Below are 115,343 nucleotides of genomic sequence, written 5' to 3'. Positions count from 1 at the left end.
GATATGCCTGGCCCCCTGCTCAACCATCCATTGGACAATGGTGAGACCTAATCCCCCTAATCCCCCGGTGATTAGGTAGGTACTACTGGCTTTGAACAGGCTGCGCTCGGATACTGTTGTCGTCTTTTTTTCAGCGGCGACGGACTCAAATGAGATCGCAACTTTACCGATCTGACGCGCCTGGGCCAGCCAGCGGAAGGCATCGATGGTCTCAGCTAGCGGGAAGGTCCGCGTCGGCAGTGGCGTAAATGTGCGCGATTCAAACTGCAGTAGAATCTCTCGTAACATCGACATCATCAGTTGCGGACGCTCGCGCAACAGTAGCGAAATGTCGATGGCGGAAAAAGAGAGATTCTTTTCAAATGGTGCCAGGTTCAAGCGGCTATTGTGCTGAATGTCTTTTTTACCCAGCTCCAGGAAGCGTCCGTGGTTGGCCAGCAACGCAAAGCTCCTGGTCAGCGCTTCGCCGGCCAGCGAGTTCAGCACGACATCTACACCCTGACCGTGCGTGAGTTCCATGATCTCATCAGCAAAACTCAGAGAGCGCGAATCCATCACGTGTTGAATGCCCAGAGAGCGCAAAAATTCACGCTTCTCGGGACTTCCGGCCGTCGCAAAGATTTCAGCACCGATCTGTCGGGCGATCTGGACCGCGGCCAGTCCGACGCCGCCGCTGGCCGCATGGATCAGGACACGCTCACCTTTCATCAGTCGACCGACATAGGTGAGGGCATAGTATGCGGTCAAAAACACAATCGAGGTTGTTGCCGCCTCTTCAAAGCTAAGATGTCTGGGCTTAGGAACAACAAAACTAGCCTGTTTGACCACAAAGCGACTGAAGCAGGCTGGTGCGCTGACTGCAATGACTTCATCTCCAACATGCAGTCCCTCCACACCCTCACCCAGGGCGGTAATGCGGCCGGCACACTCATGTCCAAAATGGACGGCACCGTGCTGGTAATCGAGCATCCCCAGCGCAAACAAAACGTCTTTAAAATTCAAGCCAGCGGCGCTGACCTGTATCTCGACCTCACCAGGTCCCGGCTTTGTACGGCTGGTGGGAGTCAGACACAGGTTATCCAGGCTACCAGGAGTCGGAATGTCTATACGACAGGGCTGCACATTATGCAATAGAGGATTACCACGCTCAAATGAGCGTGTTGCTGGCACAGTATTCAGGGTGATTGGATCAACCTTGCTCAGTCGCGCCATATAGCGTTGATAACCACGTAGAGCAATTTGATCTTCAGGAGCATCATTATAAATGAGTTGGAATAAAGATTGGATCTCCGCTGGCCGTATATCCGCTCCCAGGTCCACGCGGGCGCAGCGCAACTCGGGATGCTCGTAAACGATGGTCCGCCCCAGTCCCCATAGGGGGGATTGAGCAACTGAGATCGTCGGGCTACCCTGGTCGATAGCCTGCACCCCATTGGTAATCAGCCACAGACGCGGTAGCTGCTGCCATGAGATCTGTTCTATTGCCTGCAACAGGTGCAGGGTACTGCCGCATCCAAGCAACTCTGCCTCCGCTAACGTTGCCAGCTCTACACCCCCTGAAGATTGGGCCTCCAGGCTCCAGAAATGGAGAATACCATGGCAGGGGGACAGATTAGCCTCGCAGACGGTCTGCAGAAACTGTCGAAACTCAGCGGGCCGTGCCGGATTGAGCTGATAATGGGCAAAGGGGATCAATTCCTGAAAAGTGTCGCCCGGATAAACGAAAATGACGTTGTCACCAGACGTATGCAGGAATTCGGCTACCTGCTGCGCCACCCCCAGGCGATCGGCCAGGATAAGCCAGCTCCCCTTTTCGCGTTGCCGGGCAGCAGCCGCACCAACCGAGTGCTCCTCATCCGCTCTCTCTTCTGTCCATTGGATTTCGTACAGCCAATCGGTAATCTCTGCTTCGTCTGTCTGCGAGGCTGGCCTGGTTTCGGTTCCGAGGCGTTGTAGTCGCACCCCGCGAGCCTCCAGCACGCGTTGTCCCTCCTGGTTAAAAATTTCCCAGCAAAGTTCAAACTGATTGCTCTGCTCCGGCTGCTCCAGGCTCATGCAAGCATAGCTCCATAAGCCTGTGTGAATCGGCTGATAAAGCTGCATATGCTCGATCTGGATTGGTACAATCGGCCCCTTCGCCTCTTCGTCGGCCAGTATATGCGGTGGCAGTGCCGCTAACACGGTTTGCAGGCAGGCATCAAACAAGGCCGGATGAAATTGATATTTATCAATATTGGAGGCTATATCGGTCGCCACTGCTATCTGGCAGAGTGCCTGGCCATCCGCTTGCCATATGCGCTCAACGCCACGGAAAGCCGGGCCATACTGGAGTCCAACCGCGCTCATCTGTTGATAATGGGCATCTCCCGCTATGACATGTGAAGACTGCCTTTGCATCTGTTCCAGCGCCATCGGCAGTATTTCAGCGGCGTGTTGCGCATCCTGGCGCAACAGCAGCCTACCCTGTGCATGCAGCTCCCACTGGCTCTGCGTCGATACCTGCTCATCCTGTAAGCTAAACAATTGGAATGAGGCGCTGCCAGGCATTTCCGGCGCAATAATGAGCTGCATATGCTGCACACTATCTTCGGGCAGGAACAACGCTTTCTTGAATACAACATGCTCTAACGGATAACTACCCACGCCAAAGATTTCTCTGGCCGCCGCCAGGGCCAGTTCCAGGTAGGCTGTAGCCGGTAAGATAGCGTTATCCTGCATACGATGGTCGCGCAGATACGCAAAAGTGTCGCAGTCCAGATCGAATTCCCAGCAATACTCACCGGGTCGCGCCGCCGAAGTCATCCATGGTCCCAGCATAGGATGACCGCTGGCACTACCGGGGCGCGTCCTGGCATGACCACGCTTTGTCACCGGCACCGGCCTGGTATCATGCTCTGTTAGCCAGAAACGCTCGCGCTGCCAGGGATAGGTCGGCACGGGAATACATTGTCCAGTCTCAACATAAAATTGATTAAAATCAATATTGACGCCACGGGTATAGAGATGGCCAAGTGTTTCAAGCAACGTGGCTCGTTCGGGCATGGCACGCCGTAGAGAGGGCAGCGCGGTGCCTGCACGCGTTTCTGATTGCAGGGTCTCCTTCACAGCACCCATGAGAATAGGATGCGGGCTTATTTCCAGGAAGATATGATAATCATCCTCCAGCAAACGTTTGATGGTGGGATAAAACAATACCGGCTGGCGAATATTCTGGGCCCAATAGCCCGCATCCAACTGCATCGATGCATCAAGCGGGCTGGCCGTCACCGTCGAATAAAAAGCGATTGAGGCTTCCTGTGGTTGTAGATTCAGCAGAGCTTGCCGCAGTTCGGGCAACAAAACATCCATATGGGCGCTATGTGATGCTACATCAACGCGAATCAGGCTACAATAGATCTTCTGCTTTTGCAGTTTCTGCATCAAAATTTCAATACTGGCCAGGTCGCCAGCCAGTACGGTGGTGTTTGGACCATTGCTGGTCGCAATAGAGACCTGTTCCTCGTAGCCAATCAACAATTTTTGCGCCTCTGGCAATGAGAGCTCCACCACGGCCATACAGCCTTTGCCAGCAACTCGTTTAAGCAGCAGGCTGCGCTGGCAGATGACCTGCATGGCATCTTGCGCACTCAAGGCCCCAGCAACCACGGCGGCCGCCAGTTCTCCCATACTATGTCCCACGACCGCATCAGGTTGAATGCCCCAGGACCTCCAGAGGGCAGCCAGCGCCAGTTCGATCGAGAACAAGGCGGGCTGCACGATATCGATGCGATTGAGCAACTCCATGTCATCAACGTTGATCAATATATCTAGCAGCGACCAATCGACAAACGGGCGCATCAAGCTTTCACATTGCTCCAGTGTCTGCCGGAAGATCGGTTCTTGTTGTAACAGTTCACGGCCCATGCCCAACCACTGTGAGCCCTGTCCGGGAAACACAAAAGCAATCTTTGGCGTCTGCGATGGGGCGGTGCCTGCGACGATTCCTTGTCTGTCTTCGCCCTGCACAAATGCTGCTAATTGCTCCAGCATCTCGTTTGTGCTGTGCGCGACAACAGCCAGGCGCTGACTATGCTGGCTGCGGCGACAATTAGCGGTATAACATATATCGCTGAAGTTGATAGCGGCATCCCCTGCACGGCATCCAAAATGTTCCTGATAGACCCGAGCCAGCGCGATCAATGCTTCTGATGTCTGAGCGGAGAGGGTCAAGAGATGCGCCAGTGGCTGCTCCGTCTGGCTACCTCGCGAGCTACTCACCTGTATGTTGCTCGGCGCCTGCTCCAGTACCATATGCGCATTGGTGGCGGAAATTCCAAAGCTACTCACACCGGCCAGCGCAGGTCGCCCATCCTTGCGCCAGCGAGTAATCTCCTGTGGTATCTGCAGATGTAATTCCTGCAGGGGCAATTGTGGATGCGGCTGCTGCAGATGCAGATTGGGAGGGATCAATCCATGCTTTAAAGAGAGCGCAACCTTGAGCAGGCCCGCCATGCCGGCCGCTCCCTCGCTGTGCCCTATATTCGTTTTAACGGAGCCGATCAGACAGGGCTGGTCCTGCGGACGCTTCGCTCCGCATACCGTGCCAATGGCAGTAACTTCAACTCTGTCTCCGACAATGGTACCGGTTCCATGTGCCTCGACATACTGTACTTGCTCGGGAGCAACGCCTGCGTCCAGATAGGCTTTACGCATAACATCTTCTTGCGACTTCACGCCGGGCGTGACAAGGAGGCCACTGGTACGCCCATCGTTATTGACCGCGCTGCCTCGAATAACACAATAAATGGGATCTCGATCAGCCAGGGCCTGAGAGAGTGGCTTGAGGACAACCGTTCCAACTCCTTCGCTACGTACAAATCCGTTTGCACGAGCATCAAAGGTCTTGCAGCGCCCATCAGGAGCGAGCAGCCCCATCTTAGAAAAACCCAATCCTTGCTCTGGCCCCAAAATCAGATTTGTTCCCCCGGCCAGCGCCAATGTACATTCTCCGCTCCAAATGCTTTGGCAAGCCAGGTGCACCGCCACCAGCGACGATGAGCAGGCCGTATCGATGGTCATGCTCGGTCCCTGCAAATCTAAAATGTAAGAAATCCGACCAGAAGCAACTCCCCGCGAGCAACCGGTCATCATATACAGGTCAATACTCTCTTTGTTCTGAAACGCGAGATCTTCATAATCATTGGTTGACATCCCTACAAACACACCAGTCGCAGAGCCAACCAGCTTCTCAGCAGGAATACCTGCATCTTCTAGAGCCTCCCAGGCAACCTCCAGCAGCAAACGTTGTTGCGGATCCATGCGTGCAGCTTCGCGAGGCGATATACCAAAGAAGTAAGGATCAAACTGATCGATATCTTCGAGGAAACCACCCCAACGCGTAATCAGCTTGCCCGCCGACCCAGGAGTAGGATCATACACCGCATCAACATCAAAACGTTCGGCTGGTATTTCCTTGATTGCATCTGTTCCATCCAGCAAAAGTTGCCAGAATGCACTCAAGTTTTTTGCTCCTGGAAAACGACATCCCATACCCACAATAGCCACAGGCTCTTTTACTGACATGAACGCTGGCTCCTTAAAAGCATAAACAATTATTCTCCAAATGAAAACTATCCTGTGTAATGTTGTTACATCTAAATTTATACAATGTAACAACATTAGCAATTATAACCATCAGCCTAAACAATTACCATATTACTATTACCATACTCCTATAACGCAGTCTTTAAATTTTATGCATTTTTTATACAACATACTCAGCAGCACATCTGCTATTGCTACATTCACCCTCATAATCTTCAAATATTGCAATAGCAATGCTACATATGTATCGCAATTTTGCAATACCAACCATATAAATATGTATTGTTCTTATGTATATATTTTTGAGAACATTCTCATCATCAATTGCAAACTGGGGAATATCGGTACGAGAAGCTTTAACTAAGTACAGAATCAAGAGCTCTACTCGAATTACATCCATTTATTCTGGCATTTAATTTAAGCTGTCAGATTGCCAGAAGACGCATGCATGTGCGGCGAAACAAAACAAATGTATTGGTGGGCAGGGTACGCTCAGATGGGAACCATATCCAGCGAGCTGGTGTAAGATCCATAGCGTCATATCACCTCTGGCGGGCGATATCTCCTCTCCACGTAGAGCGCATGTAATGGGCATGTAGACTCTTCAGCGCGATTATGCTTATTATAAACTGATCTTTCTATGCTGTTAATGTGGATACATTCCACCATCAATTAACAATGTCTGGTTAGTTATGTAGCTATTATCCACCAATGACAGGATACTTTCAGCCACATCTGCGGGCGTCCCTAAGCGTCCGACAGGGATGCGGGCAATCAGGCTTTGTGCCGCCTCTGGCCCACCTGGCAGCATCCCTGTCTGCTCAATCAAAGCTGGAGCCACCGTGTTGACGGTAATACCATACTGAGCCAGGCTACTGGCCAGTGAGTGTGTCAAACCCAGTAGCGCCGCTTTGGAAGTGGCGTAATGCGGTCCCACAATACCTCCCGTAAAGGCGGCGACTGAAGAGACAAAGATAATACGCCCCCAGCCACGAGCGCGCATGCCCGGTACCAGGCGCTGCGAGAGCAGAAACGCGGGGCGCACATTGATATTCATGGTGGTGTCCCATTCTTCCTGCGTCAGTTGTTCCAACGACATCTGCTGGCCTCGACCAGCATTGCTGATCAAAATATCCACCTGCCCCATTTCTGCCAGAGCGGTATCCGCCAGTTTCACTACCTGGTCTGGATCACCCAGATCAGCCTGAACAGCCATCGCCCGCTGCCCCATCTGCTTGATAGAGTTTGCCAGATCCTGAGCGGGTTGAGCCTGCCGCCCATAGCCAATCACTACGTCGGCCCCCTCCTCGGCCAATCTGCGCGCCGTCGCATATCCGATGCCACTGCTAGCTCCGGTCACCAGGGCCACCTTACCGTATAAATCCATCATCATCTCCTTGATTATTTTCAATAACTGTGCTAGAGATGCATTTTCAATACTGATGTGTTTATTGCACTATGTTACATCAATATCAGGATACTACATCCATGTTAGTTACACATAGAGGAGCCCGCTACAGCAGATCAGGCACAATCACCTTTAAACTATAAGAAACAAAGAGTTATATCCATACATACAGGCATCTTTTTCTACTCATGCCTGATGTTGAGTCTCCTACTAAACTTTGTTCGTGAATAAAGTATTATATTATTCATCTCATTTCATGTTATACACGGAGGTTACACATGGAAGTCACAGTAACACAATTAATTGTCTGGATTGTGATCGCTGCCCTGGTTGGGATCCTGGGTGAATTCATTGCCGGTCGGCGCGCGCCAGCCGGTATCCTGGGTGCAATTATGGTCGGCCTGTTTGCCATCTTTCTAATCGTCGGATTCTTTCATTTTCATATCGCCGGTGAACCTAGTATCGAAGGCGTTCCACTAATAAGTACGATCATCGCAGCCATCATGCTGGTCGTAGTCTGGAGCAGCCTCTCCTACAAACGCCGCCTATGACAGGCTGCTGTAATATCGTCTATAACTATTAGCGTCAGTTACAGAGAGGATGCCAGGCTTGCCACATTTTCAAGCAAGTGTGGTATCCTCTCTGTAACTGATGTAAGTTACATAAACAGAACATTTAAGATAAAGACCAGTCTTCAAACATTTGCAGTTGTAACAAATTCAGATGTCCCTTGTTCGATTGCTATTTGCAAACTTTTACCTATAATACCACTCGGGGTGCAAAATTGTTCCTGATCTTTTTTCTCCAGGACAAAAATAGCAAATCTGCCTTTTTTCTCTTTTCTTACCTCTACCACATCGTTCCAACGAATAGCATTTGCCTCTTTACCATCTATTAATAAAAGGCCATTGCTACATACATACAACTTGGTAAGACTATATAGCCAGCACACAAAAAGAAAAATAAATGAGGTACATATATAGATACCTCCTTGCCATATATAATCCAATGAGTCTTCCAATGCATAGTGAACTTCAAGCATTGTCCTGGCTCTCGCACCATCAGAACAACCCTTACATTGCATATAATAAGTTGTAAAATATTGCTGTGCCGATGACCGGTTTTGATAATCCGGCACGGATTTTACAAGCAACCAAATACCAGAAGCGAGCATAAGCAAGCCGCAAATCAAAAAAACAGGTACGAAGTAGGTATAATATTTCTTGATCGGTATTCCTACCCCATAAGCACTTGCTTTTCTATAAATCTCTTCTTTCATAAGGCATATATCCTTTGATCAAGTCAATGGTCAATGAGAACTTTACTCTGCCTCGTCAACGTGCACTTCATGCCTTTTCAACCGAAGAGGCGCTCTCGGCTGAGCTATTGCCGCTTAGGTGTGCTTTAAGGAGAGAAACGGTTTGAAGTGTGTCTGCCTCACTGTATGCGACGCTCTTCATGCCTAACCGATAGAGGAGTTCTCTACAACGATGGTAAAGAAAGACCGCTCCATTGCCAGCAGGCATGGAAGCAGTACGAGGGGTAATATGGAAATGAATATGTTTTACCCCTTCGCCATATGAGGCAACATATATGCGTTCGGGGCCAATGACATGCTCAATTGCGCTACACGTTCTCTTGATAGTTGGTCCTAAAGCACCTGCTTCTTCCTCTGTTAATTGTGTAATATTTTCACAATGCCGCTTAAGAATAATAAAGAGATAACCGGGAATAAAAACAGGGTACGATCTACTTCTGACAGTCCAATATTCATTTTCAAAAAGAACGCCTCCAGGTTGGCTCACGTTCCCTGCAATAACCTGACAGCTAAAACAATGTGCATCATGCATATATTGTGCCATTCACTCTCTCCCGAATATAAAAGGATGCAATTTTTATACATCGTATATTTATCTACCTAGTATAGTGATGTATGGTGTGTACTGTAGCTGAAAGCTTCACCGACTTCGATTACCTGGCCGTCTTCAACTCAAACGACTACGCTCGTGGTGGGTGGCCGCTGCAAGGCAGGAACGCAAGTTCCCAGGAGTAACGTTATTATCTCCGAGCGTTTTACGCTGCATCGCAAAGCCTTCAGCGCACCGCGCTCGGGGAGTTACTTCAGAGTACGTCTGAACAATCACGCTTGCACCCATGACGAGATCTTTTCGCCGCGCATAAATTGCGTCAAGAACGACGCTGCGGGATGAGAGATCTGCTGAATGGCTTCGATGACAGCCTGGCGATCGTAATCGACGAAGCGTGGCTGGAGTTGATAACCATTGGTATCAGCTTCGAGCAAGGCATAGCTGGCTTGTAAACGTGGGGTAATAGGATTGCTTACACTGCCCAAATTAAGTACACGTACACCATCGACACAGCGCTCCAGGGGAAAATGGGTATGCCCGACGATCACCAAATCAGCCTTTGCCGGGGCGAGAAGTTCGCGCAGTGTTCCTTCATCTAACATCGGGTTGATGCCTGGACCGTCATCACAGCCTGGTGCGGCGTGTACACCTAGTACACGCGTGCCATCTGGCAGTATCAAGCGAACCTCTAACGGGAGTTCGGCCAGCCAGTTCCACCAACCTCTTGCCTGAATAACGCCCTGCGTCCAGGCAAAATTCGCAGACAGTTCGGCCAACCTGGACACCAGTTGTGGATGAGCCTGTGCTTCTTCCACAGTAGGTCCGGGCCGCTCACCAGTAATAATGTAACGATCGGTATTGCCACGTGTAAAGCTGGCGTTGGGCAAGGCTGTAACGCGCTCTAATACGCCCACAGGATCGTATCCGAGAGCTGAGAAGTCACCCAATATCCAGTAGCTATCGACACCTCCTTGCTCCTGAATATCTGCCAGCACGGCATCTAATGCAATGAGATTGCCATGAATATCGGACAAAATAGCGAGACGCATTTCTCTCCTCCTTGCTTTTTTCGTACCTGCCGAGATTAGCGTGCACAATTTCTTAATCAGGGAGAGAGATCTCGGCAACAGAAATCCTTCAATTTGCGCCGTTTGAGCAGGTTTCAGGCGTCATTCTTTTCCACCACTAGAAAGCCCTGCTTTGCGCATCGCTCCAGGTTACCATGTTTATCAATCTATGTCGAGATCAGTAATAGCAAGCCCAACATCCTCTGTTGAAGGCTCTTTTTAGTTGCCGCGCTCAAATGTGAATCTCCTGGTCGGGCATGGAGCGCAGGCGGATGACGGACGAAACGAAAATGGGCAGCAGTGCGATGATGAAGCCGCTTCCTGCCAAAAAGAGGCTCATGCGTAGACCAATTGCTGCACCGATAAAACCGCTGACGAATGCCCCAAGGGAGGTAACGCCATAGGTGACCACGCGCAGGCTGGCACTGACGCGGCCCATCATGCTGTGAGGTGTTACAGCCTGGCGCAAACTGATGCTGACGACGGTGTAGATACCAAGGGCGATATGCACCAGGAAAAAGACCGCCAAGCAGACAGCAATTACCAGCAGATGTGGCGCAATAAAAAGCGACAGAAAAATGAATGGCACACTTCCCAGCGTATATGCACGCCGATTTTGTTGCCGCTGAACGGTCCGATCATATCTTGATGACGCTGGGCGAGTGTGACAGCGATATCGTCTTCTCACTGCTCCGCTGGCTAGGTCCGGGAGCGGAGTTACTTGAACCTGAGGGGTGGCGTGCCCAATATCGTAGGGAACTCCAACAAATGCTCGCCTGCTATGACAAAACATAAAGATTTATATCAAACCAGGCTCTCTGGCCTTTTTGATGTCGCACTTTGTCGCATAAATATTCTTCATCACATGTGTGGCATATGCAAAGCCAGGTAGCAGGCCCAGTCTTCGTTGACTATACCTGCTACCTGGCTTTAAGGTCGCGAATTGTTGTGTTTGAGCTCTATTCAAATGGACAGCGGCTATCGCAGCTGTTGCGCTTTCTGGAACAATTGCTGAGCCTGTTTGAACGGATTCTGCGACTGCACGTCGGCGTTCCCATGGGCGGATGTGTTACCGCCAAAGGTAGCTGTGTCCAGCGTATTATGGATCTGTTGCGCCAGAGTATTGCGCAGGGTGGTCAGCGAGATCAACCCATTTTCCAGCGTGTTATAGGTCTGGTCATTCGCAGAGTTGCTTTCTAGGGCTTGAGTAGAGATTGCCACGGTCTGCATGCTCAACGCACCAACAGGAGCATTGATCTGCTTGTAGACCTGTCCTAGATGGATATAGTAACCCTTGTTGCTGCGCACTGTCTGGGGCAGGGCTTTGTCGGTAAAGACTTCAAACAGAGCCCGTCCATCAGAGGTATAGTCGTCTTTTAGACCCAGCAGCGACATCAAGGTCGGGCGCAAATCAGTCTGGTCAGCCCAGACGCTATGATCGACACCCAGGTTGCGCACACCAGGTCCAACCAGGCCCAGCCAGGTTGTATTGATGTCAGGTGAAAGATCACCATGGTTCCAGGCAAAGGCTGATTCAACCTGAATGCAGGGTTGATTACAATTGGGTGCCGCTGCGTACAGATAATAGTCAGGTTTGGCAAACATGGTCAGCGTCGGCGTCCTGGCAGGATCGGCAGTAACCATGTGTAAGAAATTCATCTCAACCGAGTCAGCCAGATAGTTGGTGATTTTCTCATTCTGACCAGTATAGGAATTGGTGGCGGTCAAATCTCCCAGCGCACGAGCAAAGTTACGTGTGGTCGCATCCTGGCGGCTGGGGTTGCCCTGGATGTAAATGGTAGGTGCCGAGTCAGCATGTACGGTAAACGGTGTGGTGATATTCTGCTGTGTGGCCAGCAGACCGGTCAAGTTGCCATTGATTTCACCGACTTGCTGATAGGTACAGGGAACGGTTACACCATCACAATTGGCTGGCGTGGGCGCACCACCGGCGAAGTGGTCGTTTTCGTCAGAGCTGAAGCTAAAGATAGTATTGCTAGCATTGATACCATCTTTTTGCAGGCGAGCAAAGAACTTGCCAAAGGCGTCATCGTATGATTTCAGCGTTTGAACATAACCAGCCTCACCTGGACCATAGGCACCCACATGAGGATCATTGCCATGAGGATCATGGGCATCTGAGATATACGCGTAGGTGACTGGTACGTTGTGCTCTTGCATCGCAGCAACATAAGAGAGCGATACAGCGGCACTCATGCCATCAAAGCCAGGGAAACCAATGTGCTGCTTGCCATCCTGGATGACCTGACCATTGAGATCCAGCAATGGACCTGATGGATTGATCTGTGGTACCACATTTTTATGACCGAACAAGGCCTGGTAACCAGTATAGCCACCTGGCTCATTGGGCAATACATCTGCTTTGCCGTTGTTGGCGTTTGAGCAGAGGGCATCATCCTTAGCGCAGTGAATACCAATACCAACAAAGTCGCTAAAGGCCTGAGCACTATTGGATTTGACCTCAGCTGCCTCAGGTGAGTTGGCGCCAAAGACGGTAGGGATATCAGTGTTGATATTTTCCAGTACTGTATTGGCAGTGGCAACCGAACCTACATTACAACCAGCCCGAGTATAAGAAACCCATGGAGCTGGTGTATTGGTGTTGGGAGCAGAAATCATATTATAGGGCGCGTTGGGAGCCGTCGAAACCGGAGCGGTCCAGTAGGTGAACGACGGTGTCGAGCTCGTGGTGCCATTGGGATTGAAGTAGCGATAGCTGTTGGCAACCGATACTCCATGATGCTCACCGTACAGGCCAGTCAGACTGGTCAAAATATCGTTCGCGGTATGAGCAATCAATGGTGTGTGATAGTTAGAAAGGAGCGTGCCATTGTTTTTAATAAAGTTCAAGAGATTGGGCATCTGCTCCAGATCAGAAGGAACATTGGGATTGTCGCGGGTAAAGTGCACATTGTCGAACTGAATATTAATTACGTGTTTCGCGCTTCCAGTAGGTGAATTAAGCTTACACGCTGTGCTATCAGAACCCTTATCAGAGGCAGCATTAGCAAACTCGCCACGTCCAATAAAGAGTGTCAACAGCAACGCCGTGAGCAGAACGCCAGGGAAAAGAACTCCCCATGATCTTTTCAAAACGTGACTCCTTTTGACTTAAGTACATTTACAACAGACATTAATAAAAAAAGATATTGGCTTAATTATTCTAAACTAGGCTCAAACAACAATATGCTACTATAGCTGACCAACTTAGTGTAACATACTTTTATAAAAAAATAGCTATCTAGATGTTAAGCGATCATAAAATTAAGGCATTTTTCCCCCTTACCAAAATGTCAAAACATAATCCATTCAGTGGTACAAAAATTGCAAGGTCTTTATTCAGTATTGGTGCAGAAGGTGCGCAGATGCGCACCTTCTGCACCAATACTGAATAAGAGCGTGGGGACGCCTGCGTTCCCCAGGGCTCGGGTGCGCATGCGCCCGTCAGTAAAGGGTCGACACAATTCCCCGTGCACGGGGAATTGTGCTCTCTATAGACATTTGCAGTTGGCTCTGCTATGTTATGGGCATGAAAGCATCGCTCTTCTTCCAGGGGGGAACACTGGTGTTGCAGGGCGTCCCAGAGACGTTTGAGGCCCCACCTCCTTTTCGCTTTGTACACAATCGCTGGCGTTGTGAAGCTTACCATTATGCGGAGCTGTTAACCTGGCTAAAAGAAAACAAAATTCGTAACCAGGTGGCCCGCTGGCAACGCCTGAAGCTCTCACTGCATGATCCTCGTGAACCACATGATTATCAGCTTGAAGCGTTGGATGCCTGGCTGGCGGCAGAGAAGCGTGGAAGCGTGGTTATTCCAACGGGAGCAGGTAAGACGTTTATTGCCTTGCATGCCATGCACAAGGTCAATGCTTCCACCATCATTCTGGTGTCTACGGTGAGTCTGCTGTATCAGTGGTATGTGGTGCTGACCAATATGTTCCAGACCGAGATCGGAGTCTATTATCATGCGGAGAAAAAGATCCTGCCGATCACGGTTACCACCTATCATTCGGCCGGTGATTTGATTGCCGAACATGGGAATGAGTTTCGCCTGCTGATCTGCGATGAGGTCCATCATCTGCCGGCCAAAACGTGGGGAGAGGCAGCACTGATGACGCCCGCGCCCTATCGCCTGGGTCTGACGGCGACCTATCCTGAAGATGCTGAGCAAGCAGGGGAACGCTGGCGACTGGATGATCTGCTGGGTCCGATCGTCTATACGAAGCGCATCGAGGCGCTGCTGGGCAAACAACTGGCCGACTATCGCACGCAACGTATTCGCGTCAATCTCACACCGGCAGAACGGGTAGAGTACGACACCACCCACAAACTGTATACGTCCTACATTCAAGAGCGCCGCTTGCGCAGTAGTCATGGTCCCAACTGGCTCCACGAACTCTTCCGCCTCTCAAACTTTGATGTGCAGGCCCGCCAGGCTCTACTGGCACGCCAGCGACTGTGGGAGATCATTGAGGGTTGCCAGGAGAAACTGGCTGTGTTGGAGCAGTTGCTGCGTGAGTATGCCCATGAGCGTATCCTGATTTTCACGGAGTCGAATGCACTGGCCTATCAACTCTCGCGCCAATATTTGATTCCAGCCATCACGCATGAGACGGGCGTCGCCGAGCGCAAACATATTTTGGATGCGTTCCAGGAGGGACGCTATCGCGCGCTGGTGACGGCTAAAGTCTTGAATGAAGGGGTCGATGTACCAGAGGCAAAGGTGGCGATTATCCTGGGTGGTAGCTCCAGCAAACGGGAGTATATTCAGCGCCTGGGGCGTATTTTGCGCAAAAGAGAGTTGAAGCAGGCGATTCTGTTCGAGATCCTGGTACGAAAGACGATTGAGGAAAGTAAGGCGCAGCGTCGCCGCGTGGCTAAAGAGGACTGTTGAATGTTGACGAGTGATTTGATCCGACCCCTGCTGCGCTTTCAGGACAGAAACGTCTCGGTGGCGCTGGTGGATCCACAGGACGATTCGCTGCGGGCTACGGCGCAGGAGCTGATTGAGCTGTTTCTATCGCATCTGAATCGCTCGCAGGAAGCCTGGGAACGGGCGCTGACAGCATACATTGGTCCACGCCTAGATTATGTGCTGGTGCGCGGTCTGGCCAAGGTTTTGAGCGACGGTGCCACTTTTACGCCGCTTCAGGCTACGCATACGCCAACGGTGGTACGCGAAACCATGTTCGCCTATGGTCCGGTCTTCTCTGGTAGCGACATGCTGCATCCCGTTTCGCGCCAGAGTGTGTTGCAATCGGTGGCCGCTGATCTACAGCTCAGCACGAACGATGTCGAATCCCTGCTCTTTGCGGATCGCCACGCCTCCTATCTTTTAACCGATGCCGGGCCGGCCTGGACCCCTGAAGCATTACTGACGCGCTATAATCTGGAACTGGCGCGCGGCGTACTCTACTGGGCCTCGCAGCTCACTATCGAAATCGCGGATAACTATAAAGACATCTGGAAATTTATCAAGCTGTTTAAGTTAATGTTTGTGGCGCAGGCCAGCGCTAGTGGTGGCTATCGCATCGAGCTGGATGGTCCTATTTCGCCTTTTGTGGGAGCCACCCTACGCTATGGGCGTCAGATGGCTGCCTTTCTGCCCGCGCTCTTCCTCTGTCAACAATGGAAGATGCAGGCTACCGTCTATCCTCCACAGGGCCGTGGCGCCATGAACTATCAGCTAGACTCTACGAGCGACGATCTGCAATCACATTTCAAGCGCTCGGGCACCTTTGATAGTCGCCTGGAGGCCGACTTCGCGCACGAGTTTGAGCAAAAAATTGGCCAGCGGCGCGGCAAATGGCTGCTCCAGCGAGAAAGCGATCTGCTGGTGCTGGGCGATACCGTGATGGTGCCCGACTTTGTCATGGTTGATCGACGCAACGAGCAGCGCCGTATTCTGATAGAACTGGTTGGCTTCTGGCATCCCGACTACCTGCGCCGCAAACTAGAAAAGGTCCGTGCGGCCAACTGCTCACACCTGCTCCTGCTCATCTACAAAGGCCTGAACGTCACCGAAGAAGATTTTCAGGGCATCACCAGCGAGGTCCTCTTCTTTCCCAATAAACCTGTTATGAAAGATGTGCTAGCGAAAGTAGAAGAGATGTCTCAACGCATCTACGGGCCGGCATCCACATGAGCTTGATAAAACGAAATGGCAATAGCGGCACTGCGCGCAAGCCACCCACGTGGTTGTGGATACTCCTCACACTGGGCATGCTCGTACGCCTGTTCTGGCTCGGCTTCGCACAGGATCGCATTCACAGGCCATTCTGGAGCGATGATCTTCTCCTACTCTTACTTTCATTGCTATCCATACTGCTAATCTGGTATGTTGCGGCCTCGCTGGCTAGATATGCGGGACTATCCGAGCGGGGCGCAGAGCGCTTCACGGTCATGTCTACGCTGCTCATGGTCGCACCGCCCCTTCCTATCCTCACGCAGCAACTCTCATCCTGGCTCACCAATGCTATCTCACTGGTACTCCTGGCATTACTCTTTGCCCTGCAACGAGAGCGGCAAGCCAGACATTCAGCTGGGATCTGCAATCCCCCCACCCTGAGACGCCTGCACCGGCTAACGTCTCTGCCACTGCTCTGCACCGCCTGCATCGCTCTGCTCTATTCTGGCTCGTATTTTCTTCACGGGTTTCCCCATCCATCCTTATCAGTTATCATCACCGATCTTTTCATCCTGGGATGGCCTTATACCATAGGCGCATTCTTCACGCTACCCTATCTGATCACACAATATCGACATGAACGCGCACTACACCATAGCGAACAGGCCACAAATCCCCCCACACCTAAAACAGTCGCCCTCCATGTAGCGATGCTGATAATCATAGGCATCTACTTCATAGTTCAACTCTATACCTACATTCCTCTGCAGCATTAAAAACGGCATAATCAGGATCTTGACTTTTCTTATTCCAGACTCCTATACTTATAAACAGTACTGAGTGACCATCTTTCTAAATTGGTCATCTGAAAGGATAAAAATAAAAACGAGCATGGAGCATTCTTCCGTACCGGCTGAATCATCGAAAAATGTAGAGCGTGCGCAGCGCATTCTGGATGTGGCCGCCGACCTGTTGTTGCGCTGGGGATATAAGCGCGTGACCATCGATGATATCGCCAGACACGCGGGCGTGGGGAAAGGGACCATCTATCTGCATTGGAAGACGCGGGATAGTTTATTCGAAACGGTGATATTGCGTGAGATGATCGCCATCTATCGCGCCATCCTGCGACGTATGTATGCAGATACCACCGAGATTCTGCCGCATCGGCTGCTACGCTCCTCGCTGTTAATCACCGAGGGGAACCCGATCATTAAAGCTCTGCTTACCCGTGATATTGAAGCCGTCGGGAAGCTGATCCAGAGCAACGCCAACAGCGAGATCAGAAATCGCGAAGAACTGGCACTCAGGAAGTATTTTAGCTTGCTATACCGGCATGGCCTGACTGCAGTCGATATCAATCAACCCGAACATCTCTATGCATTGGAGATGCTCACCACTAGCTTTACCATGATCGATCCCTATATCGTCAGTGGTCAACAACTCTCACTCGAACAGAAAGCCGAGGTACTCACGCGCATCATACGCCAGACCTTCGAGCCATCAACGCCGCCTTCTCCCACTGCCCTACAAGAGGTAGCACCGGCCGCAATCCAGCTGTTTGAGCAGCTATGCCTTGACTTTGAACAAAAAATACGAACACAAACCGAGATGTAACACTATCTTGTATTGCTTTACTGACATATCATCATTTTTAAGCTATAGAAAGTAGTTCTAAGGAGCAAAACTATGCAACAAGGATCATCTCAGGAGCGTTGGCTGGCACAGTTGGCCTGGTGCAAACAGATGCGCGAGCAGAGCCCAGTGTATTATGATGAGCAAAATCACCTCTGGAACCTTTTTCGTTACGAGAATGTGGTCTCCACCCTCGCTGATCCAGCCACTTTCTCTTCACGTAGTATGGCTCCAGCTCAAGATTCAGAGGAGAGTTTCCTGAGTTCCTGGCTCAAGGGCGATATCACGAAAATGGACCCACCACAGCACCGCCATTTTCGCGGTCTGGTCAGTCAGGCTTTTACGCCACGTGTGGTTGAACAGATGGCACCGCGCATCCATGAGATTACCAGTACCTTGCTTGATGAGGTAGCCGCAAAAGGAGAAATGGATCTGGTCAGTGACCTGTCCGCTCCCCTTCCCATCATTGTTATCGCCGAACTGCTTGGCGTACCTCCTGAGGATCGCAACCGCTTCAAGGATTGGTCAAATACCTTAATAGCCTCCACTTCTGCCACGCCAGCAGACAAGGCCAGGCTGAAAGAGGTTCTTCCCATCTTTAAGGAAATGTTCGCGTACCTGCAGAATTTCTGCCAGGCGCGCCGTGAACAACCGCGGAATGACTTGATCAGCCACCTCACGAAGGCGCAGTTTGAAGGCAGGATGCTGGATAATGATGAGATCCTGGCCTTTGTGACGACCCTGCTGGTCGCGGGCAATATCACCACGACCATCCTGCTCGGGAACGCCATTGTGTGCCTGAACGAGCATCCAGACGCCACAGCAGCCATCAGGGCTGATCCTTCGTTGCTTCCATCTGCGATCGAGGAGATCTTGCGCTATCGCCCACCCTTTACGGTTACCATGCGCACAACGACCCGGCAGGTGACGATACAAGGAGTGACCATTCCAGCGAATCAGATGGTCATCACCTGGCTGCTCTCCGCCAACCACGACGAACGGCAGTTTCCTGAGCCAGAACGCTTCGATATCCGGCGCCATCCCAATCGTCACCAGGCCTTCGGGCATGGCATCCACTTCTGCATCGGTGCCCCACTCGCGCGACTGGAGGCTAGAATCGCCCTGGCCCTGCTGTTCGAGCGTTTTCCATCATTGAAAATACAGCCTGGTGCCGAACTGGAAGCCTATGAAAGCCCCTTCATTAACGGCGTCAAAAATCTGCCTGTGAGCTGGTAATCGCAGTACATTCTACTGAGCTGATAATCGCGACCAACACTCCACCGACGTTCGAGAGCAGGCTTCCCAGCACATCAGCCTGCTCGAACGTGGGCTGATCAACATCCACATTGGATCAATCGGAAGAGGTACCCTCATGGGTACCCCCTTCCGATTAACGTAAAGATTCGTTCATTCCATTATTTCCCGGCCAGGCGGGCGACAACGGGTGCGAAGTTTTCCATTTGTCCGGCATTGATGTGGATATAGGAAAACCTCAATTGCTCTCGCTGCGCGAGCAGATGCTCTACGGCTTGCTCGGTGCTCATAGCTTTCTTTTGCATATAAGGGCCGCCAGTAATATTAAACACTTCAACAGGACTATCTGTAATGACGAGACCGAAGTCAGACTGGCTGAACTCAAGTTGTTCAAAGCGCTCGCCAGCCGCTTCGCGTATCCAATCAACCTTTTGCTCCAGAGGAACATCACTGACGGATTCTCCCGGCCTGGCAAACTTGATGGTGGGAGAGACGATGTCAGCATGCCGAGCGGCAATGGTGAGCATGCGCTTATTGGCACTTCCGATAAAGATGGGAGGATGAGGTCGCTGAACTGGTTTAGGCAGGGCTTGTAAGTCCGCAACGGTATAGTATTTACCAGTGAAGTTTACCCGTTCTTCGGTGAAGAACTGTTTGAGAATCGCAACGGCCTCCTCGACGCGACTGACTCTGGTACCAGCGGAGTCAAACGGGAGGCCCAGTTGCTGATAATCATCGGGCCCAACACCAGCGCCGATGCCTAACTCAAAGCGTCCATCCGAAAGCAGGTCCAGCGTGGCAACCTCTTTGGCTAAAACCGCTGGATGACGGTAATCATTACAAAAAACATAGCTCCCCACCCGTAAGGTTGTCGTTGCCTCTGCCGCAATCGCCAGGGCCGCAAACGGTGCCACGTTCATCTGTATGCGATCCGGCAACAACAAACTGCTATAACCAAGCTCTTCAGCACGGCGGGCAAAACTGGTCCAGGTCTTACGTGACTGCCCATTGCCTCCTACAACACCAAAGCGAAATGGTTTCAACATCATGCAATCTCTCTTTCATTCTCTAGTATTAACATCTTCAGACCGATCTTTTGTATCTTTACATTGACCTGTGATCGCCCCTATTATTAAGCAGGTGATCTATCCAAAAGATTTTAATTTAGGTATACTGATTATATAATTAAATTTAGCAAGGTGGCAAGACCTATATGAGTCCTCGTGCTTATCGGCTCGGTCAACGCCAGGCGGCAACCGAGCAAACCCGAATGCGCATTATCAATGCCAGTCGCGAGCTATTGATGGCTGAACATGGCTTCTCGCACTTTTCAATGGAGATGGTAGCCAAACAGGCCGATGTAGCTCGTATGACGGTCTATCATCAGTTTGGATCCAAAACGGGTCTGCTTGAAGCATTATGCGATTCTCTGGCAGCCAGCGGTGGTATGGAACAGATGGCGACAGTGTTTCGCCAGTCGGAACCGCTTGAGGCGCTTCAACAATATATCGCTATTTTCGGTCGATTTTGGAACGCGGATCGACTCGTCACGCGACGCCTGCGCGCGCTGGCAGCCCTCGATCCGGAATTCGAACAGGTTATTCGTAAACGCGATGAATGGCGCAGAAAAGGGGTTCGCACCCTGCTCAGCCGTATCGTTGAAGGGCACAAACAGCCTGGTACTGAAACGATAGATGAGACGGTCAACGTGCTCTATACGCTGATCGGCTTTGAGGGCTTTGACAGCCTGGCCGGACCCGAGCGTTCCCTGGAAGATGTGGCGGATCTGGTATACCAGCTTGCCCTGGCAGCGATCGATCGCCTCATCCCAGGTATACCCCCATCATCGTAGGTGCGCCCCTTGCGGGCGCTTCCCACCTCCCTTCACGTGGATCTCTGCCCTTGGTTGGGAAGGTGGCATCTTTGGTGGAGCATACGCGCCCAGGACATGATGGCGATCATTACCATGTGCAGCCTATGAAACTCTTGCCGCCCTCTGTCCAGCGGCCTCGTATCCCCGTCTGGCCAATCGGAGTCTGGCCGCGTGAAAAATCGATGCAGCGCGTTCTGCGGTGGGACGGTATTGTCCCGCAGAAAAAGGATGGCAGCGATACACAAATGACGCCCGATGATATCCGCGCCATCAAAGCCTATGTTGAGGCCAATGCAAGCTCATTACGCCGTTCGATATTACCTGGGAAGGCGAAACACCCGGCGATGATCCCGAACGCGCAGCGGCCATTGTACGCCCCTGGATAGACGCGGGCATCACATGGTGGATGGAAGCGCGCTGGGGCAATGCGAGCCTTGAAGAGGTGCGAGAACGCATCAAACAGGGACCGCCACGCATCGTTTAACATAGGTGCGCCCCTTGCAGGCACTTGCTGTCTTCCCGCTCGAAAACGGTTATGGTTTCTTTTTCGAGCGGGAAGGATAAAAGCGCCCGCAAGGGGCGCACCTACGGCGTGGGATTGACCCATTTGCCGATGGCGTGGACAATATGGGCCTGTTGGAAGCCGGCTGCTTGATAGGCATGACGGGCCGGGAGGCGGTCCATATCGGTTTCGACAATGGCTTTTCGAGCTCCATGCTGCTTGAAGCGGTGCAAGATCTCTAGCAGCAAAACCCGGGCGAGGCCGTGCTGCTGGAAGCGTGGATGGATGCCAATCGGCTCGATCTGGGCCAGCTGGCGCACGGATTCTAGCCAGCCGACACAAAAACCAGCCAGAGAGCCGTCAGACGCCTCGATTACCAGGTCCAGTTCAGGACGATAGGTGGGCATCTGCAGTACCCTGGCCCTCCACTCAGGAGTCATAGAGTCAGATTGAAAAGCGGCGCGATGCAGTTCAGCATAGGCCGCGACCTCGTCCAGGCCACGCAGGGTGCGCAGTGTAAAGCCGGTGGGCAGTGCTGGGACAGGCGGTAGGTTTTCGAGCGGATGCTCCAGGTATACATAGCGCTCATACTCATCAACGAGAAAGCCATGGGCATTCACTAGCTGCTGCCGCTCGTGATCTTCTTCCCAGAATTCTGCCCAGTAGGGTAGTGGTTTACCGCGATCAGCATCCCGCTCACGAAAGCGCTGATCCGCCCAGGCAAAGAGGTCCGCTTCAACCTCGCTCTGCTGGGAGCCCGGGAGGATGAAAAAATCGAGGGCCGCCCAATAGTATTGCCAGGCAGCCAAACCAACCATCAATCCCTCATTGTTTTCCCAGTAAACGGCATCGCCACCAGCTTGAATAGCCGGCGTGCTCAAGCGCCAGGGCCAGTCAACGATGTGGCGACATGAGTACGGCATCTCGCGCACAAGCTCGAGCACGCGCAGCAGGTGGTCCCCGCCGTCAAAAGAATGTCGAGCAATAGTCATGATGGAATCCTTCCCATGCTTATCCCTCCTGAATGGAGGAAGGATAAGCGGATTTGCACATTAAAACCAGTCGGTGAAGCTGAGGCAGCTATGCCCGATAGGGAAAAGCAGGTGCAGCACTGATAGAGCCGCATCCGGTAACTGCTGAGGATGTTGCGTGAGTATCCACGACACCGGACGATAACCAAAGACCAGCTGGGCAAAGCTTTGTGGCGAGCACTGGAAGGTAATCGCGGCTGGCGAAGGAGTGGCGACTATGCGTAGCTTCGTACCTTCAACACCCAGGGTAACGCTTTCATCGCCAATCACGAAGTGTAGCTCGCCTGACCATTGCGCCAGCGCGCGTTGCCAGCGTGCCTCAAGCTCTGGCAGCATGGCGTTGAAAAGCGTGGGCAGATGAACGAAGCGCCCCATCCAACCGGCGTAGCGATGATGAAACTGGGAGGTGCGCACTCCCCATTCTTTGGCCGGATTCTGCCACTTCGAGGTATCGAGTACCTCAAGGTGGTCAATGGCGTTATACAGTTCAGCCGAGTTCGGCGGGAAATAATAGGTATGCTTTTCGGGAGCCTCTGGCCCATCAGTGAGATGCACATGCGCCTGCATCAATGCGATTTGCGCCGACCAGTTATCGGCCGCGACCTCGACGCCAAAGGCAGCACTTGGCTCACGCGAGGCGATCAGATACCCTTCGGCCTCGCCGTTGGGTGAGAGCGCGAGCAAAACACTATTGTGGTTGAAGCGGTTGCGCAACAGGTGTTCTTGTTTCTCGAGCGAACGCTCAAAGCTGCCCGTATAGCCGCCAAGACGGCGCTCGTACAGATCGCGCATAGCCCGGGCATCTTCTGGCGTGGCCTGACGCACCGTGTAGGAACTGCCGGGATGAGCTAGAATAGCCGCGCGATCAATATCATATGTCGTGACATCAAAAACGTCGGTATAGCCGTAGCGATAATAGAACTTGGGAATACCATCCAGCAATAGCAGGCTATGTCTCTGCTCGCGCGCAAATTGGATAGCATCGTGCATCAATGCGCTAGCAGTGCCCTGCTTACGCGCCTCTGGATCGACTACCACTATGCCGATACAACCAACAGAGATGCGCGCCGCACCCATGCGCAACTTCCATTCATAGAGCGCATAGCCACCAAGCTGCGTATTATCGCGGAATGCGCCGCGCAATTGCCTGGAGTGAAATTCCGGATGGGTGAGGGTGACCCGACGCCAGTGCCGCGCCTTGTCGGGGTCTGGCTGGCGTGAAAAAGCCTGGTCAGCCAAGACAAATTGCTTCTCTATCTCCTCCTCGGTCGCGAGTGGGCGAACAACAATAGATGACGAGGCCATAAATGCAAATCCTCCAATGATTAGTGAGCCAGGAATCCTTGCTGGCATCAATATACTCAAGCGTAACATCGAGAGGATAGCTACGTCAAACGCGAAAAGCCATCTCCGTGACCAATTTCGCCCATCATAGGTTCGGTAAATGTTTATATTCTGTTTATGTCAACACACGCTACGTTTATGTTTCGTTTATGCTTTAGTGGCTATACTTCCATTACAGGTTTACATATAATTGCAAGTACCAATATTTGAGCCTTCAGCCACGTGCTGCCTGCGCACGAAACATCGAACTGCTATGCACAAAGCAGTGCCAGCAGACTAGCAAAGAAAGGAGTTCGGTGATCGCCGCTTCATTTATGACAAACTCATCAATTTCACCGCAATATATACCCGGCGGGCTACAGTCCGCCATTGTGCTACGCAATGTGACCAAGCGCTTTCTGACTCCCAATGGTCAGACCTATACTGCGTTGCGGGACCTCAATCTGAGCATCGCAGCCGGCGAGTTCTGCGCGATCGTTGGGCCAACTGGTTGTGGCAAATCTACAACTCTGGGGTTGATCTCAGGACTGGAACGACCCAGCGTCGGTGAAGTCCAGGTGATGGGTCAACCGGTTCAGGGTATTGATCCACGTATTGGCTATGTATTTCAATCGGATGCCGTTTTCCCCTGGAAAAATGTCTTACGCAATGTGGCTACGGGCCCAATCTTTCGCGGTAGACCAAAGGCCGAAGCGCTCGCGCAGGCCCGCGATTGGATTGCGCGCGTAGGATTGGCTGGCTTTGAGGATCGCTATCCACATCAGCTCTCTGGTGGCATGCGCAAGCGCGTGGCCCTGGCCCAGACATTTATCAATGAGCCGCAGATTCTGCTGATGGATGAGCCTTTCAGCGCCCTGGATGTGCAAACGCGTACCCTGATGGAAGATGAATTGCTCCAGCTATGGTCTTCTACCTCGGCCTCCGTTGTTTTCGTCACACATGACCTGGAGGAGGCCATCTCTCTGGCGGATCGTGTTTGTGTGCTGACCGCTGGTCCGGCCACGGTCAAAGGCATCTATACTATTGATCTGCCACGGCCACGCAATGTGGCGGAGATTCGCTTTGATCCACGTTTTGTCCATCTATATCAGGAGATCTGGGAAGACCTTCGCAACGAGGTGTTGATTAGCTATGAACGAACGAAGCAGCGCAGTCAATAAAACGTCCACAACAGAGGAGAACATACAGGTAGATCTGGCTGGTATGCGTCGCAAGCGGCTACTGATCAATACACTGCGTGTTCTGGTATTGGTAGTAATAGTCGGCGGCTGGGAGCTTGGCGCGCGCACGAAAGTTATAGATCCCTTCTTTTGGGGCCAGCCTTCTGGTATCTGGGCTCAAATTGTGACCTGGGTCATCAATGGAACAGCTCAAGGCCCGCTCTGGGTGCAGATTGCGGTCACGCTGGAAGAAACAGTGTTGGGCTTTGCAATCGGCGTTATTTTAGGCGTCGTCTTTGGCATACTGCTGGGACGTAACAGGTTCCTGGCCGATGTACTGGGGCCATATATCAAGGCGGCTAATTCTATTCCACGTGTGGTATTAGGTTCGATTTTTGTCATTGGGTTGGGGCTAGGCATACAATCCAAGGTTGCGCTGGCAGTCGTGCTGGTCTTCTTTATTGTCTTCTTTAACGCTTTCCAGGGTGTACGCGAAGTTGATCGCAACCTGTTAGCTAATGCGCGCATCCTTGGAGCCAACTCACGCCAACTCTCTATTGATGTTATTATTCCATCTGCCCTGACATGGATCATAGCCAGCCTGCATACCAGCTTTAGCTTCGCACTGGTAGGCGCCGTCGTCGGCGAATTTCTGGGTGCGACCCAGGGTATTGGCCTGATGATTCAGACCGCGCAGGGTACATTTAATGCTAATGGAGTTTTTGCCGCCATGGTCATTCTGGCTGTCCTGGCATTGATCACAGAAGCACTGGTCACAGCACTCGAAAATCGCTTGATCACCTGGCGTCCCACCTCAACCGTCAACGATATCTCAATCTAAGAAAGGAGAGCCGAACTACCTGAACACATCGATGCTATTTGCTATTTGCTATTATACAAATGCCCATAAAGATGCCCCATCCCGACCTCACTTGAGGCGGCATACACTCTGTACATATGTGATCACTGTCGATGCATATCATCTCAGATAGGAGATAACAAGGCATATGAAGACACGGAAGCAACAACTTTGCCTGCTGATTGGTATTATTTTGATCCTCGTTCTCAGTTCTTGCGGAAACGACACCAGTAGTTCATCAAGCAAGAGCAGCACTGGCGGCGGTGGTACCACTGGCGCGAAAACCCATCTCTCCATCATGGTTGGTGGTCTCAGCAAACAAATCTATCTACCTAATATGCTCACAAAACAGCTGGGATATTTTGATCAGGAAGGCCTGGACGTTACCCTCATCGATGAGGCATCCGGTCAATCTTCAGAGGACTCGGTCCTGGCCGGCCAGGTAGATGCTGGCTCTGGCTCTTACAACCATACCATTGAACTGCAAGCGGCTGGTAAACAGATGCAGTGCGTCGTTCAATTGGATATCGCACCGGGTGAAGCTGAGATGGTCTCAACCAAAGAGGCTGGCAGCATTAAATCGATCAAAGACCTCAAGGGCAAAAACCTGGGCGTGACGGAGCTTGGTTCTGGTACCCAGACCCTGACCATTGCGTTGCTGCACAACGCCGGTATCGCGCAGAGCGAGGCTCATTTCTTGCCGGTTGGCGCAGGCGACACCTTCATTGCCGCCATGCAGCAGGGTCGCATCGACGCAGGCATGACCACAGAGCCGACCATCTCTCGCCTGCTATCCAGTGGTGTCGGCAAAGTGTTGACAGACCTGCGTACACCGCAGTCAACGCAGGCCGCCCTCAATGGTTCATATCCTTTTATCTGTCTCTTTATGAAGAATGATTATGTGAATAGCCACAAAGATGTGACGCAGAAGCTGGTCAATGCCTACGTCAAAACATTGAAGTGGATACATACCCATTCAGCAGAGGAGATCGCGGATAAGATGCCAGCCGACTACTACGCTGGCAATAAGGCACTGTACGTCACGGCATTGAAGAGCCAGTTACCTATCTTCAGTCCTGATGGCAATATGCCGTCCGATGGTCCACAGTCGGTGTATAACATTGAAAAAGAGACCAATCAAGCGGTACAGGGCAAACAAATCGATCTCAATAGCACATTCACCAACGAATTCACCAGCAAAGCAAGCTAATTAACATGGCACAGACCGGGGATGCAGCCAACGTTGGCTGCATCCCCTTTTTTAACGTAACCTCGGATCGCCAACGTTCTCATACGTCCGATTTCTCCCTCCTCGCACGTAACATTCCCTGCCGGATAGATGAAATGTATTTACGGGGCGTGTTTCTTATTCCTTTCGATAGCTTGCTTTGTTCCTGAGCGGTCAATCTCTGGAGCGACAAAGCGGTAGCCAACACCTGGTTCTGTGATCAGATAGCGTGGTTTGGCGGGGTCGGTTTCTAATTTATGGCGCAGGCGGTTGATGTAAACACGTAAATATTCGGCCTCTCCTCCATATTCTGGACCCCAGACACGCTGCAGCAGGGTGCGGTGTGTCAATACCTTGCCCGCATTGCTGATCAATTCCCCCAGTAAGTCAAACTCTGTACGAGATAGGCGCACCGCCTCGCCCCGCAGCCAGATATTGTGTCCTGGCAAATCTACTTCCAGCTCACCGAATTTTTTCACGCCACCATTTGGTTGTGCATCTCCCAGTGTGCGCCGCAGGACAGCGCGCACCCGCGCCAGTAATTCCTCAACCCCAAATGGCTTGGTCAAATAGTCATCCGCTCCCAGGTCCAGGGCGGTCACTTTGTCGTATTCGGCATCCAGTGCGGTTAAGACAATAATGGGGACGGCAGAGAGCTCGCGTACACGCTGACAGACGGCCAGGCCATCCATGCGCGGCATCATAATATCTAGAATCAATAGATGCGGCTCCTCGCGTTCCCAGACGGCCAGCGCTTCCAGACCATTGCTGGCTTCCAGAACTTCGAAACCACGGGCACGCAGATTGCGACTGACAAAATCTCGCAATGTGCCTTCGTCTTCAGCAAGCAAGATACGTTTAGGTTTCATCGTCATACGCGTCTCCATTCTTCTGGCGAGATGTCTGTAGTCAGTGTTTCAGCCGTTGTAGCAGCAACGGCAATCGGCAACGAAAAGGTGATCGTGGTTACGCGCTTGCTACTGGCGGCCTGGATCTTGCCCCCGTGGGCTTCGACGAAGGCCTTACTAATTGCCAGGCCCAGGCCAGTACCGCCCAGGCGCTGCTGCCGTCCATAGCGGGCGCGATAAAAACGTTCAAAAATATGCGGTAATTCATCGGGCGCAATGCCCTGACCGGTATTGGAGATGGCAATCGTCACAAACTCGACCTGGCACTCGACCATAATCGTCACGGTTCCCTCTCCATACACCAGTGCATTTGACAGGAGATTATGCAAGACGACTTCGATGCGCGCACTATCAATGTTGACTTCAGGCAAAGTTGCAGGTAGCTGCAGTTGGATTGAGGCGGTTGGATAATGTGGCCGTTCATGCTTGACCGCTGTCTTCAACAAATCTTGCACACTGGTCGGTGACAGATTCAGTTGTAGTAAGCCCGCTTCCTGGCGCGAAAGATCCAAAAGATTCTTGACCATCTGCGTCAGGCGATCGGCCTCGCTACTGATGGTTTGTAGAAAGTGGCGCTGGTCTGCGGTTGACCAGCTAACGTCCTCTTGCAACAAAGTCGAAACGTAACCCTTGATCGCGGCCAACGGTGTGCGCACCTCATGGCCGACTGCGGCCAGCAAGGTAGTCTTAAATTCATCCAGTTCGCGCTCGCGCGTAATATCCCGTAACAGTAGTCCGCGCCCGATAGGCTGTCCCGCCTCGTCTTCGACATCAAAGAGCCGTAAGTGAAGGGAGCGACGCTGTTCATGAGATGATACCGTGACCATAGCTTCGCTCGTAGCAGCATTTTCGAACCGCGTCAGCACGGCGTCCACCTGTTGCGCATCAACCGCATTGGCGCGCAAAGCGGCGTAGAGCGTAGTGATTGAACAACGCTCTACGCTTTCGCCTCCCAGATCCAGCAGGTTACGCGCACCCTGGTTGGTATAAAGAACGATGCCGTCAATACCTGTTAAAACCAGGCCATCATGCATACTTTCCATGATGGCGGCCAGCTTCTGCTTCTCTTCAGCGGCATGCTGATAGAGCCGTTCGTTTTCCCGCGCAACTTCGTGCAGCCGCTCGTCGCTGCGCTCATAGAGCACAGCGTGTTCCCAGGCCAGGGTCGCATAGTTGGCGAAGGTCAGTAGCAGATCAATCTCGTTCTGGTTAAACAGGTGTGGCTCGGTGCGGTGAACCAGCAAGACCACTCCGCCCGCGTGGCGACTGATAATAGGGATAGCCAGCACCGACCTGAAACCGTCCTCATAAGAAAACGAGGCGGTCCCAGGACCTAATAATTTTTGTACTGGCGCGCCATCACGAAGAGCGACCACGGGAGCGGAGCTGATATGTTCAGGGGTCAGCGCCAGCTCTCGATCGTAGTGTTCGCTATGCCCATCACTGACCAGTACGCGCAGGATGCCCTGATTATCGGGCAGCAGTACTGCCGCGGCTTGCACATCCACCAGTCGGCGCGCCTCACGAATGATTTTTCTAACGACCGCGTGCGGCTCCAATGAACCTACCACGGCATTTGAGGTTTCCAGCAGCGTGCGTAACTCGCCCAGCTTCTCCAGGCCATCGAGCTCCAGACGCACCAGCGAGCGGGCCAGCGCGCCCACCTCATCGCCACGGGCGGCCAGAATGGTCGTATCCATTGGAATAGCAAGCTTTGAGGAGGGGAGGGCCTGATGCTGGCGGGCCAGCGTATGCAGTGGACGAATAACCCGGCCCAATAAAATCAGCCAGAACAAGAGTCCGCCACAAGCAAAGAGGACGATAGCGGTCAGTAACCAGAGATGGAATTGCGCGACGACAGATAACGCTTCTTCCGCTGGTCGCTGCACCACGACAGCCCAATCCGCGTCCGAGATAGGTACGGCGCTAAACAGCCAATCCTGACCATCCTGCCCACGTCCAATCTGTGAAGCTACATGATTATGCAGGGCCTGTTCGGCACCTGGCAACTCATCCAGCACGGTCTGCAGGATACGCTGACGCTGCGGGGTTGCGACGAGAACGCCGCGACTATCAATGACGTTGATCATCAGGTGCCGCCCCTGCTGCTGCTGGGCATTGACGACAGCAATCAGAGGCTCGCTCAGCTCAACCAGTGAAATACTGACCGCGACGATGCCAACCAGGCGACCATCGGAGAGGCGCATCGGCTGCGCGATAATCACGCCGGCATTAAAGGTGGTCTCAACCGCTATCCCTACTTCAAAAACCGGACCAACCGACATACGGGCTCGTTGTACGACATCAGGAGGAGAGAATTCAGTATTGAGGGCCGCGCTGTTTATCGGCCAGGTCACTTGCAAGACGCCAACCGGATCTAACCAATAAACATGATCCACATCGGGACGCGAAAGTTTATAGGTGCGGAAGGTATTAGCAATTTCTTGCGTATCAGAAGTCTGGTCTACCTGCTTGCCGAGCGCAGCTAACGAGCTCTCCGCATCGCGGATCTGCAAATTGGTCTCTAAGGCAATCTCCTGCGCCAGCGCTTGATCTGAGGCCTGGACATCGCTGCGCAATTGCTGCTCAACCACACTATTCACTGCTAAGCCGCCAACCAGCACAATCAACATAAAGAGCAGATACACACTGAGCAGTTGCATCAACAATGAGCGGCGCACGAAATGAAGCATGAATAGTACTCCTCCTTGAGTTCCATCAAAGATTCACCATTGTTTGCACTGAAGTATAGCACAGCTGCTTTTGCTTCACCACAGCGCCCGCTTGTTTAAAAAATAATAAATGGCTCGATGCATGATGATGCATCGAGCCATTCGTCTATCAGGCTACCGTTTTCTCAGAGGCACATTCTAAAAGCAGCATGGCAGTCGGCAGCGCTTCATCCGCATCCTCGTGCCATTGATAATACCCGAGCCAGTAGTGGGCCTCCAGTATCAATTCATGCACGCTTCCTGCGCGGAGCAAGCGAGCGATACGCTGCTCATTATCTTCACCTTCACGCTGTAGGGGAGAAAAAAAATTGCTCTTCCATCTCTTCTGGTTTGTCTGTCATTGTCGTTCACTTTCACTAATGTTAGATTAATTCATCCACCCTGAATGATCTTTTGGCTTACGCTTACGACTGCTGCTCTACCTTGTTGAAAAGTTGCTGGAATAAGGCGACAATATCTTCATTACTAACATCGAGTGAAGCATCTCCAACTGAAAGTTCAAATTTTTGATAGACAGGTATCTGCGTAGGAGCCAGACCGCCAAAGAGCCAGGTTCCACTCTCTTCAGCAACCTCCAGCGCGGCTGCGTTCAGCCGTTCGCGTTCGCCACGGATAAAGATATGCATCATGTGTGTCTGGGGCACCGCAGGCATGATCTCGATCTGGGGAAAAGCTGATAAAGCGGCCGCGATCGCTTTGGCTTTCTGATGATAGGCTTCCATGCGCTCCAGGCGCTCGGCCAATCCTTTGCGTGCCGCCAGCACATAGGGATAGAGTTGGTAAAGGTTACCGCCCTGTCGGCGCTGCCAGATGCGCGCCTCGTCAATGACATCGGCCGGTCCTGTCAGCACAGCCCCGGAGATACCACCCAGGCTCTTATAGAAAGAGACATAGACACTATCGAAGAGGCCAGCGATTTCAGCATAGTCACGCTGATAATAGGGCTTGCATTCCCAGAGACGTGCGCCATCTAGATGGAGGGCAATATTGCGCTCTCGGGCCCAGCCGGTAATGGCCGTCAGTTCATCCCAGGCAGGTAGTTGACCACCAATCTCGCGCTGCGGCAGCTCCAACAGGAGCGCACCCAATGGCTCTTTGACTGCCTGTAAATCTTCTAGCGTCATCAACTGGTATGGCGAGCCAATCAACACCGTTTGCAGACCATGCAGACGCCGAGGGGCCTGAAATTCATGTATTTCCAGATGTGCCGTGGGATGAAAACCGACGCGTGGCAGATGTCGACGATCGGTCCAGATACGTAACGCAATCTGCTGACACATAGTTCCGCTGGGCATAAAAACAGCGGCTTCTTTGCCCAGCAACTGGGCGACCTCGGCCTCAAAATCATTAATAAGCTTACCCTGCCCGTACACATCGGGAGCCTCCTCAGGCTGCGCCGAATCAGCCAGCTCGTGCAAAATCTGCGGCAGTGTCTGAGCATAATGATAATGACCCGCAATTGAGCGGCTACAACTTTTACGGACTTCGCGGAGATCACGTGCGTTCGCCATACCTGGAGATCCTTCTAACTATTTCTTCTAGCACAGTGGAAAACCTACTAGCCCTCCCAAAGCGCTATCTCATCTTTATTGCATTGTAACATAAGCATGTACGGATCTCAAAAACCCATACGCGCACGCCTCCCCAAACATATCACCGGGGCCGTGACATGGTACGGAGGGCTGGATCGTTATGATGGGCGGGCATGCCGGGGGCATGATCAAACGGTTTCGTGTTTTGGGAACCGCCGTATCCATGCGCGCTTTTTTTACGAACCTCTCCCATAAAACCTGGAATACAAGATGAAGTTAAACGTATTGTTACAGATTGGCTGATCTGTTACACTCGGATACATCAATACACAGCAAAAAACATTTGTGTAAGCATAAGGGAGAGTATTGATTTTGTGTAACTCTGAGTCTGGGGAGCACATATGCAGCGCAGGGAGCCACAGACAAAGCCGAGGATAGTTTACGCGAGGCCATACAACTAAGTTCTACCTGTCACAACCTGCGTACTGCACTGCTGGCCATCCGTACGCTGGCTAACCTCTATGTTGAGCAGGGAAAGCTACCACAGGCCTGGCAGCTCTATCATGAGGGCCTGCGCATCTCCAATGAAAAATCGCTTGCCGCGTTGCCTCCGCTGGGCTTTATGTATGTGGGGCTCGGCGAGCTCTGCTATGAATGGAACGATCTGCACAAGGCTCGCGAGTATCTACAGAAAGGCATCGAACTTGGACAGCGTGGTGGCGATATCAAAATATGGTTACTGGGCTATGCCGGATTGATGCAAACGCTGCTGGCATTGGGGAAATCCTCACAGACCTGGTCGCTCTTTACCGAAGTCGAAGAGCTTATTGCTCTCTGAAGGGCTCTCAAACCAGGCCATTGCAGATAGGTTGATTATCGGGCAGAACACGGTTAAGACCCATCTGAAAAATATCTATGGCAAACTCGATGCGCACAGCCGAACGCAGGCCCTGGCCGCTGCGAGAAGTCTGCACTCGCTCTAATGCATTCACGCTTTTGGGTGATGTTTTTCCTGGCTGCCGATGATACTTTATTGCCACAACAACAATTCTAACACGTGGATAATAAAGAAGGAGATAAGATGGCTCTATCAGCAGAAGAAATCACGGCACACTATACCAGCACGCTACACGCCCTCGGCGAGATAGCCTGGAGCTACTACTATCAAGGTCAGCTTGATGATGCCATGAAGCTATTTGAGCAAGGATCACATCTGCTGGGATTTCCAGAAATAGCTGTTATCGATCGAGCGCGATTCCTGCTCAGGTACGCTGAGTTCGTGATCGCGAACTACTTCCTCACCAATCAGGATGAAGAGCTGATGCTCACCATCATTCACCAGGCACAAGAAACAGCCCGGCATAGCCAGGATCAACAAAGTCAGGCCACTGTACTCTATCTAACAGGGCAAATGCGCTACTATCAGAATATACAGAAAGGCATTCAGGACTACACGGAAGCCAGGACTACGCTTCAACAGGCTCATAAACTCTATGCGACGTTGGGAGCCACAGAAGGCATTGCTCAAATTCTCTTTTACATTGGTCTAACACATGAGCGTGAAGATGATGAAGAACGCGCTGAAGCATATTATCAGCAAGCATTGGAGATCGCGCGCAGACATAGCTACAAATGGATTATCTCTGAAGCAACCCGTCATCTATCTGGTCTGGCAATGCAGAAAGACACTGATTTAGCCCTGCGCTATGCGTTAGAATCTTTGCGCTTGCGTTCAGAGATAGGCTTTAAGCGTGCGCTTCCTGCGGCCCATTTCCTGGTCAGTGATGTCTATACGCGGCGCAATGAACTAAACAAGGCTCTCGAACATTGTCAGCAGGGACGACAGCTGGCGGAGGAGATGGGCCTGCGCAGCGCCATCCTGATGAGCCTGCTTACGCTAGGTCAGATCCAGCAACAACAGGCGGCATTTGAGGAGGCGCAGTCCACCTTCGAAGCCGCCGCTCAGCTAGCGCAAGAATTACATATCGCATTTGCCATCTCAGCAGCCAGGGAAAGTCTAGCCCGGCTCGCCAGTCAAAGGGCACAACGTAAGATGGATGCAGATAAACATAATTAGTATTGACAAGCAAACCGCGGGGCAATTTTTTTAATTGCAAAAATTTCGTGATAAAAACAGTCGATTCTGGCACAGGCCATTCGTCATCCTCATGAAACCAACGAACTGCGTTGGCTTTATCTCAAAGAGCATTCGATTCATGCATATGCAAAGGAGTTTTAGCATGCGTTACTTACTATTGATCTACGGTAATGAGGCAGAGGCGGCAAAGATGAGTCCAGAGGAGATGCAGGCAGAGATGACGGCATACACCGATTTTACAGAGATGATCCAGAAGAACGGCGCCCATCTTTCGAGCGAGGCCCTGCATCCTGTCAATTCCGCCACCACGGTACGGGTGCGTGATGGCAAGGTGCTGACCACCGATGGCCCTTTCGCCGAGACCAAAGAGCAGTTGGGCGGCTTTTATCTGATCAAGGGCGAAAACCTGGATGAGGCCATCGCCATCGCCGCCAAAATTCCCGGCGCCACCACCGGCTCGATCGAGATTCGTCCGGTTGTTGAGTGGGATTAGTAGTCATTCCAACAGGCGACGTAAAAATGGGCCACTGCGCTGGATTTCTAGCACAGCGGTCCATTTTCAGGTACACTATCAGCGATAGATAGAGGAGAGCATATTTTGACTGGGAGCGCCTTGCTGGTGAATGATGCAATGAGCAGGATTAATATTGATCGACGGCTGGATCAGCTCTTCCGCGAGGAGGGTGGGCGGGTGCGGGCGGCCTTGATCAGTAGGCTACGGGATTTTGAGCTGGCGGAAGATGTGCTACAGGAAGCTTTTCTGAGCGCCATCGAGCATTGGCCCAGCGAGGGATTGCCAAACAATCCCGCTGGCTGGCTGCTCGTAACGGCTCAACGCAAAGCGATTGATCGGCTGAGACGCGCCCAGGTGCTCATGCAGAAGCAGGCGGAGATGCAGCTGCTGGTAACGCTCAATGAAAACGCGGTTTCACTCTCCGAAGAAGAGGTTTTCCCGGACGACCGTCTGAAGCTGATCTTTACCTGCTGCCATCCTGCCCTGAACCAGGACGCGCAGGTGGCCCTGACCCTGCAGACATTAGGGGGCCTCTCAACCACCGAAATAGCCCATGCATTCCTCGTCAGCGAGACCACGATGGCCCAACGTCTGGTGCGCGCCAAGCGTAAGATACGAAATGCCGGTATCCCCTATTCGGTTCCCGCTGCGCACCAACTTTCAGAGCGTCTCAGCGGTGTCCTACTGGTGCTCTACCTGATCTTCAATGCAGGCTATATCTCAAGCCAGGGAGAAAGCCTGCTGCGCAACGAACTGTGTGCCGAAGCCATCCGACTCTGCCGGGCGCTGGCCCTCCTCCTACAACAGGTTGTTCCACCCGCCGAGCAAGCCGAAGCCCTCGGGCTACTGGCGTTGATGCTGATCCACGACGCGCGGAAAGAAGCCCGGATCGGTCCCGAAGGCGAGTTGATCATCCTTGAGGAGCAAGACCGTAGCCTATGGGATCAGCAGCAAACACAGGAAGGGATGGCGATCCTGGACCAGGCTATGCTGGCCCACAAACCGGGACCCTACCAGCTCCAGGCGGCAATCAGTGCGCTGCACTCGCAAGCCGCCAGCGCCGAAGAAACCGACTGGCTCCAGATCTCTCTGCTCTATGGCGCCCTGATCAAACATCAGAGCTCGCCCGTGATCTGGCTCAACTGGGTGGTGGCTGTAGCCATGGCCAGCACGCCCGCGCGCGGCCTCGAACTGCTCGCCGAGATGGAAAATGTCAACATGCAGAACTACTACCTCTTCCACGCCGCCCGCGCCGACCTGCTGCGCCGCAACCAGCAATACCAGGCAGCCAGAGAATCCTATCAGCGAGCCCTGGCCCTGACCCAGAATACCGTCGAGCAGGCCTTCCTCAAACGTCGCCTGGCCGAGCTATCAACCAAACAAATTCACAGCACACATCAATGAACCATCACAAAGGTTGATTACAGTCTAGCCCAACATGGTGAGTGTGTTGGGTGTGTTGGGTGCACAACACGCTATTCTGAAAAGATGCTATTCCATAAATCTCTACTTACAACCACCTGGGAAACCACTCCATAGGAGGATGTTATCTCCTCACGCGCTTGCTATGCTTAACGCAGATGTCTGGATAAAGACCCATGATAACCAGAAAGGCAAGGAGAGCATTATGCGCCACCATCCCTATCGAAACTACCGTATCATAAGCGTGCTGTTCTGGTCCTTCCCGTACTTACCCTGGCAAGCTTTCGGTCACTGGAGTGGATTTATCGTCGGCGTGATCATGGCCATCATTCTCACAACGATGCTCAACAACCTCTTTCACACAGGCAACTGGAATAAAATCTTCACCTGTCGAGCAACAATCTTTACAGATAGAGAGACCATATCAACGCGGCTACCGGACAGAGGAGCCTTCCTATCCTATGGAGCTACAGATACACCAGAAAGAAACAAACCAGCAACAATACGAGGAAATGCAGGTACCGTATCCGGAAATGCCCCCGCCATCGTAGGTGCGGCCTTCAACGGCCGATTGCCGCCCGCCGCAGCGTGGCGGCCCGGTATCCCCGCCGCTCGGTACCTCGTCGAAAAACCCGTTGCCGTACGCGGTGCCCAAAAGCGAGCCTCCCGCCCCGGAGGGTCGCGCCTTTTGTGGAACGTACGCGTGTGAAAACGGGTTTCAGCGAACATCACGTGTAAAAGGGACATGCCTGTGCAGGAACGGGGCCGCCACGCTGCGGCGGGCGGCAATCGGAGGCAAGCTCCGAACCTATGGGATTTTCCGCTTTCTCTTATTATTTTCACCTTACATATATTATTCCTATATATATTATCATATGAATTATTTGTTTCAATGATGGTTAATCGACGATTTGGAACCCTTTAAAGATATGTCGGACCGGGTATTGAAAAATGCTAATGCTCTTTAAATAACAGAATTTCTAAATATGCTTGACTCATATTAGATAATGTTTTATAAGTTAAAAAGTGTATTAAGGAGAAAGAAGGCATGGATAGTCTAAGTGAACAGCAACAGCAGGCATCGGAAAAGCCGATTATCAACATCACGGGCGAGAAGGTGGCGCTGGGGCCCATCCGGCGCGACCAGGTACCGCTCTTTTATCGCTGGGCCAATGATTTCAATGTCTTACGTACGCTGCATATTCCACGCCCCAGTACATTCGAAGAGAATCTGGCCTTTTTTGAGCGAGATGTGGAGGATGAGAAGCGCCGGACGGTGGTCCACTTCACCGTCTATGATCGGGCCAGCCTGACCCCGATTGGACGCGTCGATCTGGAGGAAATCAACCATCGCGATCGCCGGGCCGAATTTGGGATTGAGATTGGCGAGCCTGACTATCGCGGACGTGGCTACGGCACTGAAGCAACGCGCTTGATGCTGGATTATGCCTTTACCGGGCTGGGCCTGCACAATATTGGGTTGTACACCTGGGAGTATAATCTGGCCGCCCAGGCTGTCTATAAGAAGGCTGGCTTCCGCGAAGTGGGACGACGACGCCAGGCCAAGTTTATGGGCGGAAAGCTCTGGGATATTATTTATATGGACTGCCTCTCGACCGAATTTGTCAGCCCAGTCCTGAGCAAGATCATGGTGCCCGACGAAGTACGTTCATAAAATACTATCTATTCATCAATGAGCCAGGATGCCTGCGCGGATCGTCTGGCTATCCGATCGATCTGCGCTGCGATACACCTCCACGCGACTGTTCCTGTACAATCTGGCTCAAGAGGGTAATGCCCTGCCGAATGCGTGCGAGAGGGTTGGAGCTAAAGCTCAGGCGCATGGCTGGTGGCATGTCGGGCAAAACATAAAAGGCGCTGCCGGGCGCAATACCTACGCCTCGCTGGATAGCAGACAAGTAGAGTTGGCGTTCGTCGATGTGCTCGGGCAGGTTAACCCAGACGCAGAGGCCGCCTGCCGGCACTGACCAGTCGCATTCTGGTAGATAGTCCGCCAGCGCTTCCAGCATAGCCTCGCGCCTTTCGCGATACAGCGGACGCACCTGCTGGATATGAGCCTGCAGTTGGTGCCGCTTGAGATAGTTGGCCAGAGCGTACTGCAAGATGGGCGAGCAGAGCAGGTCGCTGCTACGCTTGGCGCCAGCCAGTAACTGTATCTGCTCCGGCGCGGCCACGACCGCGCACAGACGTAGAGCGGGCATCAATACCTTCGAGAAGCTAAAGAGGTAGATGACCCGCCCCTCGCTGTCACTGGCCTTCAACGGCAATGGGGCCGGCCGATCATAGGAGAGCAAGCCATAAATATCATCCTCTACGATCAGCAGGTTATATTCTTTGGCTATACGAAGTACGGCGTGGCGGCGCTCCTGGGCCAGCGAGCGGCCGGTGGGGTTATTGAAGGTTGGGATCAGGTAGAGCAGGCGCGGCCGATAGCGCTGGCAGGCTTCTTCCAGGGCGGCCAATTGAATCCCATCCTGGTCGGTTGGGATGCTGATAATGCGCTGCCGGCGCTGAGCTGCCAGTTCCAGCAGGCCAACGTAGGTAGACTCTTCAACCAGGATAACGTCGTCAGGAGTTACGCAGGCCCGCAGCACAAGGTCGATACCTTGTTGCGCTCCTGCCGTCATCAGCACATTGTCAGGCCTCGTCGCGATGCCGCGATCCAGTAGCAGGCGGACTATTTGTTCACGTAAGGCCAATTCTCCCTGTGTGGGTCCATAGCCAAGGGCGCAGGGCATCTCGAGAACCGCGCGCATCGCACGCTGAAATTCCGCCGTTGGATAGGTCTCAAGGGCGGGCGTCACCTGCGCAAACGAGATAATCTCGCTCTGCTCGCCTAAGCGCATCATATCGGCCAGCACGCCCTGGCTCAGCCATTCAGGTGGCGGCTGGACACGAGTGACGCGTGCTCCCTTATGTAGTCCTGTCGGAATAGGGAGGTCCGTACAGACAAACGTTCCGCGCCCCACCACCGACTCGATCAGGCCTTGCGCCTGCAGTTCAGCATACGCCGTGTGCACGGTCAGTCGCGTCAGGCCATAGTCGCTGGCTAGCTGTCGCACGGTTGGCAGTCGCGACCCCACCGGCAGAGAACCGCTACGAATATATTCACGAATCTGCTCAACCAGCTGCTGATACAGAGGAAGGGTATCTGCCCGCTGCAAAGAAAATTTCATGCACTGACCCATTCTGATATGTTTTCCATTTTGCACTCCATGTTCTCACTATACTAACCGGCCTGTTCGTTGTCTAGAGGCAATAGCAGCTATCCAAAACAGCCAATACTAAATGTTGTCAAACTCCACATATATTGTCTCTGTCCATGTACACACATTGTCACTATACAGATCTCTGTGCCGGGTATACATTCTCTACAGGAGTTCCTGATGTTCAGGAATCTGCAATGCTCAACAAGGAGGATATGACCTATGTGGGAACAGCGCTATGCTCTGCGCACAAAGCAGATGAAAAGCTCGGCCATTCGTGATTTGCTTACTATAACAGAGCAACCAAATGTTATTTCGTTTGCCGGTGGCCTGCCAGCCCCTGAGGTCTTTCCTGTTGCCGAGGTAGGCTCGATTGTGCAAAAGATTCTGCAGAACAATGGCGCGCAGGCCCTGCAATATGGTGCCACCGAGGGCTATTTTCCGCTGCGCAGCTTGATTGCGCAGCGTTATTCAAGCGCAGAACTCAAGTTGACGGCGGATAATGTATTGATCACAACCGGTTCGCAACAGGCCCTGGATCTATTGGGCAAGCTCTTTATTGATCCTGGCAAGCAGGTCGTGATCGAGGAGCCCACCTACCTGGGTGCGCTCCAGGCCTGGAACGCCTATGGTGCGCAATACCTGACGGTCCCAATTGATGAGCAAGGCATGCTGGTTGAGGAGCTTGAGTCCCGATTGCAGGACCAACCTGGCTGGATCTATGCGCTTCCAAATTTCCAGAATCCATCAGGCACTACTTTATCGCTGGCCCGTCGTCAGCGGCTCATTGAGCTGGCTATGCACTATCAGGTGCCGGTAATTGAGGATGATCCTTATGGAGAGCTGCGTTTCAGTGGTGAGCCCTTACCACCTTTACTCCATCTGGCAGCGACCACCAACACAACAGCGAGCGAGCTGCCAATCATCTATCTGGGCACCTTCTCAAAAGTCCTGGCCCCTGGACTGCGTGTGGGCTGGATGATTGGTCCTCAACAGGTGATCAGCAAATTGGCCCAGGCGAAGCAGGGAGTAGACCTCAATACAGCAACCCTGAACCAGATGATCGCGTACGAGATGATGCAGAGCGGCTTCTTACAGGAGCATATCAAAGGCATTTGTGCGCAGTATCGCATACGGCGCGATAGCATGCTGGAGGCCCTGACACGATACTTCCCTCAGACAGCACAGTGGAGTAAACCCGATGGCGGCCTATTTATCTGGGCCACCTTGCCACAAGGCATCGACAGTAAAGCGCTGCTGAGCCAGGCGATCAGGCAGAAGGTGGCCTTTGTGCCAGGCTCCGCCTTCTACGCCAACGGCGGCGGTGAGAATACCATGCGCTTAAACTTCTCCAATGCCACGCCCAAACTCATCCAGGAAGGGATCGCGCGCCTGGGACAACTACTACAGACCCTGCCAGAGATGGCTACCATCCTATCACCAGTTAGCTAGCCAGAAACAAGCAGCGAGCCAGCAGAAATTCTGCTGGCTCGCCCGTCTGAGGCGCTAAACAGGTTCAGGAGACAAGGGCCGCGACGGTTTCTGGCTCCTCCAGTCGGAAAACGCCGCGCTCCTCTTGATACGAGAAAAGTTCAGCATAGCGTCCCCAGTTAATGGCGGTCTCTAGCTGCGACCAGGATTCATCATCGCTAAAGTGTTCGTGCAACTCGCTCAGGAAACGCTCTTCAGGCAAGGTGTGACCTGGCTCGCGCGCCAGGGCGCGCACAATATGCCTGAGCATAGTAACGTTCTTGATCGCCTGCTGGCGGAAAAGATCTTTCTCCTCCAGTACGCCTGCCTCCGCGAAGCGCTTGCCGGTCTCGGTCAGAATGAGATCGCCCTCCTGGGCTTCGGCAAATCCCAGCATATGGGCGGCATCGACCATCGGCAGCAAATCGTCTACTTCTAACTGCAGGTCGCGACCCAATTGATAGAGATCTTCACGATCGCCTTTGGAATGTACCAGTTCCAATAAACCAGTCACATCACTGATCGCCACGTGCGGCAATACCTGATAGGGCTGTGGTTTAGGTGGGATCAGCTTACCGCTCGTCACTTCTTTCTTCTCCTGTGGCATCAAAGTCGAGATATCCGCTTGTGGGCTGGTCATAATGCGATAAATCAGGTCCACCATCTTTGTGTAATTGGCGTTGTTGGCATCCCTCTGCTCCATGGGCAGACCAGACAATTCGACGCGAATAATGCCTGGATTGGCGCCCAGCACAACGATGCGATCGGCCATCAACACGGCATCATCGATATTGTGCGTCACCATTAAAATGGCGCGCGTCGGAATTTTATGTTCATGCCACAGACTCAATAACTCTTTGCGCAGATTGGCGGCCGTCAGCACGTCCAGGGCGCTAAACGGCTCGTCCATGAAGAGCAGTTCAGGCTCGACGACCAGCGCGCGGGCGAAACCGACGCGCTGGCGCATGCCGCCTGACAACTCTTTGGGATAGGCATCTTCAAAGCCATCCAGACCAATCGTATCGATGGCGGCCAGCGAGCGGCGCATACGCTGCGTGGGCGGCACTTCCTGCGCCTCCAAACCCAGCTCTACATTTTGTAGCACGGTCAGCCAGGGAAAGAGGGCAAAGGTCTGAAAGACGATGGACAGATGTGGATTGGGTCTGTGCTGTGGCACCCCTTTGAACAAGACCTGCCCTTCAGTGGGTCGCAGCAGGCCAGCTAGAATACGCAGCAGGGTAGATTTGCCCGAACCCGAGGGACCCAGCAGAGCAACGAACTCGCCAGCGTTGATCTTTAAATCGATATCTTCCAGGACCACAGGAGGATTGACACCACGAGGACGTTTACCGTCCATGTCGTAGATTTTTTTGACGTTACACGTCTCCAGCAGTGTTTCGCCGGCATGAATGTTGAAATTGGCCATGGTTCTATCCTCCTTTTTAACCCAATATATAGCGACGCTCGGCCAGGCCATAGAGGCGCTTCCAGAGCAAACGATTGATCAATATCACGACGGTAGCCATTAACAAGGTGCCTGCCAGGAGCAGCGAGAAATTGCCATCCGCACCCGATGCTGCAATAATAGAGCCCAATCCAAAAGTGCTCGCCGTCTTCCCATTAAAGGTAACATATTCAGAGACCACGCTAGCATTCCAGGCGCCTCCGCTGGCCGTTAGCATGCCCGTCACCAGGTAGGGAAAGATCGCCGGCAAGATCAGGGTGCGCCAGCGGCGCCAACGCGTGACATGGTAAATGGTGGTCGCCTCTTTCAGGTCGCTCGGGATGGACATGGCACCAGCAATAATATTAAAGAGCATGTACCATTGTGTGCCCAGCAACATCAACAGGATGGCAGCCAGCGAAAGTCCGCCGGGCAGTCCTACCAGGGCCACCAGCAAAATCGGAAACAGAGCGGTCGCCGGGATCGAGGCCACCACCTGCACCACTGGCTGCAAGCGCCTGGACCATTTGGGCGAGAGTCCGATGGCCACTCCAACCGGGATCGTCCAGGCCAGGCCGATCAGCAAAGCGATCAGGGTACGCAGGAAGGTCGCTCCTGCCGCCAGCACAAGCTGTCCCCACATGACGAGCGAGACGTTGCGCAGTAAGAGGACCATGTGCCACAAACCAACCAGCACGCCGATCAGCAGAGCCACCATAAACGCAATTTTGAGCAGGCCGCCCACGGTAAATCTGCGCTGCTCCATTTTATTGACGCTGACAAAGCTGCTCGCACCAGGCAACGGCTGCAAGCGATTCAGGATACCCGCAATCACAGATCCAATTGGCCGAAAGAGTCGCTGGTTGAGCGCACCCACCAGGGCCGAACGGCGCAGAACATTGAGCACCGGAGACGTGGGCGCATCACCTTCGCTATTCATTTCGAGTTTAAAGCGGTCCGCCCAGGCCACTAGCGGACGCCAGAAGAAAAAGTCCAGCAGGATAATTAAAGCAATCAGGGTAACGAGTCCCGACACTAAAGCGGTCGCATTCCCCTTATTGGCAGCCGTCTGCAGGTAAGAACCCAGACCCGGCAATTGAAATGAGCGCGAGCCCAGCACCAGCTGCTCGGAGGCCATCAAGAAGAACCAGCCACCCGCCCAGCTCATCATGCTATTCCAGATCAAACCAATCATTGAGGCGGGCACCTCTAATTTGAAGAACCGTTGCCAGGGACGCAAACGGGCAACCGCCGAAAATTCTTTAAGATCCTTTGGCAAAGTACGAGCCGAATGATAATAGCTAAAAGTCATATTCCAGGCCTGACTGGTGAAAATGAGTACCACACTGGCCAGCTCCAGCCCGATATTTGAATGTGGGAAAAGTCCAACCAGAGCCAGCACCACGCCTGGCAAAAAGGATAAAATGGGAATGCTTTGCAATATATCCAGTAAAGGTACCATAACAGTATTGGCCCGCTTATTGGTGGCTGCAATGTGTCCATAAATGAATGTAAAGATAAGCGATAAGATATATGCCAGCAACATACGCAGAAAAGAATAACCTGCATACACTGGTAAAGTGGCCGGTGATAAATCAATTTGTATTGTTGGGCTTAGTGGGGCGGTCCAACGCGAAGCGGCAACGATAATCAGAGAAACGGCCGCGATCAGGACCAGCGCGATACCCAGATCGATGAAACCCAGTTGTTTGCGAGGCTCCTCGCGCGGTGGACGGTTCTGCCTGGGTGCGCTCGAACCACCCTGGAGCTGCTCACGCTCCTGTACGTTCTCGGGGATGTAAACCTGAGCCATCTCAGTACCTCCATCTATACGTCCGTGTTTTGATCAGACAGCACAGAGGAGCATACTCCAAGAACCCAGGTCAAAGTAGCTGGCACACATATATGCCATTAAGGTCTTGCAGGATCATCACTCGCGCTGCCCGGTGTAACGATATTGAAAGATAAACAACTGTGCATCGTTGTTCAGGGTCGGCATTCATGCCAGAAAACCTTCTCTTTCCGTCTTTGGCAGATGAAACTTTGTGATGTACGGAGATACCCTGCGACCAATGTGCTACTTCTCTACTTAAAAGCGGGCACAAAAAAACCACCATCAAAGGTGGCATAACGCATATTCACGGAAAACAAGCATAAAACATTACATGCGCAATGCATACTCCTCCCGTGACAGGTCAGCCACAGAGCAGAGGGAATCGCTAACCCCTCTCCTATACATATCACTATTATTTGTGTCAGAAAGGACACACCTTCTTGAACATTTCTGGAAAGGACTACCAGGGCCCTCGTCCATAGTGAACTTTCCTTCCTTTTCATTGCATAAAAACAAACATACTTTTTCCATGGAAACTATACCCCCCTCAATTCGCTCTTGTCAAGCTTATTTTATACGAAGTCTTACCCTCACGAATGCTTCAGCTCACCCGTCTCTCCTATCTAGCGATCGTTTAGTTTTTGGAAGTATATATTGAACCCTGCTTAAAGAGAATTTGCCTGAATCCAAAAGTGCAGTTCCTCGTTTTGGGTCGGGGTAGAGACATTGAGCATTTTGAGTAGCCGTAAGGCGGCACTGCGACCTAATTTTGCCCCTTCAAAGGCAAGACTTGGTAAGCCAGCACCATGAGCAAGGGGACTGTTTCCCATGCCCAGTACAGGCAAATGGGAACCAGACGCATCGAGAATGCGGCGAAGCTGGAGCGCTGTTTGATCATCTGTACAGAGAAACGCGGTTGGCGCATCCGTTTTTTGCGCGAGGAGGTTATGCCAATCGGTTGGATTGGCGGAGATTTCGATAAATTGAAAATTTGCTCCTGTCAATCTTTGGCAGGCCTGACGGGTAATGGAAGGCTCAAGTAGCGAATTTGGCCCGGTGATGAGTCCAACCTGCTGATGCCCCTGTTCTGCAAACCACTGACAGGCCGTCTTTATTCCTTCATCAAGAATAGCCTGCTCCAGGAGAATATATGGACGACCGTTGCGCACCAGCATTTCTAATGGGGTTGGGTCGAGCGTATTCCACTGTGTGAGCAATACACCTTCAAAACGGCTATTGGAGAACATTTCAAAATAAGCTTTTTGCCGTTGCAAGATTTTCTGATGCTTCCCCTGACCGAGAGGACAAATTAACAACTGCATATGAATTTCACTAAGTATCTCTTGTATCCCATCAACAACGTCATCTAAATTGGGATAATTGAGAGAGGGTAAAAGCAAGCCTATTAATTCACCTCTCGATTTATGGAGACCACGAGCATCAGCATTGGGATGATACCCTAATTCTTCCACTAATTTTAGAATCCGTGCCGAGGTCGCTGACGAGATGCGGTCCCGGCCATTAATCGCTCGTGAGACGGTAGCATAGCTCACTCCCGTTAGCTCTGCTATCGTTTTTAGTGATCTCTCGCGCTGTGTAGCAGCCACAAAACGCTGAGACGGCAGTTTCAAAAGTTGGAGACAATCAAGCTGCGATTGGTGAATCTGCTCCAAGACAAGCTGTAATTTGTGTGCTAGCGCACGAGGCAAATCGGGGCGTACAACGATGGGCCCTCTTGAAAGGAGTGGAGACATGGCCAGGAGACGTAAGGCAAAAGAACCTTCCTCATGTGTAGCACGTATGAACTCTTCCTCCATTATGGCTCCGGCCACAACCTCGCCTTTAATAACCGCCTCAGCTACAGCCGGGTGACTCGATAAGAAAACTGGCTCCACGTCAACTGCCGGATCAAGCCCCGCCTGTTCTAACAGAAACGTTGCGATCAAATAGCCCGTGGTAGAGTGCAGATCGACAAAGCCGAATTTTTGATTTTTGACTTGCGCAAGATGGGTGATACCACTATTATCCCGTGTAAAAATAATACTGCGATAGGGGTGGGGGTGTGCGTCATCGGGTATAATATCTATCGCCTTCACAAGTGCGCGTGCGCCAAAGCGCGCCTGAGCTTGAGCAAATGCATAGGGACCAAGCTTCGCGAAATCAATACGACCAGTTTCCAGACCTGCAAGGATATCTTCATAATTCTCATCAAGAACCACCTGGACGGTCATCCCTAGTAACGAGCCTAAGTGCTCCTGTAATTGGATGATTGCCTCATCCGTTTGGGCGAAACTCCAACGTAGTCCAGGGCTGGTAGCGAAGACAAGTGTATCCTGATCACTCTTATGGGTGCTTTGCTTCATTGCGCCATTATAACATGTTTTTCGCGAGGAAGAAAGTGGAAGAAGAGGTTATTCGGGCGAGGGCTGCGCGTCTCGCCCGAATAACCTCTTTTTACTGAAGCAGAGCGATCAAGCACGTTTACCCTGATTTTTCAAAATTAGGGAGACTCATAGGCTTTTTAAAAGTCGTTTTGTAAAATTCGTGTTAAATCGAGTTTTACAATTATTTATCCTTCTCTTTATTGACTTTATAGCACAGTCTGAAGCAAAATTGAAGTGCGTAAAGCTTTACATAACGATCTCGACGGAAAAACTGGAGGTGACGAAGTGCTGCCAGTTGCCCGTATCGAGGATGAGCAAGGCTATACAGGGGTAGCGGAGAGAGACATAAGTAAACGACGGAACGCATTCACAATACTGCTGAATCGCTAGTGTTGTCGTGTATAGAGTTTAAGGATAGAAAGAAACAGGGAAACGAACATTGAGTAATTTGACGCTTCTCGAAGTCAATGGCCTCTCTAAAGTTTACTCAAATGGGTACGAAGCACTGAAAGACGTGAGCTTTGTGGCGCGCAGAGGGGAGTTCACTTGCATTATTGGACGGAGTGGAGCCGGTAAGTCTACGCTTTTGCGCTGCATTAATGGGCTGATACCATCAACACAGGGCAGTATAAGGATTCGGGGACAGATATTACCAGTTTGGGTGAGAATGAAAAGCTTGCCCTGCGCAGAAAGATTGGCTTTATTTTCCAGGAGTTTAACCTGGTTGACCGCCTCTCTGTTATGAATAACGTGTTGACAGGACGTCTTGGCTACATAAACAGTTTTTATGCAATGCTTGGCTACTTCAGCCATGAGCATCGAGAGAAGGCGCTGGAATGCCTGGGTCGCGTCAATATGTTGCAGCGTGCGACATACAGAGCTGATCAATTATCCGGCGGCGAAAAACAGCGCGTAGCCATTGCACGTGCTCTTGCGCAAGATCCACTTATTATGCTGGCGGATGAACCTGTAGCCAGCCTGGATCCAGAACTTTCGTGGAGCGTCATGGGCGATTTGCGTAAAGCTGCCAAAGAACTGGGTGTATCAACTATCGTCAATATTCATGACATTGAGACAGCGAAACATTTTGCTGATCGCATCATTGGCATTGCTCAAGGACGCATCCTCTATGATGGTTCGCCAGCGCTGCTCACTGACTCTTTGTTGCAAGAAATTTATCGTGGCGTTAATCCAGCCGCGCGCTCGCGTTACGAGCACGTTTCGCAACAGAATGAATAAGGCGCTGCGAGTTATTCTGCGAGAACATTCCAGTATCCTGGATGTCTCTTGGCGGCGTAGAGCTAGAAATGGCATGCCATTCATTTGGATGAGCGAAGCCGCCTAAACAGCCACCACTGTTTCTGAGAAAAGATTCGCTCCCAGTGATGAGCTCTGGCGGCGGAGCTAGCCGCGAGTGAGCGGCGTTTCCAAATGCTTTTTACAGCATTGCCATGAGGAGAAAAAGACGTGTCAATTGAAGAAACGGATAAAACAACAATTGAAGATCTGAGAGTGGTCAATTCCGGAATTCCTGATGGCCGGACACAAGCGAAGAACAGCTGGTTCCGCAAACCGACGCCAGACCTTACGAAGCCCTTTGGTTTTTTCCACTGGCCGCTTGAGTTTACAGCTCTGGCGGTAGCCATCTGTGCGGCGCTTCTGTTTGTACGAGTCATAGATGCGGGAAGTGTTTCTATTAACTGGGCTTTAACATTCAATGTGAATATTGCTGTTGCGCTCATTATCGCTGTATTGGGAACAGTTGCAATTGTACCCAAAGCGATAAAAAAGCCTCGGGAAGTGCTGAACTCGACCAGTATCGTTTCGATTACCGTCCTACTCTTTGTGGCCCTGTACTTTTTGTCCGGTGACATACCTCTGGGTCCGGTCAAGGGCATCAACCTTGGAACGTTTTCATATACTTTCGTCATTCTGGATTTCAATTTGCTCGGTAGTGCGCTATTCGCTGCTGTCCTGCTCTGGCTGGCATTTCGTAGGAGTATCATCTCAATTATCTCCTTGCTTGTTCTGTTCTTGTGGTGGGGATTTAGCATTGATGGGCTTAATTTTGGGGTCTTCTCAGAGCTATTCACCAGCCAGTCTGGTACCAGTCTTCTACGCACCATGGTACCACCTAATTGGAGCTACTTTAGCTCAGTGATACAACCGATGCTGCTAACAGTACAAACTGCTGTTGTTGCTACCGTTATTGGCATCGTTGGGGCTGTGCCTTTGAGTGTGTTAGCGGCCAGAAATACGACGCCACATCCGGTTATCTACAACATTGTGCGGTTCTTTGTGAACATAATCAGGTCTATTCCTGCGCTTGTGCTCGCATTAATATTTATCACTTTTGTTGGTTTAGGCCCGGTGCCAGGAGCACTTGGCTTGGGACTGCACACAATTTCGTCGTTAACAAAATTGTATGCAGAAGCTATTGAATCGGTCGAACCACAGCCGATGGAGGCATTAAGCGCGTCTGGCGCGAATGGGGCCAAACAGTTTCGCTGGGGTGTGTTCCCACAGGTATTTCCGCTACTGGTCAGTTCCTCGATCTACTACTGGGAGTCAAATACACGAGACTCAACCGTTGTTGCGTTTGTGGGTGGTGGTGGGATCGGTTTTCTCTTAAATCAGAATCTCTCTCTACTGAATTACTCTAATGTTACGGTTATTCTGGTCACCCTGGTAATAACCGTTATCGTTCTGGACCGCATAAGTGACTTTGTCCGAGCACGCGTGCTTTAGCGTTCCAGCTATATTTCGCTATCTTGTTTTTTCGTTACCTTATTTCCTGGTAAAGGAGTTCAACAATGTCAGGCATAAAGCCTACGTCAAAAAAATATCTTTCGTTCGCTGTGCTGTTCACCTGTATCCTGATGCTGCTTGCCGCGTGTGGCAATACCAGCAACGGTACAACCAGTACTGCAAGTCCGGCGAACTGCCCACACCCAATTAGTTTGAGCAAGGTAGTCCTGGGTGTTATTCCGGCGGAAAGCCAGACGAGCATCATAGGTGAAACACAGCCATTCGCCACCGCGCTTTCAAAGCAGATTTGTAAACCTGTGAGTATTTTTGTCGGTACGAGCTACACCGCTGTGATCACGGCTATGTTGAACGGGAAGGCTGATCTGGCTAGTTTCGGCCCCCTGAGCTATGTTCTTGCCTCGCAAAAAGGCGGTGCGCGGGCTATTTCGCTTGAATTGGCCCCGAAAACCAAAGAGTCTACCTACCAGAGCTACATCATCACTACGCCGAAAACCGGCATCAAGACTATTCAAGATCTCAAAGGGAAAACATTTTCATTTGTCGATCCCGCCTCTACCAGCGGTAATCTTGAACCCCGCTATATGATGCGACAGGCTGGTCTTAATGCGGATACGGATGTGAAAGGCTCATACATCGGCTCACACGATGCATCACTATTGGCTGTCCTGAGCGGAAAAGCGGATGCTGGTGCTGTTGCTAGCGATACCTACAATCAACTCCTGCAAGAAGGAAAATTCAAAAATGGTGATCTCACCATTGTCGCCAAGAGTGATCCTATCCCTGAGAGTCCCATGGCAGTGCGTACCAATCTCAGCAAGAGCGATGCCACCTCTCTTCAGCAGGCACTTGTAGCGCTGAATGGCAATGCAGGCGCTCTCAATGCTATCGCCATTGGTGGTTTCACGAACTGTGATGACAGTCTTTACAATGGCATTCGTACTATGGCTAAAGTAATGAATATCGATCTTCAGAAGGTGGCCGGCTAAACCAGAGTCGACTTCCCTATCTGCATAGGGAGCGTTTTGCGCTCCCTATGCAGAGTTTTCCAGAAGTACTGGCGATGGTTTCTCAAAAGGGAAGAATGAGCATGAATCATTATCACGTCCTGGCAAATAGCCCGGAAGAGGAAGTCTGCCGACTCGCCTCTGCTGTGTTAGAGCATTATGAGCAAAGCCAGGTGAAATTATTGAGTGGTCCACAACAGGGGTTGGTGATGCTACGGGTACGCGAGACGGTAGCGAATAGCCTCTTTAACGCAGGCGAGGTCCTGGTGACTGAGGTCAAATTAGAATTAGATGATCAATTTGGCTTTGGCATGATTATCGGCGATAGTCAACGGCATGCTATGGGGATCGCCCTGGTTGATGCAGCACTGCGTAAAGGTGGCGATGTAGCTGATTGGCTGACACAAGAATTGATTAATTTGGATGCACAAATTATGGAGAAGAATCGGAAAGAATTGGCGCTTGTGGCCTCTACCAAAGTAGAATTTGAGAGGATGTAGCATGATTGGAACTAGTCAAAGTGCTCAGGTTCTCTACAGCACACGTACCTTCCGTTCGCTTCTCGATGCTCTGGCACGTCCTGGGAAGATCAATCAACTGGAGAATCCTCATTTTCTGGGGAATGCTCTCTCCTATTTTTCACAAATGACCGCGAGCGATACACTAATCAATATGTACGCGCTGGGCGCTCTGCTTACCCTGCTTGATCGCGAGACAACATTCATTATGGCCGCTGATGGTCAATGGTTACCGCGCACTGATTCGGCAGTGCAATGGACCATGCTGAGAAGCGGATCAAACACTGTGAATGCGGAACAGGCAGCCTTTGCATTCTTTTGCGATGGTGGAAACGGCAAATTACTTGCGCAATTGAGTGTGGGTACACTGCTCGAACCGGAGTTGAGCGCGACCGCTCTCTATTGTGTTGAACAGCTTACCTCGGGAGAGGACGCAGACGCAGCAAAAAAGCGAGAAGATGGCATTACATTGGAGTTGCGCGGTCCTGGAATTCAAGAGTTGCGCACAGCCAATGTCGTTGGACTAAGCGAGTCGGACATTAAGGCCATTCTTTTTGCCCGGCAAAATTATCCATTGGGCATAGATGTCTATCTCGTTGATGGTACTGGGCGCTGCCTTGGCTTGCCACGCACTACAAGAATCCGAGTTCTTTCCAAAGAGAAGTAGTATCCAGAAAAAAGAGGAGATTTGCATTAATTATGGCATATGTTGCTGTCAAAGGCGGTACAAAAGCTGTTCTGAATGCTGAGCAATTAGTGGACTATTTTCGGCTCAAAGGCGGAAGCGAGCCTATAAGTGTTCGTCAGATTCAGGACCAGATGCGACTTGCTGTTGATCGTGCGATGGGGGAGGGAGCAATCTATGCTCCAGAGTTAGCGGCTTTAGCGCTGAAGCAAAGTGAGGGCGATGCGCTGGAGGCGAGCTTCTTGTTGCGAGCCTACCGTTCAACGATATCACGTGTCGATTATTCATTGCCTGCAAAAGGGGCACGTATGCGAGTGCTGCGCCGCATCTCTGCAACTTTCAAAGATATTCCTGGCGGACAATTGCTTGGTCCAACGCGTGACTATAATCTGCGCTTGCTCAATACACTGCTTCGTGAAGAATCAAGCCAATCAGCGCGTGAGCGTCTGACCGAGATCGAAGAGCTGATGATGGAAGAAGTTCCAGAGGGACAGCAGGCCTTTCCAAAGGTGATTGAGAGCATGCGTGCTCAGCATATCCTGGCGGAACCACCAGTACAAGAACAAGCAGAAGCAAATGCTGAACCATACGATATCACACGTAAAGCTCTGACGTTTCCCGCTCCTCGCAGTGCACGTTTACAAGTGTTGTCTCAAGCGGATGCCGGCAGCTTGATGACCTTCGCCTATAGTAGTGTGCGTGGCTATAGTGATGTGCATCCAACGCTCGGCGAACTGCGCTATGGTTACATTCCTGTTGAAGTTGCTCATCCTCTGACTGGTGAACCTGTGGAAATTGGGGAGATCCTGGCGACGGAATGTGAAATGGTCTCACGTGTGGAATCAGCTGAAGATGGACAGGATGCTGAGTCAAAACAAGAGGCGGCACTGCCGAAATTCGGTCTGGGCTATGGTTTTGGTTTCGGCCACAGCGAAGTCAAGGTCATGAGTATGTCACTACTGGATCGTGTGTTGAGCGCAGCGAAAGAGAACAATCAGCATGGAGGGACAGGACCTGCCTCGAACGAAGAGTTTGTACTGCTCCATACCGATGGCATAGAGGCAAGCGGTTTCACCGCGCACTATAAATTACCACATTATGTTACGTTCCAGGCGAATATCAGTGTGTTGGAACGCTCACGCAATCACCGGGCGGCTCAATTCGCTGAAACGGCTGAGCGGCGTCAGCAGGCAGAGATCAAGTTACAAGACTTGTTAAATAAAGCGCGACAGAGCGCGGCAGACAAATAAAAAATGGAAACGAGAACAATGCAAGAATATAAACTTAATGATCTCATGCGTCAATTGATCGACTCACCATCTGTGGCTGCAGCACAAGCGAATTCTGAACCGCAGGAAGCGGAGTTACTGTACAACTTTGCCTTTATTGATGAGGACTCAAAGCGTGAGATACGGCGTAAGTTGCTCAAGGCCGTTGCGTTGCCTGGTCACCTGATTCCTTTTGCCAGCCGTGATCTGCCAATTGCGCGTGGCTGGGGAACAGGTGGATTACAGGTAACAATGTCGCTTGTAGAGCCACAGGATATCCTGAAGGTAATCGACCAGGGTGATGATGATAGCGTCAATGCAGTCAATCTACGCCGCCTGGTTAAGAAGACAACTGGGATAAACTTTACGACCGATACGACGCAATCCACAATAGTGCAGACTCGGCACCGTATTCCTGAAGAGAAGATGCGTAAAGACCAAATTCTTGTACTACAGGTACCAATGGCTGATCCATTACGCTGGGTTGAGCCGGTGTTGGAGCATGCAACCGAGATGCACGCAGAGGCGGATTATGGCCATATGTGGGTTTATATGTACGAGAGCGTGGTCCGTTCGGGTGACGTGGATATCACATCGCAATATCCAGTACTTGTCGAAGATCGTTATATTATGGATACCACACCAATTCCCCGTTACGACGTGCCGCGTCTCCACCAGGCAGAAACGCTGTACTTATTTGGCGCCGGTCGCGAGAAGCGTGTTTATGCTGTTCCACCTTATACAAAGGTCGTGCCACTGCAATTTGAGGACTATCCCTTCAAGACTGAGTATGATCCAACACAACATTGTGAGCGCTGTGGCTCGAACGACACTTTTTTAACTCGCGTCTTCGTTGATCCCCAGGGTCCAGAGATGGAGGGACGCTGGATGTATCTCTGTTCAGATACCAGCTTTTGTCAGAAACGCGTACAGGCCAGAGCACAATCTGAGACCATGGAGGTTGAGTAAATATGTCAATAGTACCAGATGCGAGAGACGAAGTTGAGCAGAAGACCAGGCAAACGTGGGTGCTCAAGGCAGATAATCTGACAAAACGTTACGGCTCCGGTTGTTCATACTGCTCTCTGTTAACTGGCCCTGACCTCGGCAATCGTTGTCCAGTTTGTGGCACGGTATTCGCGTGCATCGATGTATCATTCACTCTGGGAAGGGGTGAAGTCCTGGGTATCGTGGGCGAAAGCGGTAGTGGTAAAAGCACGCTCATGCAAATTGTCAACTTAAGCTTGCCAGCTGATAATGGAGAGCTTCTGTTTCAGGAGCCTGGCAACCTGGATGATATTTCTGGCAACCCGGTGAATCTATTGATGCTCGACAAATATACCCGTCGTGTGTTTCGAAATGAACGACTGGGTATTGTGTATCAGCGTCCTGAACTTGGTTTGAATATGAACTTTACCGTTGGTGGCAATGTCGCCGAGAAATTGCTGCTGGCGAACTGGCGCAACGTTGGACATATCAGAGAGAGGACGGCGAAACTCATGCAACTCACAGAATTGTCGCCTGAGCGCATCGATGATGATCCAAAAAAGTTTAGTGGTGGCATGTTGCAGCGCGTACAAATATCGAAGGCGCTCTCAAGTAGTCCCGCGGTCTTGTTGTTGGACGAAGTGACAACGGGACTCGATCTCTCTGTTCAGGCACGTGTCCTGGATCTCATCAAACAGATCCGGTGGGAGCTGCAAATGACGATGTTGTTAGTGTCACACGACCTTGGCGTCATTAAACAACTGGCGGAACGAACTATCGTGATGAAGAGTGGCAGAGTAGTTGAAAGTGGGTTGACCGATCAAATCCTGGAAGATCCACAACATCCCTACACTCAATTACTTGTATCTTCGGCTTTGTAAACAGAGGGTAGGAAAGCGATGCAAACTGTTGAACACAATCAGCCCATACTGGAAGTGCGCAAGCTCAAGAAAGATTTTCATATGCACCTGATAGATGGCCGTATCCTCAAGCCATTTAATGATCTTTCTTTTCAGCTTCGTCAGGGCGACCTCTTTATGATCAGTGGCAAAAGCGGGGCAGGAAAAACAACCATTTTGAAATGTATTTATCGCACCTATCTGACAACGGGTGGAGATATCTGGTACGAGTCACAAGCATTTGGCCGCGTAAATATTGCCACTGCACCTGAAGAGATCATTATTAAGTTACGAGCACGCGAACTAGGCTATTGTTCGCAATTTCTCAAAGTATTGCCACGTGTTCCAGCTTTGGATGCGACGGCTGAGCCACTAATGCGCGGTGGTGTGCCACGTGAAGAGGCATTGGGGCGAGCAGCACAATGGTTACGGCGGCTTGGAATTGAAGAGAGCCGCTGGCAAGCGAGCCCGATGACCTTTAGTGGTGGCGAACAGCAGCGTTTGAACCTGGCGAGAGCATTTATTGCTGCCCCACGTTTCTTACTGCTTGACGAACCTACAGCCAGTCTCGATGCCGTCTCAAAGTCAATTGTACTTGAGCTGATCAATGAGGCAAAAGCTGCTGGTGTGACTATTCTCGCTGTTTCGCATGACACAGCAGTGATGGAGCCTCTGGCTGATGAGATTTTCAGGCTAGAAGCATAACCTGACAGATAATGTGGTAGTTTGTTTTCACGCTTTTAGGAGCAAAAGTTGTGCAAACGTTGATACACCATGCAACGCTCGTCTTACCTGACCGTTTGATTGAGGGGGGCTGGTTACTTATTGAAGATAAGTCCATTCTCGATTTGGGTGAAGAGGCAACGTGCCCTGGTCCTGGGTCTCATACGATAGATGGTGAAGCCGGCTTCTTGCTGCCAGGGCTTATTGATTTACACTGCGATGCCATTGAACGGCTTGTTGAACCTCGCCCTAAGGTACATTTTGATATTCATATTGCTTTGCAAGAGGCAGATTATCGCTTAGCAGGGAGTGGTATTACCTGCGAATTTCATGCCGTCTCATTGAACGACGATGAGTTCGGGGTGCGTACAGATAAACTTGTGCGAGATCTCTCTCAGATTCTGCAAGAAGACCAGGAAGAGCATCTCATTCGCCATAAACTTCATGCCCGTTTAGAACTTAGTAGTGAACGCGGTAATGCTATTATCGAACAGATGATAGCGCAGCGAGAATGTGACCTGATCTCCCTGATGGATCATAGTCCCGGTCAAGGTCAATATCCTTCGGAAAAAGTCTTCCGCGAATATATGGCATTTACGACCAATCGCAGTGATGCGGAAATTGATCTAATGCTAGAAATGAAACGCAGCCAACAGGTCTACGTGCCAGCGCGGATTACGCGAATCACGAATGCGGCGCGAGAAGCTGGTTTAGCGATAGCAACGCATGACGATGATACCGCCAGCAAGGTAGAGCAATGGCCGGAACTTGGGGTTAGTATAAGTGAGTTCCCAACCACAATGGAAGCCGCCCAACGAGCTCATGAATTAGGTCTGGCCGTCTGTATGGGCGCTCCTAACGTTGTGCGGGGACGCTCTAGCGGCGGAAATTTAAGTGCATCGGAAGGAATTAAAGCCGGCGTTGTTGATGTGTTATGCGCGGATTACCATCCAAGCTCGATGCTTGGTGCCGTGTTTGGCCTCACGAAACAGCAGATATTACCTTTGCCAGAGGCCACACGCCTGGTTACCCTCAATCCAGCCTGTGCGGTTCACCTGGATCAGGAATATGGATCACTTGAGATTGGCAAGGTGGCTGATATGATCCTTGTGCAGCCTGCGAAGCAGGGTTTTCCCAGAGTCCAGCGCTTATTCCTTGCTGGAGAAGAGAAACTAAAGCTTGCTTGAATACTATTGTTGTGGTGAATGGAGTGGCGTGTTCACCTCTATCCACTCTATCTCTCTTGCGAAGGAAGGTACGCAAGTACGTCTATGTCGAAAGAACATTCTGCGCTGCTCTGGCAGCACGTCTTATCTGAGCAACCATTTGTCGATGCAACGGCGATTGTCCGCGCCAGTGAGCTTGGTGCGTGGACGTCTATTGGTCCCGCTTCTGCGCTTCTTGAGTCAAAGATCGGCGATTACACCTACACAAGTGAGAGCGTCGAGATTAACTATGCGGACATCGGGAAATTTTGCTCTATCGCCTCCCATGTAACGATTAATCCCGGCAATCATCCCATGGACCGGGTCACGCAGCATCATGCGACCTATCGTCGCGTGGCCTATGGCTTTGCAGAAACCAATGATGAAAGCATATTTGCGTGGCGTCGTGCTCACAGCGTAAAAATCGGTCATGATGTATGGATCGGCCATGGCGCAACGATTTTACCGGGCAGAACTATTGGTACAGGAGCAGTCATAGGGGCCGGCGCTGTCGTCACCCATGACGTTGAGCCTTATACGATAGTTGGGGGAGTCCCGGCCAGGCCGCTCAAAGAACGCTTCACTCGTGAGATCGCGGAGCAGTTGCTACGGATTGCCTGGTGGGATTGGCCGCGTGAGAAACTCGTGGAATGCTTTGCTGATTTCAATGACCTGGAATCTTTTTTAAAAAAGCATGGTCGTAAGTAACTCCATCCATTAAACTACCAGCCTGATGGACACGACAGTCCACTTGAAAGCTTTTCCAGGTGGGCTGTGAAAGAGATAACATAGAACGAGAAAGATGATTGGGGTAGAAATAATTGAGGAAAGATATTATTGCCATCACAGGCGGAACAGTTGTTTTGCCAGATCAAACGATACAGGGCACTGTTCTGCTACAGGATGGACGCATTGAAGCCATTGTTCCCGCGGAACAGATGGATATCGTACCTGATGCTGATAGGGTCATTGATGCCTGTGGTATGTATGTTATGCCAGGTATGATCGATATACATAGCGATGCCATTGAGAAGGAAATTGAGCCGCGTCCTGGCTCGCGATTTCCAATGGAGATGGCTTTCTATGAACTAGAAAGAAAACTTGTAGTCCATGGTATTACTACCATATACCATGGACTATCCATGTCCGGTGGCGTGGGCGTGCGTAGTGATGAGGTAGTCGAACAAGCTCTGCTGGCATTTCATCGGCTTTCACACACACGTTCACTTCTTCGTCACCGTCTCCACTTACGTTACGAAGTAATCAACTTTCCTGCTATTGATATTGTAAGAAAGCACATCAGTGATAACTCAATACAACTGCTGTCTTTAATGGATCATTCGCCCGGTCAAGGGCAATATAGCGCATCTGGTTCATATGAAGTTTATGTAAGTAAGACACATGGTCTACAGGGGGCAGCAGCCGCAGCTATGGCTCAACGTATGGTTGAGAAGCATAAGCAAATAAACTGGCAAATACTGAAACAACTGGCTCAATCTGCAATTTCGGCAGGTATTCCTGTAGCATCTCATGACGACGATTCGTCAGAAAAAATCAATCAGATCCTGGATTGTGGTATTTCGGTGAGCGAGTTTCCCATGAACCTGCAGACAGCCATCTACGCCAGCGAATGTGGCTTACATGTGAGCGTAGGTGCCCCGAATATTGTACGCGGCGGTTCACATGGCAAGAATATGAGTGCCCTGGACGCCATTAATGCCAACGCAGCACATATCATCTGTTCCGATTATTATCCCTCTGCAATGCTGGCCTCTGTATTTCGCCTGATAAATCAGGGGATGGATATGGCAAAGGCGTTCCGCATGGTCACACTCAATCCTGCGCGGGCTCTCATGGTCGATCGAAACCTGGGTTCGATTGAAGCAGGGAAGTGTGCAGACCTGCTCCTTGTCGAAGTATTTGAAGGGTATCCACTGGTTCGCAAAACGCTGGTGAATGGTGAGATTGTTTATCAGTCTGACTACGTACAACACCTCTGAACAATGGGATCGCCTCGGTGGCGTAGAGCCAGAGGTGATCTTGTTCCCGCCTTTGCAACCTTAAAACTACAGATGAACCCCCATGTGTATATTTATCTCTTCCTAATTAAAACAACGAAGGCAATGCGGCAACGCTAGGAATAAGGCGTGTATGACGATAGCGTCCCAACGTCGTAGCGGTATGCGCACCACTCAGCACGCCGATAACCTCGCCACAGCCAGCATTTGAACCCTCATCCAGATCTGCAGGCGAGTCTCCCAGTTTCATGACCTGGCGTACATCCTGCACATCCAGCTGCCCCATGGCGCGAAAAATCATAAAAGGAGCGGGCCGACCGCGCGACACATCGCTTGAAAAAACCGCGCAATCCACATAGCGTCCCAGCCAGCCGAGGCGATCCAGAATAATGCCGCCGATGATTGAATCGAAGCCGGTATCAAGGGCCACTTTAATGCTACGCTCCTTCAGAAACGCAAAGGTCTCTTCCGCACCGTCAATGGGTGCCACATGTTGGGAATATGCTGCCTTCATCTGATCAACAAAGGTAGCCAGCGCCTCCTCTGCCAGTTTATGCGCGGTGTCAGAATGACCGGATAGCTGGCGGGCGGCCAGCATTTCAAAAACTTCGCGTTTATTCATGCCCATCAACGCGTTGAGCTCTTCACGTGTACCCGGTAAATTATGGATACGAGCCGTCTCTATCAGGCAGGTAAGTACACGATTGCCTGTATCATCGACAGTGGTTCCAGCCATATCAAAGACTACCAGTTGAATGGGTCCCATCGATCTCTCCATTATTCATATGTATGCGTGAATCATATGCAGGGAGGACCCCGGTATGGGATCCTCTACTCTCCACAGCAATTGACAATAGCTTCAGCTTGCGTAAAGCTTTACGCATCATTTGTAACCCATCCAGGCTGCTCAAGTCAACGGTATTTTTGTTAAAAGTTGGCAAAAGGAATGTTAATATATGTTATTATTTGTTAATAATGGGAAATATGCTCGATAGATACTACACTCAGCAGCGAAAGATTCTCATTCAGTCATCAAGCGGTTGCAGAGGTGGTCAGTAAAGGCGAAGTCATCGCGGGCGCGATTGCCGAAGAAGAATTTATTCATTTCAATGTTCCCCTTCTGGGAGAACAAAGCGCCGCCATACGGGCGGGTGCATACGCACCCGCGGCATTTTACACATTGGATGTGCATCCAATGTGTAGCACAATACAAAAAACGCATCCCCCATAGGTTCGGGCCTCGCGCCCGATTTCTAGAGAAGTGACCAGTAGTCGGCGGCCTCGTCAGCGTTTTGATCGGCGTTTGAGGAGGTGGAAACAATACTTTCACCCCTATTTTGCATGATGGCACGCATACGGCCAGTTGGCTGGCGCACAACAGGTCCATTGTCATACGCCGGCGCGGGAGTCTGCCTGCCCGGTTGCTGCGGCTGGACTGGCTGCATTGGCTGGGACGATTGTACAGGAACAGGCTTATGAAACGGTACCTGTACATCCGCTTCGGATTGCGGTTTTACCTCGGGTCCGGCTGGCGTGACCACCGCTGGTACACGGACAACGGGCTGGACAATCCCCTTGCTCATCATCTCATAATACTCAGTCAGACGTAGGGCGATCAGTTGTCCAGGGTTATCAATCATATGATGTTTTACGGCATCCTGCCGTAATAACTCTAATGCTTCAGAGTCCTTCAACAGACCAACTGTGAAATGCAGGAATTTATCTGATGAAGATTGTGACATACGATTTCTCTTCCTACTAATTTAGCATATGCGATTTAGAATATACGAATGCTGGCGGAACTCCCGTTGCTGCTGCTGCCGCTGCTGCTCTGGACCTTGCGAATCAACAGACGACCAGCCAGAGTACAATAGCCGATACAGTTAGCATGAACCGGATCATCGGGCCTGGAAAGATGGGGTATGCGTTTCTTGAGAAAGTTATAGAAATAGAAGACGCCACCACCAATATTTAAAACCGGCTTGAAACTAGCCGCAACCGCGTCACGGTCGCTTTGTCGCCATGCAGAGGCTACAAAGGAGACGATCTCGCTACCAACCTGGGTAACCGCTTCAGTGACCAGGCGCTCCAACTCATAGTGGCCGATAGTCTGCCCATACGAAGAGATTTCTGGATAGCGGGCAATTTCCCCCTGAGCCTGGGCCGCATATGCATGCATGATTTCACGTGCTTCTAGCAATGAAAGGGGGCGATCGTACTTGTTCTCAAATGAGTCCATCATCATCTGGGTAGCCATCTCGACGCCCACCGGCTTACCCTTACAATACTCAACCACAGGCACCTGGCCACGTGCCACATACAGGTCGGTGGTACGCCCACCAATGTCAATGACCGCGCTCTCGGTCATTTTGTTGCTGGACCGATCGTTATAGGCGATCAAAGCGCCGGCACCTTCCATCACCACAGTCGCGACTTCAACCACAACACGGCGAGGGGTCTTTTCATCGTTCAGGGTAAAGGTGTAGGTGCCATCCAATGCCTCTTTGATGGCTAAACGTAAGGCGGCATTTTTGATATAGGTCTCGGCTGGCAGGCCGGTAACGACATAAATACCAAACTCAGCATCAGGAATCAAGGTAGCAGCTACCGTGAGTAAGCTACGCAAACTAAAGCGACTGGCGTAACGCTGAATATCGCCGCGTCCATGATAGGCGTCGATCGACTGCTGCAATGCCAGATCACCGATCGCATAGGCTGCCTCTTCATCTTCTAACTGCATAACATGAACGTTTGATTGTTCGACATTCACACCAAGATTACGTAAAGCGACCGTATCAACCTTGGCGAAAGCCGTCGGAATACTTAGCGAGACAGTTTTACCATTAATAACCGTCACACCACCTATTTCGGCATTACCAAAATCATGTCCATAAGGATACCATTTCATGAGTTCGAACTCTCTTCTGTACTTCCTAAAATATCTGAATAAAATTGCGATACAAATCCGCTAGTAATAAATATACATTTTTATTGTGCAACGATAAGCATCTATTTGAATAACTTTTCCCTTTTTGATGGTACTAATGTCAAACCTATCAGCAAGTATTTCAAGTATTTCACGTGTTTCTATAAATGCTACCAAATACACCTGAGGGTGAACGATGCTAGATGCCAGACGTGTTATAAGGTTGACTTTCATTCTCTCTTTGTTTATAGTGATAGCGTCTGCTTAAAGTAACGCCGTTTCGTTGCACTGGCGCAACAGGGAATGGAGAAATTCTCATGGCATGGAATGAAGAAGTAGCTGCGCGCGATTATCTTCCGGCTGAGGAGCGTCAGCAGTTACAACTCAAGCGACTTCAGCACACGGTTCAACGCGTCTATACATCGGTTCCTTTCTATCAGCAGGCCATGGATGCCTTGCAAATCCACCCATCACACATCAACAGTCTGGCAGACCTGCATAGACTGCCTTTTACCACCCGCTATGACCTGATCGAACATTATCCCCTGGGATTACTCTCGGTCCCGCGCGAGCAGCTGAGCCGCATTCATGCCTCTTCGGGTACGCGTAGCAAAGCTAAAATTGTTGGCTATACGCGCCGCGACATCGATATCTGGGGCGAGGTCTGCGCGCGTTCACTGGCCTGCGCTGGCCTGCAACCCGGTGATATACTGCATAATGCCTATGGCTATGGGCTCTTTACCGGCGGCCTGGGGCTCCACTATGGAGGCGAATATCTAGGTATGACGGTAGTTCCTATGTCCAGCGGCAGTACACAGCGCCAGGTCACCTTCCTACACGATATGCAGGCGACGGCCCTATGCTGTACTCCATCGTATGCCCTCACGATAGCCGAAACACTGTCCGCGCTGGGCATGTCTGCGCAGGACCTACACTTAAAGTGTGGTATCTTTGGGGCGGAACCCTGGACCAAAGCGCTGTGCCAGCAAATAGAAGATAGGCTCGGCCTGCACGCCCTGGATATTTATGGTCTGAGCGAAATTATCGGCCCGGGCGTGGCCATGGAATGTATACAGAGTCACCAGGATAAGCAAGCGGATCGCAGCTTGCACATCTTTGAAGACCACTTTCTCCCTGAAATCATTGATCCGGCTACGGGTGAAGCATTGCCGTATGGTGCAGAAGGTGAGCTCGTCTTTACCACCATCACAAAAGAAGGCATGCCGCTACTGCGCTACCGCACCGGAGATTTATGCACACTCATCGCCGAACCATGCACCTGCGGTCGCACGCTGGTGCGCATGAGCCAGATCAAAGGTCGCGTAGACGACATGTTGATTATTCGCGGCATCAACGTCTTTCCGGCAGAAATCAAGCGCATCCTATTCGGTTTCGCCGAGCTGGCGCCCTATTACCAGATTCTGATCGAACGTAAACACACGCTGGACAGCGCCGTTGTTCAGACTGAAATAACGCCGTCCATGCAAACCGCTATTTCTCCCCAGGAAGTCGACAGCGCGACCTGGACAGATAATGAACAGATCCAGCAACTACAAAAGCGCATCACCCAGGTGTTCTACGCCCAGCTACACCTGCACATCGACATCCAGATCCAACCCACCGGCACCCTACCGCGTAGCGAAGGCAAAGCCATCCGCGTCATCGATCGACGCCCCACATAAAAACAATGTCATGGGTGCGGCCCGCACCCATGACATCATATTGTCTGCATTGCCGCGCTGGCCCAGATTCTATCCTACGAAAACGGCATGGAAGACGAATAAGGCCGGTACTTTTTCGAACGAGAAACAAGCAAGCGGCCGCGAGGCCGCAGCTACGGTTCACGTTTACGTGTGCCCGCGAGCGCGTCTACACAATACAGGGTATACTTTGATCTATACGACTTATAGAGGAACAATGGTGGCGTGGGAGGGTGCGATGCATTATGATGATAGATATCTGAAATAAAGTGAGGCCAATTTGATGGAAGATAGATTAACGCCCTGGAACGTGCTCGGGAGCACCATTACCTATGAGGATCGCTGGCTAAAGGTACGCTCGGACCGCTGTCAAAACGCCCATGGTCTGGTCATCGAGCCGTATCATGTGCTGGAATATTCCAACTGGGTCAACGTGCTGGCCATAACGTCTGATGGCCAGGTGGTGCTGGTGCGCGAATACCGCCATGGAGCGGGACAGATACTGGTTGGCCTGCCCGGCGGCACAACCGAGACAGGAGATGCTAAGCCCCTGGAGGCAATACAGCGCGAACTGCTGGAGGAGACCGGCTATGGCGGCGGACAGTTCTTCGAAGTGGGACATAGCTATGCCAATCCCGCCAACCAGAACAATATTATCTGGTCGTTCCTCGCCATCGATGTGCAGCAAACTCATGAGCAATCCCTGGACGAAACCGAGGATATCGAGGTGGTGTTGCAGGACCTCGCTGAGTTCAACCAGCAGACCTGGCAGGGCACATACGATCTTCAAGCCATGCACCTGGCCACAATTGGGCTGGCCACCCAGTTCATCCTTACCAGCCGCCTGCCGCAACTGCAGCCGCTGCGGAGCAAGCTGCTACTACAGTATGACAGCGCGCCTCATTCTTCTGATGAAAACAACGAGAGCCGCATCTCAACGAGTGAGCGCGGCGAGGCTGGAACGTAGCCACCGAGATGGACGACTTGAGGCATCAAGCTTTCTATTTCATCACAGAGGCTGCGTAAAATAGCTGCACACTTCTCCTGTGTCAGGTACAGCGGCTGATTGGTGGATTTGAGGTATGGAGCACGTTCACCACGAAGCGCGGCTTTCACTTCAAGGAGAGCCCTTTCCAATTCAAGCAGGGAGGAGTAGAAAAGAGGAAGCTTGTTTGCCACCAATGCCCTCGCGCTCCCGCAAGCGATGATCCAGAAGAAGCCCACATTCGTTGATGCTCGCTCAATACGCTGTTCAAGACTTTCTGGTTCTGGTGTGGGAGGTTCAGGAAGGCCAACCTTATCGAAGAGCAGGAGAGAAGGATGTTCGCGATAGGCTTTTGCCTGTGGAATCAACATCCAATCAACGCTCTGCGCGGACTCTTGATAGACCACGTTGGTCAGGATACCATCCATCTGGTTCGCATGGCTCTTGCGCTCAAAAATGAGACCCGGCGCTCCAAACTGCTGAAATAAAGCCAAGCGCTCAGCTGTCGTTTTCGCGCCGGTCTGCCAGGGTGTAGCGCACAAAGACGCACTAAAAGGTTCGGATACAACAACATAAAGATCTAAATCACTAAGCCATGTCTGTTCCCCACGTCCAAAGCTTCCAGCCAACCAGGCGGCAACAAAGCGCTCATCCTTTTGCAATGTGTAAGTAATCTGCTCCAATAAGTCAGTACGCGCCTGGACATACGCCATTTTTTGACCTGACATGAATATTTCCTCAAACTGTTGGATTCTCTTTCACAATGACACCAAAACAAATGCATTTTTATAGAGACGTAAAAGAGTGAGAACAGTAACTGCCCAAAAGGCACAATGTGTAGGGGCGATCGTCCCTACACATTGTGCCTTTTTAACCTTCTATTCTGGTTCGCTCGGGGCGGAAGGCGGGCATGCAGAGGGACCAGTATTCGCACTGGGCATCCTGGCTGGCATTGCTGTAAATGACGTGCGTACCACGACCCACCAGACATGTCTCGCCGGAGGCGACCTCGATGCGCTGGCCATCGGCCTCAATGGCCAGGACCCCCTGTACACCAATCACCACCTCATCAAATTCGGCGATCTGGGCAGGCTCGCGCCAGGCTGGCGGAGCAAACATATGTGCCAGGCTGAAGCCATCCTGCTTTGTATTTAAAACACCAAAGTGCTCATCGATGATTTTTCCATCTTCGCGCGGGAAGATGCTGCCATGCTCTACTTTTTGTATCATATCTACAATTACCTTTGCATATGTCTCTACAATAAAGGATCTCTCATGCTATCATCCGTGGACCTGTCTTGCAATAGTTGCGACAAAGCCGATTGAACTATAAACATAACCCGGATTGCCGCCATACCCAGTATAATTGATGGCCACCTATTCCGCATACAATACATCATTTAAGCAACCGCCATGTCGGGATAGAACATTCTACATGCTATACTTGACGTTAGTCCTCAATCAATCAGGTTACTATTTTTAAGATAGCGGATAGCATTGCCCGACAGGAGGCGCCATGGATGTCACCTCGTCTTCGCCGCAGATTGATGCACAATCACCACCAACCAGCTGGCTTTCAGATGATGAGTTTCATGTTTTAGAAGCTATTTGTGAGACGTTCTTTCCTGCCCTGGATCCACCCGCCAATTGTGATCAGGCCCAGGCGACCTATTATCGCGCCAGCGCCAGCGATCTCCATCTGGCGCCCTTGATTGCAGAAACGCTGGGCCGGGAGGATGAAGAGATCCGGGCAGACGTTCGGCGTCTGCTGGCTCTATTGCTTAGTCCCACCACCGGTCTGCTGCTCGCGGGGACGGCACGACCATTCAGCGCACTTCCTTTTAAGCAACGTGAAAAATATTTGCTGGCCATGGCCCATAGTCCATTAGTCCAGCTCCGCCAGGGCTATCAGCTATTTAAACGGCTCACCGGTTTCCTGTTCTACGCCACCCCTGATTCTCATGGTCATAACCCCAGCTGGGAGGCGCTCGACTATCAACCAGCTGATCCGCCATCGCCATCAGCAGCACGGCCACTGCAACCGCTGACCATTGAACAGGATAGTACGCTGGAGTGCGATGCGGTAGTAATCGGCTCGGGCGCGGGCGGCGGCGTGGTCGCGGATGAACTGGCGCGGACGGGCAAAAACGTTATCGTGCTGGAAAAAGGTGGCTATCAGAGCGAAGCTGACTTTACGCTGCAAGAGGCCCAGGCGATGAATGATCTCTATCTTAAGCGCGGCTTGCTGAGCTCAAAAGATCTGGGCGTGGCGATCCTGGCCGGCAGCACGCTGGGAGGCGGCACCATCGTGAACTGGAATACCTCGTTCCGCACTCCGCCAGATATTCTGGCTGAATGGGAACAGCTATCGGGCCTGCCCGACGTGTTCACTGGTTCCGCGCTGCAAAAGAGCTTCGTAGCTGTGGAGCAGCGCATTCAAATCAACACGGCCAATAGCGCCCATAATCGCCAGAATCAGTTGCTCTTTGAGGGCGCGCGGGCGCTGGGCTATCATGCCGACAGCCTGCGCCGCAACGCGGTCGGCTGCGAGCAGCGCTGTGGCACCTGCGGCTTTGGCTGTCGCTATGGCTGCAAACAGTCCACGCTGAAAACATATTTACAGGATGCCTATGAGCATGGGGCACGCATCATCGTGCATTGTAGCGCCAGGCGCGTCTTGATCGAACAAGGGCGGGCCGCAGGAGTCGAAGCCACCGTATACGATCCAGAAACGCATACTACCAGGCAGCTGACGATACAAGCTCGCACCGTCGTTGTGGCGGCAGGTGCCATCCATTCACCAGCCATACTGCTACGTTCGGAACTGACCAATCCGCACATCGGCCAGCACCTGCACCTGCATCCAACTACCACTATCAGCGGGCGCTATCCAGAGAAGGTCTATCCATGGCAGGGAGTCATGCAGTCCGCCTATAGCGATGAGTTTGGGCATCTGCATGGCAACTATGGCTATAAATTAGAGGTGGCGCCAACGCATCCGGGCCTGCTGGGCATGGGCTCTCCCTGGCATTCGGCCTGCGAATACCGCGAGAACATGTCCTACTCAGCCTACCGGTCCACCATCATCGTCCTGACGCGCGACAAAGGCGAGGGCAAGGTGACACTGGATCGCCATGGGGAACTGGTCATCGATTATGTCACCTCGGTCTTTGATCGCCGACATATCCTGCACGGCTTGCGCCAGGCCGCCCGTGTCCACATGGCAGCCGGAGCAAACGAGGTGATCTCCCTGCAGAGCAAGCGTTCTCAGCTCACGCGCCAGCAGTTGGAGCAGCAGGGTAAGCGAGCCTGGCATCATTTTGATCGCCAGCTGGAGCGCAACGGCCTGGGCGTCAATCGCCTGATCATGTATAGCGCGCACCAGATGGGCACCTGCCGTATGGGCAAAGATCCTACCCAATCGGTCACCGACGCCCACAGCCAGGTCCACGGCGTCCAGGGACTCTTTGTCTGCGATGGCAGTGTGTTCCCGGCAGCCAGCGGCGTCAACCCGATGCTCAGCATCATGGGGCTGGCCCACCAGGCCGCCCAATACATCAAATCAACCGTGTAAAAACTATCAGTATTTTTTGACGAAAAGCAGAGGGATCACTCCTTCGGCTCCTAATGCGGGCCAAAATTGACTACTTTTCGTGAGATACTCTCAATTGAGAACTTGTCGTTGCGAAATATGAAAGGGGACTTCAATGCCCGTACAGCTTTTTAAGACCTTCGTCCTTGACCTCTTGCAGCAGGGCCATCGCGATGAAGAAACTTTTGTGCAGGGTCTTAACGAGACCGAACGTACTGCCATTGGGACGTGGGAAATCTGGTCAGCCAAAGATCACCTGGCTCATCGGACGTTCTGGCGTCAGGACCTCATCCAGAAGTTGACTGCCATTCTGCAGCAGCAGGAGTTACCATCAAGCGAGGAAGACGAAGAACAGCTCAACGCGATGACTTTTAAGGAAAAACATCAACGCCCCTGGCCAGAGATTTACGCTGAATCTGAACAGACCTACGCCAAACTCATCAAGTTGACAGAACAACTCAGTGAAGAAGATCTGACAACCCCCAATCGCTTCCCCTGGTTTTCGGGAGATAGGCCGCTGTATACAGCCTTCCTGGGCAGTTGCTACGAGCACGAGCAGGAACATCTCGCTCAATACTATCTCGACCATCATGATCTCCCGAGGGCGATCGAGATCCGCGAGAAGTGCGCCAGCAGAGTCATTCAGGCTGAGGTGCCAGAATGGGTGAAAGGGAGCTTCCTCTATAACCTGGCCTGCTTTTACGCGCAGCAGAACCAGCTGGAGAAAGCCTCCACACTCCTACAGAAAGCGTTAACGCTCGCTCCTGGTCTCAAAGAGCGATCCAAGAGCGATCCAGACCTGGCAGCGCTACGCGATCAATCGGCTTGAACAAACCTGTATATCCAGGATGCTGTGAGCCGTTTCTATATACCTATCTGGGCAAGTGTGATGCCTGAGAACGCGAATTTGTAGAGAAATCTTCCACAGGGGCGTCATGCATTTTTTGCAAAGGAAAAAATGCATGACGCCCCTCCCATAGCATCCCCTTGACAAAACCGGAAACTTCGAGTTAATATATCAGCGACGGATATATCCGTACATGATATATAGGCAAGATGGAGGTAGGAACTATTAAGACGAATCATCAGGAACCAGAAGCGCTGCTCCCATTGACGCCTGCGGTCTTTCACATTCTGCTCGCGCTCAGCGATAAAGAACGCCATGGCTACGGCATCATGCAAGAGGTGGCCTGGCGCACCAATAACCAGGTTCACATGGGTCCAGGTACCCTCTATGGGTCAATCAAACGCATGATGAAAGATGGGTTACTGGAGGAATCTGGCTCACGACCCGATCCCGAGCTAGATGATGAGCGCCGCCGCTACTATCGCCTGACCGACCTGGGTCAACGCGTGGTACGAGCTGAAGCGAAACGCCTGGCCAATCTGGTTCAGATTGCTCAGATGAAGCACTTGATACAAGGAGAAGCTTAATATGGCGTCATTCCACTGGATGCAATCCTGGTCCGAACGGCTCTATCAATGGCTTCTCCTGGCCTATCCATCTGAGTTCAGGCGCGAATTTGGTCAGGAGATGGCACAGACGTTCCACGATTACTGTCGGGAGGAGCTACGAGCAGGAGGAATCCCTCGACTTCTCCCCCTCTGGGGCACCGTCTTTTATGATTTTATGAAAAGTGTATCCATCGAACATCTTCTCAATGTAAAAAATATGTTTTTACACGACAAGGAGTACAGCATGCTTAATGCGCCGTTACAGCTACAGGTCGCGCAGCTTACTGACATCGGTCGTAAACGTCCCTCCAATGAAGATAACTTGATTGCAGTATTACCGGAAGATCATTCTATTCTAGACCAGAAGGGTGCCCTCTTTGTGGTCGCCGATGGCATGGGCGGTCATTCATACGGAGAAGTTGCCAGCCAGATGGCGGTCAACCAGATCCGCGAAGCTTACTATCAAGATACGTCCTCAGATATTCCTACCGCGCTAACCAATGCCATTAAACAAGCCAACGCCGCCATTTATCAAGAGAGCCAGAGCAAACTTTCAGGCGAGAATAAAAATCCCAGTATGGGCACTACCTGTGTGGCCGTGGTGGTCAAGGATCGCACCCTCTACATCGCCAATGTAGGAGATAGCCTGGCATATCTCATCAATGACCAGGAGGTTCGGCAGTTGGCGGAAGATCACTCGTGGGTAGCCGAGCAGGTGCGCCAAGGTCTGATGAGCAAAGAAGATGCCCGCACCAGCGAGAAGCGCAACGTCATTACGCGCTGTCTGGGTACCTCAGCGGACGTTGAGGTCTACCTAACCACCAACACAGATGCTCAATCAGGAGATACGCTGGTGCTGTGTACCGATGGTCTGCATGGGCAAATCTCGGAGGCGGAGATGCGTGAGATCGTCACCCATTATCCTCCTGAGGAGAGCGCCAAACTACTGATCGAGCGCGCCAACGAAAATGGCGGCCCCGATAACATCACGGCCATCGTGGTTAAAATTTCATAGGACAAGGCGTCAGCCATAAAAAAAGAGGCCAGTCGATCGACTGGCCTCTTTCGGCTTATTTGTGAATGTGGCCCTACTAGTAGCGGCGATCGCGATATCCGCCCTGGCTTCTGCGGTCCTGATAACCACCACGACCACCAGCGGGACGCTCACGTGCCTCATTGACTGTAATAGTACGAGTACCTAAAGTGGAACCATTCAGCTGCTCAATGGCTGCACGAGCCTGCTCATCATCCTCAAATTCGACAAAGCCAAAACCTTTGCTGCGGCCGGTATCACGATCAGTGATCACGGTAGCGAAGGTCACCACGCCGATCTGGCCAAATACCTCACGAAGCTCTTGCTCATCGGTCTGATACGGAAGTCCACCAACATAAAGTCGCATTTTGTACGCTCCTGTGCTGACATCCCTTCTTAGATTGACGCTCGAAGAAACCATTTCTCACAGAAGCGCTACAATTCTTTCTGATGTCATACACCTTTTATAACACTCCCCAGAAATTTTCTATTCCCTGATTCCCTGAATTTTTCCTTCAATTAAAAATATATCCGATTACTGCAGGGATATGATATCTCGTGCATTTAAACGGTACTTGTTAATTTCCGTCGCACTGCCCTATGATACAAAGAGTAGCATTTGTAATTTGTGGGTGTGTCTGAAAGACAGATGTTTCGCGCCTTCGGCCCTGACGCTTCGCACCTGCGGTGCTCAAAAGGTTTTATATTCGTTGGTGCAAACCGCGCGGCGCGCGGTTTGCACCAACGAATATAATTGGCCACTCCGTTGGCGAGCAATGGGACTCCACGCCCTCGGCAGCCTGCTCACCGAGTACTGGCCGCAGTTGGCTGTGATATATCCATAATGATTATCCAGACCAGCGCCTGGAACGTCACAAAACCACAACGCCGATGTCAAACAGAAGCACCAGCATATGGTATAATTCTTATTGCACAGAAACACTTAGCCCTTGCTTATTTATGCGAAAAAACACCTTAAGCACAAAGATATTTAACGTCTAAACGAAAGAGATAATGAATGTCAACAGAGCCGTCGGGTCGTAATGACTTATTGGCCGCGCTAGAGCAAGCTGGTCGCCAATATAGCGAGAGTTCAGTCCTCTTCCATCATGCTATCGCAGATTCATTAGGACTTAATGTGACCGATCTCAAATGCCTGGATATCATTAGAGAAAAAGATGGTATGACGCCCGGTCAACTGGCAAAGTTGACTGGATTGACAACCGGCGCGGTAACGGGCGTGATCGATCGGCTAGAGGGGGCGGGCTATGCCCAGCGAAAACGCGATAGTATTGATCGGCGCAAAATCAGCATCCATGCCCGGCCAGAACAAATCTCCTCCAAGCTAGCACCCATCTTTACTTCCTTCCAGCAGGCGATGGCCAACGAGTTCAATACGGCTTATAGCAACCGGGAGATGGCTTTGATTCTTGATTTTGTGAAGCGCAGCAGCCACGTCCTGCAAGCCGAAACCAATAAGATACAGCAGCAGAAACAACAATCATAACTGCGCCGTCAGGGGGGTGGGGCAAATCTTTTTGCAAGGTATAAACCCCCAGATTCTGAGGGCAGAATCTTGATTTACAGGCATGCAGTTTAGATTTACTTGTTCACATATGCTACACTGATAACTTATAGTTGACGCGTAAGGAGGCTTTTCAACAACACATGCAAAACAAGCATTTTATCTATCCCCCAAAGCTACAGGCTGGAGACAAGGTTGCCGTACTCTCACCCTCGGCGGGTCTGCCTGAGATCTTTCCCGAGGTCTTTGACCTGGGACTGCAACGTTTACGTGAGAATTTTGGCCTGGTGCCCGTGGAATATCCAAGTACACGTAAGATGAACACTCCTCCAGAGGAGCGAGCGCGGGACATCATAGCGGCCTTCGCTGATTCCGAGATCAAGGCCGTGATCTGCTCAATTGGCGGTGATGACCAGATTAAGGTGCTGAAATACCTGGAGCCAGAGGTGTTACGTGCACACCCCAAACCCTTTCTGGGCTATAGCGACGCGACAAACCTGCATATGTACCTCTGGAACCTGGGTATTGTCTCCTACTATGGTGGCGCAATCATGACGCAGTTCGGTCGCTACCACGCTATGGATGAGTATACTGTGGAGTCGTTGCGCTACGCCCTCTTCCAGGGAGGCGAGGTTGAGATCGTACCCACACCTGAGTGGTCCGATGAGAACTATCGCTGGAACGAGCCAGAGAAGTTACGTCTGCGCGTGCCCATGTTCACAAATCCAGGCTGGAAGTGGCACAACGCGGGACGCGTCATCGAGGGCCCTGCCTGGGGTGGCTGTCTGGAGATTGTGGACTATCACCTACGCGCGCACCGCTACCTTCAGCCGCTTGAGCGCTATAAAGACTGTGTGCTCTTTCTGGAGACCTCCGAGGAGATGCCTTCGGCTACGTATGTCTATGACGTCTTCATGGGCCTGGGCGAACGTGGCCTGCTGCAACAGTTCTCCGCGCTGCTCATAGGCCGCCCCAAGGCCTGGGAGTTTAATCAGCAACGCTCCGCCGAGCAGAAAGATGTATACAAGAGGGAGCAAGAGGAGGCCATATTGAAGGCCTTGCAAGAGTACCATCCCTCCGTGCCAGTAATCTTCAACATGGACTTTGGCCATACCGATCCACAATTCATGGTGCCCAGCGGCGGTCATATACGCATCGATGGGATTGAGAAACGAGTGTTTGTGCGTTATTAATGGCCGCGCTGGAAGAGCCTTCGCGCGGCCACAGATAGGTTCAGAGCACGCTTAGCGTTGGCGACGAGCGAAGAGATCCGCTTCGCGCCGCGCCTGCCAGTTGCAGATCGCTTCCAGATCGGCCACTGGCGCCTGCGTGTAGGGCAGGGTATGCAGATAACCGGGAGGGCCAAACTCGGGCGTCAGGGTCGAGATCCGCATGCCCTGCCGCTCCTGCTCGTCCCAGATGATGCTCCACCAGCACTCATGGGCTTCGACGTAAGGCAGGTACTCGGGTGCACGCGGATCTGGTACCTGTGGACCCTCCTCATAGCCTACGCGTGCGTGCAGGTGGATGCAGCGACTGGCGCAGAGGCGCACAATATCCAACTGGTCATCGATCAAACGCTCGCAGACGCAGACCCAGTGGCTCAGATCACAGCACAACTTTAGTCCTTCAAAGCGCTCCAACAGCTGCGCAGTAATGCCGGGATAGAAAAAGACGCGCCCGCGATGGGTCTCGTGGGCCACAGCGATACCGGCGTCCGCCTCGATCTTTAAAGCTTCACGATAAAAGTGCGCGCTTTGATCGACGCTCCAGAGGTCTTTACCGCTATGGCAATTGATCTTCTCTGGCTGTAGCCGCGCTGCCTGCTCTACCTGCTGGCGAAAAGTGGCCAGGTGATCCTCCACGCTATCGCCGCTGGTAAAAATCTGTGGAATATAGCCCAGGCCGTGCTCCTGTAAAAGAGCCTGAAAGCGTGATGCTTGCTCCGGCACGGGCAATCCAGTTTCAATAGCGGCATAACCCTGCGCTTTGATGCGCGGGAAGAGTTCTTCGTGGGTGCCACCCATTCCCCACAGGTGGCGAACAAGCTGTAGCTGCATATACAAGCTCTCCTTCATACAAGATATAGTTATTATTCAAGACGATTATTATTCAGTGCCGCCAAAGGAAGAGAGCACACCGGTCATGGCGATCTCTGGCTGACCATTTTCCGAGTCCACCCAGACGCCACAGGGACCACCTTCACCGCTATAGTTCAGATCCAGCGTCGTGCCATCCATGCGATAGATGGGCTTCATATACTTTGTCACCGTCTCAGCTTCTCCGGAGATATAATGTCCGATCAAAGCGCGGCGAAAACGCTCGCTAGAGGTGTTGGGATAGCTGCCATGGACCAGTGAACCGCCAAAGAACAGTACATCGCCTGGCTCCATAATGACGGAGCGCACTTCTTGCTGCTCAGGGATAGGCACCTGAATGTCAGAAAAGCTCTCTTTGGTATTGGCTTTGGTCGTACAGAGAATCGGCCATTTCTGACTGCCGGGAACGACCTTCATGCAGCCATTCTCTTCATCACAGGGATCAAGAGCCATCCAGGCCGCCATGCAGGTGCCGGGACGAGCGCGCAAGAAATAGTTGTCCTGGTGCAACGCTTGCCCACGCGCCTTCGGAGGCTTAAAGTAAAGCATGGTCTGCACCGCGTACGGCTCACGGCCCAGCAGTCCTGTCAGCACATTATTGATGCGCTGATCGATCAGATATTGTAGGCTGGTAGCATCCCAGTGATGCATATGAATCATACGCGGGTAGCGTTTCAGCGGATCATCGTTCTCAGGATCAACGCCGACCAGATCACCAGGATAACTGCCTTTCAAGCGCAAATCCATATAGTAATCCCGATAATGCGCAACTTCCTCGGGACTAAATAACTGCTTTACTACCACATATCCATTTTCATCAAAGAATTGTTTGACTTCTTCGGCGATCATATTCTTTGTTTTCCTTTCATCTTATCCTATTGCAGAATCTTATTGTTGATATGCATAGGATAGCGTGAAACGTGAGAAAAGTGGATAGCCAGGATTGTCTGAATGTGTCTCAGATTCTCATATTTTACCGCGCAGGCCAACAAAATAGAGAAGCGTGTGCTCGCCATAATCAGCGGGCACACGCTTCTCCTGGAAAGTGTTTCGTTTTATGTAGTGTTGCCAGAAGTGCGCGGTGCGCACTTCTGGCAACACTACATAAAACATTAAAACTTCTTAGACCGTTTCGTGTTGATACACTTGCGCATTATCCGTGCTCACGGCGGGCTTTTGCTCCACGCGGCGCTTGCGCCAGGGCCATTCGACCTGCATACACAGGTAGCAGATCACGGAGAAGAGGCCGGCGATAACGGTCGTATGCAGTAAAGCGACCAGGAGTTGCGCTCCACTTAAGACGGTGGCCATGCCGCTCAGAGCCTGCAAGGAAACCAGCACAAATGCCCACAGGCTACCCCAGATCAGGTCGCGTCGATCACGCGCGACGCGGATTATAACGATCATTAAGACCAGCAGTAAAAACCAGATGCTGGCAGCAAAGTAGCGGTGCAAAACTTGAATGCCTGGTGAGGTAAAAAAGTTAGGAAAGTAGGTTGCACCACAGGTCGGGAATTGTTGTCCACAGGCCAGGGTTGCTGATGAGTGGCCCACCAATGCACCTGTATACACGACAACATAGGTATAAGCCGCCAGACACCAGACCACAATCTGTATCCATTTAGAGACTGGCGCGATCTGTTGCGGTGTGCTCTCGGGCTGCGTCGGATCAAGCTTTTGCAGCTGCATAATACGCATGGTCAACAGGATAACGCTGGCGAAAGAGATCAGCGAAAAACCAAAGTGCAGCGAGAGCAGACCATCTTTGGCATAGGTGCCTTCATAGACCACGGTGAGCGCACCCAGCATTGCCTGCAAAACAACAAAGAAGAGGCTCATAAAACCAAATAGCTTGACCCGTAAATCACGACGATAGGTAAACCAGGACCAGGCAACCAGGGCAAAAATTAAGAGCGAGTCCGCCCCCGACATGATGCGGTGGCTATATTCATAAACGGTAGTGATTGGTAACGACTCAGGGATCAACTGCCCATGACAAAATGGCCAGGAGTTCCCACAGCCCTGACCGGAATCAGTTTTGGAGACAGCCGCACCCAGGAGCAACATTATGTAAGCCCCAAACGAGGTTATAATAGCTAAGATGCTCATCAAACGATGCTTCAACAAGTTATGATCCTCCATGAGATAAATTAAGAAACAGCATATCATACTCCTCTTTACCTGTCCGTCCACGCTGCATGGAAATATGCCTTTCGAGGATCAAGGCCACACTGCCACATCTGTCATAAAAATCCTTTCTGGATACCCATCCCCAATGCTCTTTCTTAATCGTAGCTTTTTACTATTATAGGAGATATTTGGCATCTGTGCCATGCATCTTTCACAAAGGTGATCACAATTCGGCGCGATGCACACGAAATCACCATGACAATACGCCTATCCTGCTTCCCGGTTGACAAATCAGGCGCTACCTTTTACACTTGATAGTAAACGTTTTCTTTTTGTGCACGAGGATATCTAAAGGAGGAATGGCGACTATGGCTAGCAGGAACATTGGCATCATCATGAATGGTGTAACCGGGCGCATGGGGACCAATCAGCATTTGATTCGTTCAATTGTGGCGCTGCGTTCGCAGGGAGGTATCGCCCTACCTGGTGGCGATACGCTCATGCCAGATCCAATTCTGGTTGGACGCTCCGAACATAAGCTGCGTGCCCTGGCTGAAGCTCATGGCATCGAACGCTGGAGTACCAATCTGGACGCGTGCCTGGCGAATGCTGAGGATACGATTTATTTCGATGCTCAGACCACCACGCGCCGCGCCGAGGCGATACGCGCGGCCATTCAAGCTGGCAAACATATTTATTGCGAAAAGCCCATTGCCACAGATACCGCGACAGCCGTGGAGCTGGCCCAGATGGCCGATCGCGCAGGTGTCAAGCATGGCGTAGTGCAGGATAAGCTCTTCTTGCCCGGCCTGTTGAAGCTCAAGCGCGTTATCGACAGCGGCTTCTTTGGACGCATCCTTTCGGTGCGCGGCGAGTTCGGCTACTGGGTCTTTGAAGGTGACTGGCAAACGGCCCAGCGTCCCTCCTGGAACTATCGCAAAGAAGATGGCGGCGGCATCATCGTCGATATGGTCTGCCACTGGCAATATGTGCTGAGCAATCTGTTTGGTCGCATTACTGCCGTCTCTTGCCTGGGAACCACCCATATTCCCGAGCGCGTCGATGAGCAGGGCCAGCCATACGCCAGCACAGCCGATGATGCAGCCTATACCACCTTTGAGATCGAAAACGGCATTATTGCCCACTTCAATTCCTCCTGGGCGGTGCGTGTCTACCGCGATGAATTGTTGAGCATACAGGTAGACGGCACCCATGGTAGCGCTATCGCCGGTCTACGCGAGTGTAAAGTACAGAGCCGGGTCAACACGCCGCGCGCGATCTGGAATCCAGATGTGCCCAATCCCATTGATTTTCGGGAAAACTGGATGGATGTACCGAATAATGGCATCTTTGAAAATGGCTTTAAAACTCAGTGGGAGCTGTTCTTAAAGCATGTAGCGTGCGATACGCCATTTCGCTGGAATCTATATGAAGGAGCCAAAGGCGTGCAATTAGCGGAACTGGCATTACAATCCTGGGCCGAGCGCCGCTGGCTGGATGTGCCGCAGCTCACGGGTACAAAGGAGGTTTAGCCGATGGTCAGAAAACTGCTGCTCCCTCAGGAAAATGGCACGCTGCAAGCTTATAGCGCTGGAGACACCAGTCCTTATCCACAGACGGCGCCGGTGCCGCGCAGCCGTGTAGCCTATGCCGCCGCCCATGTGGTGCTGGATACAAAGATAGCTACGCCCGACCAGATCGATTGGGAGTCCACGCTGGCTTATCGCCACCATTTATGGTCACTGGGTCTGGCCGTGGCCGAGGCAATGGATACCTCACAGCGAGGGATGGGACTGAGCTGGCCGCAGGCGCAGCAATTGATCCAGCGCTCGATCAGTGAAGCGCGAACCCATACAGGGGCGCGCGTTGCCTGTGGTGCCGGGACCGACCATCTTGCTCCCTCGCCGACAGTAACACTTGAACAAGTTAAGCAGGCGTATGAAGAGCAGTGCAGCTTTGTCGAGGCTGCGGGCGGGCGCATTATCTTGATGGCCAGCCGCGCCCTGGCCGCCTGCGCACGCGCGCCTGAAGACTATATGCAAGTCTATGATCATATCCTCTCCCAGGTTGCGCAACCAGTGATCATTCACTGGCTGGGCGATATGTTCGATCCAGCCCTGGCTGGCTACTGGGGTTCGTCCGACCTGGACGCGGCTATGGAGAGCTGCCTGGCTATCCTCGAACGCCATGCGCCAAAGATCGATGGCATCAAAATTTCACTGCTAGATGCCAATCGTGAAGTCAGTATGCGCCGCCTGCTCCCTGAGGGCGTAAAGATGTATACGGGTGATGACTTCAATTATGCTGACTTGATGTTGGGCGATGCTCAGGGCTATAGCCACGCGCTGCTGGGCATCTTTGATGCGATCGCGCCCGCCGCTTCAGCCGCTCTGCAGCAACTGGATGTGGGCAACATCGAACAATATACGGCGATCCTCGCCCCCACCGTGCCACTCTCGCGCCACATCTTCCAGGCGCCCACCTATAACTATAAAGCCGGCATTGTCTTCCTGGCTTATCTCAATGGACACCAGGAGCACTTCAAGATGGTGGCAGGCCTGGAACGCGCGCGCTCGCTGCCACACCTGGCCCGGCTGTTTGTGCTGGCGGACCAGGCGCAGCTCCTGGTAGATCCCGACCTGGCCAGCGAACGAATGCGGACCATCTTGCTCCAAGCGGGTATTGAACAGGAAGGGGATACGTTCTAATGCAACAGCATGAGATAACCGATCTGACGCGTTTAAGCCTGAATCAGGCCACAATTGATCAGTGGGATGCGAGGGCCGCCATCGAGGGATGTGTGCGGGCCGGTATTCCATCGATTGGTTTCTGGCGCGACAAGGTTGCGCGCACCGGCCTGGCCGAGACCGCCCGCCTGGTACGCGAGACGGGCATCCAGGTCTCCAGTCTCTGTCGCGGCGGCTGGTTTCCCGCTGCCTCAGCGGCCGAACGCCAGGCGCGCATCGAGGATAACAAACGGGCCATCGAGGAAGCCGCCGAGTTGCAGACGAAAGTGCTGGTGCTGGTGTGCGGTCCAGCCCCCGACCGGGATATCCAGGCCGCGCGCGGTATGGTTGAAGATGCCTTGACGCAGCTCTTGCCCATCGCCCACCAGCATGGCATCTCTCTGGGCATTGAGCCGCTGCACCCCATGTATGCAGCCGATCGCTCGGTCATCACCAGCCTGGCCGAAGCCAACCAGATAGTCGAAAAGTTCAACAACTCGCACCTGGGTGTCGTCATTGACGTCTTCCATGTCTGGTGGGATGCCTCCGTTTATGAGCAGATCGCCCGCGCCAGCGGCCATATCCTGGGCTTCCATGTCAGCGACTGGCTGGTCCCCTTGCCCGACGTCTTGCTTGGACGCGGCATGATGGGAGATGGAGTCATTGAGCTACGCAAATTGCGCCAGGCTGTAGATGCCGCCGGCTACCATGGTCCCATTGAAGTCGAAATATTTAACCAGGCCATCTGGAATATGCCAGGCGATGACGTGCTCGACACCATGAAACGCCGCTACCTGGAACATGTTTAAACCGAGAAATCTACAATACATTTATATAAGAACAATGCAAGCAAAATAAAGGAACAAGAAAAAAAGATTCGTAGGTGCGCCCCTTGCGGGCGCTTGATTGCTTCCTGTTCGAAAACGCACCAGGAACATGATTAGGAGCATTTTGATCCGATGCGTAACATCCTTATTGATTATTTTTCGAGCGTGAAGGGTAAAAGCGCCAGCCAAGGGGCGCACCTACTAAATCACAGATCGCGCATGACGCCATCACTGTGCTCATTTTCCACTGTACAGGAACTTTCAAAGCTCATCTAAAAGGCTATCCCATTAGCGCTGATACCACCATCACGATCATTATCACCATACCCAATCCAGATTAGACGTACCGTTGCCCTCTTTAATCTCACCAATCCAGGAGAGCAACTATCAGTGGGATGTGGGCTCTGTCAACTGATATCGAATATTCCGAATTAGTTGATAGAGCCCGCATTCCGCAGAAGTCTTGACGAGAAAAGGGATTTTCGGTAAAGTAAGGATCCTATTGTCTCTCTCCGCGAATTGCGAAATGGGGGCACTAACAACATATCCTGACCGCTTTTTTCTCTCCAAAGAACAATGGGGACGCACCTAATGTCAAAATCACATATTCTGAGTAAAAATATGAATAAATCGCTTTGGAAACAGCGTAACTTCATGCTTCTGTGGAGTGGCCAGCTTGTTTCCTGGATTGGAACAGAAGTGTCTGGTATAGCACTTCCTTTAGTTGTTCTGGCTTTAACAGGCTCCTCTGCACAAGCTGGCGCGGTTGCGGCTATACGAGGTCTTGTCTATGTTTGCTGGGCAATTCCGGCTGGTGTATTAATTGATAGATGGAATAGAAAAATTGTCATGGTTATAGCAAACCTTGGCAGTGGATTAGCAATGGGCAGTATTGCCCTCGCACTCGCATTTCATAGTCTTTCTGTAATTCAACTATACATAATTAGTGCCATTGAGGGATCGTTCTTTGTCTTTGCAAATTTAGGAAGGTTTGCATCGTTTCCAAAGGTGGTCTCAAAAGAACAATTTCCAGCAGCCTCTGCGCAATCTGGTACAGCAGACCATATTGCTTTACTGGTAGGACCACCTCTAGGAGGTCTTTTGTATCAGGCAGCAGGAGGGTTTATTGCTTTCTTTGTTGATTCGCTTTCTTATTTTATTAATGCTTTTTCTATTTTCTTTATAAATATACCTCTTGGCACAAAAACCCCGACTGAACGAAAAGCAGTTCATCATGAAATCAAAGAGGCCATCGTGTGGTTTTGGCATCAGCCGTTACTTCGCTTCTTAAATCTTCTTACAGCAGGAAGAATTATTCTTTCTGCAGGGTTATATTTGCTCATTATTGTCCTTGCAAAAGAACATCATGCTTCCTCCTTATTTATCGGTGCTATCTTTGCTATTGGTGCTGGAGGGGGCATTTTGGGTTCTTTTATATCTGCAAAAATACATAGTCGCTTTGGCATGAAACAACTACTCCTTGGTGTATTACTGCTTAGTTTCTTAATTTTCAGCTTATATGCAATTGCCATAAACAATTTTCTTTTAGCAGGCATCACAGCACTCTTTTATGCAGCAGATCCACTCTATAATGTAACAATATCTTCTTATTCAGTAAAAATTGTTCCTGATGAAATGAGAGGTAGAGTCGCAAGTCTGACCCGGTTAATTGATCTCGGAGCAAATTCGTTTGGATTCTTTATTACCGGTGATCTACTACAGTATCTAGGAAGCAGATGGACTATTGGAGTATTCGCTCTTATGCTGCTTTTACTTTTTATTGCGACAGAGAAAAACAGAAATCTCGCGGCAACAAAGATGTAATTTTAGCTCTCTCTCCCCCATTCCACAGTTTGGAAAATGGTTTTTCAGCGTATCAAAAAAACACTCTGGCTACAGAGATTGCTTCTATCCTACCTGCTTTTTGCGTTGTTTTCGGTGATGGTGACCGGACACTCTGGCTGACCAGGTTGGGCGCACGATGCGGGAAGAGAGCAAGATCGGAGAAGTTTTTTTCCACATGAACATGCTACACTCCTTCTACGTGCAAGAGGAGTAGTTCAAACTCATGCTCAAAAAAACGAGCAGTGACCACTCACTTCTACCAATGGCTTCGACAGTGGCGAAAGCCATACGACTAGCGAAAAAAGGAGCAAGCTCATGCGGAAAATCATTGTCTACAACATCATCTCACTGGATGGCTATCACACAGGGCCAGGCAACGATGTCTCGGTCATGTTCCCAGTGATGGGCGGCAAAGCCTTCAACGGCTATAACGCCGAACTGCTGCGTACAGCCGACACATTTATTGCAGGCCGTGTTTCCCACGAGCTATTCCACGGTTACTGGCCCAAGGTCGCCGAGAATCCAGATTCTGATGAGTGGACGGACGAACAGAGGGAGATCATACAGGAGAGCGAGTCCGTCAGCAACATCGTCGTCTCAGATACGCTGACAGGAAACCGGCCCAATTACCGCATTATCAGGCGTGCAGACGTGTATCAGCAGCTTGCCGAACTCAAACGCCAACCAGGCAAAGATATTTTGATTACAGGCAGTAGAACCCTCTGGAACGATCTGCTGGCGCACGATCTGGTGGATGAGATCCATCTGATGATTGGCAACATCGTCTTAGGCGAGGGAGTCCCTGTCTTCGTAGGCAAGCCTCCCGCGTCGCTTCACCTTATCGAAGTCCGCACCTGGAAAGACTCCGATAACGTCCTTATACGCTACGAAGTTCTGCACAAAAGCGCCTAAACGCATAAATCGGAGGATCTACTCGTTCTCCTTGCCGGGTTATCAACAAATTCGCGGCAAAGGATCACCTACGAGCATGTCCAGGACGCGGGTGCCGCCGATGTCGGTGCGCAAAAACACCATGCCTGGAAATTCAGCCTGGACGGTACCGATGGGCATAGCCTCGCGTCCCAGGGGATGGGCGCGCAGAACTCGCAGGGCTTCTTGCTCAGCTTCAGGCGCCACAAAGGCCAGAAGCTTCCCTTCGTTGGCGATCGTGAGCGCATCGAGTCCTAAAATTTCGCAGGCTCCTCGCACGCCCTCGTGAACTGGAATGGACTGCTCGTCGAGGGCGATAGAGACTTCGGCGCTCAGAGCGACTTCATTCAGGGCGGTCGCCACACCTCCACGCGTGGGGTCCTTCAGGCAGTGCAGTTTGGTGCCGATACTATCGAGCAAAGCCGCCACCAGCGTATGCAGTGAGGCGCTATCGCTCTTGACCTCGGTCTCAATATCCAGCTCTTCACGAGCCAGCATGATCGCAATACCGTGGTCGCCAATCGAGCCGCTTAATAATACGCGGTCGCCCGGCTCCACCAGCGTTTGCCCCAGGTTGGCAGACGCACGTATGCTACCAACCCCGGCCGTATTAATGAAGACGCCATCAGCCTTATTGCGCTGCACCACCTTGGTATCCCCGGTCACGATCAAAACGCCAGCTTCATGGGCAGCCCGCGCCATCGAGTCCACGATTCGCTGCAGATGTTCGATTGAGAACCCTTCTTCCAGAATGATGCCTGCCGAAAGATACAACGGGTCCGCCCCTGCCATGGCCAGATCGTTGATGGTGCCATGAACCGCTAGTTTGCCAATATCGCCACCGGCAAAGAAAAGCGGATTGACCACATAGGAATCAGTTGTAAAGGCCAGGCGCTGATCTCCAAGCGTAATAGTCGCGGAATCTTCCATACGATCCAGCACGGTATTAGCAAAGGCTGGGGCAAAGATACCCTCGATCAAGTTATGGGTAGCCTTACCGCCGCTACCATGGCTGAGCGTGACATGGTCATCGCGCAGATAGAACTTGTGCCGTCGCGCCTGTCGCGCACGCTCAATCTTTGCCAGGACCTCATTGCTCTGTGGGGACTGCTTTCCCATCACTTAAACCTCCAGCCAGACCTCTCTGGTGCCACGATTCGCTTGTTCAGCGATATATACCAACGATATATAGCAATATGTCCATTGCCCTGTCTGACAGACTTAGCTTTCTTGCGTGGACATGGCGGGCATTACATTGAGTCGATGCCGCTCTGCGGCCATGGAGAAGCGTCCATAGTTAAAGTAGGCGGCACAGGCTCCTTCGGGCGACACCATACAGGTTCCGATCGGCGTCTCCGGCGTACAGGCGGTCCCGAAGACCTTACACTCCCACGGTTTGATCACGCCTTTGAGCACTTCACCACACTGACAGGCTTTGGGATCAGCGACGCGCAGGCCAGGTACCTCAAAGCGCAGCTCGGCATCCCAGGCCGCGAATTCGGGGCGCAGCTTCAAAGCGCTCTGTGTGATAAAGCCAAGACCACGCCATTCAAAAAATGGTCGTAGCTCCATCGTGCGCGCCATGGATTCAAGCGCCTTTACGTTACCTTCGGGTTGCACCACGCGTGAATATTGATTCTCCACCTCTGAACGGCCCTCACAGATCTGTTGTACCAGCATATGCACGGATTGGATGATGTCCAGTGGCTCAAAACCGGCTACTACAATCGGCTTGTGGTGCTGGCGCGCAATAAATGTATAGGGACGCAAACCAATCACCATCGTGACGTGACCCGGACCCACAAATCCATCCAGGCGCAGATCCGGCGAATCCAGGATGGCCTTAATGGCTGGAATGATAGTGACATGGTTGCAGAACACCGAAAAGTTTTTTATATCTTCGGCCTGGGCACGTAACAGGGTTACGGCGGTGGAGGGAGCGGTAGTCTCAAAACCGATGGCAAAAAATACTATCTGCTTGTCTGGATACTGGCGAGCTAATTTGAGGGCATCCAGCGGCGAATATACAAAGCGCACATCGGCCCCCTCAGCCTTGGCATCCAATAAGCTGCCACGTGAACCCGGAACGCGCATCATATCCCCGAAGGTAGTAAAGATGACGTTCTCCGTGTGCGCAATGGCAATGGCGTCGTCGACGCGCCCCATCGGTAACACACAGACGGGACAGCCGGGACCATGGATGAGATCGATCGTGGGCGGCAAGACATCTTCAATACCATGTTTATAAATCGTGTGGGTGTGGCCGCCACAGACCTCCATAAGCTTTAATTGTCGGCCGTCGCTCAGGCGCGCAATGTCCGCCGCAATACGTTTCGCCAGCTTAGAGTCGCGATATTCATCAACGTACTTCACTGCTCCTTCTCCTTTTTATCCACCCTGAGCCTGGCAGGCTGTGATGAAAGATACTGTGGCTACTTATGAATCAGGCTGGTCAAGTAAAGCTTGAATCATTTCTAATATGGCATGATAGGCCGTGGCCTGGGCCTCCTGTATACGTGGAATATGATCGCAGGGCGCCGTGATACATATATCGACAGCGGGCAAGCGCGCTACTTTGCCACCATCGTAGCCAGACATGCCAACGGTCAGCAGTCCCTGTTTTTTAGCCTGCTCGAGCGCCTGCAAAATATTGGGCGAGTTCCCACTGGTTGAGATGCCAACGGCGATATCGCCGGGCTGCCCAAGGGCGATAATCTGGCGCGTAAATATGGTGGGGAAACCGACATCATTACCCACGGCTGTAACGACCGCGATATCATTGGTCAAGGCAACAGCCGGCAGGGGACGCCAGTGCGCAAATGGTGGATTGACCAGTTCAGTCACCATATCCTGGGCGTCGGTGGCGCTACCGCCGTTGCCAAAGGCAAAGAGGGTGGCACCGGCTCGAAAAGCGCGGGCCATGGCCGCACCGGCCGCCACGATACGCTCGCCCGAGACGGCATGCATTTGATGACGCAGAGCGACCACATCGTGACACTTTTCCAGCGTTGAATGGCGTACCTGCTCGATTACTGCGGCACGATCAACCTTCTCACCTTCAAACAGGTAGGGATAAAAAAGCTGGTCGTAGCGACTACCTTCCTCAGGCATAGCTATCCTCCTCCTCATCTGCTGATGGACAGCGTTCAAGGGCCACACCGGCATGTACCAGAACCAGGTCGCCCGGGCCCACCTGATCCAGCAGGCTGATATCAATCTCTTCAATGTGGGTGGGAGTAACCGCCACCCTGGCCGTGCCCGATCCGGCATCCACCGCGACGACACGCACCTTCAGCGCTTCATCCGAGCAGGTAATACAGCGCCCCTCCCCATCCGGCACCCAGCAGGCATCAAACATTATTCTGGAACGAGGAGTATGGTCATTTTCACTCATTGTAATACTCCTTCGTGCTCAAAAAAGACGTGTACAAGTTCCCACAGCACGTGATAGAGGGTCTCATGGGTTTCCTGAATGGCCAGGGGATCAGCGCTGGGAACCACAAAACAGAAATCTAGAAAGGCGGACTCGGTCTCCGTCGGCATACGCTCTTCGCTGGTCACTATGACATGACGCGCCATACGACCACCACCGTTGCCACACAATCCGATGGTGAGTAGACCTGAGTCATGGGCCTTTTGCAGGGCGATATTCACATTAGTGCAATTGCCATCGGGCGAAAACCCCATGGCAATATCCTGCGGACGCGCCAGGACACCGATATGGCGGGCGAAGGCTCCTTCGGCCTGCTCAGCCGAGGCATGCATACCGCTGAGGGTGGCGCTATCATTGGTCAGGGCCACGGCGGGCAACGCTCGCTTGCCGACGATCACTGGATGTACAAACTCTACTGCCACATGTTGCGCGTCGGTAGCCCAGGGACCATTGCCGAAGGCCAGCAGGCGACCGCCCAGGTGAAAGCGGCGTGCCATTGACCAGCAGGCCTCAGCGATATGCCCGGCCTCAGCCGTAAAAAAGGTCTCTGGTATGGTTGTGCTCAGGCCAACGCGCGCATCTAAAATCGCCGCCAGGTTAACTGCCATAACCTCACACTTTCCTCATTCGATCTGGCTCTTATGGAACATCGCCAGTTCGTCCGTATAGGGATCGCCCATTAATTGCAACGCCTTTTGCGTCTCCTGTGCCTCTTTTTCATTAATCTTACTCATGGCAAAACCAACGTGCACCAGCACCCAATCTCCGGGCTCAATGCCGTCCAGGCGCACCAGGGCGATGCTGACATTGCGCTTCACGCCGGATACCTCTACCTTCGCAATATCCAGGTTATCATCCACTATTTCCACGACGCGACCTGGAATACCAAGACACATAGCCTTCCTCCTTCATGCATGTACATGCAGGCAAGCATGCTGGGGGCATGATCTTGCCCCCGCTTCCATCCTTCCCCCTCGAAGCACCCATAAGGGGCGCACCTACCGCTTTATTTTTGCAGCGGATCCAATTGTCTGTAACCAGTCACACCAGGCATCCAGGCCCTCGCCAGTTCTACAGCTGAGTTCAAAAATCTGTAACTCAGGATTGACGGCCAGGGCAAAGCGCTTGACGGTAGCCAGGTCGTAATCAACATAGGGCAACAGGTCGATTTTATTGATGACCATGACCTGCGACGTGGCGAACATCGCCGGATATTTGGCTGGTTTATCATCGCCTTCGGTCGTGCTAACCACAGTAACCTTGATATCCTCACCCAGATTCCAGCCAGCAGGGCAGACCAGGTTGCCGACGTTTTCGATCACCAGCAGGTCGAGGGAGGACAGATCGAGCTCTTGCAGCGCCAACTGGATCATGTGCGCCTCCAGGTGGCAGATGCCCTGCGTGATAATCTGGACCGCCTGAGCACCAGCCGCTTTGATGCGCTCCGCGTCGGCACTGGTCTCCACATCACCTTCGATCACACCGATCGTGGGCCCGAAGCGCAAGCGCCGGATGGTCTGCTCCAGCAAGGTGGTCTTACCAGCGCCGGCTGAACTCATCAGGTTGAGCGTATAGATCTGTCGATCAACCAGTTGCTGATGGATGTCGCGAGCAATCCGCTCATTGGCTGCCAGAATGTTCTGTACGATCGGCACATTGGGCATGCTCGCCATCGCCTCCCTCCTGAGTATCGGAGCAGTCAATCTCCATGTCTTGAATCATGAATTCGGTGCCTGAGAGCACATCAGCTTCCCAGCTTTCACAGGCCGGACATTGCATAATACATTGCACAACATGAAATTCCTTGCCACAGTGGCGACAACGCGCTCGATGGGGCACAATATCTATCGCTAACTGTGCCCCACTCAGCATAGGTTGCGCACTCGCAACGACTTCAAAACAGAAGAGCAGCGCATCGGTATCGACGGCATTGGCTTCGCCAATCCTGACATGGACGCTCTTCACACAGGTCGCCTGGTATAGTGTGGCTTGTTCCGTAACAACGCCAGCAATAGCGTCGGCAATTGAAAGCTCATGCATAGTGCCTTCTCTGGCTTTTCTGGCTATCATCTGTATTCGCTACAATGTAACTTGCTTACATGGATCGTATACGTAAATAACGCTGGATATCTGGCAATTGAATACCTACAACAAACAGAGCTATGCCTAACAGAGCCAGTATCAGCAAAGGTATGTTAAGACGAAGAGTGACCATAACGTGCCTCCTTCAGCGGCAAGATAATTTCTGACGTGACACTTAGTTTATCGACCAGCAGGTCGATCATTTCGATAGCGCCAGGGATCATAGACTGGACAACCTCGCTCAGGCCTACGACGAGATCTTCATCGGCATTGCCCACCGCAGCTGGTTCGCAACCGACCAGCAACGTATGGATGGGGCGCGCGCCCATGTTGCGCGCGAAGGCCAGTACTTTAAGCGGGTCCATGCTGTGCGCATCCAAAAAGCTTTCCCGGGCCTCGGACTGCTGTGCAGACAGGCGATCAGGCTCGATCAAATAGAGCGTGCCCGGTGCACCTCCACGCGACACGGCATCCACCAGTATCAATTCATCATAGTCTTCCAACAAGGTATAGGCCAGATCCACGCCACGAATACCAAAATCTACAATCTCAACATTAGCAGAATATCGTCCTGCCAGCAGGCGCTGGGCGACCTCAACGCCAAAGCCATCATCGCCAAAGAAGATATTGCCAATGCCCGCGATTAAAATTCTTCGCTCCTCCTTAGAATGGGCCTGCCCACTCATACAAACTCCTCCTCCACCAACTCTACTTCTCCTGGATAAAAGAAAAAGCGATGACCGGGCAAGACACGGTCCTCTTCTTGCTCATTGCCTGGGTCATCTTCCAGCGTGACCACCAGGTACATGCGATCCTCGAAATCTTGCTTGATCTCTTCGACGCGCGCTAATCTGCTTTCCAACAGCATATCAAATGCGTCAGCCTTGGCCCGGGGATGAAGCCGCACACGATCGCCAATTTTAGCGACGCCACCAATGACGCTTACAATGGGTGGTTCAAATTGATTCATCATATGTTTTTCCCTTCCTCATCAGGCTGCAAGCACTCATAACTACGGATCACGCCGTGGAGTTTCATAAACTGTTCCGTTGAAAGGGACTCCGTCCGCTCCAAAATTGCACGTGCGCGCTCGTCACCATGTCTGAGCTCTTCCTTTTCATCCTCGGTCAGAGTCATCATGCGCAGAGTCAGTAATTCATCAATTTCGGTACCATCGAAGAAGGAACCCATACTTTCAGGCGCAATCTGTGGGTAGTCGTACAGGATAATGGGTGATGAGAGTATGGCGCTGTGCTCGCCAACATCGCCTATCAGAACAGGCCAGGTGTGCGCATTCTGACAGGCCTGCGCTGATGTCCGTAAATGCTCAGGCGGGTCCAGCAAGGAAAAGAACTGCCCCTGCTCAATTTGCAGGATGGTATGGGTTGAAACAAATGAGTAGAGTAAGACCGCCTCACGTTGATCAGGATTAATGCCGATTTGTGGAGTATTATTTTCAATGCTGACACGCAGCCTGTACACTGCGTCCTCAACGCAGTGGGCCGTAATACGCACCTGGCCGTAGATATCTTGCTGCTCACGCGACGAAGAAATAACGGTGGCATCGGTGGTGGTCGTTGAAACATAGCGTCCGGGAAAATCGATAGGCGCCAACAGCGGCTGGCTCAAAATTTCTGGCAGCCTGATCTCTGGTATCACGACTTCCCGCGCCACTCCCTCCTCCCATTCATCTTGCATCTGGCGCTCAATGTGGTTCCCACCCTGTGTTAGAGACGACTGGTGATCACGCTGCACCACACTATTCAACAATAGATGCAAGAAACGTACCGAGATAGTCAGCCGGGTCTGTTGATCTCCCTGTAGGAGGCATTCAGTCTGCATGCTCCATGGTTCGCTATTCCCCTGCGCACTACTATAAGAGCGCGGATACACCACTCCAAATGTCCAACGCTGGCGATTTTTAATGGCTGAACGACGATAGGGATAGAGCAAATAGCCCTCATAGAGGATGGCATCGGCGATCTCTTTGATCTGCTCTATCTTCATGGCTGCACCTCCTGGTGGGCTTGCGCCAACAACAGGGTTAGCGCGCTCTCCCAGCTAGATTGGCCATGTTCCACTTTGTACTGATAGAGTTGATCAAAAACATCTCTCTGAATACGTATCCAGGCGCTATTGGGATAATAGTGCTCGATCAGAGAGTGCCAGAGAGAGACCGGCATGCGATAGCTGGCCTCCTTGGACCAGGGGACGCGGCTAACCTGCAGGTTTTGCTGCTTATCCTGATAAAAAATGGTGCCGCTGAACAAGAAGAGGAGCGGTACGGTGCCCTCTTTCAAAGCAGCCAGGTATTTGGTGCTCACCACTTCAAAGTCATAGGTGCAGGCAACCGGCAGGGTGATCGTGGTCTGGGCATCAAAAGTGGGGACGACTATATTGATATGCTGCCAGAGCAAACTGCGCAGAGTCCCCTGCCAGCGCTCAGGCGTACCAAACACATCCTGCAGGCGCTCCTGTTCTTCCCGGGCATAGCGCCGTTGGGGCGCGGCAATCTGTAGCTGACAGCGCAGGGCGATGCTAAAAATCGTCTCGGCGGGCACCCTATTGGTGATCGCCAGTGTGAAACCCAGCGTTGGCACAGCCGCAAAAGGGATTACTTCAGCTGCCGTGACTTCAAAGTTTAGATCTGGCATGCAATGATCCTTTCGGCGCTGAAAGATACCTCCATACAATCGAAGCGGGGGCAAGCCCCGCACCTATGATTTTGGAACATCCTTCCATACAGTCGCCTTCGCTTGTATAGTTTCAAAGTAGGTGTTAATGCTTTGCCACGCTGCGGCGCCGCCGCTAAAGCCGCGCCAGGTGCGACGAATCAGGCCGACCAGTTGATAACAGCTATCGATCGGCACCAGGTAATAGCGATAAGGAGCCATGATACGCTGGATCAGTAGCGCCTCGACTTCTGGCTGCATGTCGGTAAGCACAGGATTCTCCTGCAGCAGAGTTTGCCACTGGCTCTCGTCCAACAACGACTCGGTGGCTCCGGCGGGTCCCGGATAAAAGGCCCTCAGCCGCCGGTCGTGCCCTGTGCTGGTCCGAACGAAAAAAGCCATGTTTACCGGTATCAGCAGTTCGTTCCAGGCACTATCGCTAAGCGCAAAGTCTTCCAGCAGAAGATAGCGCTCAGGAACCACCACATATTTGCCGGCACCGGCCCCTTCCCGGCTCATCAGCAGCGAACAGGCGGTGCAGACACAGTGGATGGTGTGGGTGGAGCGTTCCCACAGGTGCCGGTGCTGCTCTGCCAGACCCTCTCCACACAATTCACACGGTCCTGCGGCTGGGTTATTGGCCGACTCGATAGGGTTGCGCATAAACTGACGTAATCTGCGCAAAGAGGCACGCGCCTGCTCCGCATCCATCGCTAGTCCTCTCCCATTCCAGCTGACAAAGTTGCCTCTTGCTTACGGCGGCGTCTCGGCATAAAAGTAACGGGATGCGAAAAACGCGCTTCTTCAGCGGCCGTGCTAATATCATCTATTTCGGGAGCCACCTTATAGACCGCATCTTCAACGTCGCGCAAGAGGTGAGCACTGGAAGCTGAACAATCGTTGCAGCTCCCCAGCATTTTGAAATAGGCAATCCCCTGCTCAATACGTACCAGTTCAACATCTCCTCCATGCGCCTGCAGGGAGGGACGCAAATCTGCCAGCGCGCGCAGGATACGCGTGCGTGTATCGACGGGATGCAGACCATGGAGTAGCAGCAAGGGACCAATCAGGTCGTCCGCGCCAAACTGGTCAATGATTTCCGCACCACATTCCTCGTGCTGCCTGGTCAGTGCCAGCATGCGTGTCAAACCTTCCCCATACATAGCCAGCATACTCTGGATCAGTTCCTGGACAGTTGCACGGACGTGCTGATCCGCAAAGCCAGCCACCTCCTCGATTAACGCCTCGATGCGCTCAGCCTGCTGCTGTTGCTCCTTATCCTGTTGCATGCTACAACCTTTCTGGATCATGGGTTTTCGGCATTGACATGCGGCGAGGTAGAAAGCGCCCGCAAGGGGCGCACCTACGTCGCGTTTTTTTTCTCCCGTACATCTGGCCTTGACGTGCGGCGAGGCGGGAAGCGCCCGCAAGGGGCGCACCTACGTTGTTGTTATACCAAAGGTTGGCGAGTGCACAACCTGGAGCTCCTTCCCTTTGCCCAGGTACATGTGAACGCCACATGGCAGGCAGGGATCAAAGCTGCGCACTGTGCGCATAATATCAATACCCTTAAAGTTATCTGGCCCATTCTCCTCGAAGATGGGTGTATTTTGTACGGCATCTTCATAAGGTCCTGGCGTGCCATAGATGTCACGTGGACTGGCATTCCAGGGGGTGGGCGGATAGGGATGGTAATTGGCAATCTTGCCATCACGTATCACCACGTGATGGGAGAGAACACCGCGCACCGCTTCATGGAAGCCACAACCGATCGCTTCTTGCGGCACCTTAAAGTCCGACCACGTTTTGGTGCGGCCGGCGCGTACCTCGGTCAAAGCCTTCTCGACAAAGTAGATGGCCGCAGCCGCAGCATAGGCCTGGAAGTACGTACGGGCGCGATCACGCTCCAACGCATTGCTCCACTGCGGAATCTTCCACTCCAGCTCCATCTCGGGTTTAAGGGCTGTCTTAGGCAGCGTGATCTTTACGCTATGGCCGGTCGCTTTAATATAGCCACCGAGATCAACCAGGCCAGCCAGGGCAGTCGCCCACAGGCGGGCGATCGGGCCGCCGCCAGTATCCAGGGCCAGGTATTTACCGGTCTGGTCATCGTACCAGCGCGGCGACATGACCCAGCTATAATTACCCTCGAAATTGCGCTTCTGCGGTCGCGGTAGCGTGGTCTGGTTCCAGGGATGGTGCTTATCTACTGGATTACCCAGCGGATCATGAGCTACAAATGTCTGCTGATTCTCCCAGTCCTCATAGAAAGAACTACCCAGTAAGACACGCAAACCCAGGTTGATGTCGACCAGGCTGGTCGTGCGCAGCTTCCCATCTATCACGATGCCAGGCGTGACATACATGGCCCGGCCCCACTTCTCCATGTTCTGGTAGGTGTAATCGCAAGCGCCCGGATTCTGAAAAGCACCCCAGCATCCTAACAGCACCTGGCGCTGTCCCACCTTTTCATAGCCCGGCAAGGCCTGATAGAAAAAGTCGAAGAGATCATCGTGCATCGGCACGACCTTCTTCATGAACTCGACATATTTCATCAGCCGGACGAGGTAATCGGTAAACACCTGAATAGTTGCTACCGTGCCGACTCCACCTGGATAGAGGGTTGAAGGATGGACATGGCGTCCCTCCATCAGGCAGAACTTCTCACGCGTCATGCGACTCATTTGCAGTGACTCTCGGTAGAACTCGCCGCTAAAAGGATTGAGCGAGCGCATAATGTCGGCAATGGTGCGATAGCCATGTAGATAGGCGTGCGGCGCCTCAGTTTTCTCGGCCTTTCCCATTACAGATGGATTCGTCTCTTTCACCATCTGCTCACAGAAGTCCACGCCAACCAGGTTGTCCTGGTAGATGCAGTGGTCGAACATATATTCGGCCGCCTCGCCCAGATTGAGAATCCACTCGCCAATCGGGGGCGGCACAACGCCAAAGGCCATGTTCTGCGCATAGACCGCGCAGGTAGCATGGTTATCACCGCAGATGCCGCAGATGCGACTGGTAATAAAGTGCGCGTCGCGTGGATCTTTCCCCTGCATAAACAGGCTATACCCTCTAAAAATAGAGGAGGTACTGTGGCACTCCACTACCTGGCGCTGCTTAAAATCGATCTTGGTATAGATGCCCAGGCTACCAACAATACGTGTAATCGGATCCCAGGACATCTCCACCAGCTGCGGTGGAACGCCGCGCGGTTCTTGTCGTTTAATTTCGGTGCTCACGTTGCTGTTTTCTCCTTCTACCCGCACTTGCGTGGAGCATCTTACATTATTACTTCCACGTTGGTTGATAACCTGTCTTGAGCTCCGGACCAGGACGACGCCATGACGGCTCTTTGTTCAGCGTATCGTTGGTGAACTGGCGCAAGGAGCGAATCACCCGACCATAGGAGCGCGAGACACTAGAAGAGAATTTGCTGCCAGGTGGCTCATCCATAAACGGCATAAATTTGTCGGGAAAGCCCGGCATGGTACAGCCAATGCAGATACCACCCACGTTCGGGCAGCCACCGATGCCGGCCATCCAGCCGCGTTTGGGAACGTTGCATTGTACGACAGGTCCCCAGCAACCCAATTTGACAATACACTTGGGAGAGCCATATTCAGTGGCAAAATCGCCTTGCTCAAAGTAGCCGGCGCGATCGCAGCCTTCATGAACCGTCTTTTCAAACAGCCAGGTCGGGCGCAGGGCTTCATCCAGGGGAATAGTAGGAGCCAGGCCAGCAGCCTGGTAGAGCAGGTAGAGTAGCGTCTCCATAAAGTTATCAGGCTGAACAGGACAACCAGGCACACATACAATCGGATTACCGGCTTTGGACTTCCAATGCCAACCCAGATAATCAGGCAGACCCATAGCGCCCGTGGGATTGCCCGCCATCGCATGAATGCCACCATAGGTAGCGCAGGTGCCGGCAGCCACCACGGCCCAGGCCTTCGGCGCCAGGCGATCCACCCACGTGGTGGTGGTAATCGGCTGACCGCTTTCGTCCGAGCCAAGAGCGGCCCAATATCCCTCTGATTTGATCTTCTCGTTCGGGATCGACCCCTCTACCACTAGCACAAAGGGATCCAATTCTCCACGCTCAGCCTTATACCACCAGGACATGAAATTCTCGCCAGTTTCATAGGCCAGCACTGGATTATGCAAATACACTTTCGGCAAACCGGGGATCGCACCCAATAGCACATCTTCAATGCTTGGTTGGCTGGCTGCGGTAGTCGAGATGGTATCACCATCACAGCCAAGCCCGGCCGTCATCCAAATGATGTGTACTTCTTCCACACGAGTTCTGGTGACCATAATCTATCCTCTTTAGCTGTCACTCTTACTCATCCACATAGACGCAACTTACGGGAAAACGAAACTCGCCGCGGGTTTATGTACTGTTGAGCGGATGGCATTATCTGTGCAGATAATGGGCCGCCACTACAATGGACGCGATTAAGCGGATATTTACGTCAATTTTTACTACGAGAGAGAACAGAAGAGGAAACTGCTCGGCTCTTATTTGCATCGAAAGCAAGCATACAAAAAAACATTACACTACACCACTAGCAATGTCAAGAACTCACTGATGCTTAATTTTCAGCATATTTAACGTCATGCGTATGTTATTGCCCATTTACATGATGGGTTAATGCTCGATCATGTTATCCGTCGTATGGTTTTTTGCGGAATTCAAAAATATTTTGATATCGACGGCACAGATGCTGTCGGCGCTAACAAGCAATGGGTTGATGTCAATGGATTGTATAAAATCATAGTCCTGCATCAGGTATTCGACTGCTTTGATGACGTCTATGATGCGCTGGATATCGACCGCCTTTTGTCCACGCATACCTTCCAGGATTGGAGCAATGCGCGTCTCAGAGATCATAGTCAGCATCTCAGCACGTTCAAGCGGAGCAACACGCCTGACAACGTCGCCCAGGAGCTCGGTGTAGATGCCACCGCTACCAAAAAGCAAGATGGTGCCAAAGTTAGCGTCGCGCGTAGCGCCCACAATCAACTGCCTGCCAGGCTCGATATATTTCTGCACACAGATAGCTGCATCCGCAATCTTACGCTCACGGATCAGCGCTTCAAGCTGATAGTATGCCTCACGCAAGGCCACCTCGTCTTTGATGTTGGTGATCACCGCTCCAATATCAGATTTATGCAGCAGTGTAGGTGCAACAATTTTAAGCACACATGGATAGCCCACGGACGCACGCACACATAAAACAGCCTGGTCGACCTGCTTGCATACATAGCTTTCCGGGGCCGCTATATGATAGCGCCGCGTCAGCTCATCCACGCTGACCTGCGGCAAAGTGTTAAGCCCCAGGGCGCGGGCTTGCTGATAGAGCTCATTCACGGCAGCATGATGCTCCTCATAATAGGGACTCTTTAGAGCAGGCGTGGGTAGATTGTAGGCGGTCCGCTGTCGATAGCTAGCGTACCAGGTCATCGCAGCCAGCACATTGAGCGCCGTTTCTGGAAAATGATAGGCAGGCACTTTTCTCTCGTCCAGCAGCTTGAGTCCCTTATCAACCAGGGTACCGCCAATAAACGAAGCCAGGATTGGCTTACCATACTTCTTCATCCCCCCGATATATGCTGCCGTCTTTTCAATTTCGGTCATTACCTGGGGGGTCAGAATAACAAGCAACGAGGAGACATCTTCCTCCTGTAACACAGCCTCCATGACCTGCAAATAGCGCTCTGACAGGGCATCGCCAGCCACATCTATGGGATTATGAATGCTGGCGGAGCGCAGCACATTCTGCGTCTCCAGGCTCAGATCCGCCAGTTCTAAGCCTTTCTCGATCAAGGTATCCGTAGCCACTACAGCAGCCCCGCCAGCGTTGCTGACAATCGCGACTCTATTAAATGTCGGCAACGGCTGCCAGGCAAAGGCCTTCAGCGTATGAAATAGATCCCCAATCGTCTCGACCACAATATAGCCATATTGCTGTAGAGCCGCTTTCGTCAGTGGATAGCCACCTGCCAGGACGCCAGTATGAGACCTGATAGCCTCTGCAGCAGACGCGCTCCTGCCGGCCTTCAAAACAATCACCGGTCGGTTGCAATTATATTTCTGGCCAATCTGCAAGAACTGTTGACCATCCTTAATATCTTCCAGATAGCAGGCAATAAGTTTATCGCTGTACAGGCGCTCCAGAAAATAATTCTCATCCAGATCCGCTTTGTTGCCCAGCGAGATAAAGTAATGAATGCCTAAATGATTGGCGCTGATCCAATCCAGAAAAGCAGCCCCCAGCGCACCTGATTGTGAAATAAAGGAGATAGGCTCATAAGCGGGAAAATTGGCAGCGAAAGAGGCGTTTAAGGAACTGGCAGCGTCGATCAAACCCAGGCAGTTGGGACCCAGCAAGCGCGTATTGGAGCCAGCAATGATCTCCAGCAATTGCTGTTCGCGGCAGGCTCCTTGTTCACCTGTTTCTTTAAAGCCCGCTGAGATCACAATGACCAGGGGAATGACCTTGTTCACGCACTGTCGCAGCACCTCTGGCACAACTGCCGCAGGCACGGCAATCACCGCCAGGTCGATATCCCTCGGCACCTCCTCCACATGCGTATAGGTCTTGATGCCCAGGATAGTCTGGGCATGCAGGCTAATCGGATAAATGGCGCCACGAAAACGATAATGCACCAGATTTTTAACAATAGTATACCCGAGCTTCTTTGGATTCTCTGAAGCACCAATCACCGCCACCGACCTCACGTTGAAAAGTTCTCTCACCATAACATTGTGCCTCTGCTAATCAGCCTATTCATCCGACCAGATGTCGCTACCACAGGAGAAGCAGTAACGCGCTCCCTCAACTTCAACATGCGGAGCGCGACAGCGTGGACACAGCTTGACCAGTTTAGCGCCACAATAGACACAATAGGTCCAGCTGGCCAGCACCTCATGCTTACAGGAGAGGCATAACCTGGTCTGGGATGCGGGATGTACTGCATAACTTTCACCCAGGTAAATATGGCGGCCAAAGTGTCCAACCTGCATCAATTCGGGGTCCAGCACCTCTGGCCGGTAGGCTGTAGCAACCACCGCCATCGATAGTTCCCGATCAAAACCATCCAGTTCAACCAGCAACTGGCGCTGCACAGCCATTCTATGCTCACGCTGCTCAAAGCGCGCGATCGCATCCAGATCTTCCAGAAACAGCAGGCAGGGGATCCATTTCTGTGCCAGCTCAAAGGCCACTTTCACCAGATTGCGGCACGTCTGCACGATATTAGAGCGCAAAAAAGTAGGATACTCCTGCTCTAGCCAGAGCAGGTCTTCCTCGTCTACACTCTCGATCGCCAGGGCATTGATCAGGTCAACCAGCTTCGACAAAGAGAGCGAAACCATCGAGACGCCGGCCTCACCTGCAATTGCATGGACCAGCAGGGTACGCTCGGTGCAGGGATGGCCGATCAGCACTGTTTCATCCAGATCGACGATCCGGGGACGTTGATAGAACTGCGACCAGCTTAGATAGGTAACCAGGTTGTGCAGTTCCCGCTTGACGGTATTAACACCCAGAATATCCGCAAAGGTAATGGTTGGACGCTCGCATTTAATAATTGGTAGGGTAGAGAAGTGCTTGCCAGAACGCTTGCACTCGCGAACCTTGGCCTGAATCAACTGATCTACCGCGTTGGTATATGCGGTGCCGCTCTCTTCAGTTAAGTAGGATGGTATCACATCCACAGGCGAATACATCAGCACTAGCAACGGCTGCACCTGTGGATGCCGCAGGACAGCCAGGACAAGGTGATCTGGTCGCACATATAAGCAACGACGCTGCATAGCAAAGTTCAAGGCCCAATCCAGGCACTCCTGGGCTGCAGGCGAAGGTGGAAGATCCGAACTGCTGGCGACAAGTTCCACACCAGGACGCACAACCTCGGCCGCCGCACGCCGCAAAGCCCGCATATCCATCCCCAACACACTAAAAATTCCCTCGTTCGTCTCATCTTTGATGCGCAAGATACTGAGCAAAAGATGCTCGGGATGATACTCGAGCGCCTGCATATGTGCCGCTTCGCGCTGGGCACCCTGAATAACGACATCGATCGCCGGGGCGAACGCAATCCGCCTCTCCTGCATAATTTCTACCATTGCTGCCTCCTTGACAACCTGTACTCCCTCTCCATCTTTTCATTATCCTGCATGTAAAGCCCATTACGCGCACGATAGAGGGGACCACACAACTATTTTAGCTAGCATTCCAATCACCCTACTTATCGCATCACGTCCGCAGAGCACAAATTGTAACACTTCAGTTGTCTGGCAGACCCCATTAGACTACAGGAAAATCGTATGGAACCTGAGCATGCCGTAGCAGCGCCAGAAAAGTGCGAGCGGGGGTATGAGCGCCGAGGTAATCACTATCTCAAGCACATGGCGCGGAGTGCGTGCTGTCTTTTGCAGGCGTTGGATACATAGGCGCGCAGTCATGTAGAGCCAGGCGGCAAGGGCAATCAATGCCAGGAGCCAGAGATTAAGGATGCTAGCTACCAGTAATAGTAAGAAGACACCAAGGATGCAGTAATAATTCCAGAGCGGTCTGGCCTGGATGCGTTGCCGATAGAGAGCTGGATGCTTCTTGAACAATAAGGCATCATAAAGCCCTTTTTTTTGTAAGCGCAAACTCGTTCCCCAGGGAGCAGGACGCACTGGATGCATGACGATGGCGGTGGGAGCTTTAATGCCACGCATACCATGTTCGAGGAAGGTAAAAAATACATCGCTATCTTCGCACCAGGAAGCATGGAAGCGGGTATCAAAACCATGCAGTTGCTGCAGGACAGTACGCCGGTAAAAGCAGTTAGCCGTCACAAATTCGGCCTGGCTTAATTGTGAGACAGTGTATTCGTATTCGGTATAGTCGTGCTGTAACGGGACCACAATTTTGCCGGAGACAGCGGCAACATCGTCGGTAAAGGCTGCCACGCCAGCTTTTAGCCAGCTCAGTTCCGGAATACAATCATCGTCAATAAAGGCAATCAGTTCGCTGCGCGCCTGCTGCCAGCCAGCGTTGCGAGCAGCGGCAGGTCCATGGAGCGCTCCGGTCATGGGCACATACACAATCGTGTATCCGTCCTTCTGCGTACGCTGCCGCCATTCTTCAACCTGCTGATGTGTAGCAGAGCTATTAGCATCATCAACAATGATAATCTCATAGTCGGTAGGCACAAATTCCAGACTGAGCAGTGCCCGCAGACACCGATCCAGGTAATCATGACGCTTATAGGTCGGAATAACAACAGATACCTTCGTGATCATAGGCACGCCTGTAATTTTTCAAACAGCAACAGAACAATCGTTGGAGCCGCCACGTCAGGCAGATATGTCAGACTATAACAAACCTACTGGCTCACACCTATTATAAAGTATCCCCGCGCTAGTTTTCATCCTCATGATGATGCAAGATAGGAGGGGCGTTAAACTCGCTATATTTGACGGCCGCATTGGATGCTCCGTTACGTAACAAAATGGCCAGCGCAACATCCTGATCAAAATCAGCTTTAACGGTGACAATAGTGCCGCCGTTTTCCAGCGCACGCTGATAGAATCTGGCATCTTCCTGTGAAAAACCTATGCTGCTCAGAATACCGATAGCGCTGCCCGCTGTGGCACCCAACGCTACACCACCCAGTGTTGCCGCCAGCACACCGCCAGCAATAGCTGGTCCAAAACCCGGAATTAACAAAGAGGCCACAGCACCAAGCAAACCACCCAGAACACCGCCACCCAAAGCTCCGGTCGCCGCCGGCTTACCTACATCCTCAATACTCACCTGAACATCGGTATCGACACGCACTAAAAACCCGAGGCGCTCATCACTATAACCCGCACCCTTTAGCTCATCAATAGCATTCCGGGCCTGATCCTGATTGGCGAATACTCCCACGACAATGGAGTCTTGTGCCATCGCCATCATAACACCTCTCTTTCAACGAAAATGATATATACCAAACGTTTTTCTTTGTAAATCGGGCAACTACTTCACTCTTACAACACGGCTATGCTGATCCTTTTGAGACAGCCTGCTGCTGATGTAATAGGATGACACTTTCTATCTGGTTCAATCGTGCTATTCAAATGAAGGAGAGATAAAAATACACTTTTCATAGACTTCCTGTTGCTATACACCCCTACAGTCAATGCTGACATTTATGAGTTTCAAGATGCTACAATAATAAATACGATCCATCTCCGCGCGAGTTTGATTGAGTATACTAATACAAAACGGTAGGATATAAATGTTCAACAAAGATATACAGAAATGGGCCCGACAACTTGCTGCGCAAATTATCCGCCCATTAGCCAATCTAGGCATCACTCCTAATACTTTTACGCTCATTGGCCTGTTCTTTAGCGTGGTCACAGCGGTTGTTATCAGTCAGGGCCTCTTTGTAATAGGTGGCCTGCTGGTGCTGTTTACCGGGATCTTTGATCTATTTGATGGTGCCACCGCGCGCCTGCGCAATATCGAGACCACATTTGGCGCCTTTCTTGACTCCACGCTGGATCGCTATTCGGAGGCGATCATCCTTGGGGGCTACTGTTCTATGCACTTCTTCATCCAACGATGCAGGACAACCTGTGGTTTACGGGATCGGTGCAATTGTGGATGATTATCCTCATTTATATCTCGATCGTGGGTTCCTTGATGGTAAGCTATACGAAAGCACGCGCCGAAGGGCTGAATATCGAATGCAAGACAGGCTTGCTGGCGCGTCCCGAACGTGTAGTCATTCTGGCCGTCGGCTTGCTATTTGGTCTGACCATGTGGGCCTTAGTGGTCCTGGCCGTTTTCTCCAATGTCACCGCGGTCGAGCGCATGTTCGCGGTTTATCGCGCCACCCAGCAAGCAGATAAAAAACATGTCGAAACCCCCAATCTCAGCCGGCAATCACCAATCTCAATCGACCACACCCAGTCATCAACTCCAGAGGAGTCCCTCTAGTATCCTTTTTATGGCTGCAAACAATTATATATGCCACTAATCGGTCCTGGACAACTTTTTTGGGCGAGCAATCGTGCTATCTATAGATGCTTGATAAATAGAGGTATGGCTGACATATATTTGTAGTGCCTTTTATGTATAGAAAGGATCAAGATACATAGATGGGACAACTTGACCAAAAAGTTGCGGTAATAACTGGAGCAGATAGCGGCATCGGGCGAGGGATCGCGCTCGAACTGGCCAGTGCGGGTGCCACGATTGTCATCAACTACGCGCACGCGCAGGATAAAGCTGAAGAGGTCCGGCAGCAGGAGGATCTCCCAATGCCAGAGAATGTGCCCTATTGCTGCGCCAAAGGTGGTATGCGCATGCTGATGCGCACCATTTGCCTGGAACTGGCTCCATACAATATCACCGTCAATAACATCGGCCCAGGTGCTATCGATACTCCGATTGATGCCGATGTGAAGGCGGACCCCAAGAAATATAAAGCATTGCTGGACGAGATCCCACTGCACCGCATGGGTCAGCCAGAAGAAATTGGCAAGCTAGCGCTCTATCTTGCCTCCGACGCCGCCGCGTATGTGACTGGTTCGACTTTCTTTATCGACGGTGGCTTAATGCGCAATACGGGCGGCCTCTAAGCCACAAGGGCCGCCCCTCTCGTAGATTGGCCGAATCTACGGTTTTTTTGAAAATGCGGCGCTATTGCTCTCAATTTGGCGCACATGAGTAAGATCGTGCTCAACCCAATAGCCCACCCATTTCTCGGCGGTGAAATAATCATATTCGGGATGGTACGCGGTACGTTCCCACTCTTCCGCACGGAAAAGCCTGAGGATACCCAGGCTGGCGGCACGCTGAACAGCAAAGTCGCTCAAGAGTTCATCAACTGTATCCCGCGCCGTATTGCGCTGTCGATACCACTTTTTCTCGTCGTGCGAAGCTAGAACGGGACGCTCCTCTTTGACCATACGCTCCAGGCGCGTCCGCATCACAAACATCTCATCATCCACCAGATGGGCCAATATCTCACGCGTACTCCAGGCTTCGGACTCCGGCCGAAAATCCAGTTCAGCATCTGAAAGGTGTGAAGTCAAACGAACCAGCGTCGGATGGGTCTGTTCCAGCGTGCTCATCAACTGTGTACGGGTAGCAACCATCGTCTCTCTCCATTCATTGTGCACTCAACTCAATCGCCTGCCGTCAGTCGCAACGGGACAACACAAACCATCCCGTTGCTCCTTTAACTGCAGACGCTACGGACAAGAGCATTCCTCACGCATATGATATGCAAAGAATGCTGTATGCCTTCACTCTACCAGAAATGGAATCAGAGGTGGTAGCTATAGTTTTCGATAGCAGCAATCGAAATTATTGAACAGCCAGCGCTGCTACGCCAATTACAGAGCTGGAGATCAGGCGCTGGTGTGAAACGGCACGTTGCTGTGGAAAGATCCCTCGTGCAGTCCTGGTGGCCAGAGAACATGGTCAATCACATGCGCGATCCCATTGTCGGCAATCAGCTCAACGGCCAGCACGCTGGCATCCTCAACCATCAAACTCTCGGACTGCGTAACATGCAATGGATAGCCGGAAATGGTTTCCAGTTCCAGCGTGGGGGTAGTGGCGGGCTGCGCCTGCTGCAACAGAGAATGCAGATTCGCTTGCGTCAGCCGTAGCGGCACCATATGGAAAGATAACAACCGCCGTAGATTCTGAATGTCTTTCATCAAATCAAAAGGAGTCTTCTCTTTCAGGCGCTCAAGCGCCTCATCAGGTGGTGCGAACAAAGTGATGTTCCCCGCATAGCTCTGCAGATCCACATCCAAACCAGAGGCGCACAACAATGTGTGCAAAGCATTAAACGTGAACGACGTTGTGCGCGAAAGCAGCAGATCATCAATATCTTTCATAGCTCACCTGCAGGCAGAGACTTACCGGTCTCCTGATCATATTCTATCTCAACCATCTGTTCGCTGCGCCAGCGATTAACTGGACGCTCATTCGCTGCAGGCAAGACCCGCAGAGGACCCGGCACCGACGACGGCCAGGACGGATAAGCCACAATCGGTGCAGCAACGGATCTATTATCAACTTGCCCTACAGCTACAGAATTGCCTGTCACCTGGGAATTATTCATAGCATTTACCCTCTCTTCCAGCCAGACCAATCAAACATACACATCAATAACCGACACGCTTCCACCTCTAGCACGTCTATATATCCCTAAGAAGTAACATGGCACCGCCCCATTCATGCAAAAATAGGTTCGGATGATCATGCCGGGGGCATGATCATCCGAACCTATTTTTTTTATATGATGGCCCGGCCGTATTTAGGGGAGAAATTGGTTGGTGTAGAGCGCGTTCAGGTTGAGGCTGGTCACATCTTTACCATTAGCATCCTTGACGCCACCGGCCTTGAGGATAAATTGAGGATAGCCATGCCAGGCGGCGGCATCCTGCAATCCCCAGCGGCGTCCGTTATCGGCGTAGTGCTCACTCAAGAACTGCTGGCTGTCCTGCACATAAGATAGATCGGGAAAAGTTCCCTTCGGAGTTTCCTGCATCATAATCTGGGCGGCCTCGCTGGCATGCGTGCGCGCATATTCGTAGCCCTGGGCGGTCGCCTTCATAAACCTGTGTAGCAGGTCTGGCTTCACTTTAATCTCGTTCGGGCTGGCGATAAAGGTGGGCGTGTAGTAATCAGCGATCCCATAATTGATAATGGGGAACGTATTCAGTGGCATGCCCTGGTGTTTGGCCTGGATGCCCTCCGCGCCCTCAAAGATCCAGACGAAGTCTACGTGATGGCTCTGCAGCGCCTGCAGAGGATCAATGTCCAGGGTGATGCTCTTGATATTGCCTTTGCCGCCATCGTGCTTGATGATCTGGCTAATCACAGCCGCCTCATAGGGAGCGCCAAAAGCCCCATAGGTCTTGCCATCCAGGTCGCGAGGACGTTTGATGCCCGAGCTTGACAGCGCAGCCAGAGCCGAGGTGTTGTGCTGCACAATCGCCGCAATCGAGACGGTTGGCTGACCCACCGCCGCATCAGAAACCACCGATTCAGTCGAGCTTACTCCCACGTCTGCTTTGCCATTGCTCACGAGTACATCAGGAGTAACATTCGAAGAATAGGGAACAATCTGCAGGTTAATGCCCTGCTCTTGATACCACTTCTTGCTCATAGCAACATAGACGCCTGTGTGATTGGTATTCGGTGTCCAATCAAGGGCCAGTTTCATCGTGGTCAATGGCTGCTTCGTCGTGGGCTGGGCAGGAACGTTACTCCGTTGCTGCTGCGCCAGATACAGACCTACCACAACCAATAGCACCAGCAATGGAATGCCGATGCTTAGCAATAAACGAGTGCGAGCGTTCATATAAATATAAGGACCTTTCTATTGAATGAAAGTTTTTTGTTAGCGTTTGTGTCCCAGGCGCTGATGCCAGGGCAGAGCAATACGCTCGATCAAAGAGACCAGGCCAAAGAGCAATAAACTTAACAGGGCAGTAATCACGATGGCGGCAAATACCAGCACAATCGCGTTTGAACTGGCGGCAGTCTTCATGTAAAGACCCAGCCCCTGCTGGGCTGCGACATACTCACCCACAATAGCGCCGGTCACACTATAAGTAGCCGCGATACGCAGACCTGAGAAGAACGAGGGCATCGCCCCGGGCAAACGCACCAGCCACAGCGTCTGCCAGCGCGAGGCCTTCATACTATGCAGCAGCTTCATCAATTCCGGATCGGTACTCAGTAGACCGTCCAGGCACGCCACCACTATAGGAAAGAAACAGTAGAGGGTAACTACAATGATCTTTGGTGTCAGCTCAAAGCCAAACCAGATCACCAGCAAAGGAGCCAGCGCAACCATAGGAATAGTCTGCGAGGTAATCAAGAGTGGATAGACGGCCCGCTTGAGCCCTGACGAGAGGTCCAATAGTATGGCCAGCACCAGTCCTAATAGGGTGGCTATTATCAGACCGATAACGGTTTCCAGGCTGGTCTGCACCGTGTGGACAGAGATGACGTCCCAGTTATCGATCAGCGCTCGGACAATCGAGACCGGCGTGGGCAGTAAATTTCGGGCGATCAGGCCCGCCCGTACAACGAGTTCCCAGAGCAGAAAAAGGCTGACGGCCAGCACAAAGGCGGGTCCATAACCCGCCAGGCGTTTAAGGGTCATAACGGCTGCTCCTTTACCAGCAAGGAAAGGAGCTCGCGCTCCAGTTGGATGGATGTGGCCTCGGACAGCATCTCTTGCCGCCGTGGTCGTGGCAAATCTATGTTGACGACACGCAGAATCGATGCCGGGCGCGCGCTCAAGACATAGATACGATCGGACAACAAAATAGCCTCTCGTACGTCGTGGGTGATGAATAAGACGCTGGAGTGATACGTTTGCAGTAGATCCAGCAGCCACATCTGTAGCGTGATCCGCGTCAGGGCATCGAGCGCACCAAAGGGTTCGTCCAGCAGAAGAAATGATGAGTTAAATAAAACGGTGCGCAGCAAAGCGATGCGCTGGCGCATGCCGCCTGAAAGGGACGCCGGATAGCTGTCGGCAAACTCCTGCAGGCCAAAGCGCTTTAAGACATCGTGTGCCTGCTGTTGTGCTTCCCGGCGTGGCAGGCGGCGCACATCCAGCCCAAGCAATACATTCTCCTCTACCGTACGCCAGGGCAATAACAATGGCTGCTGAGGCATATAGCCAGCCTGGCCAGCACGCTCCCCGTGCCAATCGCCATCGATCGCCAATGTACCGCTTGTTGGCTCATCCACACCTGCGACAATATTGAAAAGCGTACTTTTCCCACAGCCGCTGGGGCCAATCAGCGAGACAAACTCGCCCTGAGCGACCGTCAAATCAAGCGGTGCCAGCGCCTCTAATTGCCGCTTCCCCTCCCGATACGTCCTGGTTACGCCTTTCACGATTAACTTCGGCGTATCCTCGTGTGTGTTATGCATCCGTACACCTCGAAAGCTAGTCAGATCACCTCTTCTACATATCGGCTCAGGGCATACAAAAACCGCTACCCCCAACACAGGGTAGCGGCGATCATCTATCTACAGCTGGCACGGACAGCCCAAAAACGCTTGTGCATGAACGCCAGCTGGCAATTAGATCTGCCACTTCCCTACGCTGGTATGATCCAGATCAGGTTCAAGGGTCAGAGACGCATAAATGCATGCGCCTGCTTCTCAGTCCGTGGACTCCCCTAGCAGCAAAATGGTTTTATTCTATTGAGCAAACGATGTGCATGAAATAGTGTTTATGTATAGGTGTATATAGAACTTTGTCTATTGAGTATACCTCATGAACACCCATTTGTGAAGGTGCATCAACAATATGGGTGTCATTCATAATTAATTTTGTAACGGCCCCTCATAGGTTCGGAGCTTGCCTCCGATTGGAGCCGTCAGGCGACCCGGTGTCCGGCCGGTTCGGCGCCATCACCGCCATCCCCTCGACCAGAGAGGGTACCCGCGAAACGGTGTGCACGATAGCCAGCGATGTCGCGGGGATGCCGGGGTCGCCTGACGGCTCCAATCGGAGGCAAGCTCCGAACCTATGTGGGCGTTTTCGTGGGGAGGAGCGATGAACACTAAAAACGGACGAGATCGTTTGTATGATCTCGTCCGTTTCAGGGGAATATCCGATGTTATGCCGCTCTCTTTTCGGTCACCTGTACGGCTATCTTGCCGTCTTCCAAGGCCAGCAGGGCCTGTTGGCCACTGGTGATGGTGCCATCCAGGATGGCGTCGGCCAGTGCGTCATCCACGTAGCTCTGGATCGCCCGGCGCAGCGGACGCGCACCATACTCTTCGTCAAAGCCGACGTCCAGCAGGAAGTCACGCACCTCGTCGCTCACGCTCAGCTCGATCTGCTGCTCCTGCAAGCGGCCTCGCACCTGGTTCAACAGCAGGTCCACAATCTGGTACAGCTCTTCGCGGCCCAGCGTGTGGAAGACCACGATCTGGTCGATGCGGTTGATGAACTCTGGCCGGAACGCGCGCTTCAAGCCCTCCATGGCCTTCGAACGCATCACCTCGTGCTGCGCACTCTTCGCTTCCTCCCCCTTGCGGGTATTGAAGCCCATGTTCACCGCACGCTTGAGGTCCGCACTGCCCGCGTTACTGGTCATGATCACCACCGTGTTCTTGAAGTCCACGGTGCGTCCCTGTCCATCGGTCAGCCGCCCATCGTCCAGGATCTGCAACAGCGAATTGAAGACCTCGGGATGTGCCTTCTCGACCTCGTCGAGCAGGATCACGCTGTAGGGACGACGACGAACCTGCTCGGTCAACTGGCCACCATCGTCATGACCCACGTAGCCCGGAGGGCTCCCGAACAGTCGCGAAACAGTATGGGGCTCCATGTACTCCGACATATCCAGCCGGATCATGTGGTCCTCACCACCAAACAGTTCGGCTGACAGGGCTTTGGCCAGCTCCGTTTTCCCGACACCGGTGGGTCCCAGGAACAGGAACGAGCCGATCGGGCGTTTGGGATCTTTCAGCCCCGCGCGCGAGCGACGGATGGACCGAGCCACCGCGCTGATCGCTTCATCCTGCCCCACCACGCGCTGGCGCAGATCCCCTTCCAGGGTCAGCAGGTTCTTGCGCTCACTCTCCAGCATCTGCGTCACCGGCACCCCGGTCCACAGCTCAACCACCTGCGCGATCTGCTCCGGCGTCACCAGTAAGGACATGGTCGCCTCCGACTCCGAGCGCGCTTTCTCCAACTTCTGTTGCATCACCAGCTCTTGCTGGCGCAGTTGAGCGGCCTTCTCATAATCTTCGGCCTCGGCAGCCGCCTCTTTCTGCTTCTGCAGCTCAGCCAGTTCTTTCTCCAGCACCGAGGGACTGACCAGCCCCTTTTCATTGGCCTCCAGCACCAGTGCCGATCCTGCCTCATCCATCACGTCGATGGCTTTGTCCGGCAGGAAGCGATCGTTGATGTAGCGATCGGACAGCTTGACAGCCGCCTCGATAGCCTCATCGGTGATGCTGACGCTGTGGTGAGCCTCATAGTTGGGGCGCAGCAGCTGCAGCATCTGGATGGCTTCCTCCACCGAGGGCTCATCCACCTTCACCGGCTGGAAACGGCGCTCCAGAGCCGCATCCTTCTCGATATGCTTGCGGTACTCATCCAGCGTCGTCGCCCCGATACAGCGCAGCTCGCCACGGGCCAGCGCCGGCTTGATCATATCAGCAGCCCCCACCGAGCCTTCGGCCGCGCCGGCTCCAACCACCGTATGCAGCTCGTCAATGAAGACGATGATCTCTGGCGCATTACGCAGCTCTTCCAGAATGGATTTGACGCGCTGCTCAAACTGGCCGCGGAAGGCGGCACCGGCAATCATGCCACCAATGTTCAACGAGACCACGCGTTTATCGCGCAGGTTGGCGGGCACATCGCCGCTGACAATCTTGCGGGCCAGCCCCTCAACGATCGCCGTTTTACCCACGCCCGGCTCACCAATCAGGACCGGGTTGTTCTTCTGCCGGCGTCCCAGGATGGTGATCATGCGGCGCAGCTCGCGCTCACGACCGGCGGCGGGATCGAGTTTCCCCTCGGCCGCCTCACCTGTCAGGTCGCGACCATATTGATCAAGAGTCGGTGTCTTACTCTGTTTAGCAGACTTCTCGGCAGTCGCAGTATTCACACCGTTGCCACGAGAGGCAGAATTAAAGAAATTTGTATTGTTTGCGGCAAAACCAAAGGGAGCACCGGCGTATTCAGAATCATCACCGAGTCCGCCCATCTGATTCAACGAGTCCATAAGCTCTTCTACACAGGTCTGGCAGAGGAAGTGGGCTTCACGTTTACCGTTGACCATCGCTTCAACGCGGACCTGGGCAGGATTCTTCTGACAGCGTTCACACTTCATTATTAAGTATGCTCCTCACTATATATAGTTTCGATGGAGCTCTGCGCTTCTCGACCAGCAATACATCAGCTGGAATGAAACGCGATCTCCACGGAATCTTCAATGTTATAATGAATGTCTGGCGAGACCAACGAATACCACCAGGACATCCATTTCTAGCACCCGCACTTTATATTTATTCATTCATATATGATAACGGTATAGCGGGCCTGCTTATTCCCGCTTTTAGCAGTCTCTTTTTTAGATTGCCAATCATTGATGATAACAGGAGGATCGAATCACTTATTCCCTTCTTCTATACTTTAAGAGGGCCACTTTTTATGTTGTACGTGCCTGCCATCGATTTGGATGTATTAATCGGTCGGAAACCCTAAAATAGCGAAAGACGAACGAGATCAAGCAAATGATCTCGCCCGTCTGAAGCTCAGGGGAATGTACAGCTTTATGCCGCTCTCTTTTCGGCCACCTGTACGGCTATCTTGCCGTCTTCCAAGGCCAGCAGGGCCTGTTGGCCACTGGCGATGGTGCCATCCAGGATGGCGTCAGCCAGCGCGTCATCCACGTAGCTCTGGATCGCCCGGCGCAGCGGACGCGCACCATACTCTTCGTCAAAGCCGACGTCCAGCAGGAAGTCACGCACCTCGTCGCTCACGCTCAGCTCGATCTGCTGCTCCTGCAAGCGGCCTCGCACCTGGTTCAACAGCAGGTCCACAATCTGGTACAGCTCTTCGCGGCCCAGCGTGTGGAAGACCACGATCTGGTCGATGCGGTTGATGAACTCTGGCCGGAACGCGCGCTTCAAGCCCTCCATGGCCTTCGAACGCATCACCTCGTGCTGCGCACTCTTCGCTTCCTCCCCCTTGCGGGTATTGAAGCCCATGTTCACCGCACGCTTGAGGTCCGCACTGCCCGCGTTACTGGTCATGATCACCACCGTGTTCTTGAAGTCCACGGTGCGTCCCTGTCCATCGGTCAGCCGCCCATCGTCCAGGATCTGCAACAGCGAATTGAAGACCTCGGGATGTGCCTTCTCGACCTCGTCGAGCAGGATCACGCTATAGGGACGACGACGAACCTGCTCGGTCAACTGGCCACCATCGTCATGACCCACGTAGCCCGGAGGGCTCCCGAACAGTCGCGAAACAGTATGGGGCTCCATGTACTCCGACATATCCAGCCGGATCATGTGGTCCTCACCACCAAACAGTTCGGCTGACAGGGCTTTGGCCAGCTCCGTTTTCCCGACACCGGTGGGTCCCAGGAACAGGAACGAGCCGATCGGGCGTTTGGGATCTTTCAGCCCCGCGCGCGAGCGACGGATGGACCGAGCCACCGCGCTGATCGCTTCATCCTGCCCCACCACGCGCTGGCGCAGATCCCCTTCCAGGGTCAGCAGGTTCTTGCGCTCACTCTCCAGCATCTGCGTCACCGGCACCCCGGTCCACAGCTCAACCACCTGCGCGATCTGCTCCGGCGTCACCAGTAAGGACATGGTCGCCTCCGACTCCGAGCGCGCTTTCTCCAACTTCTGCAGGGTTAATAATTCCTGCTGACGTAGATGAGCGGCCTTCTCATAATCTTCGGCCTCGGCAGCCGCCTCTTTCTGCTTCTGCAGCTCAGCCAGTTCTTTCTCCAGCACCGAGGGACTGACCAGCCCCTTTTCATTGGCCTCCAGCACCAGTGCCGATCCTGCCTCATCCATCACGTCGATGGCTTTGTCCGGCAGGAAGCGATCGTTGATGTAGCGATCGGACAGCTTGACAGCCGCCTCGATAGCCTCATCGGTGATGCTGACGCTGTGGTGAGCCTCATAGTTGGGGCGCAGCAGCTGCAGCATCTGGATGGCTTCCTCCACCGAGGGCTCATCCACCTTCACCGGCTGGAAACGGCGCTCCAGAGCCGCATCCTTCTCGATATGCTTGCGGTACTCATCCAGCGTCGTCGCCCCGATACAGCGCAGCTCGCCACGGGCCAGCGCCGGCTTGATCATATCAGCAGCCCCCACCGAGCCTTCGGCCGCGCCGGCTCCAACCACCGTATGCAGCTCGTCAATGAAGACGATGATCTCTGGCGCATTACGCAGCTCTTCCAGAATGGATTTGATGCGCTGCTCAAACTGGCCGCGGAACGAGGCTCCAGCAACCATGCCGCCGATATTTAATGAGACCACGCGTTTATCGCGCAGGTTGGCGGGCACATCGCCGCTGACAATCTTGCGGGCCAGCCCCTCAACGATCGCCGTTTTACCCACGCCCGGCTCACCAATCAGGACCGGGTTGTTCTTCTGCCGGCGTCCCAGGACGGTGATCATGCGGCGCAGCTCGCGCTCACGACCGGCGGCGGGATCGAGTTTCCCCTCGGCCGCCTCACCTGTCAGGTCGCGACCATACTTATCTAAAGTAGGGGTTTTGCTCTGGGTCCCCTGGCGCTCGGCAGTAGCGGTATTGGTGCGGGCAGCAGACGCAGAGGAATTTGCATTATTGTTAGCAGTAAAGCCAAAGGGAGCACCAGAGGTTTCGGGGCCATCAAAACCCGAAGCCTGCCCCATCACACTCATCAGCTCATCAACGCAGGACTGACAAAGGAAATGAGACTCACGGCGCCCATCCACCATCTGATCAACACGGACCTGAGCGGGGTTTTTCTGGCAGCGTTCACATTTCATTATAAATATGCTCCTACTCTATCATTTATTTTTAGCAGGGAATCTACCTCTTGCAGACTCCCTTTCAGGAAGTTTTTTTTCTTTTTCTTAGCCGAGTGGGAGAGTTGTTAGCACTCTCAAACCATCACTGCTAATCACTTATATAAACGATTGGCCGGGTTCTTTTATTCCCGTATTTAGCACTCTTTTAGCAAGATTGCCAGTTGTCTATGAAAACGCGCTCGAGAATCGGTTTATTCCCATATTTAGCAGTTCCAATTATCGAGTGCTAATGTGGTAATTATAAACGGACTTTTTTTCAAATTTCAAATCAATGGGCTTAATGGTAAGTTAAGTTAGCTATTCATACCATTTCGTTCTTAGTGTCTGCACACAGGATGGTAAGCATATCATCGGGGGCTACGATCTTACTATAGCTATCGTACGGGCTGACCAGGCGCTGGCTGGTATGTTCATCCAGCTGGAGCGCTCGATACGTATGGTTGCCCTTGCAGATATACCCCTCGCGCGCAAAGAGATGGTGGGCACGCTCATTATTATGGTGTATCCAGGCCACGATACGCATAGGCTCACCATATGCATGTTGCTGCGTCCACCACTGAGCAAAATGGAGCAGCCAGGTACCGATTCCCCGGCCCGTATAATCAGGATGCACCCCGGACACATGACGAATCCTTACGCACCGGCTTGTATGCTCAGCATCCGCAAAAATTTTCCCCACATCGATGTAGCCGACGATACTATTATCTGGGGCAACCACAACCTGGGTATCATGGGCCAGATCCAGGGTACGCCAAAATGCCAACGTGGCCGCCACGGTCCGTTCGGAGCTACCCTCAGGCATAGAGAGACGTGCAGCCTGCTCGGGCTCTTCAGCATACGCGATCGCGGTCAACAAGTTAACCACAGATTCAGCATCATCCAGAAAAGCCGGGCGCACAATAAAATCACGGAGTAGCGCAATATTCATCTGCATCCTTACATCCTTTCGTTTATTACTTATATAATTGTAAAGACGTCAGTTAAACCGAAGCGGATGCACGCTGTTAGTAAAGAACGGATAATTTCTATGACAGAAACATCAAACAACCACAATTTTTCGACTAAAAGGATTCCAGAAGTCCTCTATACACGTGCGGAAGGCATACCCCTGTATCTAAATATCATTCAACCTGATCCATTACCAGCGGAGCCAATGCCAGTGGTTATTTACATCCATGGTGGTGGCTGGGAAGCGGGAGACCACACTGGCGCAGAAAATGCATTGCTGGCCGAGCAAGGTTTCTTTACTGTCAATGTGCAGTATCGTTTGAGCGGACAGGCAATTTTCCCGGCCCAATTGCAGGACGTAAAGGCAGCCATTCGCTGGCTGCGTGCCAACGTAGCCCAATATCATATCGATCCTGAACATATTGGCGTCTGGGGACACTCGGCCGGTGGCCACCTGGCTGCCATGGTAGGAACAACAACTGCAGCGCCCGAGCTCGAGGGGAGCGGCGCGGAATCCACCTATCCCAGCACCGTACAGGCGGTAGTAGACCTGAGCGGACCGAGTGACTTACTGACCATGGGTGGAACACACAATGATCCAGACTCTCCCGAAGCGCGCCTGATTGGCGCACCACTACAAGAGAACAAAGAACTGACTCGGCGTGCCAATCCAATTACGTATATCCAGTCTGGCAAGCTGCCTCCCTTCCTTATTATACATGGCACCAACGATAATGTTGTCCCTTTTAATCAGGCTGAAGCACTCTATGCCGCCCTCACGCAGGCACAGGCAGATGCCACACTGCATCCGATTGAAGGAGAAGACCATGTATTCTCCAGGCAGCCGTACAGCTGGCCAGATATCTATCGGCTAACGCTCAACTTCTTCAACAAGCACTTGAGGGCTGAACGTAGCCAGTAGTTGAATCACCGTTTCGCGAGCCAGATCACTGTTACAGAGCAGGAGGCCGAAAGTGTAAAGTGGCACCTCAGCCTCCCGCATCGGCGCCACGGCATAACTGAAGCTACCTGAATAAGCTGTAGCTAACGAAAACACATATACGTGTATAAGGAAACATGGTATATAGTAATGATAGGGCGGTCTTCCTGCTAGCGCTGCGTTTATAGGGTTGGGACTGGCCGCGAAGATACCTTTTAAATTGTCTTTCATCATAATCTTTATTTACTTGATAGAAAGGAACCCATAGTGAGCACACGCGATTTAGGCAAGCACGTGGTGGAATTGCATGAAGAGGGAATGCTCGCCATTACTGGTGAAGGGGCCCGTTTGACGCTCTCTCCGCACGAAGCCGTTGATTTTCTCAACTGGCTAAATCAGCATCGAAAAACGCTCGAGACAGCTGCCAGAGCGCATGCAACCGAAGAGGTGCCTGAGATATTACAGGAAGAAACCGCTGAACCAATTACAGATCCCGACGATCGAGAATATCCGGTAGACGAGCCCTGATGTAACCTTCTGCTCCTGCGAAAAATATTCAAATAGGCTACAATGGTACAGAGAACATTGTCGAGGAAAGTTCATGATCTCTCCTGAACGCAATACACTATCTCTGAGGGAAAGGAACTTTTCTCCCTAGTCTATGCATCAAAGGAGCTTCGGCATGATGCCTACCAACAAATCAACCAGTCCTCTTCGTCTTTCAGTCTCTACCTGGAGCTTGCATCGCACATTAGGGGACTATTCCGTTTATGGTCCCGACGCTGAAAAACCTCTGACGGCAACTACAGATAAACGCGGAGAAATCTCACTGCTAGAACTACCGGCGCGGCTGGCGACATTTGGTATTTCAACCCTGGAAATCTGTCATTTTCACCTGCCCAGCCAGGATACCGGTTATCTCAAAGAACTACGTGCCACACTGGAACATGAAAATATTGAGCTTTTCTCGCTGCTGATAGATGAGGGCGACATTACGCATCCTCAGCATGCTGCACGAGACCTGGCCTGGATTCGTTCATGGATCGATGTGGCTGGACAGTTGGGAGCTAAGAGATCGCGTGTGATTGCGGGTAAATCATCACCCACGGCGGAAAATTTGCAGACCAGCGTTCAAGGACTACACCAGCTGGCAGACGCAGCAGAAAACCAGGGCGTACGCCTGATGACTGAAAACTGGTTTGGCCTGCTCTCTCAGCCAGTCGCTGTGCATACAGTATTCGAGCAGATGGATGGACGGATTGGACTCTGCTTTGACTTCGGCAACTGGTCCG

The 115,343-nt window shown here is 52.2% G+C and carries 109 protein-coding genes, 1 pseudogene and 1 riboswitch (2 of these 111 only partly in view); of the genes and pseudogenes, 51 read left to right on the top strand and 59 right to left on the bottom strand.

The features are described 5' to 3' along the window. Nucleotides 1-5,562 carry the 5' portion of a type I polyketide synthase gene (locus JMI88_RS09540; RefSeq protein ID WP_201361570.1) on the bottom strand. Its footprint begins 1,059 nt before the window's first position, so only the first 5,562 of its 6,621 coding nucleotides appear in the window; the start codon lies at nt 5,560-5,562; the stop codon falls past the left edge of the window. A gap of 667 nt (nt 5,563-6,229) precedes the next feature. Then, on the bottom strand, nt 6,230-6,976 hold the full coding sequence (locus JMI88_RS09535) for an SDR family NAD(P)-dependent oxidoreductase (RefSeq protein ID WP_201361569.1): 747 nt from the start codon (nt 6,974-6,976) through the stop codon (nt 6,230-6,232). Nucleotides 6,977-7,269: 293 nt separating this feature from the next. Between JMI88_RS09535 and JMI88_RS09530 the strand changes: the two genes are divergently transcribed. Then, complete coding sequence (locus JMI88_RS09530) at nt 7,270-7,542, top strand: GlsB/YeaQ/YmgE family stress response membrane protein (RefSeq protein WP_201361568.1); 273 nt, start codon at nt 7,270-7,272, stop codon at nt 7,540-7,542. A gap of 143 nt (nt 7,543-7,685) precedes the next feature. Here the strand turns inward: JMI88_RS09530 and JMI88_RS09525 are convergent, their stop codons facing one another. The 4 genes from JMI88_RS09525 to JMI88_RS09510 form a co-directional block, all read right to left on the bottom strand. Continuing rightward, a complete protein-coding gene (locus tag JMI88_RS09525; RefSeq protein WP_201361567.1) occupies nt 7,686-8,270 on the bottom strand; it encodes a hypothetical protein in 585 nt (194 codons plus the stop codon). Between the two features lie 67 nt (nt 8,271-8,337). Continuing rightward, nucleotides 8,338-8,853: an HIT family protein gene (locus tag JMI88_RS09520; RefSeq protein ID WP_201361566.1), complete on the bottom strand. Its 516-nt coding sequence runs from the start codon at nt 8,851-8,853 to the stop codon at nt 8,338-8,340. A 278-nt stretch (nt 8,854-9,131) separates the two neighbouring features. Further along, nucleotides 9,132-9,908 (bottom strand): metallophosphoesterase family protein, encoded by a 777-nt coding sequence (locus JMI88_RS09515; RefSeq protein ID WP_201361565.1) that lies wholly within the window; start codon nt 9,906-9,908, stop codon nt 9,132-9,134. 250 nt (nt 9,909-10,158) lie between these two features. Next, entirely contained in the window at nt 10,159-10,515 is a 357-nt protein-coding gene (locus tag JMI88_RS09510; RefSeq protein WP_201361564.1) for an MFS transporter, read from the bottom strand. On the opposite strand from JMI88_RS09510, the gene JMI88_RS09505 reads away from it, so the two are divergent. Beyond that, complete coding sequence (locus JMI88_RS09505; protein WP_201361563.1) at nt 10,509-10,721, top strand: WYL domain-containing protein; 213 nt, start codon at nt 10,509-10,511, stop codon at nt 10,719-10,721. The two genes, JMI88_RS09510 and JMI88_RS09505, sit on opposite strands and share 7 nt — an antisense overlap. Nucleotides 10,722-10,904: 183 nt before the next feature. On the opposite strand, the gene JMI88_RS09500 is transcribed toward JMI88_RS09505, so the two are convergent. Continuing rightward, nucleotides 10,905-13,040 carry an alkaline phosphatase family protein gene (locus tag JMI88_RS09500; RefSeq protein ID WP_201361562.1) on the bottom strand — a complete coding sequence of 712 codons (2,136 nt, stop codon included), beginning with the start codon at nt 13,038-13,040 and terminating at the stop codon, nt 10,905-10,907. A 430-nt stretch (nt 13,041-13,470) separates the two neighbouring features. Between JMI88_RS09500 and JMI88_RS09495 the strand changes: the two genes are divergently transcribed. From JMI88_RS09495 to JMI88_RS09475, 5 genes are all read left to right on the top strand, one after another. Continuing rightward, on the top strand, nt 13,471-14,841 hold the full coding sequence (locus JMI88_RS09495; protein ID WP_201361561.1) for a DEAD/DEAH box helicase family protein: 1,371 nt from the start codon (nt 13,471-13,473) through the stop codon (nt 14,839-14,841). Then, nucleotides 14,842-16,092: a DUF790 family protein gene (locus JMI88_RS09490; RefSeq protein ID WP_201361560.1), complete on the top strand. Its 1,251-nt coding sequence runs from the start codon at nt 14,842-14,844 to the stop codon at nt 16,090-16,092. Further along, the gene (locus JMI88_RS09485; RefSeq protein WP_201361559.1) at nt 16,089-16,850 is read left to right on the top strand and encodes a hypothetical protein; all 762 of its coding nucleotides are present in this window, start codon (nt 16,089-16,091) and stop codon (nt 16,848-16,850) included. The genes JMI88_RS09490 and JMI88_RS09485 overlap by 4 nt, the downstream gene beginning before the upstream one ends. Before the next feature lie 115 nt (nt 16,851-16,965). Next, nucleotides 16,966-17,691: a TetR/AcrR family transcriptional regulator gene (locus JMI88_RS09480; protein WP_201361558.1), complete on the top strand. Its 726-nt coding sequence runs from the start codon at nt 16,966-16,968 to the stop codon at nt 17,689-17,691. A gap of 72 nt (nt 17,692-17,763) precedes the next feature. Further along, nucleotides 17,764-18,945, top strand: coding sequence for a cytochrome P450 (locus JMI88_RS09475; RefSeq protein ID WP_201361557.1), 1,182 nt, complete (start codon nt 17,764-17,766; stop codon nt 18,943-18,945). Between the two features lie 179 nt (nt 18,946-19,124). Here JMI88_RS09475 and JMI88_RS09470 read toward each other — a convergent pair whose 3' ends face one another. After that, nucleotides 19,125-20,012 (bottom strand): TIGR03621 family F420-dependent LLM class oxidoreductase, encoded by an 888-nt coding sequence (locus tag JMI88_RS09470; protein WP_236022882.1) that lies wholly within the window; start codon nt 20,010-20,012, stop codon nt 19,125-19,127. Nucleotides 20,013-20,176: 164 nt separating this feature from the next. Here JMI88_RS09470 and JMI88_RS09465 point away from each other — a divergent pair, with 164 nt between their 5' ends. Both JMI88_RS09465 and JMI88_RS09460 read left to right on the top strand, forming a co-directional pair. Continuing rightward, nucleotides 20,177-20,815 carry a TetR/AcrR family transcriptional regulator gene (locus JMI88_RS09465; protein ID WP_201361556.1) on the top strand — a complete coding sequence of 213 codons (639 nt, stop codon included), beginning with the start codon at nt 20,177-20,179 and terminating at the stop codon, nt 20,813-20,815. Nucleotides 20,816-20,889: 74 nt separating this feature from the next. Then, nucleotides 20,890-21,222, top strand: coding sequence for a hypothetical protein (locus JMI88_RS09460; protein ID WP_201361555.1), 333 nt, complete (start codon nt 20,890-20,892; stop codon nt 21,220-21,222). Nucleotides 21,223-21,421: 199 nt separating this feature from the next. Here the strand turns inward: JMI88_RS09460 and JMI88_RS09455 are convergent, their stop codons facing one another. After that, nucleotides 21,422-22,330: a GNAT family N-acetyltransferase gene (locus JMI88_RS09455; protein ID WP_236022881.1), complete on the bottom strand. Its 909-nt coding sequence runs from the start codon at nt 22,328-22,330 to the stop codon at nt 21,422-21,424. A gap of 60 nt (nt 22,331-22,390) precedes the next feature. Beyond that, nucleotides 22,391-23,674 carry a GNAT family N-acetyltransferase gene (locus JMI88_RS09450; RefSeq protein WP_201361554.1) on the bottom strand — a complete coding sequence of 428 codons (1,284 nt, stop codon included), beginning with the start codon at nt 23,672-23,674 and terminating at the stop codon, nt 22,391-22,393. A gap of 353 nt (nt 23,675-24,027) precedes the next feature. On the opposite strand from JMI88_RS09450, the gene JMI88_RS09445 reads away from it, so the two are divergent. From JMI88_RS09445 to JMI88_RS09435, 3 genes are all read left to right on the top strand, one after another. Further along, nucleotides 24,028-24,873, top strand: a complete 846-nt coding sequence (locus JMI88_RS09445) for an ABC transporter ATP-binding protein (protein ID WP_201361640.1) — start codon at nt 24,028-24,030, stop codon at nt 24,871-24,873. Next, a complete protein-coding gene (locus tag JMI88_RS09440) occupies nt 24,845-25,714 on the top strand; it encodes an ABC transporter permease (RefSeq protein WP_201361553.1) in 870 nt (289 codons plus the stop codon). Before JMI88_RS09445 ends, JMI88_RS09440 begins: the two co-directional genes overlap by 29 nt. 166 nt (nt 25,715-25,880) lie before the next feature. Beyond that, nucleotides 25,881-26,942 (top strand): ABC transporter substrate-binding protein, encoded by a 1,062-nt coding sequence (locus JMI88_RS09435; protein ID WP_201361552.1) that lies wholly within the window; start codon nt 25,881-25,883, stop codon nt 26,940-26,942. A 140-nt stretch (nt 26,943-27,082) separates the two neighbouring features. Here JMI88_RS09435 and JMI88_RS09430 read toward each other — a convergent pair whose 3' ends face one another. The 4 genes from JMI88_RS09430 to JMI88_RS09420 all read right to left on the bottom strand — a co-directional run bounded on the left by JMI88_RS09430 (nt 27,083) and on the right by JMI88_RS09420 (nt 32,111). Next, entirely contained in the window at nt 27,083-27,835 is a 753-nt protein-coding gene (locus tag JMI88_RS09430; protein WP_201361551.1) for a response regulator transcription factor, read from the bottom strand. Beyond that, nucleotides 27,832-30,561 carry an ATP-binding protein gene (locus JMI88_RS09425; protein ID WP_201361550.1) on the bottom strand — a complete coding sequence of 910 codons (2,730 nt, stop codon included), beginning with the start codon at nt 30,559-30,561 and terminating at the stop codon, nt 27,832-27,834. The genes JMI88_RS09430 and JMI88_RS09425 overlap by 4 nt, the downstream gene beginning before the upstream one ends. 148 nt (nt 30,562-30,709) lie before the next feature. Next, entirely contained in the window at nt 30,710-30,835 is a 126-nt protein-coding gene (locus JMI88_RS40075) for a hypothetical protein (protein WP_268905980.1), read from the bottom strand. A gap of 169 nt (nt 30,836-31,004) precedes the next feature. Next, nucleotides 31,005-32,111 carry a threonine aldolase family protein gene (locus JMI88_RS09420; RefSeq protein WP_201361549.1) on the bottom strand — a complete coding sequence of 369 codons (1,107 nt, stop codon included), beginning with the start codon at nt 32,109-32,111 and terminating at the stop codon, nt 31,005-31,007. 403 nt (nt 32,112-32,514) lie between these two features. Between JMI88_RS09420 and JMI88_RS09415 the strand changes: the two genes are divergently transcribed. The 7 genes from JMI88_RS09415 to JMI88_RS09385 all read left to right on the top strand — a co-directional run bounded on the left by JMI88_RS09415 (nt 32,515) and on the right by JMI88_RS09385 (nt 37,841). Next, on the top strand, nt 32,515-32,970 hold the full coding sequence (locus JMI88_RS09415; RefSeq protein WP_201361639.1) for a tetratricopeptide repeat protein: 456 nt from the start codon (nt 32,515-32,517) through the stop codon (nt 32,968-32,970). Next, nucleotides 32,960-33,115, top strand: a complete 156-nt coding sequence (locus JMI88_RS09410; RefSeq protein ID WP_201361548.1) for a helix-turn-helix transcriptional regulator — start codon at nt 32,960-32,962, stop codon at nt 33,113-33,115. Before JMI88_RS09415 ends, JMI88_RS09410 begins: the two co-directional genes overlap by 11 nt. Nucleotides 33,116-33,213: 98 nt before the next feature. Next, nucleotides 33,214-34,209 (top strand): tetratricopeptide repeat protein, encoded by a 996-nt coding sequence (locus JMI88_RS09405; protein ID WP_201361547.1) that lies wholly within the window; start codon nt 33,214-33,216, stop codon nt 34,207-34,209. Between the two features lie 163 nt (nt 34,210-34,372). Next, nucleotides 34,373-34,723 carry a YciI family protein gene (locus JMI88_RS09400; protein ID WP_201361546.1) on the top strand — a complete coding sequence of 117 codons (351 nt, stop codon included), beginning with the start codon at nt 34,373-34,375 and terminating at the stop codon, nt 34,721-34,723. A gap of 105 nt (nt 34,724-34,828) precedes the next feature. Further along, the gene (locus JMI88_RS09395; RefSeq protein ID WP_236022879.1) at nt 34,829-36,148 is read left to right on the top strand and encodes an RNA polymerase sigma factor; all 1,320 of its coding nucleotides are present in this window, start codon (nt 34,829-34,831) and stop codon (nt 36,146-36,148) included. A 223-nt stretch (nt 36,149-36,371) separates the two neighbouring features. Beyond that, nucleotides 36,372-36,875 carry a hypothetical protein gene (locus tag JMI88_RS09390; protein ID WP_201361545.1) on the top strand — a complete coding sequence of 168 codons (504 nt, stop codon included), beginning with the start codon at nt 36,372-36,374 and terminating at the stop codon, nt 36,873-36,875. Between the two features lie 339 nt (nt 36,876-37,214). Continuing rightward, nucleotides 37,215-37,841: a GNAT family N-acetyltransferase gene (locus tag JMI88_RS09385; protein ID WP_201361544.1), complete on the top strand. Its 627-nt coding sequence runs from the start codon at nt 37,215-37,217 to the stop codon at nt 37,839-37,841. A gap of 49 nt (nt 37,842-37,890) precedes the next feature. Here the strand turns inward: JMI88_RS09385 and pdxR are convergent, their stop codons facing one another. Continuing rightward, complete coding sequence (pdxR, locus tag JMI88_RS09380; protein ID WP_201361543.1) at nt 37,891-39,363, bottom strand: MocR-like pyridoxine biosynthesis transcription factor PdxR; 1,473 nt, start codon at nt 39,361-39,363, stop codon at nt 37,891-37,893. Nucleotides 39,364-39,615: 252 nt separating this feature from the next. On the opposite strand from pdxR, the gene JMI88_RS09375 reads away from it, so the two are divergent. After that, nucleotides 39,616-40,845, top strand: a complete 1,230-nt coding sequence (locus tag JMI88_RS09375; RefSeq protein WP_201361542.1) for an aminotransferase-like domain-containing protein — start codon at nt 39,616-39,618, stop codon at nt 40,843-40,845. Nucleotides 40,846-40,909: 64 nt separating this feature from the next. Here the strand turns inward: JMI88_RS09375 and JMI88_RS09370 are convergent, their stop codons facing one another. The 3 genes from JMI88_RS09370 to JMI88_RS09360 all read right to left on the bottom strand — a co-directional run bounded on the left by JMI88_RS09370 (nt 40,910) and on the right by JMI88_RS09360 (nt 46,504). After that, the gene (locus tag JMI88_RS09370; protein ID WP_201361541.1) at nt 40,910-42,289 is read right to left on the bottom strand and encodes an ABC transporter ATP-binding protein; all 1,380 of its coding nucleotides are present in this window, start codon (nt 42,287-42,289) and stop codon (nt 40,910-40,912) included. Nucleotides 42,290-42,305: 16 nt separating this feature from the next. After that, nucleotides 42,306-44,120 carry an ABC transporter permease gene (locus JMI88_RS09365; protein WP_201361540.1) on the bottom strand — a complete coding sequence of 605 codons (1,815 nt, stop codon included), beginning with the start codon at nt 44,118-44,120 and terminating at the stop codon, nt 42,306-42,308. Nucleotides 44,121-44,806: 686 nt separating this feature from the next. Continuing rightward, nucleotides 44,807-46,504, bottom strand: coding sequence for a PhnD/SsuA/transferrin family substrate-binding protein (locus JMI88_RS09360; RefSeq protein WP_201361539.1), 1,698 nt, complete (start codon nt 46,502-46,504; stop codon nt 44,807-44,809). A 535-nt stretch (nt 46,505-47,039) separates the two neighbouring features. Between JMI88_RS09360 and phnC the strand changes: the two are divergent. The 12 genes and pseudogenes from phnC (at nt 47,040) to JMI88_RS09300 (ending at nt 58,583) form a co-directional block, all read left to right on the top strand. After that, nucleotides 47,040-47,764: pseudogene (gene phnC / locus JMI88_RS09355) on the top strand (phosphonate ABC transporter ATP-binding protein). A 228-nt stretch (nt 47,765-47,992) separates the two neighbouring features. After that, the gene (gene phnE / locus JMI88_RS09350; protein WP_236022877.1) at nt 47,993-49,273 is read left to right on the top strand and encodes a phosphonate ABC transporter, permease protein PhnE; all 1,281 of its coding nucleotides are present in this window, start codon (nt 47,993-47,995) and stop codon (nt 49,271-49,273) included. Between the two features lie 65 nt (nt 49,274-49,338). Further along, on the top strand, nt 49,339-50,280 hold the full coding sequence (locus JMI88_RS09345; RefSeq protein ID WP_201361538.1) for a phosphate/phosphite/phosphonate ABC transporter substrate-binding protein: 942 nt from the start codon (nt 49,339-49,341) through the stop codon (nt 50,278-50,280). A gap of 101 nt (nt 50,281-50,381) precedes the next feature. Further along, nucleotides 50,382-50,798: a phosphonate C-P lyase system protein PhnG gene (phnG, locus tag JMI88_RS09340; RefSeq protein WP_201361537.1), complete on the top strand. Its 417-nt coding sequence runs from the start codon at nt 50,382-50,384 to the stop codon at nt 50,796-50,798. Nucleotide 50,799: 1 nt separating this feature from the next. Then, complete coding sequence (phnH, locus tag JMI88_RS09335; RefSeq protein WP_201361536.1) at nt 50,800-51,483, top strand: phosphonate C-P lyase system protein PhnH; 684 nt, start codon at nt 50,800-50,802, stop codon at nt 51,481-51,483. Nucleotides 51,484-51,515: 32 nt separating this feature from the next. Further along, nucleotides 51,516-52,751, top strand: a complete 1,236-nt coding sequence (locus JMI88_RS09330; protein WP_201361535.1) for a carbon-phosphorus lyase complex subunit PhnI — start codon at nt 51,516-51,518, stop codon at nt 52,749-52,751. 18 nt (nt 52,752-52,769) lie between these two features. Then, nucleotides 52,770-53,738 carry an alpha-D-ribose 1-methylphosphonate 5-phosphate C-P-lyase PhnJ gene (locus JMI88_RS09325; protein ID WP_201361534.1) on the top strand — a complete coding sequence of 323 codons (969 nt, stop codon included), beginning with the start codon at nt 52,770-52,772 and terminating at the stop codon, nt 53,736-53,738. A gap of 2 nt (nt 53,739-53,740) precedes the next feature. Further along, nucleotides 53,741-54,637 carry an ATP-binding cassette domain-containing protein gene (locus JMI88_RS09320; RefSeq protein ID WP_201361533.1) on the top strand — a complete coding sequence of 299 codons (897 nt, stop codon included), beginning with the start codon at nt 53,741-53,743 and terminating at the stop codon, nt 54,635-54,637. 18 nt (nt 54,638-54,655) lie between these two features. Beyond that, complete coding sequence (locus JMI88_RS09315; protein WP_201361532.1) at nt 54,656-55,360, top strand: phosphonate C-P lyase system protein PhnL; 705 nt, start codon at nt 54,656-54,658, stop codon at nt 55,358-55,360. 50 nt (nt 55,361-55,410) lie between these two features. Then, nucleotides 55,411-56,565, top strand: coding sequence for an alpha-D-ribose 1-methylphosphonate 5-triphosphate diphosphatase (locus tag JMI88_RS09310; RefSeq protein WP_201361531.1), 1,155 nt, complete (start codon nt 55,411-55,413; stop codon nt 56,563-56,565). 84 nt (nt 56,566-56,649) lie between these two features. Next, a complete protein-coding gene (locus JMI88_RS09305; protein WP_201361530.1) occupies nt 56,650-57,291 on the top strand; it encodes an LbetaH domain-containing protein in 642 nt (213 codons plus the stop codon). A gap of 113 nt (nt 57,292-57,404) precedes the next feature. Continuing rightward, nucleotides 57,405-58,583: an alpha-D-ribose 1-methylphosphonate 5-triphosphate diphosphatase gene (locus JMI88_RS09300; protein ID WP_201361529.1), complete on the top strand. Its 1,179-nt coding sequence runs from the start codon at nt 57,405-57,407 to the stop codon at nt 58,581-58,583. A 106-nt stretch (nt 58,584-58,689) separates the two neighbouring features. Here the strand turns inward: JMI88_RS09300 and JMI88_RS09295 are convergent, their stop codons facing one another. From JMI88_RS09295 to JMI88_RS09285, 3 genes are all read right to left on the bottom strand, one after another. After that, entirely contained in the window at nt 58,690-59,367 is a 678-nt protein-coding gene (locus JMI88_RS09295; protein WP_201361528.1) for an HAD family hydrolase, read from the bottom strand. A 487-nt stretch (nt 59,368-59,854) separates the two neighbouring features. Beyond that, nucleotides 59,855-60,343, bottom strand: a complete 489-nt coding sequence (locus tag JMI88_RS09290; protein ID WP_201361527.1) for a hypothetical protein — start codon at nt 60,341-60,343, stop codon at nt 59,855-59,857. 35 nt (nt 60,344-60,378) lie between these two features. Beyond that, nucleotides 60,379-61,509, bottom strand: a complete 1,131-nt coding sequence (locus JMI88_RS09285) for a ParM/StbA family protein (protein ID WP_201361526.1) — start codon at nt 61,507-61,509, stop codon at nt 60,379-60,381. 335 nt (nt 61,510-61,844) lie between these two features. Here JMI88_RS09285 and JMI88_RS09280 point away from each other — a divergent pair, with 335 nt between their 5' ends. Both JMI88_RS09280 and JMI88_RS09275 read left to right on the top strand, forming a co-directional pair. Continuing rightward, nucleotides 61,845-63,209: a phenylacetate--CoA ligase family protein gene (locus JMI88_RS09280; protein ID WP_201361525.1), complete on the top strand. Its 1,365-nt coding sequence runs from the start codon at nt 61,845-61,847 to the stop codon at nt 63,207-63,209. 301 nt (nt 63,210-63,510) lie between these two features. Further along, a complete protein-coding gene (locus JMI88_RS09275; protein WP_201361524.1) occupies nt 63,511-64,194 on the top strand; it encodes an NUDIX hydrolase in 684 nt (227 codons plus the stop codon). Here JMI88_RS09275 and JMI88_RS09270 read toward each other — a convergent pair. Both JMI88_RS09270 and JMI88_RS09265 read right to left on the bottom strand, forming a co-directional pair. Then, nucleotides 64,128-64,940 (bottom strand): nucleotidyltransferase domain-containing protein, encoded by an 813-nt coding sequence (locus tag JMI88_RS09270; protein WP_201361523.1) that lies wholly within the window; start codon nt 64,938-64,940, stop codon nt 64,128-64,130. The genes JMI88_RS09275 and JMI88_RS09270 overlap by 67 nt on opposite strands. A gap of 142 nt (nt 64,941-65,082) precedes the next feature. Continuing rightward, nucleotides 65,083-65,442: a cupin domain-containing protein gene (locus JMI88_RS09265; protein ID WP_201361522.1), complete on the bottom strand. Its 360-nt coding sequence runs from the start codon at nt 65,440-65,442 to the stop codon at nt 65,083-65,085. Nucleotides 65,443-65,728: 286 nt separating this feature from the next. On the opposite strand from JMI88_RS09265, the gene JMI88_RS09260 reads away from it, so the two are divergent. The 4 genes from JMI88_RS09260 (at nt 65,729) to JMI88_RS09245 (ending at nt 70,274) form a co-directional block, all read left to right on the top strand. Further along, nucleotides 65,729-67,786, top strand: a complete 2,058-nt coding sequence (locus tag JMI88_RS09260) for a GMC family oxidoreductase N-terminal domain-containing protein (protein WP_201361521.1) — start codon at nt 65,729-65,731, stop codon at nt 67,784-67,786. A 133-nt stretch (nt 67,787-67,919) separates the two neighbouring features. Next, nucleotides 67,920-68,633 carry a TPR end-of-group domain-containing protein gene (locus tag JMI88_RS09255; protein ID WP_201361520.1) on the top strand — a complete coding sequence of 238 codons (714 nt, stop codon included), beginning with the start codon at nt 67,920-67,922 and terminating at the stop codon, nt 68,631-68,633. 227 nt (nt 68,634-68,860) lie between these two features. Further along, the gene (locus JMI88_RS09250) at nt 68,861-69,238 is read left to right on the top strand and encodes a PadR family transcriptional regulator (protein ID WP_236022876.1); all 378 of its coding nucleotides are present in this window, start codon (nt 68,861-68,863) and stop codon (nt 69,236-69,238) included. A 1-nt stretch (nt 69,239) separates the two neighbouring features. Beyond that, nucleotides 69,240-70,274, top strand: a complete 1,035-nt coding sequence (locus tag JMI88_RS09245; RefSeq protein ID WP_201361519.1) for a Stp1/IreP family PP2C-type Ser/Thr phosphatase — start codon at nt 69,240-69,242, stop codon at nt 70,272-70,274. Nucleotides 70,275-70,350: 76 nt separating this feature from the next. Here JMI88_RS09245 and rbp read toward each other — a convergent pair whose 3' ends face one another. Next, on the bottom strand, nt 70,351-70,659 hold the full coding sequence (gene rbp / locus JMI88_RS09240; RefSeq protein WP_201361518.1) for an RNA-binding regulator: 309 nt from the start codon (nt 70,657-70,659) through the stop codon (nt 70,351-70,353). Between the two features lie 651 nt (nt 70,660-71,310). On the opposite strand from rbp, the gene JMI88_RS09235 reads away from it, so the two are divergent. Then, nucleotides 71,311-71,799, top strand: coding sequence for a MarR family transcriptional regulator (locus JMI88_RS09235; protein WP_201361517.1), 489 nt, complete (start codon nt 71,311-71,313; stop codon nt 71,797-71,799). A 161-nt stretch (nt 71,800-71,960) separates the two neighbouring features. Beyond that, the gene (locus tag JMI88_RS09230; protein WP_201361516.1) at nt 71,961-73,010 is read left to right on the top strand and encodes a S66 family peptidase; all 1,050 of its coding nucleotides are present in this window, start codon (nt 71,961-71,963) and stop codon (nt 73,008-73,010) included. Nucleotides 73,011-73,061: 51 nt separating this feature from the next. Here JMI88_RS09230 and JMI88_RS09225 read toward each other — a convergent pair whose 3' ends face one another. From JMI88_RS09225 to JMI88_RS09210, 4 genes are all read right to left on the bottom strand, one after another. Then, a complete protein-coding gene (locus JMI88_RS09225; RefSeq protein WP_201361515.1) occupies nt 73,062-73,877 on the bottom strand; it encodes a sugar phosphate isomerase/epimerase family protein in 816 nt (271 codons plus the stop codon). A gap of 48 nt (nt 73,878-73,925) precedes the next feature. Then, a complete protein-coding gene (locus JMI88_RS09220) occupies nt 73,926-74,765 on the bottom strand; it encodes a phytanoyl-CoA dioxygenase family protein (protein ID WP_201361514.1) in 840 nt (279 codons plus the stop codon). A 117-nt stretch (nt 74,766-74,882) separates the two neighbouring features. Further along, nucleotides 74,883-75,029: a hypothetical protein gene (locus JMI88_RS09215; RefSeq protein ID WP_201361513.1), complete on the bottom strand. Its 147-nt coding sequence runs from the start codon at nt 75,027-75,029 to the stop codon at nt 74,883-74,885. A 9-nt stretch (nt 75,030-75,038) separates the two neighbouring features. Next, a complete protein-coding gene (locus JMI88_RS09210) occupies nt 75,039-76,043 on the bottom strand; it encodes a COX15/CtaA family protein (protein WP_201361512.1) in 1,005 nt (334 codons plus the stop codon). Between the two features lie 371 nt (nt 76,044-76,414). Here JMI88_RS09210 and JMI88_RS09205 point away from each other — a divergent pair, with 371 nt between their 5' ends. The 5 genes from JMI88_RS09205 (at nt 76,415) to JMI88_RS09185 (ending at nt 82,356) form a co-directional block, all read left to right on the top strand. Then, complete coding sequence (locus tag JMI88_RS09205) at nt 76,415-77,578, top strand: Gfo/Idh/MocA family protein (protein ID WP_201361511.1); 1,164 nt, start codon at nt 76,415-76,417, stop codon at nt 77,576-77,578. Nucleotides 77,579-77,581: 3 nt separating this feature from the next. Further along, entirely contained in the window at nt 77,582-78,754 is a 1,173-nt protein-coding gene (locus tag JMI88_RS09200; protein WP_201361510.1) for a dihydrodipicolinate synthase family protein, read from the top strand. After that, nucleotides 78,754-79,581, top strand: a complete 828-nt coding sequence (locus JMI88_RS09195; RefSeq protein WP_201361509.1) for a sugar phosphate isomerase/epimerase family protein — start codon at nt 78,754-78,756, stop codon at nt 79,579-79,581. The genes JMI88_RS09200 and JMI88_RS09195 overlap by 1 nt, the downstream gene beginning before the upstream one ends. Before the next feature lie 609 nt (nt 79,582-80,190). After that, a complete protein-coding gene (locus JMI88_RS09190; protein ID WP_201361508.1) occupies nt 80,191-81,423 on the top strand; it encodes an MFS transporter in 1,233 nt (410 codons plus the stop codon). A 336-nt stretch (nt 81,424-81,759) separates the two neighbouring features. Further along, nucleotides 81,760-82,356, top strand: a complete 597-nt coding sequence (locus tag JMI88_RS09185; protein ID WP_201361507.1) for a dihydrofolate reductase family protein — start codon at nt 81,760-81,762, stop codon at nt 82,354-82,356. A gap of 42 nt (nt 82,357-82,398) precedes the next feature. Here the strand turns inward: JMI88_RS09185 and hypE are convergent, their stop codons facing one another. From hypE to JMI88_RS09085, 21 genes are all read right to left on the bottom strand, one after another. Then, nucleotides 82,399-83,493, bottom strand: a complete 1,095-nt coding sequence (gene hypE, locus JMI88_RS09180) for a hydrogenase expression/formation protein HypE (protein WP_201361506.1) — start codon at nt 83,491-83,493, stop codon at nt 82,399-82,401. A gap of 102 nt (nt 83,494-83,595) precedes the next feature. Then, entirely contained in the window at nt 83,596-84,747 is a 1,152-nt protein-coding gene (hypD, locus tag JMI88_RS09175; protein ID WP_201361505.1) for a hydrogenase formation protein HypD, read from the bottom strand. Nucleotides 84,748-84,810: 63 nt separating this feature from the next. Beyond that, nucleotides 84,811-85,485: a D-sedoheptulose-7-phosphate isomerase gene (locus JMI88_RS09170; RefSeq protein ID WP_201361504.1), complete on the bottom strand. Its 675-nt coding sequence runs from the start codon at nt 85,483-85,485 to the stop codon at nt 84,811-84,813. Continuing rightward, the gene (locus tag JMI88_RS09165) at nt 85,478-85,768 is read right to left on the bottom strand and encodes a HypC/HybG/HupF family hydrogenase formation chaperone (protein WP_201361503.1); all 291 of its coding nucleotides are present in this window, start codon (nt 85,766-85,768) and stop codon (nt 85,478-85,480) included. The genes JMI88_RS09170 and JMI88_RS09165 overlap by 8 nt, the downstream gene beginning before the upstream one ends. After that, a complete protein-coding gene (locus JMI88_RS09160; RefSeq protein ID WP_201361502.1) occupies nt 85,765-86,415 on the bottom strand; it encodes a D-sedoheptulose-7-phosphate isomerase in 651 nt (216 codons plus the stop codon). Before JMI88_RS09160 ends, JMI88_RS09165 begins: the two co-directional genes overlap by 4 nt. Before the next feature lie 15 nt (nt 86,416-86,430). Beyond that, nucleotides 86,431-86,703, bottom strand: coding sequence for a HypC/HybG/HupF family hydrogenase formation chaperone (locus JMI88_RS09155; protein ID WP_201361501.1), 273 nt, complete (start codon nt 86,701-86,703; stop codon nt 86,431-86,433). Nucleotides 86,704-86,805: 102 nt separating this feature from the next. Beyond that, entirely contained in the window at nt 86,806-87,480 is a 675-nt protein-coding gene (gene hypB / locus JMI88_RS09150) for a hydrogenase nickel incorporation protein HypB (RefSeq protein WP_236022875.1), read from the bottom strand. Next, a complete protein-coding gene (hypA, locus tag JMI88_RS09145; RefSeq protein ID WP_201361500.1) occupies nt 87,428-87,847 on the bottom strand; it encodes a hydrogenase maturation nickel metallochaperone HypA in 420 nt (139 codons plus the stop codon). Before hypA ends, hypB begins: the two co-directional genes overlap by 53 nt. Nucleotides 87,848-87,902: 55 nt before the next feature. Then, nucleotides 87,903-88,022, bottom strand: a complete 120-nt coding sequence (locus JMI88_RS40615; protein ID WP_373323789.1) for a DUF6893 family small protein — start codon at nt 88,020-88,022, stop codon at nt 87,903-87,905. Continuing rightward, nucleotides 88,003-88,575 (bottom strand): hydrogenase maturation protease, encoded by a 573-nt coding sequence (locus JMI88_RS09140; protein ID WP_201361499.1) that lies wholly within the window; start codon nt 88,573-88,575, stop codon nt 88,003-88,005. The genes JMI88_RS40615 and JMI88_RS09140 overlap by 20 nt, the downstream gene beginning before the upstream one ends. Then, complete coding sequence (locus tag JMI88_RS09135; protein ID WP_201361498.1) at nt 88,572-88,862, bottom strand: hypothetical protein; 291 nt, start codon at nt 88,860-88,862, stop codon at nt 88,572-88,574. Before JMI88_RS09135 ends, JMI88_RS09140 begins: the two co-directional genes overlap by 4 nt. Beyond that, the gene (locus JMI88_RS09130; RefSeq protein ID WP_201361497.1) at nt 88,859-89,896 is read right to left on the bottom strand and encodes a hypothetical protein; all 1,038 of its coding nucleotides are present in this window, start codon (nt 89,894-89,896) and stop codon (nt 88,859-88,861) included. The genes JMI88_RS09135 and JMI88_RS09130 overlap by 4 nt, the downstream gene beginning before the upstream one ends. Beyond that, nucleotides 89,893-90,543 carry a DUF6084 family protein gene (locus JMI88_RS09125; protein ID WP_201361496.1) on the bottom strand — a complete coding sequence of 217 codons (651 nt, stop codon included), beginning with the start codon at nt 90,541-90,543 and terminating at the stop codon, nt 89,893-89,895. The genes JMI88_RS09130 and JMI88_RS09125 overlap by 4 nt, the downstream gene beginning before the upstream one ends. A gap of 63 nt (nt 90,544-90,606) precedes the next feature. Next, nucleotides 90,607-91,272, bottom strand: coding sequence for a DUF5947 family protein (locus tag JMI88_RS09120; RefSeq protein WP_201361495.1), 666 nt, complete (start codon nt 91,270-91,272; stop codon nt 90,607-90,609). A 2-nt stretch (nt 91,273-91,274) separates the two neighbouring features. Continuing rightward, entirely contained in the window at nt 91,275-91,850 is a 576-nt protein-coding gene (locus JMI88_RS09115; protein ID WP_201361494.1) for a NifU family protein, read from the bottom strand. Between the two features lie 150 nt (nt 91,851-92,000). Then, nucleotides 92,001-93,743, bottom strand: coding sequence for a nickel-dependent hydrogenase large subunit (locus JMI88_RS09110; protein WP_201361634.1), 1,743 nt, complete (start codon nt 93,741-93,743; stop codon nt 92,001-92,003). A gap of 106 nt (nt 93,744-93,849) precedes the next feature. Then, nucleotides 93,850-94,878 carry an NADH-quinone oxidoreductase subunit B family protein gene (locus tag JMI88_RS09105; protein ID WP_201361493.1) on the bottom strand — a complete coding sequence of 343 codons (1,029 nt, stop codon included), beginning with the start codon at nt 94,876-94,878 and terminating at the stop codon, nt 93,850-93,852. A gap of 334 nt (nt 94,879-95,212) precedes the next feature. Further along, a complete protein-coding gene (locus JMI88_RS09100) occupies nt 95,213-97,327 on the bottom strand; it encodes an acetate--CoA ligase family protein (RefSeq protein ID WP_201361492.1) in 2,115 nt (704 codons plus the stop codon). Nucleotides 97,328-97,351: 24 nt separating this feature from the next. Further along, on the bottom strand, nt 97,352-98,695 hold the full coding sequence (locus JMI88_RS09095; protein WP_201361491.1) for an AAA family ATPase: 1,344 nt from the start codon (nt 98,693-98,695) through the stop codon (nt 97,352-97,354). 186 nt (nt 98,696-98,881) lie between these two features. Then, nucleotides 98,882-99,862, bottom strand: coding sequence for a glycosyltransferase family 2 protein (locus JMI88_RS09090; RefSeq protein WP_201361490.1), 981 nt, complete (start codon nt 99,860-99,862; stop codon nt 98,882-98,884). Between the two features lie 118 nt (nt 99,863-99,980). Continuing rightward, a complete protein-coding gene (locus tag JMI88_RS09085) occupies nt 99,981-100,520 on the bottom strand; it encodes a hypothetical protein (RefSeq protein WP_201361489.1) in 540 nt (179 codons plus the stop codon). Between the two features lie 322 nt (nt 100,521-100,842). On the opposite strand from JMI88_RS09085, the gene JMI88_RS09080 reads away from it, so the two are divergent. The 3 genes from JMI88_RS09080 to JMI88_RS09070 all read left to right on the top strand — a co-directional run bounded on the left by JMI88_RS09080 (nt 100,843) and on the right by JMI88_RS09070 (nt 102,193). After that, nucleotides 100,843-101,217, top strand: coding sequence for a CDP-alcohol phosphatidyltransferase family protein (locus JMI88_RS09080; RefSeq protein WP_201361488.1), 375 nt, complete (start codon nt 100,843-100,845; stop codon nt 101,215-101,217). Beyond that, a complete protein-coding gene (locus JMI88_RS09075; RefSeq protein ID WP_201361487.1) occupies nt 101,214-101,549 on the top strand; it encodes a hypothetical protein in 336 nt (111 codons plus the stop codon). Before JMI88_RS09080 ends, JMI88_RS09075 begins: the two co-directional genes overlap by 4 nt. A 161-nt stretch (nt 101,550-101,710) precedes the next feature. Beyond that, nucleotides 101,711-102,193 (top strand): SDR family oxidoreductase, encoded by a 483-nt coding sequence (locus JMI88_RS09070; protein ID WP_201361486.1) that lies wholly within the window; start codon nt 101,711-101,713, stop codon nt 102,191-102,193. A 36-nt stretch (nt 102,194-102,229) separates the two neighbouring features. On the opposite strand, the gene JMI88_RS09065 is transcribed toward JMI88_RS09070, so the two are convergent. The 10 genes from JMI88_RS09065 to JMI88_RS09020 form a co-directional block, all read right to left on the bottom strand. After that, nucleotides 102,230-102,712, bottom strand: coding sequence for a DinB family protein (locus JMI88_RS09065; protein ID WP_201361485.1), 483 nt, complete (start codon nt 102,710-102,712; stop codon nt 102,230-102,232). A gap of 255 nt (nt 102,713-102,967) precedes the next feature. Beyond that, the gene (locus tag JMI88_RS09060) at nt 102,968-103,465 is read right to left on the bottom strand and encodes a fasciclin domain-containing protein (protein WP_201361484.1); all 498 of its coding nucleotides are present in this window, start codon (nt 103,463-103,465) and stop codon (nt 102,968-102,970) included. After that, entirely contained in the window at nt 103,462-103,692 is a 231-nt protein-coding gene (locus tag JMI88_RS09055; RefSeq protein ID WP_201361483.1) for a hypothetical protein, read from the bottom strand. Before JMI88_RS09055 ends, JMI88_RS09060 begins: the two co-directional genes overlap by 4 nt. Before the next feature lie 195 nt (nt 103,693-103,887). Then, nucleotides 103,888-104,937, bottom strand: a complete 1,050-nt coding sequence (locus JMI88_RS09050; protein ID WP_201361482.1) for an ABC transporter substrate-binding protein — start codon at nt 104,935-104,937, stop codon at nt 103,888-103,890. Between the two features lie 39 nt (nt 104,938-104,976). After that, the gene (locus tag JMI88_RS09045; protein WP_201361481.1) at nt 104,977-105,747 is read right to left on the bottom strand and encodes an ABC transporter permease; all 771 of its coding nucleotides are present in this window, start codon (nt 105,745-105,747) and stop codon (nt 104,977-104,979) included. Then, nucleotides 105,744-106,529, bottom strand: a complete 786-nt coding sequence (locus tag JMI88_RS09040) for an ABC transporter ATP-binding protein (RefSeq protein WP_201361480.1) — start codon at nt 106,527-106,529, stop codon at nt 105,744-105,746. The genes JMI88_RS09045 and JMI88_RS09040 overlap by 4 nt, the downstream gene beginning before the upstream one ends. Before the next feature lie 150 nt (nt 106,530-106,679). Continuing rightward, nucleotides 106,680-106,792: riboswitch (TPP riboswitch) on the bottom strand. Nucleotides 106,793-106,981: 189 nt separating this feature from the next. Then, entirely contained in the window at nt 106,982-107,122 is a 141-nt protein-coding gene (locus JMI88_RS09035; RefSeq protein WP_201361479.1) for a hypothetical protein, read from the bottom strand. Between the two features lie 102 nt (nt 107,123-107,224). Next, a complete protein-coding gene (locus JMI88_RS09030) occupies nt 107,225-109,456 on the bottom strand; it encodes an ATP-dependent Clp protease ATP-binding subunit (protein WP_201361478.1) in 2,232 nt (743 codons plus the stop codon). Nucleotides 109,457-109,898: 442 nt separating this feature from the next. Continuing rightward, nucleotides 109,899-112,121: an ATP-dependent Clp protease ATP-binding subunit gene (locus JMI88_RS09025; protein ID WP_201361477.1), complete on the bottom strand. Its 2,223-nt coding sequence runs from the start codon at nt 112,119-112,121 to the stop codon at nt 109,899-109,901. 343 nt (nt 112,122-112,464) lie between these two features. After that, complete coding sequence (locus JMI88_RS09020) at nt 112,465-113,097, bottom strand: GNAT family N-acetyltransferase (protein WP_201361476.1); 633 nt, start codon at nt 113,095-113,097, stop codon at nt 112,465-112,467. Between the two features lie 93 nt (nt 113,098-113,190). On the opposite strand from JMI88_RS09020, the gene JMI88_RS09015 reads away from it, so the two are divergent. The 3 genes from JMI88_RS09015 to JMI88_RS09005 form a co-directional block, all read left to right on the top strand. Further along, a complete protein-coding gene (locus JMI88_RS09015; RefSeq protein ID WP_201361475.1) occupies nt 113,191-114,033 on the top strand; it encodes an alpha/beta hydrolase in 843 nt (280 codons plus the stop codon). Between the two features lie 285 nt (nt 114,034-114,318). Next, nucleotides 114,319-114,579: a hypothetical protein gene (locus JMI88_RS09010; RefSeq protein WP_201361474.1), complete on the top strand. Its 261-nt coding sequence runs from the start codon at nt 114,319-114,321 to the stop codon at nt 114,577-114,579. A gap of 154 nt (nt 114,580-114,733) precedes the next feature. Beyond that, nucleotides 114,734-115,343, top strand: the 5' portion of a protein-coding gene (locus JMI88_RS09005) for a sugar phosphate isomerase/epimerase family protein (protein ID WP_236022873.1). 239 nt of this gene lie beyond the right edge of the window; the window shows 610 of its 849 coding nt (coding positions 1-610); it begins with the start codon at nt 114,734-114,736; its stop codon lies off the right edge, out of view.

The sequence above is a fragment of the Dictyobacter formicarum genome (assembly GCF_016587435.1).
Note: the sequence above shows the minus strand (reverse complement) of the source record. Positions and strands in the feature narration are given on the sequence as shown.

What these genes read in the sequence shown, in the direction of transcription:
- JMI88_RS09535 (WP_201361569.1), bottom strand. Translation starts at nt 6,976, where the DNA reads ATGATGATGGATTTATACGGTAAGGTGGCCCTGGTGACCGGAGCTAGC.
- JMI88_RS09530 (WP_201361568.1), top strand. Translation starts at nt 7,270, where the DNA reads ATGGAAGTCACAGTAACACAATTAATTGTCTGGATTGTGATCGCTGCC.
- JMI88_RS09525 (WP_201361567.1), bottom strand. Translation starts at nt 8,270, where the DNA reads ATGAAAGAAGAGATTTATAGAAAAGCAAGTGCTTATGGGGTAGGAATA.
- JMI88_RS09520 (WP_201361566.1), bottom strand. Translation starts at nt 8,853, where the DNA reads ATGGCACAATATATGCATGATGCACATTGTTTTAGCTGTCAGGTTATT.
- JMI88_RS09515 (WP_201361565.1), bottom strand. Translation starts at nt 9,908, where the DNA reads ATGCGTCTCGCTATTTTGTCCGATATTCATGGCAATCTCATTGCATTA.
- JMI88_RS09505 (WP_201361563.1), top strand. Translation starts at nt 10,509, where the DNA reads ATGGCACACTTCCCAGCGTATATGCACGCCGATTTTGTTGCCGCTGAA.
- JMI88_RS09495 (WP_201361561.1), top strand. Translation starts at nt 13,471, where the DNA reads ATGGGCATGAAAGCATCGCTCTTCTTCCAGGGGGGAACACTGGTGTTG.
- JMI88_RS09490 (WP_201361560.1), top strand. Translation starts at nt 14,842, where the DNA reads ATGTTGACGAGTGATTTGATCCGACCCCTGCTGCGCTTTCAGGACAGA.
- JMI88_RS09485 (WP_201361559.1), top strand. Translation starts at nt 16,089, where the DNA reads ATGAGCTTGATAAAACGAAATGGCAATAGCGGCACTGCGCGCAAGCCA.
- JMI88_RS09480 (WP_201361558.1), top strand. Translation starts at nt 16,966, where the DNA reads ATGGAGCATTCTTCCGTACCGGCTGAATCATCGAAAAATGTAGAGCGT.
- JMI88_RS09475 (WP_201361557.1), top strand. Translation starts at nt 17,764, where the DNA reads ATGCAACAAGGATCATCTCAGGAGCGTTGGCTGGCACAGTTGGCCTGG.
- JMI88_RS09470 (WP_236022882.1), bottom strand. Translation starts at nt 20,012, where the DNA reads ATGATGTTGAAACCATTTCGCTTTGGTGTTGTAGGAGGCAATGGGCAG.
- JMI88_RS09465 (WP_201361556.1), top strand. Translation starts at nt 20,177, where the DNA reads ATGAGTCCTCGTGCTTATCGGCTCGGTCAACGCCAGGCGGCAACCGAG.
- JMI88_RS09455 (WP_236022881.1), bottom strand. Translation starts at nt 22,330, where the DNA reads ATGACTATTGCTCGACATTCTTTTGACGGCGGGGACCACCTGCTGCGC.
- JMI88_RS09450 (WP_201361554.1), bottom strand. Translation starts at nt 23,674, where the DNA reads ATGGCCTCGTCATCTATTGTTGTTCGCCCACTCGCGACCGAGGAGGAG.
- JMI88_RS09445 (WP_201361640.1), top strand. Translation starts at nt 24,028, where the DNA reads ATGACAAACTCATCAATTTCACCGCAATATATACCCGGCGGGCTACAG.
- JMI88_RS09440 (WP_201361553.1), top strand. Translation starts at nt 24,845, where the DNA reads ATGAACGAACGAAGCAGCGCAGTCAATAAAACGTCCACAACAGAGGAG.
- JMI88_RS09435 (WP_201361552.1), top strand. Translation starts at nt 25,881, where the DNA reads ATGAAGACACGGAAGCAACAACTTTGCCTGCTGATTGGTATTATTTTG.
- JMI88_RS09430 (WP_201361551.1), bottom strand. Translation starts at nt 27,835, where the DNA reads ATGACGATGAAACCTAAACGTATCTTGCTTGCTGAAGACGAAGGCACA.
- JMI88_RS09425 (WP_201361550.1), bottom strand. Translation starts at nt 30,561, where the DNA reads ATGCTTCATTTCGTGCGCCGCTCATTGTTGATGCAACTGCTCAGTGTG.
- JMI88_RS09420 (WP_201361549.1), bottom strand. Translation starts at nt 32,111, where the DNA reads ATGGCGAACGCACGTGATCTCCGCGAAGTCCGTAAAAGTTGTAGCCGC.
- JMI88_RS09405 (WP_201361547.1), top strand. Translation starts at nt 33,214, where the DNA reads ATGGCTCTATCAGCAGAAGAAATCACGGCACACTATACCAGCACGCTA.
- JMI88_RS09400 (WP_201361546.1), top strand. Translation starts at nt 34,373, where the DNA reads ATGCGTTACTTACTATTGATCTACGGTAATGAGGCAGAGGCGGCAAAG.
- JMI88_RS09390 (WP_201361545.1), top strand. Translation starts at nt 36,372, where the DNA reads ATGCGCCACCATCCCTATCGAAACTACCGTATCATAAGCGTGCTGTTC.
- JMI88_RS09385 (WP_201361544.1), top strand. Translation starts at nt 37,215, where the DNA reads ATGGATAGTCTAAGTGAACAGCAACAGCAGGCATCGGAAAAGCCGATT.
- pdxR (WP_201361543.1), bottom strand. Translation starts at nt 39,363, where the DNA reads ATGAAATTTTCTTTGCAGCGGGCAGATACCCTTCCTCTGTATCAGCAG.
- JMI88_RS09375 (WP_201361542.1), top strand. Translation starts at nt 39,616, where the DNA reads ATGTGGGAACAGCGCTATGCTCTGCGCACAAAGCAGATGAAAAGCTCG.
- JMI88_RS09370 (WP_201361541.1), bottom strand. Translation starts at nt 42,289, where the DNA reads ATGGCCAATTTCAACATTCATGCCGGCGAAACACTGCTGGAGACGTGT.
- JMI88_RS09365 (WP_201361540.1), bottom strand. Translation starts at nt 44,120, where the DNA reads ATGGCTCAGGTTTACATCCCCGAGAACGTACAGGAGCGTGAGCAGCTC.
- JMI88_RS09360 (WP_201361539.1), bottom strand. Translation starts at nt 46,504, where the DNA reads ATGAAGCAAAGCACCCATAAGAGTGATCAGGATACACTTGTCTTCGCT.
- JMI88_RS09345 (WP_201361538.1), top strand. Translation starts at nt 49,339, where the DNA reads ATGTCAGGCATAAAGCCTACGTCAAAAAAATATCTTTCGTTCGCTGTG.
- phnG (WP_201361537.1), top strand. Translation starts at nt 50,382, where the DNA reads ATGAATCATTATCACGTCCTGGCAAATAGCCCGGAAGAGGAAGTCTGC.
- phnH (WP_201361536.1), top strand. Translation starts at nt 50,800, where the DNA reads ATGATTGGAACTAGTCAAAGTGCTCAGGTTCTCTACAGCACACGTACC.
- JMI88_RS09330 (WP_201361535.1), top strand. Translation starts at nt 51,516, where the DNA reads ATGGCATATGTTGCTGTCAAAGGCGGTACAAAAGCTGTTCTGAATGCT.
- JMI88_RS09325 (WP_201361534.1), top strand. Translation starts at nt 52,770, where the DNA reads ATGCAAGAATATAAACTTAATGATCTCATGCGTCAATTGATCGACTCA.
- JMI88_RS09320 (WP_201361533.1), top strand. Translation starts at nt 53,741, where the DNA reads ATGTCAATAGTACCAGATGCGAGAGACGAAGTTGAGCAGAAGACCAGG.
- JMI88_RS09315 (WP_201361532.1), top strand. Translation starts at nt 54,656, where the DNA reads ATGCAAACTGTTGAACACAATCAGCCCATACTGGAAGTGCGCAAGCTC.
- JMI88_RS09305 (WP_201361530.1), top strand. Translation starts at nt 56,650, where the DNA reads ATGTCGAAAGAACATTCTGCGCTGCTCTGGCAGCACGTCTTATCTGAG.
- JMI88_RS09295 (WP_201361528.1), bottom strand. Translation starts at nt 59,367, where the DNA reads ATGGGACCCATTCAACTGGTAGTCTTTGATATGGCTGGAACCACTGTC.
- JMI88_RS09290 (WP_201361527.1), bottom strand. Translation starts at nt 60,343, where the DNA reads ATGTCACAATCTTCATCAGATAAATTCCTGCATTTCACAGTTGGTCTG.
- JMI88_RS09285 (WP_201361526.1), bottom strand. Translation starts at nt 61,509, where the DNA reads ATGAAATGGTATCCTTATGGACATGATTTTGGTAATGCCGAAATAGGT.
- JMI88_RS09280 (WP_201361525.1), top strand. Translation starts at nt 61,845, where the DNA reads ATGGCATGGAATGAAGAAGTAGCTGCGCGCGATTATCTTCCGGCTGAG.
- JMI88_RS09275 (WP_201361524.1), top strand. Translation starts at nt 63,511, where the DNA reads ATGGAAGATAGATTAACGCCCTGGAACGTGCTCGGGAGCACCATTACC.
- JMI88_RS09270 (WP_201361523.1), bottom strand. Translation starts at nt 64,940, where the DNA reads ATGTCAGGTCAAAAAATGGCGTATGTCCAGGCGCGTACTGACTTATTG.
- JMI88_RS09265 (WP_201361522.1), bottom strand. Translation starts at nt 65,442, where the DNA reads ATGATACAAAAAGTAGAGCATGGCAGCATCTTCCCGCGCGAAGATGGA.
- JMI88_RS09260 (WP_201361521.1), top strand. Translation starts at nt 65,729, where the DNA reads ATGGATGTCACCTCGTCTTCGCCGCAGATTGATGCACAATCACCACCA.
- JMI88_RS09255 (WP_201361520.1), top strand. Translation starts at nt 67,920, where the DNA reads ATGCCCGTACAGCTTTTTAAGACCTTCGTCCTTGACCTCTTGCAGCAG.
- JMI88_RS09250 (WP_236022876.1), top strand. Translation starts at nt 68,861, where the DNA reads ATGGAGGTAGGAACTATTAAGACGAATCATCAGGAACCAGAAGCGCTG.
- JMI88_RS09245 (WP_201361519.1), top strand. Translation starts at nt 69,240, where the DNA reads ATGGCGTCATTCCACTGGATGCAATCCTGGTCCGAACGGCTCTATCAA.
- rbp (WP_201361518.1), bottom strand. Translation starts at nt 70,659, where the DNA reads ATGCGACTTTATGTTGGTGGACTTCCGTATCAGACCGATGAGCAAGAG.
- JMI88_RS09235 (WP_201361517.1), top strand. Translation starts at nt 71,311, where the DNA reads ATGTCAACAGAGCCGTCGGGTCGTAATGACTTATTGGCCGCGCTAGAG.
- JMI88_RS09230 (WP_201361516.1), top strand. Translation starts at nt 71,961, where the DNA reads ATGCAAAACAAGCATTTTATCTATCCCCCAAAGCTACAGGCTGGAGAC.
- JMI88_RS09225 (WP_201361515.1), bottom strand. Translation starts at nt 73,877, where the DNA reads ATGCAGCTACAGCTTGTTCGCCACCTGTGGGGAATGGGTGGCACCCAC.
- JMI88_RS09220 (WP_201361514.1), bottom strand. Translation starts at nt 74,765, where the DNA reads ATGATCGCCGAAGAAGTCAAACAATTCTTTGATGAAAATGGATATGTG.
- JMI88_RS09215 (WP_201361513.1), bottom strand. Translation starts at nt 75,029, where the DNA reads ATGTTTTATGTAGTGTTGCCAGAAGTGCGCACCGCGCACTTCTGGCAA.
- JMI88_RS09205 (WP_201361511.1), top strand. Translation starts at nt 76,415, where the DNA reads ATGGCTAGCAGGAACATTGGCATCATCATGAATGGTGTAACCGGGCGC.
- JMI88_RS09200 (WP_201361510.1), top strand. Translation starts at nt 77,582, where the DNA reads ATGGTCAGAAAACTGCTGCTCCCTCAGGAAAATGGCACGCTGCAAGCT.
- JMI88_RS09195 (WP_201361509.1), top strand. Translation starts at nt 78,754, where the DNA reads ATGCAACAGCATGAGATAACCGATCTGACGCGTTTAAGCCTGAATCAG.
- JMI88_RS09190 (WP_201361508.1), top strand. Translation starts at nt 80,191, where the DNA reads ATGTCAAAATCACATATTCTGAGTAAAAATATGAATAAATCGCTTTGG.
- JMI88_RS09185 (WP_201361507.1), top strand. Translation starts at nt 81,760, where the DNA reads ATGCGGAAAATCATTGTCTACAACATCATCTCACTGGATGGCTATCAC.
- hypE (WP_201361506.1), bottom strand. Translation starts at nt 83,493, where the DNA reads ATGGGAAAGCAGTCCCCACAGAGCAATGAGGTCCTGGCAAAGATTGAG.
- JMI88_RS09170 (WP_201361504.1), bottom strand. Translation starts at nt 85,485, where the DNA reads ATGCCTGAGGAAGGTAGTCGCTACGACCAGCTTTTTTATCCCTACCTG.
- JMI88_RS09165 (WP_201361503.1), bottom strand. Translation starts at nt 85,768, where the DNA reads ATGAGTGAAAATGACCATACTCCTCGTTCCAGAATAATGTTTGATGCC.
- JMI88_RS09160 (WP_201361502.1), bottom strand. Translation starts at nt 86,415, where the DNA reads ATGGCAGTTAACCTGGCGGCGATTTTAGATGCGCGCGTTGGCCTGAGC.
- JMI88_RS09155 (WP_201361501.1), bottom strand. Translation starts at nt 86,703, where the DNA reads ATGTGTCTTGGTATTCCAGGTCGCGTCGTGGAAATAGTGGATGATAAC.
- hypB (WP_236022875.1), bottom strand. Translation starts at nt 87,480, where the DNA reads ATGGCGAGCATGCCCAATGTGCCGATCGTACAGAACATTCTGGCAGCC.
- hypA (WP_201361500.1), bottom strand. Translation starts at nt 87,847, where the DNA reads ATGCATGAGCTTTCAATTGCCGACGCTATTGCTGGCGTTGTTACGGAA.
- JMI88_RS40615 (WP_373323789.1), bottom strand. Translation starts at nt 88,022, where the DNA reads ATGGTCACTCTTCGTCTTAACATACCTTTGCTGATACTGGCTCTGTTA.
- JMI88_RS09140 (WP_201361499.1), bottom strand. Translation starts at nt 88,575, where the DNA reads ATGAGTGGGCAGGCCCATTCTAAGGAGGAGCGAAGAATTTTAATCGCG.
- JMI88_RS09135 (WP_201361498.1), bottom strand. Translation starts at nt 88,862, where the DNA reads ATGATGAATCAATTTGAACCACCCATTGTAAGCGTCATTGGTGGCGTC.
- JMI88_RS09130 (WP_201361497.1), bottom strand. Translation starts at nt 89,896, where the DNA reads ATGAAGATAGAGCAGATCAAAGAGATCGCCGATGCCATCCTCTATGAG.
- JMI88_RS09125 (WP_201361496.1), bottom strand. Translation starts at nt 90,543, where the DNA reads ATGCCAGATCTAAACTTTGAAGTCACGGCAGCTGAAGTAATCCCTTTT.
- JMI88_RS09120 (WP_201361495.1), bottom strand. Translation starts at nt 91,272, where the DNA reads ATGGATGCGGAGCAGGCGCGTGCCTCTTTGCGCAGATTACGTCAGTTT.
- JMI88_RS09115 (WP_201361494.1), bottom strand. Translation starts at nt 91,850, where the DNA reads ATGCAACAGGATAAGGAGCAACAGCAGCAGGCTGAGCGCATCGAGGCG.
- JMI88_RS09110 (WP_201361634.1), bottom strand. Translation starts at nt 93,743, where the DNA reads ATGTCCTGGGATCCGATTACACGTATTGTTGGTAGCCTGGGCATCTAT.
- JMI88_RS09105 (WP_201361493.1), bottom strand. Translation starts at nt 94,878, where the DNA reads ATGGTCACCAGAACTCGTGTGGAAGAAGTACACATCATTTGGATGACG.
- JMI88_RS09100 (WP_201361492.1), bottom strand. Translation starts at nt 97,327, where the DNA reads ATGGTGAGAGAACTTTTCAACGTGAGGTCGGTGGCGGTGATTGGTGCT.
- JMI88_RS09095 (WP_201361491.1), bottom strand. Translation starts at nt 98,695, where the DNA reads ATGGTAGAAATTATGCAGGAGAGGCGGATTGCGTTCGCCCCGGCGATC.
- JMI88_RS09090 (WP_201361490.1), bottom strand. Translation starts at nt 99,862, where the DNA reads ATGATCACGAAGGTATCTGTTGTTATTCCGACCTATAAGCGTCATGAT.
- JMI88_RS09085 (WP_201361489.1), bottom strand. Translation starts at nt 100,520, where the DNA reads ATGATGGCGATGGCACAAGACTCCATTGTCGTGGGAGTATTCGCCAAT.
- JMI88_RS09080 (WP_201361488.1), top strand. Translation starts at nt 100,843, where the DNA reads ATGTTCAACAAAGATATACAGAAATGGGCCCGACAACTTGCTGCGCAA.
- JMI88_RS09075 (WP_201361487.1), top strand. Translation starts at nt 101,214, where the DNA reads ATGATTATCCTCATTTATATCTCGATCGTGGGTTCCTTGATGGTAAGC.
- JMI88_RS09070 (WP_201361486.1), top strand. Translation starts at nt 101,711, where the DNA reads ATGGGACAACTTGACCAAAAAGTTGCGGTAATAACTGGAGCAGATAGC.
- JMI88_RS09065 (WP_201361485.1), bottom strand. Translation starts at nt 102,712, where the DNA reads ATGGTTGCTACCCGTACACAGTTGATGAGCACGCTGGAACAGACCCAT.
- JMI88_RS09060 (WP_201361484.1), bottom strand. Translation starts at nt 103,465, where the DNA reads ATGAAAGATATTGATGATCTGCTGCTTTCGCGCACAACGTCGTTCACG.
- JMI88_RS09055 (WP_201361483.1), bottom strand. Translation starts at nt 103,692, where the DNA reads ATGAATAATTCCCAGGTGACAGGCAATTCTGTAGCTGTAGGGCAAGTT.
- JMI88_RS09050 (WP_201361482.1), bottom strand. Translation starts at nt 104,937, where the DNA reads ATGAACGCTCGCACTCGTTTATTGCTAAGCATCGGCATTCCATTGCTG.
- JMI88_RS09045 (WP_201361481.1), bottom strand. Translation starts at nt 105,747, where the DNA reads ATGACCCTTAAACGCCTGGCGGGTTATGGACCCGCCTTTGTGCTGGCC.
- JMI88_RS09040 (WP_201361480.1), bottom strand. Translation starts at nt 106,529, where the DNA reads ATGCATAACACACACGAGGATACGCCGAAGTTAATCGTGAAAGGCGTA.
- JMI88_RS09030 (WP_201361478.1), bottom strand. Translation starts at nt 109,456, where the DNA reads ATGAAGTGTGAACGCTGTCAGAAGAATCCTGCCCAGGTCCGCGTTGAA.
- JMI88_RS09025 (WP_201361477.1), bottom strand. Translation starts at nt 112,121, where the DNA reads ATGAAATGTGAACGCTGCCAGAAAAACCCCGCTCAGGTCCGTGTTGAT.
- JMI88_RS09020 (WP_201361476.1), bottom strand. Translation starts at nt 113,097, where the DNA reads ATGCAGATGAATATTGCGCTACTCCGTGATTTTATTGTGCGCCCGGCT.
- JMI88_RS09015 (WP_201361475.1), top strand. Translation starts at nt 113,191, where the DNA reads ATGACAGAAACATCAAACAACCACAATTTTTCGACTAAAAGGATTCCA.